The 112,608-nt window shown below is 64.4% G+C and carries 99 protein-coding genes, 1 tRNA gene and 2 pseudogenes (1 of these 102 running past the window's edge); 25 read left to right on the top strand and 77 right to left on the bottom strand.

Annotation, left to right across the window (positions count from 1 at the left end; genetic code table 11):
• Positions 1–248 precede the first annotated feature (248 nt).
• The 4 genes from V3B30_RS15790 to thiS all read right to left on the bottom strand — a co-directional run bounded on the left by V3B30_RS15790 (position 249) and on the right by thiS (position 3,971).
• Positions 249–2,096 (bottom strand): SLC13 family permease, encoded by a 1,848-nt coding sequence (locus V3B30_RS15790; RefSeq protein ID WP_100473739.1) that lies wholly within the window; start codon positions 2,094–2,096, stop codon positions 249–251.
• Between the two features lie 27 nt (positions 2,097–2,123).
• Complete coding sequence (gene trmB, locus V3B30_RS15795) at positions 2,124–2,858, bottom strand: tRNA (guanosine(46)-N7)-methyltransferase TrmB (RefSeq protein ID WP_010481468.1); 735 nt, start codon at positions 2,856–2,858, stop codon at positions 2,124–2,126.
• Positions 2,858–3,652, bottom strand: coding sequence for a thiazole synthase (locus tag V3B30_RS15800; protein ID WP_005418798.1), 795 nt, complete (start codon positions 3,650–3,652; stop codon positions 2,858–2,860). Before V3B30_RS15800 ends, trmB begins: the two co-directional genes overlap by 1 nt.
• Before the next feature lie 118 nt (positions 3,653–3,770).
• A complete protein-coding gene (thiS, locus tag V3B30_RS15805) occupies positions 3,771–3,971 on the bottom strand; it encodes a sulfur carrier protein ThiS (RefSeq protein WP_087923463.1) in 201 nt (66 codons plus the stop codon).
• Positions 3,972–4,178: 207 nt separating this feature from the next.
• Here thiS and V3B30_RS15810 point away from each other — a divergent pair, with 207 nt between their 5' ends.
• From V3B30_RS15810 to V3B30_RS15820, 3 genes are all read left to right on the top strand, one after another.
• Positions 4,179–6,032 (top strand): autotransporter domain-containing protein, encoded by a 1,854-nt coding sequence (locus V3B30_RS15810; RefSeq protein WP_262083496.1) that lies wholly within the window; start codon positions 4,179–4,181, stop codon positions 6,030–6,032.
• 115 nt (positions 6,033–6,147) lie between these two features.
• Positions 6,148–6,221 (top strand) — tRNA-Gly (locus tag V3B30_RS15815).
• Positions 6,222–6,459: 238 nt separating this feature from the next.
• Positions 6,460–8,385 carry an integrase arm-type DNA-binding domain-containing protein gene (locus V3B30_RS15820; protein ID WP_329809750.1) on the top strand — a complete coding sequence of 642 codons (1,926 nt, stop codon included), beginning with the start codon at positions 6,460–6,462 and terminating at the stop codon, positions 8,383–8,385.
• 27 nt (positions 8,386–8,412) lie between these two features.
• Here the strand turns inward: V3B30_RS15820 and V3B30_RS15825 are convergent, their stop codons facing one another.
• Entirely contained in the window at positions 8,413–9,036 is a 624-nt protein-coding gene (locus tag V3B30_RS15825; RefSeq protein WP_329809691.1) for a LysR family substrate-binding domain-containing protein, read from the bottom strand.
• A gap of 104 nt (positions 9,037–9,140) precedes the next feature.
• On the opposite strand from V3B30_RS15825, the gene V3B30_RS15830 reads away from it, so the two are divergent.
• On the top strand, positions 9,141–9,440 hold the full coding sequence (locus tag V3B30_RS15830; RefSeq protein WP_025513322.1) for a helix-turn-helix transcriptional regulator: 300 nt from the start codon (positions 9,141–9,143) through the stop codon (positions 9,438–9,440).
• Between the two features lie 23 nt (positions 9,441–9,463).
• On the opposite strand, the gene mobH is transcribed toward V3B30_RS15830, so the two are convergent.
• Positions 9,464–11,308, bottom strand: coding sequence for a MobH family relaxase (gene mobH / locus V3B30_RS15835; RefSeq protein ID WP_329809692.1), 1,845 nt, complete (start codon positions 11,306–11,308; stop codon positions 9,464–9,466).
• A gap of 331 nt (positions 11,309–11,639) precedes the next feature.
• Here mobH and V3B30_RS15840 point away from each other — a divergent pair, with 331 nt between their 5' ends.
• The 3 genes from V3B30_RS15840 to V3B30_RS15850 are packed head-to-tail and all read left to right on the top strand — an operon-like array spanning position 11,640 to position 12,699.
• Complete coding sequence (locus V3B30_RS15840) at positions 11,640–11,858, top strand: AbrB/MazE/SpoVT family DNA-binding domain-containing protein (protein WP_009618101.1); 219 nt, start codon at positions 11,640–11,642, stop codon at positions 11,856–11,858.
• An 11-nt stretch (positions 11,859–11,869) separates the two neighbouring features.
• Positions 11,870–12,271, top strand: coding sequence for a putative toxin-antitoxin system toxin component, PIN family (locus tag V3B30_RS15845; RefSeq protein WP_329809694.1), 402 nt, complete (start codon positions 11,870–11,872; stop codon positions 12,269–12,271).
• A gap of 56 nt (positions 12,272–12,327) precedes the next feature.
• Entirely contained in the window at positions 12,328–12,699 is a 372-nt protein-coding gene (locus V3B30_RS15850; protein ID WP_329809695.1) for a DUF3742 family protein, read from the top strand.
• A 13-nt stretch (positions 12,700–12,712) separates the two neighbouring features.
• On the opposite strand, the gene V3B30_RS15855 is transcribed toward V3B30_RS15850, so the two are convergent.
• Genes V3B30_RS15855 through V3B30_RS15875 form a run of 5 tightly spaced genes read right to left on the bottom strand, consistent with a single transcriptional unit; the run spans position 12,713 to position 17,389 of the window.
• Positions 12,713–14,236, bottom strand: a complete 1,524-nt coding sequence (locus V3B30_RS15855; RefSeq protein WP_329809696.1) for a conjugal transfer protein TraG N-terminal domain-containing protein — start codon at positions 14,234–14,236, stop codon at positions 12,713–12,715.
• A gap of 12 nt (positions 14,237–14,248) precedes the next feature.
• A complete protein-coding gene (locus tag V3B30_RS15860) occupies positions 14,249–14,599 on the bottom strand; it encodes a hypothetical protein (protein ID WP_329809697.1) in 351 nt (116 codons plus the stop codon).
• Positions 14,596–15,993, bottom strand: coding sequence for an integrating conjugative element protein (locus V3B30_RS15865; RefSeq protein ID WP_287804839.1), 1,398 nt, complete (start codon positions 15,991–15,993; stop codon positions 14,596–14,598). Before V3B30_RS15865 ends, V3B30_RS15860 begins: the two co-directional genes overlap by 4 nt.
• An 11-nt stretch (positions 15,994–16,004) precedes the next feature.
• Complete coding sequence (locus V3B30_RS15870) at positions 16,005–16,955, bottom strand: TIGR03756 family integrating conjugative element protein (protein WP_034036970.1); 951 nt, start codon at positions 16,953–16,955, stop codon at positions 16,005–16,007.
• Positions 16,952–17,389, bottom strand: coding sequence for a TIGR03757 family integrating conjugative element protein (locus V3B30_RS15875; protein ID WP_034036969.1), 438 nt, complete (start codon positions 17,387–17,389; stop codon positions 16,952–16,954). The genes V3B30_RS15870 and V3B30_RS15875 overlap by 4 nt, the downstream gene beginning before the upstream one ends.
• A 177-nt stretch (positions 17,390–17,566) precedes the next feature.
• Between V3B30_RS15875 and V3B30_RS15880 the strand changes: the two are divergent.
• A pseudogene (locus V3B30_RS15880) lies at positions 17,567–17,883 on the top strand (DUF2958 domain-containing protein); the annotation flags it as partial.
• Between the two features lies 1 nt (position 17,884).
• Here the strand turns inward: V3B30_RS15880 and map are convergent.
• The 10 genes from map to soxR all read right to left on the bottom strand — a co-directional run bounded on the left by map (position 17,885) and on the right by soxR (position 28,333).
• Entirely contained in the window at positions 17,885–18,652 is a 768-nt protein-coding gene (gene map / locus V3B30_RS15885; RefSeq protein ID WP_034036967.1) for a type I methionyl aminopeptidase, read from the bottom strand.
• Positions 18,649–18,861, bottom strand: a complete 213-nt coding sequence (locus tag V3B30_RS15890; RefSeq protein WP_034036966.1) for a ParD-like family protein — start codon at positions 18,859–18,861, stop codon at positions 18,649–18,651. Before V3B30_RS15890 ends, map begins: the two co-directional genes overlap by 4 nt.
• A gap of 449 nt (positions 18,862–19,310) precedes the next feature.
• The gene (locus V3B30_RS15895; protein WP_034036965.1) at positions 19,311–19,844 is read right to left on the bottom strand and encodes an AAA family ATPase; all 534 of its coding nucleotides are present in this window, start codon (positions 19,842–19,844) and stop codon (positions 19,311–19,313) included.
• A 5-nt stretch (positions 19,845–19,849) separates the two neighbouring features.
• Complete coding sequence (locus V3B30_RS15900) at positions 19,850–21,226, bottom strand: CoA transferase (protein ID WP_034036964.1); 1,377 nt, start codon at positions 21,224–21,226, stop codon at positions 19,850–19,852.
• A gap of 98 nt (positions 21,227–21,324) precedes the next feature.
• Positions 21,325–22,575 carry a RhtX/FptX family siderophore transporter gene (locus V3B30_RS15905; RefSeq protein WP_034036963.1) on the bottom strand — a complete coding sequence of 417 codons (1,251 nt, stop codon included), beginning with the start codon at positions 22,573–22,575 and terminating at the stop codon, positions 21,325–21,327.
• A gap of 1 nt (position 22,576) precedes the next feature.
• A complete protein-coding gene (locus V3B30_RS15910; protein ID WP_052191031.1) occupies positions 22,577–22,981 on the bottom strand; it encodes a cupin domain-containing protein in 405 nt (134 codons plus the stop codon).
• The gene (locus tag V3B30_RS15915; RefSeq protein WP_161793681.1) at positions 22,978–24,588 is read right to left on the bottom strand and encodes a PepSY-associated TM helix domain-containing protein; all 1,611 of its coding nucleotides are present in this window, start codon (positions 24,586–24,588) and stop codon (positions 22,978–22,980) included. Before V3B30_RS15915 ends, V3B30_RS15910 begins: the two co-directional genes overlap by 4 nt.
• A 64-nt stretch (positions 24,589–24,652) precedes the next feature.
• Entirely contained in the window at positions 24,653–26,764 is a 2,112-nt protein-coding gene (locus V3B30_RS15920; protein ID WP_329809700.1) for a TonB-dependent siderophore receptor, read from the bottom strand.
• Positions 26,765–26,869: 105 nt separating this feature from the next.
• Positions 26,870–27,757 carry an AraC family transcriptional regulator gene (locus V3B30_RS15925; protein WP_052191029.1) on the bottom strand — a complete coding sequence of 296 codons (888 nt, stop codon included), beginning with the start codon at positions 27,755–27,757 and terminating at the stop codon, positions 26,870–26,872.
• Positions 27,758–27,871: 114 nt separating this feature from the next.
• Positions 27,872–28,333, bottom strand: coding sequence for a redox-sensitive transcriptional activator SoxR (gene soxR / locus V3B30_RS15930; RefSeq protein ID WP_034036961.1), 462 nt, complete (start codon positions 28,331–28,333; stop codon positions 27,872–27,874).
• Between the two features lie 138 nt (positions 28,334–28,471).
• On the opposite strand from soxR, the gene V3B30_RS15935 reads away from it, so the two are divergent.
• Genes V3B30_RS15935 through V3B30_RS15955 form a run of 5 tightly spaced genes read left to right on the top strand, consistent with a single transcriptional unit; the run spans position 28,472 to position 35,469 of the window.
• Positions 28,472–28,891 (top strand): DoxX family protein, encoded by a 420-nt coding sequence (locus V3B30_RS15935; protein ID WP_034036959.1) that lies wholly within the window; start codon positions 28,472–28,474, stop codon positions 28,889–28,891.
• Positions 28,888–29,994 (top strand): efflux RND transporter periplasmic adaptor subunit, encoded by a 1,107-nt coding sequence (locus tag V3B30_RS15940; protein WP_034036958.1) that lies wholly within the window; start codon positions 28,888–28,890, stop codon positions 29,992–29,994. Before V3B30_RS15935 ends, V3B30_RS15940 begins: the two co-directional genes overlap by 4 nt.
• On the top strand, positions 29,991–33,086 hold the full coding sequence (locus tag V3B30_RS15945) for a MexW/MexI family multidrug efflux RND transporter permease subunit (protein WP_034036957.1): 3,096 nt from the start codon (positions 29,991–29,993) through the stop codon (positions 33,084–33,086). The genes V3B30_RS15940 and V3B30_RS15945 overlap by 4 nt, the downstream gene beginning before the upstream one ends.
• Positions 33,083–34,564, top strand: coding sequence for a TolC family protein (locus tag V3B30_RS15950; RefSeq protein ID WP_052191028.1), 1,482 nt, complete (start codon positions 33,083–33,085; stop codon positions 34,562–34,564). Before V3B30_RS15945 ends, V3B30_RS15950 begins: the two co-directional genes overlap by 4 nt.
• 2 nt (positions 34,565–34,566) lie before the next feature.
• On the top strand, positions 34,567–35,469 hold the full coding sequence (locus V3B30_RS15955) for a LysR family transcriptional regulator (protein ID WP_034036956.1): 903 nt from the start codon (positions 34,567–34,569) through the stop codon (positions 35,467–35,469).
• Between the two features lie 9 nt (positions 35,470–35,478).
• Here the strand turns inward: V3B30_RS15955 and V3B30_RS15960 are convergent, their stop codons facing one another.
• The 4 genes from V3B30_RS15960 to V3B30_RS15975 all read right to left on the bottom strand — a co-directional run bounded on the left by V3B30_RS15960 (position 35,479) and on the right by V3B30_RS15975 (position 38,120).
• Positions 35,479–36,171, bottom strand: a complete 693-nt coding sequence (locus V3B30_RS15960; protein WP_034036955.1) for an alpha/beta hydrolase family protein — start codon at positions 36,169–36,171, stop codon at positions 35,479–35,481.
• Complete coding sequence (locus V3B30_RS15965; RefSeq protein WP_231403409.1) at positions 36,168–36,749, bottom strand: LysE family translocator; 582 nt, start codon at positions 36,747–36,749, stop codon at positions 36,168–36,170. Before V3B30_RS15965 ends, V3B30_RS15960 begins: the two co-directional genes overlap by 4 nt.
• An 88-nt stretch (positions 36,750–36,837) precedes the next feature.
• Positions 36,838–37,458: a glutathione S-transferase gene (locus tag V3B30_RS15970; RefSeq protein ID WP_034036952.1), complete on the bottom strand. Its 621-nt coding sequence runs from the start codon at positions 37,456–37,458 to the stop codon at positions 36,838–36,840.
• A 65-nt stretch (positions 37,459–37,523) separates the two neighbouring features.
• Positions 37,524–38,120, bottom strand: coding sequence for an ATP-dependent Clp protease proteolytic subunit (locus V3B30_RS15975; protein ID WP_034036950.1), 597 nt, complete (start codon positions 38,118–38,120; stop codon positions 37,524–37,526).
• A gap of 143 nt (positions 38,121–38,263) precedes the next feature.
• Between V3B30_RS15975 and V3B30_RS15980 the strand changes: the two genes are divergently transcribed.
• Positions 38,264–39,595 (top strand): PLP-dependent aminotransferase family protein, encoded by a 1,332-nt coding sequence (locus V3B30_RS15980; RefSeq protein WP_196995595.1) that lies wholly within the window; start codon positions 38,264–38,266, stop codon positions 39,593–39,595.
• Between the two features lie 66 nt (positions 39,596–39,661).
• Here the strand turns inward: V3B30_RS15980 and V3B30_RS15985 are convergent, their stop codons facing one another.
• From V3B30_RS15985 to V3B30_RS16070, 18 genes are all read right to left on the bottom strand, one after another.
• Positions 39,662–39,820, bottom strand: coding sequence for an ATP-dependent Clp protease proteolytic subunit (locus tag V3B30_RS15985; protein WP_206778336.1), 159 nt, complete (start codon positions 39,818–39,820; stop codon positions 39,662–39,664).
• Between the two features lie 90 nt (positions 39,821–39,910).
• Entirely contained in the window at positions 39,911–40,606 is a 696-nt protein-coding gene (locus tag V3B30_RS15990) for a thioredoxin domain-containing protein (protein ID WP_196996066.1), read from the bottom strand.
• A gap of 93 nt (positions 40,607–40,699) precedes the next feature.
• On the bottom strand, positions 40,700–43,579 hold the full coding sequence (locus V3B30_RS15995; RefSeq protein ID WP_196995596.1) for a conjugative transfer ATPase: 2,880 nt from the start codon (positions 43,577–43,579) through the stop codon (positions 40,700–40,702).
• Entirely contained in the window at positions 43,579–44,010 is a 432-nt protein-coding gene (locus tag V3B30_RS16000; protein WP_329809705.1) for a TIGR03751 family conjugal transfer lipoprotein, read from the bottom strand. The genes V3B30_RS15995 and V3B30_RS16000 overlap by 1 nt, the downstream gene beginning before the upstream one ends.
• Entirely contained in the window at positions 43,991–45,409 is a 1,419-nt protein-coding gene (locus V3B30_RS16005) for a TIGR03752 family integrating conjugative element protein (protein ID WP_329809706.1), read from the bottom strand. Before V3B30_RS16005 ends, V3B30_RS16000 begins: the two co-directional genes overlap by 20 nt.
• Entirely contained in the window at positions 45,399–46,286 is an 888-nt protein-coding gene (locus V3B30_RS16010) for a TIGR03749 family integrating conjugative element protein (RefSeq protein WP_329809707.1), read from the bottom strand. Before V3B30_RS16010 ends, V3B30_RS16005 begins: the two co-directional genes overlap by 11 nt.
• Positions 46,283–46,963 (bottom strand): PFL_4703 family integrating conjugative element protein, encoded by a 681-nt coding sequence (locus tag V3B30_RS16015; protein WP_134235657.1) that lies wholly within the window; start codon positions 46,961–46,963, stop codon positions 46,283–46,285. The genes V3B30_RS16010 and V3B30_RS16015 overlap by 4 nt, the downstream gene beginning before the upstream one ends.
• The gene (locus V3B30_RS16020) at positions 46,960–47,370 is read right to left on the bottom strand and encodes a TIGR03750 family conjugal transfer protein (RefSeq protein WP_329809709.1); all 411 of its coding nucleotides are present in this window, start codon (positions 47,368–47,370) and stop codon (positions 46,960–46,962) included. Before V3B30_RS16020 ends, V3B30_RS16015 begins: the two co-directional genes overlap by 4 nt.
• A 6-nt stretch (positions 47,371–47,376) precedes the next feature.
• The gene (locus V3B30_RS16025) at positions 47,377–47,736 is read right to left on the bottom strand and encodes a TIGR03745 family integrating conjugative element membrane protein (protein WP_134235659.1); all 360 of its coding nucleotides are present in this window, start codon (positions 47,734–47,736) and stop codon (positions 47,377–47,379) included.
• Positions 47,737–47,759: 23 nt separating this feature from the next.
• Positions 47,760–47,993, bottom strand: a complete 234-nt coding sequence (locus tag V3B30_RS16030) for a TIGR03758 family integrating conjugative element protein (protein ID WP_009463356.1) — start codon at positions 47,991–47,993, stop codon at positions 47,760–47,762.
• Positions 47,990–48,361: an RAQPRD family integrative conjugative element protein gene (locus V3B30_RS16035; protein ID WP_134235660.1), complete on the bottom strand. Its 372-nt coding sequence runs from the start codon at positions 48,359–48,361 to the stop codon at positions 47,990–47,992. The genes V3B30_RS16030 and V3B30_RS16035 overlap by 4 nt, the downstream gene beginning before the upstream one ends.
• A gap of 266 nt (positions 48,362–48,627) precedes the next feature.
• Positions 48,628–54,087, bottom strand: coding sequence for a hypothetical protein (locus V3B30_RS16040; RefSeq protein WP_329809710.1), 5,460 nt, complete (start codon positions 54,085–54,087; stop codon positions 48,628–48,630).
• The gene (locus V3B30_RS16045) at positions 54,084–55,655 is read right to left on the bottom strand and encodes a hypothetical protein (protein ID WP_223819788.1); all 1,572 of its coding nucleotides are present in this window, start codon (positions 55,653–55,655) and stop codon (positions 54,084–54,086) included. The genes V3B30_RS16040 and V3B30_RS16045 overlap by 4 nt, the downstream gene beginning before the upstream one ends.
• 55 nt (positions 55,656–55,710) lie before the next feature.
• Positions 55,711–59,853 carry a protein kinase gene (locus tag V3B30_RS16050; protein WP_134235663.1) on the bottom strand — a complete coding sequence of 1,381 codons (4,143 nt, stop codon included), beginning with the start codon at positions 59,851–59,853 and terminating at the stop codon, positions 55,711–55,713.
• A complete protein-coding gene (locus V3B30_RS16055; protein ID WP_134235664.1) occupies positions 59,853–61,256 on the bottom strand; it encodes a restriction endonuclease subunit S in 1,404 nt (467 codons plus the stop codon). Before V3B30_RS16055 ends, V3B30_RS16050 begins: the two co-directional genes overlap by 1 nt.
• Positions 61,253–63,271 (bottom strand): N-6 DNA methylase, encoded by a 2,019-nt coding sequence (locus V3B30_RS16060; RefSeq protein ID WP_329809711.1) that lies wholly within the window; start codon positions 63,269–63,271, stop codon positions 61,253–61,255. The genes V3B30_RS16055 and V3B30_RS16060 overlap by 4 nt, the downstream gene beginning before the upstream one ends.
• Complete coding sequence (locus V3B30_RS16065; protein ID WP_329809712.1) at positions 63,268–65,271, bottom strand: N-6 DNA methylase; 2,004 nt, start codon at positions 65,269–65,271, stop codon at positions 63,268–63,270. The genes V3B30_RS16060 and V3B30_RS16065 overlap by 4 nt, the downstream gene beginning before the upstream one ends.
• 28 nt (positions 65,272–65,299) lie before the next feature.
• Positions 65,300–65,551, bottom strand: coding sequence for a helix-turn-helix domain-containing protein (locus V3B30_RS16070; protein ID WP_223819789.1), 252 nt, complete (start codon positions 65,549–65,551; stop codon positions 65,300–65,302).
• A 111-nt stretch (positions 65,552–65,662) separates the two neighbouring features.
• Between V3B30_RS16070 and V3B30_RS16075 the strand changes: the two genes are divergently transcribed.
• The 4 genes from V3B30_RS16075 to V3B30_RS16090 all read left to right on the top strand — a co-directional run bounded on the left by V3B30_RS16075 (position 65,663) and on the right by V3B30_RS16090 (position 69,245).
• Positions 65,663–66,013, top strand: a complete 351-nt coding sequence (locus V3B30_RS16075; RefSeq protein ID WP_024889609.1) for a helix-turn-helix transcriptional regulator — start codon at positions 65,663–65,665, stop codon at positions 66,011–66,013.
• A gap of 93 nt (positions 66,014–66,106) precedes the next feature.
• Positions 66,107–67,435, top strand: coding sequence for an AAA family ATPase (locus V3B30_RS16080; RefSeq protein ID WP_329809714.1), 1,329 nt, complete (start codon positions 66,107–66,109; stop codon positions 67,433–67,435).
• 120 nt (positions 67,436–67,555) lie between these two features.
• On the top strand, positions 67,556–67,840 hold the full coding sequence (locus V3B30_RS16085) for a hypothetical protein (RefSeq protein WP_329809715.1): 285 nt from the start codon (positions 67,556–67,558) through the stop codon (positions 67,838–67,840).
• The gene (locus V3B30_RS16090) at positions 67,827–69,245 is read left to right on the top strand and encodes a UvrD-helicase domain-containing protein (protein ID WP_329809716.1); all 1,419 of its coding nucleotides are present in this window, start codon (positions 67,827–67,829) and stop codon (positions 69,243–69,245) included. Before V3B30_RS16085 ends, V3B30_RS16090 begins: the two co-directional genes overlap by 14 nt.
• On the opposite strand, the gene V3B30_RS16095 is transcribed toward V3B30_RS16090, so the two are convergent.
• The 8 genes from V3B30_RS16095 to V3B30_RS16130 form a co-directional block, all read right to left on the bottom strand.
• Positions 69,242–69,991, bottom strand: a complete 750-nt coding sequence (locus V3B30_RS16095) for a TIGR03747 family integrating conjugative element membrane protein (protein WP_329809718.1) — start codon at positions 69,989–69,991, stop codon at positions 69,242–69,244. The two genes, V3B30_RS16090 and V3B30_RS16095, sit on opposite strands and share 4 nt — an antisense overlap.
• Positions 69,988–72,144 (bottom strand): type IV conjugative transfer system coupling protein TraD, encoded by a 2,157-nt coding sequence (traD, locus tag V3B30_RS16100; protein ID WP_329809719.1) that lies wholly within the window; start codon positions 72,142–72,144, stop codon positions 69,988–69,990. Before traD ends, V3B30_RS16095 begins: the two co-directional genes overlap by 4 nt.
• Before the next feature lie 10 nt (positions 72,145–72,154).
• Positions 72,155–72,706: an integrating conjugative element protein gene (locus tag V3B30_RS16105; RefSeq protein WP_329809721.1), complete on the bottom strand. Its 552-nt coding sequence runs from the start codon at positions 72,704–72,706 to the stop codon at positions 72,155–72,157.
• Positions 72,703–73,281 carry a lytic transglycosylase domain-containing protein gene (locus V3B30_RS16110; RefSeq protein WP_329809722.1) on the bottom strand — a complete coding sequence of 193 codons (579 nt, stop codon included), beginning with the start codon at positions 73,279–73,281 and terminating at the stop codon, positions 72,703–72,705. The genes V3B30_RS16105 and V3B30_RS16110 overlap by 4 nt, the downstream gene beginning before the upstream one ends.
• Positions 73,266–73,997, bottom strand: a complete 732-nt coding sequence (locus V3B30_RS16115) for a TIGR03759 family integrating conjugative element protein (protein ID WP_329809751.1) — start codon at positions 73,995–73,997, stop codon at positions 73,266–73,268. Before V3B30_RS16115 ends, V3B30_RS16110 begins: the two co-directional genes overlap by 16 nt.
• Positions 73,998–74,026: 29 nt before the next feature.
• Positions 74,027–74,674, bottom strand: a complete 648-nt coding sequence (locus V3B30_RS16120; RefSeq protein ID WP_329809723.1) for a hypothetical protein — start codon at positions 74,672–74,674, stop codon at positions 74,027–74,029.
• Entirely contained in the window at positions 74,671–75,255 is a 585-nt protein-coding gene (locus tag V3B30_RS16125) for a PilL N-terminal domain-containing protein (protein WP_329809725.1), read from the bottom strand. Before V3B30_RS16125 ends, V3B30_RS16120 begins: the two co-directional genes overlap by 4 nt.
• 179 nt (positions 75,256–75,434) lie before the next feature.
• Positions 75,435–76,031 (bottom strand): XRE family transcriptional regulator, encoded by a 597-nt coding sequence (locus V3B30_RS16130; RefSeq protein ID WP_060833076.1) that lies wholly within the window; start codon positions 76,029–76,031, stop codon positions 75,435–75,437.
• 105 nt (positions 76,032–76,136) lie between these two features.
• Here V3B30_RS16130 and panE point away from each other — a divergent pair, with 105 nt between their 5' ends.
• Entirely contained in the window at positions 76,137–77,069 is a 933-nt protein-coding gene (gene panE, locus V3B30_RS16135) for a 2-dehydropantoate 2-reductase (protein ID WP_329809726.1), read from the top strand.
• Positions 77,070–77,162: 93 nt separating this feature from the next.
• On the opposite strand, the gene V3B30_RS16140 is transcribed toward panE, so the two are convergent.
• From V3B30_RS16140 to V3B30_RS16170, 7 genes and pseudogenes are all read right to left on the bottom strand, one after another.
• Entirely contained in the window at positions 77,163–79,433 is a 2,271-nt protein-coding gene (locus V3B30_RS16140) for a helicase-related protein (RefSeq protein ID WP_329809727.1), read from the bottom strand.
• Between the two features lie 111 nt (positions 79,434–79,544).
• Positions 79,545–79,851: pseudogene (locus V3B30_RS16145) on the bottom strand (hypothetical protein).
• 102 nt (positions 79,852–79,953) lie between these two features.
• Positions 79,954–81,063 (bottom strand): DUF6094 domain-containing protein, encoded by a 1,110-nt coding sequence (locus tag V3B30_RS16150; protein WP_329809728.1) that lies wholly within the window; start codon positions 81,061–81,063, stop codon positions 79,954–79,956.
• A 65-nt stretch (positions 81,064–81,128) separates the two neighbouring features.
• Positions 81,129–81,779, bottom strand: coding sequence for a hypothetical protein (locus V3B30_RS16155; protein WP_027350511.1), 651 nt, complete (start codon positions 81,777–81,779; stop codon positions 81,129–81,131).
• 84 nt (positions 81,780–81,863) lie between these two features.
• A complete protein-coding gene (locus V3B30_RS16160) occupies positions 81,864–82,229 on the bottom strand; it encodes a hypothetical protein (RefSeq protein WP_027350510.1) in 366 nt (121 codons plus the stop codon).
• An 87-nt stretch (positions 82,230–82,316) separates the two neighbouring features.
• Positions 82,317–82,928, bottom strand: a complete 612-nt coding sequence (locus tag V3B30_RS16165) for a DUF3275 family protein (protein ID WP_027350509.1) — start codon at positions 82,926–82,928, stop codon at positions 82,317–82,319.
• 55 nt (positions 82,929–82,983) lie between these two features.
• Complete coding sequence (locus V3B30_RS16170; RefSeq protein ID WP_329809729.1) at positions 82,984–83,535, bottom strand: STY4534 family ICE replication protein; 552 nt, start codon at positions 83,533–83,535, stop codon at positions 82,984–82,986.
• Positions 83,536–84,101: 566 nt separating this feature from the next.
• On the opposite strand from V3B30_RS16170, the gene V3B30_RS16175 reads away from it, so the two are divergent.
• Entirely contained in the window at positions 84,102–87,467 is a 3,366-nt protein-coding gene (locus V3B30_RS16175) for a hypothetical protein (RefSeq protein WP_329809730.1), read from the top strand.
• A gap of 148 nt (positions 87,468–87,615) precedes the next feature.
• On the opposite strand, the gene V3B30_RS16180 is transcribed toward V3B30_RS16175, so the two are convergent.
• A complete protein-coding gene (locus V3B30_RS16180) occupies positions 87,616–88,008 on the bottom strand; it encodes a hypothetical protein (protein ID WP_329809731.1) in 393 nt (130 codons plus the stop codon).
• A 25-nt stretch (positions 88,009–88,033) separates the two neighbouring features.
• Complete coding sequence (locus V3B30_RS16185; protein ID WP_329809732.1) at positions 88,034–88,285, bottom strand: hypothetical protein; 252 nt, start codon at positions 88,283–88,285, stop codon at positions 88,034–88,036.
• On the opposite strand from V3B30_RS16185, the gene V3B30_RS16190 reads away from it, so the two are divergent.
• Entirely contained in the window at positions 88,284–88,589 is a 306-nt protein-coding gene (locus V3B30_RS16190; protein ID WP_329809733.1) for a hypothetical protein, read from the top strand. The two genes, V3B30_RS16185 and V3B30_RS16190, sit on opposite strands and share 2 nt — an antisense overlap.
• 84 nt (positions 88,590–88,673) lie before the next feature.
• Entirely contained in the window at positions 88,674–90,560 is a 1,887-nt protein-coding gene (locus V3B30_RS16195; protein WP_031285075.1) for a DUF262 domain-containing protein, read from the top strand.
• A gap of 494 nt (positions 90,561–91,054) precedes the next feature.
• Here the strand turns inward: V3B30_RS16195 and V3B30_RS16200 are convergent, their stop codons facing one another.
• The 12 genes from V3B30_RS16200 to V3B30_RS16255 form a co-directional block, all read right to left on the bottom strand.
• Positions 91,055–93,085 (bottom strand): DNA topoisomerase III, encoded by a 2,031-nt coding sequence (locus V3B30_RS16200; protein ID WP_329809734.1) that lies wholly within the window; start codon positions 93,083–93,085, stop codon positions 91,055–91,057.
• Between the two features lie 294 nt (positions 93,086–93,379).
• Complete coding sequence (locus V3B30_RS16205) at positions 93,380–93,763, bottom strand: single-stranded DNA-binding protein (protein WP_329809735.1); 384 nt, start codon at positions 93,761–93,763, stop codon at positions 93,380–93,382.
• The gene (locus tag V3B30_RS16210) at positions 93,760–94,308 is read right to left on the bottom strand and encodes a DUF3158 family protein (RefSeq protein WP_034365971.1); all 549 of its coding nucleotides are present in this window, start codon (positions 94,306–94,308) and stop codon (positions 93,760–93,762) included. Before V3B30_RS16210 ends, V3B30_RS16205 begins: the two co-directional genes overlap by 4 nt.
• Positions 94,305–95,093, bottom strand: coding sequence for a PFL_4669 family integrating conjugative element protein (locus tag V3B30_RS16215; RefSeq protein ID WP_329809737.1), 789 nt, complete (start codon positions 95,091–95,093; stop codon positions 94,305–94,307). The genes V3B30_RS16210 and V3B30_RS16215 overlap by 4 nt, the downstream gene beginning before the upstream one ends.
• A 187-nt stretch (positions 95,094–95,280) precedes the next feature.
• On the bottom strand, positions 95,281–96,033 hold the full coding sequence (locus V3B30_RS16220) for an OST-HTH/LOTUS domain-containing protein (RefSeq protein WP_329809738.1): 753 nt from the start codon (positions 96,031–96,033) through the stop codon (positions 95,281–95,283).
• A gap of 237 nt (positions 96,034–96,270) precedes the next feature.
• Entirely contained in the window at positions 96,271–97,464 is a 1,194-nt protein-coding gene (locus tag V3B30_RS16225; protein ID WP_329809739.1) for an STY4528 family pathogenicity island replication protein, read from the bottom strand.
• Positions 97,465–97,466: 2 nt separating this feature from the next.
• A complete protein-coding gene (locus V3B30_RS16230; RefSeq protein WP_329809740.1) occupies positions 97,467–98,027 on the bottom strand; it encodes a DUF2857 domain-containing protein in 561 nt (186 codons plus the stop codon).
• Between the two features lie 17 nt (positions 98,028–98,044).
• A complete protein-coding gene (locus V3B30_RS16235; RefSeq protein WP_329809741.1) occupies positions 98,045–99,703 on the bottom strand; it encodes a ParB family protein in 1,659 nt (552 codons plus the stop codon).
• On the bottom strand, positions 99,696–99,944 hold the full coding sequence (locus tag V3B30_RS16240) for a type II toxin-antitoxin system HicA family toxin (protein WP_329809742.1): 249 nt from the start codon (positions 99,942–99,944) through the stop codon (positions 99,696–99,698). Before V3B30_RS16240 ends, V3B30_RS16235 begins: the two co-directional genes overlap by 8 nt.
• Positions 99,928–100,794 (bottom strand): ParA family protein, encoded by an 867-nt coding sequence (locus V3B30_RS16245; RefSeq protein ID WP_329809743.1) that lies wholly within the window; start codon positions 100,792–100,794, stop codon positions 99,928–99,930. The genes V3B30_RS16240 and V3B30_RS16245 overlap by 17 nt, the downstream gene beginning before the upstream one ends.
• Before the next feature lie 41 nt (positions 100,795–100,835).
• Positions 100,836–101,054: an AlpA family transcriptional regulator gene (locus V3B30_RS16250; protein WP_329809744.1), complete on the bottom strand. Its 219-nt coding sequence runs from the start codon at positions 101,052–101,054 to the stop codon at positions 100,836–100,838.
• A 109-nt stretch (positions 101,055–101,163) separates the two neighbouring features.
• Positions 101,164–101,925, bottom strand: a complete 762-nt coding sequence (locus tag V3B30_RS16255; RefSeq protein WP_329809753.1) for an ATP-binding protein — start codon at positions 101,923–101,925, stop codon at positions 101,164–101,166.
• Between the two features lie 749 nt (positions 101,926–102,674).
• On the opposite strand from V3B30_RS16255, the gene V3B30_RS16260 reads away from it, so the two are divergent.
• On the top strand, positions 102,675–103,052 hold the full coding sequence (locus tag V3B30_RS16260; protein WP_329809745.1) for a helix-turn-helix domain-containing protein: 378 nt from the start codon (positions 102,675–102,677) through the stop codon (positions 103,050–103,052).
• Positions 103,052–104,296 (top strand): type II toxin-antitoxin system HipA family toxin, encoded by a 1,245-nt coding sequence (locus tag V3B30_RS16265; protein ID WP_329809746.1) that lies wholly within the window; start codon positions 103,052–103,054, stop codon positions 104,294–104,296. Before V3B30_RS16260 ends, V3B30_RS16265 begins: the two co-directional genes overlap by 1 nt.
• A gap of 21 nt (positions 104,297–104,317) precedes the next feature.
• Here V3B30_RS16265 and V3B30_RS16270 read toward each other — a convergent pair whose 3' ends face one another.
• The 5 genes from V3B30_RS16270 to V3B30_RS16290 form a co-directional block, all read right to left on the bottom strand.
• The gene (locus V3B30_RS16270; RefSeq protein WP_164133138.1) at positions 104,318–105,523 is read right to left on the bottom strand and encodes a DUF3322 domain-containing protein; all 1,206 of its coding nucleotides are present in this window, start codon (positions 105,521–105,523) and stop codon (positions 104,318–104,320) included.
• Positions 105,520–108,897 carry an ATP-binding protein gene (locus tag V3B30_RS16275; RefSeq protein WP_329809754.1) on the bottom strand — a complete coding sequence of 1,126 codons (3,378 nt, stop codon included), beginning with the start codon at positions 108,895–108,897 and terminating at the stop codon, positions 105,520–105,522. Before V3B30_RS16275 ends, V3B30_RS16270 begins: the two co-directional genes overlap by 4 nt.
• Positions 108,894–109,559 (bottom strand): DUF4194 domain-containing protein, encoded by a 666-nt coding sequence (locus V3B30_RS16280; protein ID WP_329809747.1) that lies wholly within the window; start codon positions 109,557–109,559, stop codon positions 108,894–108,896. The genes V3B30_RS16275 and V3B30_RS16280 overlap by 4 nt, the downstream gene beginning before the upstream one ends.
• 40 nt (positions 109,560–109,599) lie before the next feature.
• On the bottom strand, positions 109,600–111,075 hold the full coding sequence (locus tag V3B30_RS16285; protein ID WP_103739039.1) for a DUF3375 domain-containing protein: 1,476 nt from the start codon (positions 111,073–111,075) through the stop codon (positions 109,600–109,602).
• A 96-nt stretch (positions 111,076–111,171) separates the two neighbouring features.
• Positions 111,172–111,783: a type IV toxin-antitoxin system AbiEi family antitoxin domain-containing protein gene (locus V3B30_RS16290; protein ID WP_034038001.1), complete on the bottom strand. Its 612-nt coding sequence runs from the start codon at positions 111,781–111,783 to the stop codon at positions 111,172–111,174.
• 483 nt (positions 111,784–112,266) lie between these two features.
• Between V3B30_RS16290 and V3B30_RS16295 the strand changes: the two genes are divergently transcribed.
• A protein-coding gene (locus V3B30_RS16295; protein ID WP_262083497.1) for a DUF805 domain-containing protein crosses the window boundary here: on the top strand, positions 112,267–112,608 show its 5' portion. The gene runs 39 nt beyond the window's last position; the window shows 342 of its 381 coding nt (coding positions 1–342); its start codon is at positions 112,267–112,269; its stop codon lies beyond the right edge, outside the window.

Consider the following 112,608-nt stretch of genomic DNA (forward strand, 5'->3'; position numbering starts at 1 on the left):
ATCAATGGGTATCCAGAGATTCATCCACCGACAGATCGACGGAAATTGTCGAAGGCGGGGTGGGGGGGGGGGGGGGGGGGGGGGGGGGGGGGGGGGGGGCCGCCCCACCCCCCCCCGGGGGGGGGGGGGGGGCCCCCCCCCCCCCCCCCCCCCCCCCCCCCCGCCCCGCCATCCCCCAGGAAACGAGCTTTTGACGTTGACGTTGCTTCTGCAGGTGCAGGGCGCAGCCCTGCCAACAAACCCCAACCTCAGAACATCAGGTTGATCATCAACACCACCACGCAGGTGTAGATCAGCGACAACGGTCCGCCGACCCGCCACATCTCACGCGGGGTGTAGTTGGCCGGGCCGGTGATCATCGAGATCACCGGGTTGGAGGCCGTCATCAGGTTGTTGGATGCCGACAGCGCCACGATCAGCGCGAACGCGGTCGGGTTGCCACCCGCCGCCAACGCCAGGTTCACCGCGATCGGCACCATCACGATGGTCGCGCCCACATGGCTGATCACCAGCGAGAACGCCGTGGTCAGCAGTGCCAGCGCCACTTCCAGCACCCACACCGGAATGCCGGTGGGCAGCTTGTCGATGGTGTGGCCGGCCACCCACGCCGCCGCGCCACTGGAGTCCATCGCCCAGCCGAGCGGAATCAGCCCGGCCATCATGAACACTGTCTTCCAGTTGATCGAAGCATAGGCCTCGTCCATGCGCAGCACGCCGGTCAGCAGCATGCCGGCCACGCCGGTCATCAGGGTCAGCGCCACCGGCAGCTTGCTGGTCAGGGCGATCAGGATGGTCAACGCGAAGATCGCCATCGCGATCTTGAACTTGTGCGGGCGCTGCTCGCCGGTCGGGTAGTCGGTCACCACCACGAAGTCGCGGCTGCGGGCGGCCTGCGCCAGGTCGGTCCAGATGCTGTGGAACACCAGCATGTCGCCGGCGCGCAGCTGCACGTCGCGCACGTCCTCGCGGATCACCTGCTTGTCGCGGTTGATCGCCAGCAGGCTGATGCCGCGCTCCTTGCGCAGGCGCAGGTCGGCCGCGCTCTTGCCGATCACATTCGAAGTCGGTGGCACCACCGCTTCGGAAATACCGGCGCGGCTGGGATTGAACAGGTCGCCCAGGTGCTTCAGGCGCGAAGACATGCGCAGGAACTGGTTCTGCGCGAAATCGCTGATCTGTTGGCGAGGGCCCATCGCGCCGAGCACGCTGCCGACCCAGATGCGCATCTCCGCCGGCGGCGCCAGGCGGGTGTCGTTGCCGGTTTTCAGGGCAAGCAGCAGCGGCGCATCGTGCAGGTTCTCGGCCTCTCCCAGGGTCATGCCGACCAGCGGGCTTTCAGCGCTGACCACCAGCTCGAACACATCACCTTCGATGCCATAGGTCTTGGCAAAGTAGCTCTCGGTGCGCGCCGGGGTGACCCCGTCGTTGACCAGGTTCTCTTCCTCGATCAGCTTGCGGTCGCCGTAGTAGCGGAAGTACAGCAGCGAGGCGACCAGCAGTGCCACACCGATCGGCAGCGGCGCGAACATGCGCAGCGGCTCGATGGTGGCCAGGCCCGAGGGCAGGTTGTTGTTGGCCGAGGCCAGCAGATCGTTCAGCAGGATCAGCGGCGAATTGCCGACCATGGTCAGCGCGCCGCCCATCACGATCGCCGCCGAGATCGGCAGCAGCAGCCGCTGCAGGGTCAGCCCGGTGCGCGCTGCCAGTCGCGAGGCGACCGGCAGGTACAACGCCATCACCGAGGGGTTCTGCATGAAGGACGAATTCAGGCCGGCGATGGCCGTGGTCATCATCAATAGCCGCTGCTCGATGCCGTGTCCGCGCCGCAGCAGCCAGGCGGCCAGCCGGTTCAGCGCCCCGGTGCGGTCCAGGCCCGCACCGAGGATGGTGGTGGCGATGATGCTCATCACCGCGTTACCGGAGAAACCGCCGAAGATTTCCTCCGGCGCGATCAGGCCGGTGACACCGAGCACCACCAGCACCACCAGCGCGACCACGTCGGCGCGGATGCGCTCGAACAGGAACATCGCCATCGTGAAGCCGACCAGCCCGAGCACGAGCTTCATGTCGTTGGTCAGCGTCAGCGCGGTATCCATGTGGGGCGCGGTGTCCTCAGGCGATCGTCAGGTGCGGTCGTACAGCAGGTCCCAGACACCATGGCCGAGCTTCTGGCCGCGGGTCTCGAAGTGGGTCTGCGGGCGCCAGTCCGGGCGCGGCACGCTGCCACGCGGGCCGGCGCGGTTGACCAGGCCGGCGGTGGCATCGAGCACGTCCCACATCTGCTCGGCGTAGTCTTCCCAGTCGGTCGCGCAGTGCAGGCGGCCACCCGGGCGCAGCTTGCGCACCAGCAGTTCGGCGAATGCCGGCTGCAGCAGGCGGCGCTTGTTGTGTCGCTTCTTGTGCCACGGGTCCGGGAAGTAGATGCGCACTTCATCCAGCGCGCCATCGGCGATCTCGTTCTGCAGCACTTCCACCGCATCGTGGTGGTACAGGCGCACGTGGTCGGCGTTGTCGTCGGCCAGTGCGTTCAGCAGCCGGCCCACGCCGGGCGCATGCACTTCGATGCCGATGTAGTCGCGCGATGGGTCGTGCTGGGCGGCGAAGCGCAGCGCGGCACCGTTGCCGAAGCCGATCTCCAGGACTTTGTGCGCGGGGCGGCCGAAGGTGGCGTCCAGGTCACGCGGCTGGCCGTTGTAGTCGATGCCGAAGCGTGGCCAGCGTTCGTCGAACGCGCGCTGCTGGGCAGGGGTGAAACGGCCCTGGCGCAACACGAAGCTGCGCACCTCGCGGCGGCCCTCGCTCACGGTGAAGGGCTTGGGCGGGGCCTTGGAACCGGCGCTGTCGAAAGGATTGGTCATCAGCCGATCAGCCCATCCACCGGGGAGGAGGCGCTGGCGTAGCGCTTGCGGGGGATGCGACCGGCCAGGAAGGCCTCGCGGCCGGCCTCGACCGCCTTGCGCATCGCGCTGGCCATCAGCACCGGGCTGCGGGCACCGGCGATGGCGGTGTTCATCAACACGCCGTCGCAGCCCAGCTCCATCGCGATCGCCGCGTCCGACGCGGTGCCCACGCCAGCGTCGACGATGATCGGCACCTTGGCGTCTTCGATGATCTGCAGCAGGTTGTACTTGTTCTGGATGCCCAGGCCCGAGCCGATCGGCGCGGCCAGCGGCATCACCGCAGCGCAGCCGATCTCTTCCAGGCGCTTGGCCAGGATCGGGTCGTCGGAGGTGTAGACCATCACCTCGAAGCCATCCTTGACCAGCTGCTCGGCCGCCTTGAGGGTCTGCATCACGTCCGGGTACAGGGTTTTCTGGTCGCCCAGCACTTCCAGCTTGGTCAGGTTGTGGCCGTCCAGCAGTTCACGGGCAAGGCGGCAGGTGCGCACCGCGTCCTCGGCGGTGTAGCAGCCGGCGGTGTTGGGCAGGATGGTGAAGCGCTCCGGCGGCAGCACGTCCAGCAGGTTTGGCTCGCCCGGGTTCTGCCCGATGTTGGTGCGGCGGATGGCCACGGTGACGATCTGAGCGCCAGCGGCCTCGGTGGCCAGGCGGGTTTCTTCCAGGTCCTTGAACTTGCCGGTGCCGGTCAGCAGCCGCGAGCCATAGGTCTTGCCGGCGATCACCAGCGAATCGGGGGAGACATGAACGTTCATGGCGCGATTATCGCTTATCCGCCTGAAGATGGGGTCACGTAGAGGGCGGGGTCGAGTGTGGGGTCAGATCCCTTTGCCACCGGCAAAGGGATCTGACCCCTGAACACCCGCGCAGGCCTCAACCCCCGCCCAGCGCGTGCACGATCTCCACCACGTCGCCTTCGGCCAGGACGTGCTCGCCATGGCGGCTGCGGCTGACGATCTCGCCGTTGACCTCTACCGCCACCCGGCGCTGCAGCAGCTGCTCGGCCAGCAGCAGGTCATGGAGGGTCGCCGAAGCGGGCAGGGTGCGGGATTCGCCATTGAGCTGGATGTTCATCCGTGCATTGTCGCTGATAGCCCGCCGGGATCGGAACGTTTGCAATTTGAACCGGACGCCAGCTCTGGCACAGCGTGTTTTCACGTGGTGGGGCGACAATCCATGCGGCGGCGCAGCGTGAGCAAAATGCGGCGCAGTGAAACCATTCACCGTGCGCCGGCGTACGTCCGCCGGGTCCTCAACGATTTCCCCACAGGAGTTTCTTACATGCTGCTCAGCAAACGCCCGATCCGCACCCTGATGGCGGCCGCGATCGCGCTGGCCGCGCTTCCGGCCATGGCAGGCGAATCCCCGTATTCCAGGGCCGTGTTCTTCGGCGACAGCCTGACCGATGCCGGCTATTTCCGCCCACTGCTTGATCCGGGCGTGCAGCCGGTCACCGGCCAGTTCACCACCAACCCGGGCTGGGTATGGTCGCAGCAGGTGGCCAACTACTACGGCGTCAACGGCACGCCCAACGGCAATGGCCAGAACGGTGACAACTACGCCGTCGGCGGCGCCCGTGTATCGGCCGACGAAGCGGGTGGCCTCGGGGCCATTCCGTCGCTGAAGTCGCAGGCGAACCGTTACCTTGCCGCAAATGGTGGCAAGGCTGACGCCAATGCCCTGTACACCGTCTGGGGCGGTGCCAATGATCTGTTCGCGGCCACGCGCGCAGCGGCCGGCGGTGCATCGCAGGCCCAGGTGCAGGGCATCATCGGCGCCGCGGTCACCGACCAGATCGCGCTGGTGGGCGCGTTGAAGCAGGCCGGTGCCCAGTACGTGCTGGTGCCCAATCTGCCGGACGTGGGCATCACTCCGCAGTTCCGTGGCCCCAACGCCGCCGCCGCCACCGCACTTTCGGCCGGTTACAACAAGGCCCTGTACGGTGGCCTGAAGCAGGCGGGCATCGAGTTCATTCCGCTCGACACCTTCAGCATCCTGCGCGAGGTGACTGCCAATCCGGCCATGTACGGCTTTACCAACGTCACCGGCACCGCCTGCAAGATTGACCCGGCCAATTCGACGCAGAGCATCATCGGCTGCAACCCGACCAGCTACGTCAGCCCCGATGCGGCCAACACCTACCTGTTCGCCGATGGCGTGCATCCGACCACCGCCGGCCATCAGCTGCTGGGCCAGTACGCCATCTCGGTGCTGGAAGGCCCGCGCCTGCAGCAGGTGCTGAGCCACTCGGCACAGACCATCGGCCGCTCGCGTGCCGACCAGGTCAGCATGCACCTGGGCGGTCGCCCGGCTGACGGCCTGTCCTGGTGGGGGGGCGTGCGGGGTGACCTGCAGCGCTACGACCACGCCGATCTGTACGACGGCCTGGCCCCGGCCGGCCTGTTCGGCATCGACTGGGCGCGCGACGGCATGGTGTTCGGCGGGTTCGCCGGCTTCGGCCGCCTCAATGCCGACTTCGGCAACAGCCGTGGCGACTTCACCCAGAAGGACACCACCGCCGGTCTGTTCGCCGGCTGGTATGGCGACCGCATCTGGGTGAACGGCCAGGTCAGCTACACCTGGCTCTCCTATGACGTGAACCGCAAGGTCCAGCTGGGCCCGGCCACCCGCGAGCACGGCGGTTCGCCGGACGGCAGCAACCTGACCGCCGCCCTGAACGCCGGTTACGAGTTCGGCACCGAAGGCGGCTTCCGCCACGGCCCGATCGCCTCGGTGATCTGGCAGAAGGTGAAGATCGACGGCTACACCGAAAGCGCCGCGGCCGGCACCCTGGCCACCGCACTGGGCTACGACCGCCAGAACGTCGATTCGACCGTCGGCCGCATCGGCTGGCAGGCCCGCTTCGATGGCGGCACCGTCAAGCCGTACGCGCAGGTGACCTACGATCACGAGTTCGAGGACACCAAGCAGGCCAGCGCCTGGCTGCAGACCCTGCCGGAACTGGGCAACTACCGCGTGCCGGGCCTGAACTTCGACAAGAACTACGCCACCGTCGTGCTGGGTGCGCGTACCGAACTGTTCGGGCTGCAGAGCAACTTCGGCCTGAGCGCTTCGACCGGCCAGAAGCGCGCGCAGGACGCCACCCTGTTCGCCAACTTCAGCGGCACGTTCTAAGCGGCAACCGCCGGGGTCGGATCCCTTTCCGCAAGGAAAGGGCTCTGACCCCTCGCGGATGCGATGGCCACCATTGCGCAACACCGGCCGCTCCGCATAGACTTTCACCTGTAATGCGGGCGTAGCTCAATGGTAGAGCTGTAGCTTCCCAAGCTACTGACGTGGGTTCGATTCCCATCGCCCGCTCCACTTCAACTTTCCATGGTGTTCCAAGGAAGTCCATGGAGTGCTGCAAGTCATTGTCACGGTTCGGTTTTTCCAGAAAAGCCGTTCCAGTGATGTCCAGCGAAATCCACTGACGGCCGGCCCAAACTGGTACAAAAAGTGGCCCAAACAATGCGCGAACTTCCCCCGCCGCATTGTTGCTGGAGGAGCCGGGACCCGATGGGAAACATGGCACTCAACTCGCTTTCATGGAGTTGGGATCATGCTTTCAGACCTCATGGCCCGGCAGGCCAAGTCCACCGGCAAGCCATACGCACTGGCCGACTTCGACGGCCTCTATCTCTACGTTTCCGCCATCGGCACCAAGGCTTGGCACTTCCGCTATTCGTGGTTTGGAAAGCGTGAGCGCATCACCCTAGGCAACTATCCGGCGCTTTCCCTGAAGGACGCCCGTGCGCTTCGCGATGAAGCCCGGTCGCTGCTCGCCAAGGGCATCAATCCCCACAGCGAACGCAAGCGCAAGCGGCACGCGATCGTCCTGGCCGGCGAGCACACCTTCATGGCCGTCTACGAGCAATGGCTGGCCCATCGCCGGCTCTCGCTGGAGGAAGGACGGCAGACCAGCCTGGAACAGATCGGCCGCGTCTTCAAGAAAGATGTGTTCCCCTCGCTGCGGCACCTGACCATCTACGAGATCACCCGCGCACACCTGCTGGACATCATCGGCAAGGTGGAAAAGCGCGGCTCGCTGTCGGTGGCCGAGAAGCTGAGGACCTGGTTCACCCAGTTGTTCACCTACGCCACGGTGGCGATTCCCAACATGGGCGATAACCCGTCCAGAGACCTGGAAGTGGTCGCACTGCCGTTGCCGCCAGTCGAACACAACCCGTTCCTGCGCATGCACGAGCTGCCGGTCATGCTGCAGACACTGCGCAAGTACCGCGGGCGCCTGAACACGCAGTTGGGCATCCGGCTGCTGATGCTCACTGGTGTGCGCACCGGCGAGCTTCGCTTCGCCACGCCCGATCAGTTCGACCTCGACCGGGGCCTGTGGGTCATCCCGGTGGCCAGGCTCAAGCAGCGCAAGCTGCTGACCAAGAAGAAGCGCAAGCGTCTCATCGACATCCCGCCCTACATCGTGCCGCTGTCGGTGCAGGCGCAGGAGATCGTTCGCCACCTGTTGGACCAATGCAAGCCTGCCCAGGTCCATCTCATCCCAGGCGACTGGTGCCTGAAGAACCCGATCAGCGAGAACACGCTCAACGCCGCGCTCAAGCGCATGGGCTACGAGGACCAGCTCACGGGGCATGGCATCCGGGCGACGATCTCGACGGCGCTGAACGAACTCGGCTACCCGAAGAAATGGGTGGACGCCCAGCTATCGCATGCCGATCCAGACAAGATCAGCGCGACCTACAACCATGCCGAATACGTCGAGCAACGCCGCGTCATGATGCAGGACTGGGCCGATCGCCTGGATCTGTTCGAGCAGAACCAGGTCGAGGTTGCCAGCCGGCATCTGACCATCACGCTTCAGGGCCTGCCGACCATTGCCGGCCAGGCGACCGTGCAGCCGCCGGTGGTCGACCTCACCGCGCCGCAGCTGATCGTGACCGCGCCGACGCCCGAGCAACCCGAAGCGCCGGCATCGGTGCAGCGGCTGTCGGCCGTGCGCATGCCCGAGTACGCGCGGCCGCGCCTGTCGGAGGTGCAGCGCGAACGCCTGCAAGTGCTGGAGACCTTCGAGGCGCCGCACAACCTCTCGGTGGCGGACTACGCCAAGCTCGCGGGCAAGTCGCGCCGCTGGATCACCTACGAGATCCAGGCCAGCAACCTGCTGTCGATCCACATGGGGCATCGCGGGCAGCGCGTGCCGGACTGGCAGCTCGATCCGCTCAAGCGCAGGCTGGTCCAGTCCGTCCTGAAGCAGCTGCCACGGGGCATCGACACCTGGGACATCTACCACGCACTCCTGCGCTCGTACGAGGCTCTCGGGACACGGCCGGCCGTCGAAGCCGTCAACCCAACGAACCTGCATCTTGCCGCGCGGCTGGTGGCCGCACAGTGCATGCAGGCGAGCGAGCCAGTCGTGACGACCGAGTTCCCTGAGCAGGTCCGGCAAAGCGTGCAGCGGCTGGTGCGCGAAGCCGTCGCTGCCGATGCCGCCGAAGTGACGCCGGGAGACTGATCGAGCCAGGGTCGCGCCGAAGTTCGGTCAGGCGCTTGCCTGGAGCGCTTGGAAGAACGGCTCCACGCGGGTGCTGTCCGTATTTCGACGGCTCAGGAAGTACGTGGTGAGCATCAGCGCGCCCTCTTGCAAGGGACGCTGGACAACGCCAAGGGCACGATGGCCCTCGATGCGGGCGGCGGGTGCCAGGCAGACACCGTAGCCGGCGGCCACCAAGGTCATCATCAACCCGAACGATGTGGCCGTCGTGACGGTCGAGGGGACGACGCCGGCCACCGTCAGCAGTGAGTCGATTTGCCCACAGTAGCCGACACAGTCGCGCCCATCCAGGGCGATCCAAGGGTAGTCGGCCGCCTGCTCCAGGGACACTGACGCGAAGGCCAGCAAGGGGTGATGGGCCGACACGGCCAGTGCCAACGCATCGCGCCAGACGGGACGGACATCGATGCCCCCAGGGGCTGCGGGCGATTGGCAGAGGCCTGCCTCGAAAGCCCCCGCGAGCAGTCCTCGATGCTGATCCTCCAAGCGCTCTTCGTGAAGACGAATCGGGTTGTCCGGATAGCGCCGACGATGTTCCGCCATCGGTACCGACAACCTGGGATAGGCCAGGCAGTCCGACAGGGCAATGTTCAAAGGATCGGAAGCGATCATCGCGTCACCCGCACAACGCCGACACTGGAAAAAAACGCGTGCTGTCGGTCAATGAGATAAGTTTAACGTGGTTTAAATTCGCTTGACACGTGACGCTTCTGTTGATGCAGAAGCGATCGGTGCAACGCGGGAGACCTGCGGGAACAAGAACCTATGAAAGCGAGCCAGCGCGCGCTTTCGGCGTTGCCGTGCGCGAGGCCCGGTCCGCGCAGGGGCTGGCGCAGGAGGTGCTCGCGGAACAAGCGGGCATCGCCCGGTCGCACATGGGCAAGATCGAGCGCGGCGAGCACATGCCCACGCTGGTGTTGATCCTGCGGATCGCGAAGGGCCTGGGTTGCTCGGCCGCGTCACTGATGGCCGCAACCGAATCGCAACTGGCCGAGGAGCAGGACACCACCGAATAGCCCGGCAACGCAGGCTTGGCCGGTCAGTCATCCGGTCGCAAGCATGCGGCATGCGTTGTGCCCGGGGGCGCTGAATTCCGCGCCAAGGACAGGTAGGGGTTGTCCGGCGGGACTTCCGCGAACAATGTCGAAGGCGCCATCAACAGATAGCCGTGCAACCGCCGCGACTTGCGCGGTCCGGTAACTTCGCAGGTCCAGATGTTCAGGCCGCTGTCCTGTTTACGGTGCAGCCCCAGCTTCTCGAAGCGCTTCTGCACCCATTGCCAGTCGTGCAGATCGTCTTGCCGGGCCAGCACCTGGATCTCCGGATGTTCCTGCACGTAGCGCTGGAAAACGCCGGGGCTGACCAGGTACGCCGTGCCATCGACGGTATGCACCAATGCCTTCGCATCGTTGATGATGAGCTTGCGCGATTCGATGCCGTGCTTGAGCCAGGCGATGAAGTTTTCCCCGGACGGCGTGGCCCTCGCGGGAGCCGGCATGGCGGCAGGACTGGTCGGCGCCAAATGAGCCTCTGGCACAGGTGCGGCGGCGGATGGTGATGGTGGTTCCGCGCTGGCGGACGATGCACTGGTGGTGGCTGCGTCGGACGCATCGAGCACCGACAGCAGATCGGAGACCGGGTCCGCGATCCCGGCCGGGCAATCCGCCACTCCAGGGGGCGGTGAGGTGGCCGGGATGCCGGCGGAGGCCGGCGCTGCCTCATCGCCAGGGAGGGCCTCTTCCGTCGTGACCGTGCCGGCGAACGGTGCGGGACGCTCGCCCGACTCCCAGATCAAGGCCGGCGACAGGCGCAGGAAGGTAAAGCTGTGCGACCAGCCGGTGCCGCTCGTGACGGTAGCCCGCCAGATCGCCTTCCCATCCGGGGCGGGCTGCACGATGCCATGGTCCTGGAGCACCGTGAAGACGGCGGTGTTGTTCGACGGAATGCCTTCGATGCCCTGCGACAGGAGGTGTGCGCGCAGCTTGTCGCTGACTGTCTTGCTGACGAGCCAGAGTGCCTCCGGGGTCAGCCACCCATCCGACGGGCCGCCAGGCTGGTTCAGCTTGAATTCCTCGCGCAGCAGGTAGCGCAGACCATCCAGCAGCTTGCGCTGCAACGCATGCTTCGGCGCCGCCATCGCCCTGGCCGGATCACCGCCGAGCGCCAGGGCCACCGATGCCTGGTCAGCCTTGACGACCAGCTCTCCCAGCGTGCCGGCATGCTCGTACTGACCCGCCAGCACGTACAGCAGCGCCGACCACAGGTCCTGGTAGTCGCTCAGCCAGTCGAGGATGCCGGCATCGAGCACACGGGTGTAGAGCAGTCCCGTGGCGGCGCCATGCAGCCGGTACTCGCGATCCGTCCGGTAACGAAAGCGGTACGGCTGCCGCAGCGGCCCGTGCCAGGGGTGCCAGACCAGGCCATCGGCCTGCTCGACGTGCAGGTCGACCGCGATCTTGCCAATGTCGTGCAGCAGCGCGGCGTAGGCGGTCCCGGCGGTCCAGGCCTCGGCTTGCGCGGCCTGGGCCTCCGGCGAGGCGCCGGCCGGAAGCAAGTGGGACTGCCTCAGTTTGAGTGCGTAGGCCACGATCTCCAGGCCGTGGTCCAGCATGCCGCCCGGCCAGGCATGGTGATGCGCCTCCGAGGCCGGGAACTGCTGGACCAGTTCGGCGTAGCGCTCCAGCGGCGCCAGGTACAGCGAGCGGAACTGCCGACGCGACAGCGAGGTGCGCTGCCAGATATGTTCCAGCAGCCGCCGCCGGTGCGGCTCCGCCAGCAGCGATGTGGCCGACTGCGGTGGCGTCAGCCCTTTGGCAGGCTCGACAGGTGGTGGCGCGGCGGCAGCGGCCAGCGGCACCCGTTTGCGCTGGAACAGCGAAAGCATGGCGACATCCTGGTGATGGGCTGGCCGGAGGAGCCTTTTGGCCTTTTCGGGTAGGGCCTTTCCCCTTGAGGCCATTCCCTTGCTCCATCCCCAGCCCTTTGGCCTTCGACAAGCCCTTTGATATAGGGGCAGTTGGCTTCGTGTGCCGCAATCAATGCGGAGCCGGTGCGCTCCAGGATCGGGCGGAACAGGCACTGTGTTTTCACCGGATCAGGCCGTTTCAACCGGCGCTGAAAGCGCAGCAGGCCCTGAAACCCCTGCGCCCGAAGGCATGCTTGTCGAGAATGAAGTAAGGAAGTAAGATTTCCTTTGAAACTTACGGAGGCCTCCCATGCTTGCCAAGCTCACTTCGAAAAATCAGATCACGCTGCCCAAGGCGGCCGTATCCGGCGTGGATGCGGCGGAGTACTTCGACGTGACTGTCGAGGGCGGCCGGATCATCCTGACGCCCGTGCGGGTCCAGAAGGCCCAGGCCGTGCGCGAGAAGCTGGAGCAACTCGGGATCACCGAGCAGGACGTCGAGGATGCCGTGGCCTGGGCGCGGCGCTGATGCGCAGGGTCGTGCTCGATACCAACATCGTGCTGTCGGCGTTGATCTTCAATGCAGGACGCCTTGCCTGGATACGCCATGCCTGGCAGCAACAGCAGTTGCAGCCGCTGGTCTGCCGGGAGACGGCCAGTGAACTCCTGCGCGTCCTGGCCTATCCCAAGTTCAAGCTGTCGACCTCGGAACAGCAGGAGTTGCTGGCGGACTTTCTGCCCTACGCCGATGTGGTGGAACTGCCGGCGCCATGGCCAGACCTGCCGGTCTGCCGCGACGAGAAGGACCAGGTGTTCCTGGTGCTCGCGCATGTCGGCAAGGCGGATGCGTTGATCACGGGCGATGCGGACATTCTCGCCATGCGAGAGGACTTTCCTGGCCTGATCATGACCGCCGAAGCATTCGCGGCGCGGCAGGCATGAAGGAGAACGGCACGGCCTTGCCCAACGACCGTGGAACGACCATGAGGTAGCCAACCATGAAGCACACCGCACGCATGACCACCGCAGCGCGACTCGGCCGCTGGCTGGGCGGTGTATGGGGCGGTTGCCTGCGCGCGGAGCGTCGGGTGCATCAGTGGCTGATGGCGCAGGGACTACCGGCAGGCGGTGCAAGGGTGCTGATCTGGGTGGTCAAGCTGGCGACCCTCGGGGTGTTGCTGTACGTCGTGGTCTGGGCGGCGCTGTTGCTGGTCGCTCTCGCTGTGGCAGCCAGGATGGCGGAGCAAGCGCCGCAAGGTGACGATGATTTCCTCGGACGCAAGGCCGAAGAGCTGGATCATCGCGAAAGCCTGTTCTACCACCCTGCGTCGTACAACGATGATCCTGACCCGCGGTTTGAAGACGACTGACTCGCGATGGCCCCTACCTTTTCTTGGCTGCACTGATCAGCATGCCCGAGCCTTTACTGCCTGCCTGTCCCGCATCGCGAGTGCCCGTACCCAGTCCTTGCAGAACATTACCAGCCCTGACCCCTGCCCAAACCAATGCCGTCATCCAGAACCCCGGCAAGATCAAGAACATCGTGGCCATCACGAAGTTCAGCAGCATGTCTCCGAAGGTGTTGTTGAGGCCCACCAGCGGATCGAAGTTCGTGTGCGGCCGGTTCCAGCCCCACCCCCAGCCGTAGAGCGCATCGAGGATCGTCGAGTCGATCCAGCGGGCGAGCTGAAACCAGAATTCGGTGAAGAACAGCGCGAACTGCACCACGCTCACCGTGACCACGGTCTTGAGGTCATAGGTGCCGATCAGCAGCACCAGCGGGATGCAGATGACCAGCGCCATCTTGAGCAGGGACAGCACCATCGGCAGCGCCTGCCGCACCACGTCCATCGCCGGGAAATAGCCCAGTGATCCGACGGTCAGCCCCACGTCGCTGGCAGCGCGGGTGACGATGTTGGGCAGCGTCATGTCGATCTGGCCACCGTAGTCCGTGTAGACCGCCCCCCGGTTGAGCTTCTGTTGCCGAGGGCTCGCGACGGCGCGGATCACCGAGTCGTTGACCTCGGCCTGGCTCAGGAAGCCCGCCCAGCCGGCCAGTCGCGTCAGCAGGTTGGGATCGACCTGGGCCAGCAGTCGTGCCCGCAGGCCCTGGCCGCCGTCGGACCACCACTGCCGGCAGGTCGGGTAGCCGCCCCCGCCGGGCACCTGGGCCAGGCCGGCGTCGCGCGTGGCGTCGAACGGCCAGGCATCGCGCGGTGTCCTGGAGCGGTAGCTGTCGTAGAAGCCGGCCGTGTCGACGAAGTAGCTGGAGCCGATCCAGGTGACGTCGTGCATCTGCTCCTCGCTCAGGCTGGGCCGGGTCATGAACAGCTTGGCGCGGGCGGGGCCATAGCAGTCGCGGGTGAAATCGCTGACCTCCTGGGCCAGCACCGGGTCGTCGATGCGGGTCGCGTCGATGTCCATGCGGATCTGCCGCAGGTCGGTGCCGCAGGGAATGGCCGCGACCGAGGCGCCGGTGATCGCGCGCGAGATCGCGTGCATGGCGAACCACCACACCGGCACCTTGGCCGACTGGTTGTTGATCGTGCTGAACGATTGCGACCAGCCCGTATCGGTCGGCTCCGGGACATTCACTTGGCATTGGGTCGAACGCGAACGGTCGTACTTGATGGTGTTGAAATCGACGTCGATGAAGGGGATGCCCGCGAACATGATCACCAAGATGGCGACGAAGACGCGGTTCTCGATGCGGGCCGAGGACAGCACCCCCTTGTTGCCCTCGTCCGCGCCTTCCGCGCGGGCCTTCAGCCATTCCTGGATGACGATCGCCAGGAATGGGACGGCGAACATGCCGCTGGCGACCAGCACCGACCAGATGCCGTTGTGGACCACCCAGGACACCAGCGTCAGGTAGTACTCCAGGTAGTCGGTGGTGAACAGCGTCATGGCGACCCCGCGCTACCGTGCCTGCACCAGCAGGCTGGCTTCGAGAGCAATCACGGCGACGATGGCCGCAACCTCCGCGCGCAGCAGCCGCAGCCCGGCAGCGCGCTCCGGTTCCCGAGCGCGCAGGCGACGGCGCATCCAGAGCCAACCCCAGGCGGTGACGGCGTAGAGCAACAAGCGCCAGGCCAGGAAGGCCCCGGATTGCGCCGCCATCCAGCGCTGCCAGCCCTCGATGCTGCCCGCGATGCGGATGCCGACCACATTGACGGCGGTCGCGGCGATCAGCAGCGACACCGTCCATGCCAGCACCAGGATGGCACGCCGGCTGGACAGCCAGCGCAGGCACCGCACCACGGTATTCATGGATGGCTTCCGCCGGACGGCGGCCGCTGCAGTTCATCGACCCGATTGCGTACCGGGTCGCCTTCGTAGATGCCACGCGCACCGGCGGCGCGGGTGCTGTGGCGCTGGATGATCGCCATCGGCGAGTTGCCGGCCAGTTCCCGGCGCAGTTCCAGTTCGGTCTTCAGGTTGTGAATCTCGCGATCGAGGATGTCGCTTTCGTGGGTGACGGCCTTCTGGGCCAGTTCGTTGGCGGCCACGTTGGGCTCCTTGCGCCCGGTCAGCAGCGTGCGTTGCAGCAGCAGCGCCTTCTCCAGCACGCTGGCCAGCGCGACCTCCGAGGCCAGGCGCCGAGCCAGGATGTCCTGGTCCGTCTCGTCGCGAAGGGCCTCGATCACCCCACGGGTGATGGGCAGCGACGCGCTGCTCGCAGCCTGCAGGTTCTGCGCCGTGGTTGGACGGCTGCCGGCGACCAGTTCCTGCAGGGCCTGCAGCTTGTCCTCGTATTCCTCCTGGATCAGCGGGGTCAGGCCAACGCCCGGCGTGGTGACGGTCTTGGTGCATGCATCGCAGGTGCGCTGTTCCTGCTCGCCCAGCACGCGAACGGCCCAGGCCGCGGCGGCATCGGGCGAACTCCAGGTCTGGCATGCCAGGTTGCCGCCGCAACTGGCTTGGGGAATCGAACTGGCATCGCCGACGCCACGGCCGTTGAGCAGGTTGTAGCCGGCGCGGGTCACGTCGCCGACCACGCGCACCGGACGTTGGCCCGCGCCGCCGGCGTTGTCTCCGCCGACCCAAGGAACGCCATTGTTGCCACGGTTCGCCTCGGCGTCGTCGATCGCCGAGACCGCATCTGTGCTCGCGACGGCCTGCTTCAGCGCCATGCCTTCGGCGAGCTGGTCCCAGCCGAGCTGCCCACCCGCCATGTCGGCCATGCGGTTGGCGATGGCACGGCAGGTCAGCTTGCTGCGATCGAAATCCAACCTGGCTTGCAGCACCCCATTGGTCAACAGGTTGTACAGCCCTGGATCGGCGCGCTGGATGATCAAGGCGGGCAGCGACGCCACGGCAGCGGTGGCGTTCTGGATCACCGAGGACATGATGGCCTGGAAGCCGTTGGTGATGCCGTTCAACTGGTTCTGCAGCGTGGTGGTGATGCTCATGTCGCCACAGATCAGGTTGCTGTTCCAGCCGACGCCAACGCCGATGGAGTGCATGTTGGCCGCACCGCTCATGGACACCGCGCGGCCGCCCCCAATGCTGTAGAGCACGTCGTCGCCGATCACGCTGCCCTGATGCTGGACGCCGTACTCGTTGACGCTGGTCTGCGCCCCGGCGCTGGAGTAGCTCAGCGCTGCGACAACGGCCAATGCGACGCAAAGAAATCGACGGGCATTCGGCGATGGAGTCGTCATGGCATCGGGCCTCACAGGAAATCGACGCTGCCGAGGAACACCTGGCCGCGGCGCTGGCAGCAGCTATAAGGGCGCCACAATGCCCAGGCGTAGTCGCCTTGCCGGGCCTGCACCTTGGCATTGCCGTGGGGGAATACCGCGCAACTGCTGGACAGCGTTGGGGTCAGCTCCTGCCACTTGCCCGTGGCGGCATCGGTTTCCATCAGGGCGCCGGCCGGCCAGTAGCCATCGCGCGAACTGGCGAGCAGCGGTTGGTAGACGTGGATCTGGTTGCGGCGCGTCACGATGTCACCCGCGCGCTGGGCGACCACAGCTGCGGCCTTGTGGTCATCCACCTGGTGCATGAAGCCGCCACGCGGATAGACGTTGCCCCAGAGATTCATTGCCGTGCGCGTGCCGATCTCGCGCCGACCGGGAATCAGTGCTTCCGGATACAGCGCCTCGGGGATGTTGTAGCGCCATGCCAGCGTGTCGAGCGTGCTCAGCAGATAGGGCATGAAGGCTGTGCCGGCGCCCTCGCAGGTGTAGCCGGACGCGCTGGCGAACTGGCTGAACACATGGCCACCGGGATGGCCGATGACGTCGGCGTTCTTGAACTTCGCCAGGTTGTTCTCGTGATCCTCGTTGGTGGTGCCGTCGCCGCCGGCCTTCGCGGTCGGGTTCGGCAGGCTCATCGCCCGCACCTCGATCCAAGGGTTCTCGCCGGTGTTCGAGTAGCTCGACACCACGGCATCCGGGATGTAGTGGCGCACCTTGACCGAGGTGCGCACGGTGCATCCCGTCCAGGTGCAATAGAGCCAGTAGCAGATGCCGGTGACGCGGTACTCCAGGCAATCCGGCGACAGGGTGGAGGCCACGATGGTGGCGGTGTTCAGTGCAAAGGACGATGCGGAACACCCCAGCAGCAGCGCTGCGGTGGCCAACCGCTGGCGCCGGGATGGCGCGAACGGACGCCTCGTCATGGCTGCGTCCTCCGGTATTGGTCGATGCGTGCTACCGCACGGGCCACGTCCGTCTCGCCATAGAGCACGTATCGGCGATCCACCACGATGGCCGGAACCTTGAGGACGCCAAGGCTCCAGGCGTCGGCAATGCCCTGGTAGGCGGTGCCGATCCTTCGCTGCAGGTCTGTACCGCCCAGCTTCAGGCGTTGCTGGACGATGGCGCTGGCGCGCTCAGGATCGGTGGGCAGGTTGTCGGCCAGCTCCGCTTCGAGCACCGCGGCCGCGTCCAGGATGAGGTGTCGGTCAGCCTGGCCATGGACCGGATGATGCGAGTCGGTAACGACCCATACTTCCGCCGCGGCGGCGCGGGTGGCCAATGCCAGGATGGCAATGCCCGAAGCAAACCATGCTGAGCGAGCGCGAGCGGCATGAGGAACAGCGCAAGAGTCCATGAGACAACACCGGAGGGAAGCCGATCCGGTGACAGTCGAACCGAAACCCGGCCTCGACGCGACAAACAAACCGGAGACCGCCTCGCCCCGTTTTCACCATCCCTGTCCGCCCCGACTCGCTGATCGGACCTGCGCGCTTGCCAGAAGCTGACTGTGTGCAGTGGATGGGTATGGGCCGATCCGGCCCCGTGGCCCAAGCTGTTCACATCGGGCGCCGATGTGGCTTGATTGCTGACCGAGATTGATATCGGCGATGACAACGACCACGCATTTGGCTTTTGCGACTTGGGCCTGGGGCGCCGGAAGTCGGCTGCGTCAGTCTCGGCGAACTGGCGACGGTGCTCGGCGGGCTGGGGCTGCTGATCGAACGCGACCTGTCGTTCCGTGCCGAGAAGCGATTGCGTACCTATGCGCACGATGTGCGGCTGGCCAGGCGGATCGTTGACTCACTCGGCCCTTGGATCACCGCAAGGTGCTCCTGTCCACTACATTGAATCAGTGCAACGCCTTTTCGCCCGGGCGCAGCGTCAAGACACGCACACCGCTCGCAGTGACGGCAACGGTATGCTCGAACTGAGCCGACAGTTGCCCGTCGCGCGTGACGACCGTCCAGCCGTCGTCCTCAGTTCGAACGGCACGCCGTCCTTGGTTCACCATCGGCTCGATGGTGAACACCATCCCTTCCCGTAGCGCCAGACCCGTTCGCGGTTTACCCCAGTGCAGCACTTGCGGCTCCTCGTGCATTTCACGGCCGATGCCGTGGCCGCAGTATTCCCTGACGATCGAATAGCCATTCCTGCGGGCATGCCGCTCGATGGCGTGGCCCACGTCGCCGAGCGTAGCGCCCGGGCGGACGGCCTGGATGCCTTTCCACATCGCTTCATAAGCCACTTGCACGAGTCGCCGCGCCGGCTGTGACACCTCGCCGACCAGATAGGTCTTGCTGGAATCGGCGATGTAGCCGCTCTTTTCCAGCGTGATGTCGAAATTGACGATGTCCCCGTCCTGCAGGATGTCCTCGGCGGAAGGAACGCCGTGGCAGACCACATGGTTGCGGGAGGCGTTGAGCGCGTAGGCGTACCCGTATTGCCCTTTGCTGGCCGGGCGTGCGTTGAGTTCATGGACGATGAGGTCATCGACCAGATCGTTGACCTGCATCGTGGACATGCCGATCAGGTTCAATCGGTCAAGATGGCCGAACACCTGAGCCAACAGCCGGCCCGACTCGGCCATCAGCGCGATTTCTTCTGGGCGCTTGGTCATGCCGACCCCATCTTGATGGGGTGCGCCACAACGCCCGCGGCCTGCAGTTCACGAGCAACGATATCGTTGAAACTCTGTGTCGGGTTCATTTCGCAGAGCATGCCGATCCTGATCCAGAAGGCCGCCTGCGCATTGATCGACCGGCACGACACCGCGCTTGCCTTGCGCAATTGGTCATGCAGATCGTCGTCGATGTTCACGATACCCATGTGTTTTGGACTATATGAAACATATATGAATCATATAGTCCGCCTGGCTATGGCGCAAGTGAGCCGATGATGTGACCAAAGACTGGAGCATTGATGTCTGGGCGTTTCCGGCCAAGAAACATGGCTGGTCGCGCTATCGTGCTATGCATCAACCCCCTGCCGGGTTTCGCCCCTGTCGGGCTTCCATCGTTCCCTCGCTTCGCTCGGCTAACGCCTTCGGCCCGGCTTCCTAGATCCGGGGCTGGGTGCTTCGGTTGCCGTGTAGCCAGCGCTGAGGGAAGGCCGTTGCCATGTCCAGCCGTCTCCTCTGACTTCAACACCTTGTCCGCGACTGTTGCCCGTGTCCGTGTCATCGTATGCTCATCCCACAACCGTGCCCGTGAGTGTGCATGCTGGGGGGCCGCGTTCGGATCGACAGCCAAGGCGGCCGCCACAAGTTGGTCTCGCCTTCAGCAGCGATGAATCGCTTGGAGAACGAAGTCGGCCCGCTCGGCCACACTGGCGCGCGGAAGCAACCTGACTTCGTAGCCGAGTGCCCGGTAGGTTGCATCCAGGTGGGCGTACTCCGCCTCCGCCTCGGGAAAGCCGTGCCGCCGCGCCTCGTCGGCGCCATAGATGTCCGGCCAGGGCGGTGCGAGGAACACGAGCCGCCCATAAGGGTGGGATTCGCCCAGGCTTTGCGCCAACGGTACGCCGCAGAGTCGTTGAAGCGCTGCAGCGGCGTCGATCAGCCCTCGGTCGAAGAAAACCGGACCAGCGTCCCGTGCCGCGCCTTCGAGATCCATGGCGGCGACGCTCAGCGCCTCGCGCAGAAAGGCCGCCATGTCGGTCCATGGCAGGGCGTTGCCGCCCTGTCGAATCTGCTCGGCGATGATCCTCCGCCCGGGTTCGGCGACGGTCGCATGACCACGCCGCTGCAGTTCCCCGAGCAAGGTTGACTTGCCACCGCCGGAGCACCCCGAAATGACCACCTGAGATGACATCGACGTCACCAGTACGGCGCATCGTTGCCCGGCGGCACCGACGGTCGCGCATAGCCGGCCGGTGTTCGCGCCAGTTGCGCGCTGGGGCGCACGGCGCGCAACTGGCCGAAGCTGGAGGTTTCGTCGGCGAGCCAGGGGCTGAGGTCTGGCCTGCCGGCCCGCAGGCCATCCTCGATGCGCCCCAGCCCGCGCAGCCAGTGCCCGGTCTGCGCCAGCGACACCTGCACGTGCCAGCTTCCCCCTTCGCGTTGTTGTCGCCACAGCGCGGCGGCGGCGCCGAAAGCCATCAGGAAACCGCTGGCCTGGTCGAGGATCTGCATCGGCAGCGCGCGCGGTTTACCATCGCCCGCCGCTTCGCCTTCGGCGTGGTTGAAACCCATCGCCGTCTGCACCAGCGAATCGAAACCGCGCCGGTCGGCCCAGGGCCCTTGCGGGCCGTAGGCGGTCAGCGACATGGCGACGATGCCGGGCCGGCGTGCAGCCAGGGCCTCGGGCGAGAAGCCGAGCGCGGCCAGGCCGCCGGGCCGGTAGCCCTGCGAGAACACGTGGGCGTCTTCCACGAGCCGCCACAGCGCCTCGCGACCGGCCTCGGTGCGCAGGTCGATGTGCGCCGAGCGCTTGCCGCGGCTGGTCTCGGCGATGGCGGCGATGTTGGGCAGGCTCGGTGAATTGACCAGCATCACGTCCGCGCCGAACGAGGCCATCGCCCGCCCACCGACGGGGCCGGCCAGGATGCGCGTGAGGTCGAGCACGCGCAGGCCGGCGAGCGGCAGGTCGTCCGCCGCCAGGGCAGGCAGCGAGCGCGGCGGCGCGTCACCGATCCGGGTGATTGTCATCAGCGGTTGCGCGGCCAGGGCTTGGCCGTGGGGCGTGGTATCCCACTCGGCGAAGCTGCGCAGCGCCGTGGCCACCAGCGCGTGGTCGGCCGCGGCCTGCTCGAAGTCCAGCGCCTTCCAACCCAGCAGGGCCTGCTCGGCGTCGGCGCGTGTGGTGGTTGCCGGATCCAGATCCAGCAGGCGCAATGCGCCGTCGCGGTGGTGCCGGAAATTGGTATGGACGCGCACATAGCCATCGGCGCAGCGGTACAGGCCGGCGAACGGGTCCCACAGCTCGGGCTCATGGCCGTCGAGCGTGAACCAGCCGGTGCATTCGGCGGCGGCGTGGGCCATGTCCACGGCGACCCGCTGGCGCGGAGCATCCCGGGCATGGCCCAGTTCGCAGGCGGCGAGCGCGGCCGCGGCAATGCTGGCCTGCGCGGCGGTGCCGACGGCGAAGGACGAGGGAAACACCGGGTCTTGTCCGGTCAAGTCGATCCAATCCAGGGCTTGCGATGGCAGTCCGGACAGCGGCCATAGCGCGCTCAGCGCGTCACACGAGTTCATCGAAGGGGCTCCTTACAGGTGGTTCGCCTGCCCAATCGACATTCCACCATGCCAACAGTGATTCGCCGCCAGCCTGTTCTGCGATCGAATAAGCAGGCTCACGATCCCGGGGCGTGGGATCGCCTCGCACGACGCGAGCGCATCATCCAAGCGGTCGCAAGCATGGTCAGCACCGCCAGCCCGAGGCCCAGCAGGAACCCTTCTTTGTAGCCCACCCTCGCGGCCAAAGCGATCAGGAACGAGGACGCCATCGTTTCGCCGAGGTCGCGCGCGCTTTGCACCATCGTCATGTCGGTGCCGGCCTGGGTGCGTCGCCGGCAGAAATTCATCGCGGCGGTCATGATCGCCACCGAGGCACAACCCGATCCGATGCTGGCCAGCACCGTGGCCATGACGACAGCGGTCATGGGCATGGCCGGCGTCTGCGTTGCGAGCCAGGCCCAGGTCACGGCCGACAGGCCAGCGCTGGCAATCCCGAACTGGAACGCGGGCCAGGCCCCGAACCGATGCACGAGCCATGCGCCGCCACCGCACCCTACCAGGATCGTGAACGCGCCTCCCAGCATGCCGACCTGGCCAACGCGGGCCAGCGGCCATTGCGCATCGACCAGCAACAGCTTGCCCAGGCCGTGACATGCCACCACGGTGATGGCGGACAGACATGCCGCGACGACCAGCGCCCATGCATTGCGGCCCGATCGCAGGAAGTGCCATTGACTGGCCTTGCTGGTTCTTGCCGCCACTTCGAGCGCCTGTGGTTCGCGCCATGACAACGTGAGCACCAGGCTCGCGGCGATGGGCAGGACCAGTCCAACGATGGCCCAAGTCAGTCCGAGCATCCCGTAGAGCATGAGAAAGACCGGACCGCCGTAGAAGAAACCCACCATGGTGCTGGCCACTTGAATTGCATTGGCCATGGGCAGGGATTCGGTCGCAAACTGCTCCGCGACGAGGGCATCCGTGGCCACATCCTGGGTGGCGCTGGACAGCGAGGCGGTCACCGCCAAGCCCAGGATCCAGGGCAGCGTCTGCGCCGACAGGCCCAGCAGGGCGACCGCAAGCAACGCCGCCAGTACCAGACCTTGCATGGGCAGAATCCAACTGCGGCGGCGACCGGTGCGTGGGCTCCAATGATTGTCCACCCATGGCGCCCAGAGCCATTTCAGCACCCAGGGCAATCCCACGAGTGGCAGCCAGGCCAAGGCCTGCAGGTCCGTGCCGGCATGCCGCAGGGAGGCGGGCATGGCTTCCATCGCCAGGCCGAAAGGAATGCCCTGGGATACATACAGGCAGGCGATCAGAGGCCAGAGCCTGGCGGGCGTGCGCGAGAACGATGGTGATCCGCTCATTTCAGCGTTCCGAATCTCGTTGCCGATGCTCGCTGTCGGTCGCCGGTGTCACGAACAGCAATTGCCCTGGCTGCACCACTTCCAATCGGTGCCAGCATCCTTGGGGAACGACGAGGGAATGCCCGGCATCGACGTGCAGGCGCGTTTCCTCAAGGGGCGTATCCAGCACGACGTCGATACAGCCTTGAAGCACCGTGAGCATCTCATCGCCGCGGGGGTGACGTTCCCAGTGACTGCCATGCACCGAGATGGAATCACTGAAGGCGCGGATGCCGATGATCCAGTCGGACTTCACGCGGCCACGTTCGCTGAAGGGGACCAACTGCAAGGCGGAACCGGGTTGGAGCACTGCCAGTGTGCGAGTCAGGGAAAAAGGTTTCAGCATCTGGGTGGGATCGATTTTCATGGTGGTGTTTCCAGTTTGCGGGCGGTGCCCCAGAACGCGATGGCGCTCGACAGAAGCAGGACATTGATCGACAGGGCTGGCCACGGCGCTTGCCAGGCGCTACGCCATTGGGTTGCAAGGCTGGCTGCGGCCGCCACAGCGAGAAGCGCCGCAGCAAGCTGCAGCAATGTGGTGGGCAGTCGTGCGCGCCATTTCCCCGGCAGCAGGCAGCAAATCAGCGCACCCGCCCAGGTCAGCCCGAAGCCCATGGCCTGCCAGCGCTGGCGCGACGGCCATGAGTCAGGCGTCAACGCCGTGATGGCAAACATGGTGCTGCAGGCCAGCAGCAGGCCGAGGGTCATGCCGCTCAGCCATGGCCGCAGGTACTGAGCGGAGCTATCGCTGGCGTGTCGCCTGAGCCAAAGCCAGGTGCCACTGCCCGCCAGCACTGCGCCGGCCAGGCCCGCCAGGGCATGCAGCCAGCGGCTGGCCGCATCGGCATAGCGGGCAAAGTGCAGGGGCTGGATGGCGATGAAGCCTTGCGTGAACGGGCCCTGGTTGGCCGCGCTGTCGTGCCGCAGCAGGCCCAGGTCCGTGAGTGCATAGTGATAGCGTTCGAAGATGGCCGTGCTCAATTGCCAGCGCTGCGTGCCGCGCAGCGTGGCGTAGGCATGCGCGTCGCCCCAGTGGTGGACACTGATGCCCTGGACACGAAAGTCGGGATTCATCTGACGATGGCGCAGCATCAATTCGTCCATGCTGGCCATGGGCGCACGATGCCCGCTGGCCGGGCGCGCATAGGGTTGCATCAATGCCTGCATCACCTGGCCCGGCTTGTCGGGGAAGGCAAGCGGTGCCAACTGGACCGTGGCCAGCGCCCCGAGTCCCGAGAAGACGCCGGTGACCGCGATCAGCAACAGCAGCGGCGCCAGCCACAGGCCGAACAGCCGGTGCGCATCGTAGGCCGCGGTACGCAACACGGCTCCCAGGCGCAAACGCCACAGCGTGCCTTCCTGCCGGGGATGCAACACCACGCCGCCGACGACCAGGGCGCCCAGCGCAAACCCAAACAGGCTCACGAAGACGCGACCGGGGAAGCCCGCGAAAAAGGTGTTGTGCAGGCGGGTGACGATGCCGGTCAGGTCGCCATGCACGGCAGGCACGGGTGGCACAGACAGGGTTGGCGCCGGGCCTGCCCATCGTTGTTGCGACCGCATGGGTTGAACGTGCCATGGCCCAGGGCCGGCCTCGGGCCTGTCGAACTGAAGTGAGTCTGCCTCGGGAAAGGCTGCCAGCGCCTGCGCGAGCAGGTCATCCAGCCCGATGGGGGCCTGGGCAAGCTGCCGTTCGGTGGGCATTTCCCAACTGCGCAGTTCCGGCTTCAGCACCGACAGCGCACCGCTCAGGCAGATGACGAAGAGGACGCCGCCGAGCATCGCGCCCATCCAGTGGTGGCTGATGGACACCGCCCTGCGCAGTGGCAAGCTGGCCGGACGGCCAGCCACCAGGCCGACCGCGAGCAGCGCGCACTGCGTGAGCACGGCGCAGAACAGCCCTGCATAGAGGCGATTCAGTGGATCGGAGCCGGGCCCAAGGCATGTCATCCCGACGGCTACGCCGATACTCACCAGCGGTGCCACGACCAGTAAGAGCAGTCCTCGCGCCCGGCCATTGAAACCGGAGGGCCGCATGTCAGTACTGCGCTCGCAGTGTCAGCATGACGCTTCTCGGTTCCCCGTAGCGGTTGTTCCACTGCGGGCCGGAGAGGCTTTGGTAATAGCGGCGGTCGAACAGGTTGTTGAGATGCAGGGCCGCACTCAGGTTGCGGTTGATACGGTAGCCCAAGCGCGCGCTGACCAGCGCATAGCCGCCCTGGCGCAGCGTCAGGCCACCCGACTGCACGGTATAGGCGCTTTGTGCCTGCACGCCCATGCCGGCGCTGAGGCGGCCGCCGTCCCAGGGAAACGCATAGTTGGCCCACAGGCGTGCGATGTGCCTGGGCGTGAAGCTGGCGAAGGCCTGTCCTTGCGACTGGGCATCCTTCAGATACTTCGTGGTGTTGTAGGTGTAGCCGAACGAGAGGTCGAGACCAGGCAGCGGCCGGCCGCTGATCTCGGCTTCCACGCCCTGGCTTTCCACCTCACCGCCACTGATGTAGAAGCAGGCCGTGCCGGCGCACGGGTACGCCGGGTCAACCTGGGCGCGATTGCGCTGGCGGATGTTGAAGAACGCCAGGCTGGTGTTGAGCTTGCCATCCAGCAACTCGCCCTTGATGCCCGCTTCCAGGTTGGTGCCCTTGACGGGATCCAGCGTCTTCCCGTCCCAGGTCGTCTGGGTCTGCGGCTGGAAGATCTGCGCGTAGCTTGCGTAGAGGGACCACTGGGGAGCGATGTCGAGGACCACGCCGCCGTAGGGCGTGAGTTCGTTGCCCAGTTTGGTGGACGTGCCTGCGCCTTCCTGTTTCCAGCGGCTCAGCCTGACCCCGGTGATCAACGTGAGAGGATCGGCCAGCGAGAATCGGCCCACCGCATAGAGCCCGGACTGCGTCGTGCGGGTCGGGCCACGGGACGCGTAGGGTCCGATGCCGGGTTCGGGCACGCTGCCGGGGTCCCAGTCCCAGACGTTCACGGGCTGGTTCACCGGCGTCAGGAAGCTTGCCGAGAATTGCTCCAGGCTCGCGCGCTGGTAGTTCCATCCCAGCGTGGCCTCGTGGCGTCGCCCCAGGAGCTGGAAGGGGCCATTCAGGTAGCCGTCGATGCTCTTCTGGTCGTTCTCGAACTTGTAGGCCCCACCAGTCAGGCGCGGCCCCGCGCCCGTGGCGGGGTCGACAGCCCCGTTGGCGCCGGCGTACTTCAGCGTGGAATCACCGTTCTGGTAGTTGACGGACAGCTTGGCGGTCCACGCATTGCCGAAGGCATGCTCGATGCCGCCGAACACGCGGGTGGTATCCCAGTCGAAGCGATCCCAGTCCACGTCCAGATAGGTGGAGCGAGGCAGGCCGATGTCGGAGCCGTCCTTGTAGAACGGCACGCCGGCCATGTTGGTGGTGGAGCGGATGCGTTGCCGCTGCAGGCCGACGGTCAGCACCGTGTCCGGCCCCAGGTCGAGATCGGCCGTGCCATAGACCGAACTGGTCTTCTGGCCGGCGACGTCGTAGAAGAAATCGCGATCCTCGTGGTTGGCAACGATGCGGGCCCTCAGGCTGCCGCTCTCGTTGAGCGGGCCGCCCACGTCGACCAGGCCGCGATAGCGATTCCAACTGCCGGCCGACAGCTCGCTATTCGCCAGGAACTCGCGCGGAGCGCGCTTGGGAACGAGGTTGACCGTCGCGGCCGGGTTGCCCGATCCCTGCATCAGGCCGTTCGCGCCACGCAGGATCTCGACGCGTTCGTAGATACCGGCATCCTGGGGCGGGCTGGCCATCTGCCCCATCTGGATGGGGACTCCGTCCTGCTGGAACGAGTCGATCTTGAAGCCGCGAGCGTAGTAGCCGGTGGTCAGCAACTGGTACGGTTGCACCGTGATGCCGGGGGCGTGCTGCAGGACCTCATCCAGGCTTTGCAGGTTCTGCTGGTCCATTCGTTCGCGCGTGATGATGGTCACGGACTGGGGCGTTTCCCTCAGCGTCTGCGAACCCTTCAGCAGCGAGGGCGTGGTTTCCCGGTCGGCTGTCACCGTGACGGTGTCCAGCTGGCTGATTTCGGTGGTCGATTGTGCGAAGGCACCTGGTGGGAGCAACAGCAAGGCCGACAGGCTGGAACAACTGCTCGCGCGCAGCCATCCACGCGTTCTGGAGATAGGCATGGTAAGGACTCAAAAGCAACTGGGAATCAATTGCATTGAGTCTAGGCATCGCGCAGCGCTGCCAATGGCGCTGGCCGGTATTCTTCTGGCGTTCGCCGATATCGTTCAGCGGCAGAGTGTGTGCGGCGCGATGCCGAAGCGCCTTTGGAAGGCCTTGGAGAAATGCGAGTCGGTATAGCCGCACATGCCGGCGGTGGCGGAGACGCTGCATTCCCCGGTCGCCAGCATTCGATAGGCTTGCTGGAGACGCTGCTCCCGCACGAACTCGTAGATGCTCATGCCGAACAACTGGCGAAAGCCACGCGTCAGGAGCGTGACGCTCAGCCCGACCTGGCTTGCCAGCCAGTCGAGTCCCGGTGGATGGCTGATATCGTGCATCAGTATTTCGTGGGCGCGATGGAGGCGATCGCGATGGCGTACCGGCAGGGTGATTGCTGTCGACGAGGGCGGTTGTACGTCCAGCGTTGCCAGCACGTTGGCCGTCAATTCCAGCGCCTTTCCAGACAGGTACAAGTCGCGCAACGCGCCCTGCAAGGGACATAGCAGCAATTGCTTTGCCAGTGCCTGCAGTGCCGGGCCAGCCTTCGCATCGTGGATGAACGGCGTCGAGCCGGCCATGTCCAGGAGGCGATCCATGGGCCTGCCTTGCGTGTCGAACCACTGCATCAGGCTCGACTGGGGCATGCGTACGGCCACATAGCGCAGGGGCGTATGGGCATGGAAGCTATGGGTGACCGTGAACGGCTGGTCGCTCAAGCTCAGGTGGAGGGCCGGCCCGCTCACCTGGGTGGGCTGCGACGGTGGCATGCGGTAGCGGACAGCGCCGTCCCCGAGCATGAGCACGAGTTTCAACCCCGGCTCGTTGTCTTCGGTGATGACCTGGTCCGGCTTCACGCGCATCGCGCCGCCGCCGATGGTCATCGGCGCCGTCGAAGCCTGTAACTGCCATTGCCCGGACATCATCACCCTGCCGTATATGTTAATGACAATCATTATTGCCCATTCGCATCGACATGCCGGTCAAGCCACCCTGCTGGCAATGCATCAGGTCCTTGCCGGACCTCACGAAGGCCCTTCGCATCGGCCGGCCGTGAAAGGCCGTGGTCGTCACGGCCGTTCGAGGATGCGGGGACCGGGCCCTTCCGCCCCCAGTGCGTCCTGAGGATTGCGCAACGGGCATTCGTCCAGCGACAGGCATCCACAGCCAATGCAACTGTCCAACTCGTCGCGCAGCCGGGTCAGTTTGGTGATGCGTTCATCCAGATTGGCGCGCCAGCGTGTGGACAGTTCCCGCCACTGGGCCGCGGTGAGCTTGCTTCCCGGTGGATAGCGGCCAAGTGCCTCCTTGATTTCCTCAAGGGGAATGCCCGTGCGCTGGGCCACCTTGATCACGGCGATGTAGCGCAACACGACCGAGGCGAACCGGCGCTGGTTGCCGGCGTTGCGTGTGCTGGCGATCAGTCCCTTCGACTCGTAGAAGTGGATGGTGGAAACCGGCACGCCCGCGCGATGCGCCACCTCGCCCACGGTGAGCAGGCGCGAGAAATCGATCGGCTTCTTCGGTTGCATGGCTTGACCTCAACTTTACTTGAGGTTTTATAGTCCGCCGCATCGATCCTGGCAAGTCCCTTCGGGGCGGCCAGTCTTTCTCCAACCCACCGGTCGCGCGGCTGAGCCGTGCGGCCGTTTCTTCGAGAGCGGACACGCATGCGAAACATCGTTGACAAGACATTGGACAGCCGCTGGCTGTGGATTGGCGCCCGCGTCCTGCTGGCGGTAGTGTTCCTGTCTTCCGGGCTGGCCAAGCTGCTCGACTTCCAGGGCGGGCTGGCCGAAATGCGCGCCGCGGGGCTGGAGCCGGACTGGCTGTTCAACATCGCCACCATCGCGGTGCTGCTGGGCGGTTCGGTATTGCTGTTGCTCGATCGTGCGCTGTGGCTGGGCGCCGGCGCATTGGCGATGTTCCTGATGCTGACCATTCTCGTGGTGCACCGCTTCTGGGCGCTGCCGGAACCGCAGGCCCAGGCGGCCATGTTCTGGGCCCTGGAGCACATCAGCCTCATCGGTGGCCTGGTCGCAGCGGCGATCGCCAGCCGCCTGCGTCGGCAGTTGGAGGGCAAGGCATGAACGCCCGCTTTGCTTTTCTTGGCTTGGTACTGGCGTGCTCGATCGGGCTGGTTGCCTGCACCTCGGGCGCGGACGAAGGCGGTGGCTGGCCGGCCACCAAGGTGGCGCTGGCGCCGGTCGAGCGTGCGCAGGCGCCGCGCGCGTTCCATGGGGTCGGAGAGCTTGAAGCGGCGCGGCAGGTGGAACTGGCGTCGGAAACCGCCGGTCGGGTCACGCGCATCGCGTTCACCTCCGGGCAGCGGGTGAAGCAAGGCGACCTGCTGGTGCAGCTCAACGATGCGCCCGAGCAGGCCGAGCGCTTTCGGTTGCGCGCGCAGCTGCGCAATGCCGAGACCGTGCTGGCGCGCACCCGCCTGCTGCTGGCCGACAAGGTGGCCACGCAGGAGCAACTCGACCACGCGCAGGCCGCGCGCGACATGGCGCAGGGCGAACTGCGCGGGATCGAGGCGGTCATCGCGCAGAAGGCGATCACCGCGCCGTTCGCGGGCACGATCGGCATTCGCCGCGTGCACGAGGGGCAAACCCTCGCTGCGGGCGATGGCATCGCCAGCCTGGTCGATGCCGGCACCCTGCACGTCAACTTCGCGCTGGAGGAACAGGCGGTTCCGCACGTGCGGCCTGGCCAACCGGTCGAGATCCGGGTCGATGCCTGGCCGGAGCGCCGTTTCGAGGCGCAGGTATCGGGCGTCGATCCGCTGATCGGCGCGTCGCGCACGCTACGCGTGCAGGCGAGCCTGCCGAACGCCGACGGCGTGCTGCAAGCCGGCATGTTCGCCAACGTGCGCCTGCTGCGTGAGCAGCCCGCGCCGGTGCTGGCGGTGCCCGAGACCGCGGTGACCTACACCGCCTACGGCCAGACGGTATTCGTCGCCGAAGCCGCCGAGCCGCAGGGAATGACCGTGCGCCGCGTCGCGGTGAAGACGGGCGAACGCTGGGATGGCCGGGTCGAGATCGTCTCCGGCCTGAAGGAAGGCGACCGGGTGGTGGTGTCCGGCCAGCTCAAGCTCAGCGACGGCATGGTGGTCGAGCCCGTTGCACGCGACGCGCTGCATGGGAACGCCGCCTCGCCCCAGGCGAAGACGGCCCGGGAGCAGGCGACATGAGGTTCACCGACGTCTTCGTGCGCCGCCCGGTGCTGGCGCTGGTGGTCAGCAGCCTGCTTGTCTTGCTGGGGCTGTTCGCCCTGGGCAAACTGCCGATCCGGCAGTACCCGACGCTGGAAACCGCCACCATCACCGTCAGCACCGAGTACCCGGGCGCCTCGGCCGAGCTGATGCAAGGCTTCGTGACCCAGCCGATCGCGCAGGCGGTGTCCTCGGTCGAGGGCATCGACTACCTGTCCTCCTCGTCGGCGCAAGGCCGCAGCCTGGTCACGTTGCGCATGGAGCTCAACCGTGACTCAAACCAGGCGCTGACCGAGACTATGGCCAAGGTCAACCAGGTGCGTTACCGCCTGCCCGAGCGCGCCTATGACCCGGTGATCGAACTGTCGGCCGGGGATTCGACGGCGGTGGCCTATGTGGGCTTCTCCACCGGCAGCCTGTCCACGCCGGAGCTGACTGACTACCTGTCGCGGGTGGTCGAACCCCTGTTCTCCGGCATCGACGGCGTGGCCAAGGTGCAGGTGGACGGCGGGCAGAAGCTGGCGATGCGCCTGTGGCTGGACGCCGAGCGCCTGGCCGGGCGCGGCCTGACCGCCACGGACGTGGCCGACGCGATCCGCCGCAACAACTACCAGGCCGCGCCGGGCCAGGTGCGCGGGCAGTACGTGATCGCCAATGTGCGGGTCAATTCCGACCTGACCAGCGTGGAGGAGTTCCGGGATCTGGTCATCCGCCAGGATGGCAACGGCCTGGTGCGCCTGCGCGACGTGGGCACGGTGGAACTGGGCGCCGCCTCGACGCAGACCAGCGGCCAGATGGACGGCGAGCCGGCGGTCTACCTGTCGCTGTTCCCCACGCCCAAGGGCAATCCGCTGGTCATCGTGGACGGCATCCGCCAGTTGCTGCCGGACATCGAGAAGACCTTGCCGCCGGGCGTTAAGGTCGCCATGGTCTACGAGCGCGCGCGCTTCATCGATGCCTCGATCCAGGAAGTGGTCAAGACGCTGCTGGAAGCGGTGCTGATCGTGGTGCTGGTGATCTGGCTGTGCCTGGGCTCGCTGCGCAGCGTGGTGATCCCGGTCGTCGCCATCCCGCTGTCCATGCTGGGCGCGGCGGCGCTGATGCTGGCGTTCGGCTTCAGCATCAACCTGCTGACCCTGCTGGCGATGGTGCTGGCCATTGGGCTCGTGGTGGACGACGCCATCGTGGTGGTCGAGAACGTGCATCGCCACATCGAGGAAGGTAAGTCGCCGGTGGCGGCGGCGCTGGTCGGCGCGCGCGAGATCGCGGGCCCGGTGGTGGCTATGACGCTGACCCTGGCCGCCGTTTACGCCCCCATCGGCCTGATGGGCGGGCTGACCGGCGCGCTGTTCCGCGAATTCGCGCTGACCCTGGCCGGCGCCGTGATCGTTTCCGGCGTGGTGGCGCTGACGCTGTCGCCGGTGATGAGTTCGCTGCTGCTGAAGTCCAGCCATCAAGGCAACGGACCGGGGCGCATGGCCCGCATGGCCGAACGGGTCTTCGGCGGCCTCGCGGACCGCTACGGACGGGTGCTGGGTCGGTCGCTGCGGCATCGCTGGCTCAGCGGCGGCTTCGCCCTGCTGGTGGTCCTGAGCCTGCCATTCCTGTACCAGATGCCGCAGCGCGAGCTGGCACCGCCGGAAGACCAGGCGGCGGTCCTGGCGGCGGTGAAGTCACCGCAGCACGCGAGCCTGGACTATGCGGAACGCTTCGCCGATGAATTGCACCGCGTCATGTCCGCGGTGCCCGAGACGATCGGCACGTGGATCATCAACGGCACGGACGGCCCGGCCAACAGCTTCGGCGGCCTGATGCTGTCCGACTGGGGCGAGCGCGCACGCAAGGAGCCGCAGATCGTGGCCGAACTGCAGGGCGCCGTCGGCGAGATCGTCGGCAGCGACATCTTCGTGTTCCAGGTCGCGCCCCTGCCGGGCGGCAGCGGCGGCCTGCCGGTGCAACTGGTGCTGCGCAGCGCGCAGGACTACCCGGTGCTGTACGAGGCCATGGAGGGGATCAAGCAGCGTGCCCGCGACAGCGGCCTGTTCGTGGTGGTGGACAGTGACCTGGAGTACGACAGCCCCGTCGTGCAGGTGACGATCGACCGCGCCAAGGCGGCAAGCCTGGGCATGGCGTTGCAGGACATCGGCGACTCGCTGGGCGTGCTGGTCGGCGAGAACTACGTCAATCGCTTCGCGCTGTTCGGACGCTCCTACGACGTGATCCCGCAGAGCGTGGGCGAGCAGCGCCTCACCTCGCAGGCACTGGCGCGGCAGTACGTTCGCACTGCGGGCGGCGAACTGGTGCCACTGTCCACCGTGGTGCGCCTGGACATGGGCGTGGAGCCCAACCGGCTGAACCAGTTCGACCAGCAGAACGCGGCCACCCTGCAGGCCATTCCCGCGCCGGGCGTCTCCCTGGGCCAGGCCGTGGCCTTTCTCGAACAGGCCGTGGCCGAGTTGCCACCCGGCTTCAGCCACGACTGGCAGTCCGAATCGCGCCAGTACGTGCAGGAGGGCAACGCGCTGGTGTTCGCCTTCCTGGCCGCATTGGTCGTGATCTACCTGGTGCTGGCCGCGCAGTACGAGAGCCTGGTCGATCCGCTGATCATCCTGATCACAGTGCCCTTGTCCATCTGCGGCGCGCTGCTGCCGCTGGCGCTGGGCTGGGCCACGCTGAACATCTACACCCAGATCGGGCTGGTGACGCTGATCGGGCTGATCAGCAAGCACGGCATTCTCATGGTCGAGTTCGCCAACGAACTGCAGGTCCACGAACGGCTGGACCGCCACGCCGCCATCATCCGCGCCGCGCAGATCCGCCTGCGGCCGGTGCTGATGACCACCGGGGCGATGGCTTTCGGCGTGGTGCCGCTGCTGTTCGCCAGCGGGGCCGGCGCCAACAGTCGTTTCGGCCTGGGGGCGGTGATCGTCTGCGGCATGCTGGTGGGCACGCTGTTCACCCTGTTCGTGCTGCCCACCATCTACACCTGGCTTGCGCGCGACCATCGCGTGCAGGGTGCGCGCAGCCGGCAACTGGCCGAGATCGAAAGGGCCGAGGGAGCGTCGACATGAACACAGTCACCACGATCTTCCGCGCATGCTCGGCCACGGCGTTGGCGACGGCGCTGGCCGGCTGCGCGGTCGGGCCCCAGTATGTCCGGCCGCAGGCGCCCGCCATCGTGCTGGCCAGTCCGCAGGCCGCGGAATTCGCCGCGCCTGGCACCGAATCGATGCCTGCCGCGTGGTGGCGCATCTTCGAGGACGACGACCTTGGTCGCTGGATCGAGATGGCGCTGGCGCACAACCACGACATCCGCCAGGCCCGCGCCAGCCTGCTGGCCGCGCGCGCCGTCTTCGACGAGCGCCGGCTCGACCGGCTGCCGGGCGTGACCAGCGGCGCTGGATACACCCGTGGCATCCAGCAGCAACCCAGTCGGGGCGGTGCGCGCACGCTGTCGGAATCCTGGCAGGCCGGCTTCGACGTGCAGTGGGAGATTGACCTGTTCGGCCGGCTGGACCGGCTGCAGGAGGCTGCGATGGCGCGGGCCGAGGCCAGCGAGGCGGAACTGGAGATGACGCGCCAAAGCATCGCGGCGGAGGTCGCCCGCACCTGGTTCGAGGCGCAGGGCGACCGGCGGCAACTGGAGGTGGCGCGGCGGGAGGTCGACAACTGGCGGGAAACCGTGCGGCTCGCACAGGCCCGCCTGCGCGCTGGCGCCGGCCTGCCCGAGGACGTGGAGAACGCCCAGGCCAACCTGTTGCGCAGCGAGGCGGCGATTGCGCCGCTGACGGCCGCGTTGCAGCAGGCCCGCCATCGGCTCGATGTGCTGGCCGGGCGCCAGCCGGGCCAGGGCGGCCTGCCCGATCCGGGGCACGCGCAAGCCGCGCCGCTGGCGGCGCAGCTGCCGCTGGGCGATGTCAACCGGCTGATCCTGGCGCGGCCCGACGTGGCGCAGGCGGAGCGGCTGCTGGCCGCCAGCGTCGAGGACGTGGGCGCGGCCACCGCCGACCTGTATCCGCGCATCGACTTGGGGGGCTTCCTCGGCTTCTTCGCCCTGCGCGACGGCGACTTCGGCAGCGCCGCCTCGCGCGCCTTCCAGGTCGCGCCCACGGTGACCTGGCCCGCCCTGCGCCTTGGGAATGCCCGCGCCCGCCTGCGCGGGGCAGAGGCCCTGGCGGACGGCGCGCTGGCGCGCTACGAACAGGTGCTGCTGACCGCCCAGGAGGAAGTCGAGAACGCGGTGACCCACCTGGCCGAACAGCAACGCCAATTGGCCGCGCTGCTGCAGGCGGGGCAGCATGCCCAGGCCGCGTTCGACATCGCCGACAGGCGCTACCGCGCCGGGGCCGGCAGCTACCAGGCGGTGCTGGAGAACCAGCGCACCCTGTTCCAGTTGCGCCGGCAGGTGGCACAGCAGGAAGCCATCTCCCAGGCGCGGATCGTGGCCCTGTACAAGGCATTGGGATGGCCTGTCCCGAGTCCCGGGGACGTGGCGAGCCTGTCTGCCGGCCCGGGCCGGCAGGACCCGGGGCGGGATTCCGGAGCGTAGCGATGCTGATGCGCCATATCCGGTATTTCATCGCCGTGGCGGAGGAACTCAGCTTTACCCGTGCTGCGGAGCGGCTTCACATCGAACAGTCGCCGCTGTCGCGATCCATCCGCCAACTGGAGGATGACCTGGGCGTCCGGCTGTTTGAGCGCAACAGCCATGGCACCCGGCTCACCTGGGCTGGACAAGTCTTCCTCGAGGAGGCGCGGCGCGTGCTGGCGGCGGCCGAGCAGGCCCGTGCCGGCGCAAGGGCTGCCGCGACCGGATACCGCGGGCTCCTGCGAATCGCGCTGTCCGACGGTATCTCGCCATCGCACTTGAGCAACCTGCTGGCCCGCTGCCGCGAGGAGTCGCCCGAGGTCGAGATCAGCCTGTTCGAAGTGACGCTCGCCCAGCAGCTGAAAGGCCTGAGAGAGGGCGACTACGACGCGGGGTTCGCGAAGGCGGAGCATCCGGGGGAAGGATTGCTGGCCACGCCGGCGTGGAGTGAGCCTCTGGTCGTCGCGGTGCCGGCGAGGCATCCCGCCTTGATCCATCCCGAGCTTTCCCTGATGGAACTGCAGGCCCATCCACTGGTGCTGTGCGACCCGGACGCGTGCGCAGGATGCAGCCGGCAGCTCGACAGGCTCCTGCGTGCCGCGGAATGCGAGGTCAGGATTGCCGAAAGGGTGGCATCCCATGACCTGCTGATGGCGCTGGTGGCGGCGGGCTACGGCCTTGGGATCACCACCCGCACGCATCTGTCCCTATGGCGGCACCCGGATGTCGTCTCGCGTCCGCTGGCCGGTGAAGTGCCCCCGTTGGTGACCTATCTGCTGCGCCGGGATGCCGAGGATTCGGAGCAACTGCGCAGCTTCGTCGAAAGGTTGCAACGACCCAGGAGGCAGGTGCCCGACAAGGAGTAAACCGCCTGTTTAAATTTCCAGAAGTAGATCGGCCAAAGCCTGCGGATGGCTGATCATTGCATCATGCGGCGCATCCAGTTCCAGATAGTTCCAGCCGTCGTTCCTGGCCCGTGCGACAGAGCGTGCGAGAAGCTCGCCGGGCGCCTGGCTACAGCGGACGTAGGTCCTGCGGCAGCCGGACAACGGGCTTTCCAGGCGGACGGATTCGAAGTAGCTGTGTGCGGGCTGGCTCCTCAGGCGCATGTCGACCCATGCCTGGTCGGCCGGGGAGATGCCAAACTGCGCAGCGGGCAAGGGAGGGATCCGCCAATCCGGATCGGAGTCCATGGCACTGGCGTAGCGGTCAATGAGATGAGGCGCGTGATCGAGCAACTTCTCTCCGTCGACTGGAAGGAACGCGTCGAGGAGCACCAGATGGTCGATCCTTTCTCCCAGGCGTGATGCGGCGGCGCAAACCGGGAATCCGGCATAGCTGTGGCCGACCAGCGTGATCGATTCGAGGTTCTCGGCATGGACGAGGATGTCGTCGACGTGGTGGCTCAGTCCGAAGCGCCCAGGGGCGCCATCCAGGCCGCTCAGCGTCGGTGTCACCACACGTCGTCCCGCAGCAGCCATCAGTGAGGTCACGCGATCCCAACACCAGCCGCCGTGCCAGGCGCCATGCACGAGGAGAAGGTCGCTCGCATGGAGGGATCGTGTCATTGCGTGGCCTGATTGGACAGCAGGGGATACAGCGACAGCACGAGCAGGATGGCCATTGCGATGTTGAAGATGCGCAAATGGCGCTTGTCCGTGAGCCAACGACGCAGCGTCGTGCCGAAGGCGGCCCAGACGGCAACGCTGGGCGCATTGACGAGGGCATAGAGTGCAGCGATGACGATCACCGCCAGCACGCCGCCCTCTGCGGGTGCGTAGGTGGCGATGGCTCCGATGGCCATGATCCACGCCTTGGGATTGACCCACTGGAAGGCGGCGGCCTTCCAGAAGCCGAATGGCCGACCAGGGGCGGCCGTCTCCTGCAACGGCTGTGAGGTCGCGATCTGCCAGGCAAGCCAGAGCAGGTAGATCGCACCGACCACGCGCAACGTGGTGTACAGGGATGGGTACGCGAGGAACAGGCGCCCGAGTCCCGCACCCACGCCGAACACCATCGCCGCGAAGCCGATGCTGATGCCGAGGATGTGCGGCACGCTGCGAACGAACCCATGGTTGAGTCCCGAGGCGAGCAGCATGGTGTTGTTGGGGCCGGGCGTGATGGAAGTCACGAACGCATAGGTCATGAAGGCAAGGAGCAGGTCGGGTCGCATCGGCGTAGGGGCATCGCGGTCATGGAAGAGGAAGCTGGGTGAGGTCGAATGCTGCGCCGGGTCACGGTGCGCCGGTGCAATGCGCGACGAATCCGCTGCGCTGTTCGATGCGGCGGTAGTAGGCGTCCACTGCATCCAGGCGGGGATGCTCGAAGGGCGTCTGGTACCAGCGATGGACCGACAGTCCAACGGCGATGTCCGCCAGGCTGAAGTCCTCGCCCGCGACGTAGGCGCCCGTGTCGACCAACTGGCCGTCCAGTACGCGCATGAACCGATGCCAGTCTTCCAGGGATCGCTGGACCTGCCGGGCGTCCGCGTGCTCCGGCGAGCGTCGAACCAATGCCATGAAGGCATGGCTCCACGCGCGGTTGAGGTCCGACGCCTGCCAGTCCAGCCACTGGTCGACGCGGGCGCGCGCCATGGCACCGTGTGGATACAGCGCGCCGTCGCCATGGCGATTGGCGAGGTAGCGCAGGATAGTGTTCGATTCCCACAGCACGAAGTCCCCGTCGACCAGCACGGGCACCATCGCGTTCGGGTTGAGCGCCTTGAAAGTGTCCGTGTTTACATCGGTGTAGCCGCTGCCCCAGTCTTCCCGCTCGAACGGCAAGCCGAGTTCGGCACAAGCCCAAAGGACCTTGCGGACGTTGATAGAGGATCGCTTTCCAAGGATCTTGAGCATTGCTGTCTCGGTAGGTCGTTCGAAGTCACGCGGCAGTGAGCGACTTCAGCTGCGCTGATGGAGCATCAGGTGAGAGGCAATTCCTGACGATGCGTGATGATGCGAGAGACAAGCCCATAAGAAATCGCCTCTTCGGCCGGCATCCAAAGATCGCGCTCGATATCCTTCTGCACCCGCTCTAGCGGTTGGCCTGTTTCACGCGAGATGACTTGGGCGATGCGTTCCCGGGCCTTGATGATCTCCTTGGCCTGGATGGCAATGTCGCTTGCCGGTCCGCCCGCGCCTCCGCTTGGCTGATGGATAAGGAACCGCGTCTGCGGCAGGCAGAAGCGCCGCTCGCGTGGCGCTCCCAAGTAAAGATGGTTGGCTGCACTGCCAACCCACCCGGTGCCCACCATGTTGACGGGCGCGGAGATGAAGCGAACCACATCGTGGATTGCATCGCCGGATTCAAGATGCCCCCCCGGCGAGGAAACGATCATGGTGATGGGAGCGCTGGATTCGGCGTCCAATGCCAGGAGCTTGCGGACGGTTTCGCGAGCCAACTCATCTGTCACGGTTCCGAACACCAACACCATCCGTGCCCGAAAGGCTTTTTCTTCCATGAAGATGCTGCTGACAGGCTGAGCAGTCTGTCGTTTTTCGTCGTTGCTTTCGGGCATGGTTCGATACGCCTGGGGAATGTAGCGAGGCCGGCACAACGCATGACGTAGCAAAGAAGGCCGGTCTTTCGGAAAGATGTTGCTCAGACTATAAGTGCCAATTATCATTACAATCAAAAAATTGTCATGGATACATTTGCGGGATGCCGACTGCACGCTACAAACGCTTGGTTGACAGATTTGCCACCGAGATTCGGTCTGGTCAGTTGCCGCCGGGTACTCGCTTGCCGACGCATCGACAACTGGCGGCAAAAGAGAAGATCGCGCTGGTCACCGCCAGTCGTGTCTACGCCGAGTTGGAGGAAATGGGGCTGGCCATAGGCGAAGCAGGGCGCGGCACCTTCGTGCGCGAGATTGCACTGCCGGCGGGGCTGGGCATGGATCAGCAGGCGATCGCTGCGGACATGGTTGATCTGAACTTCAACTACCCCGCCTTGCCAGAGCAGACCGAGCTGCTACGGGCCGCCTTGCGGCAACTGGCTAGCGCCGGCGATCTGGACGCGTTCTTGCGTTGTCATCCGCATGGGGGCCGGACACATGAGCGAGCGGTTTTTGCCGCGTATCTGGCACGGTCCGGCCTGCAAGTGAAACCAGAACACGTATTGGTGGTCAATGGCGCTCAACATGGCCTGGCCGTCGCGGTTATGGCGCTGTTGCAACCCGGCGACGTGGTCGCCGTCGATGCGCTGACCTACCCAGGGTTCAAGGCCTTGGCCGATCAGTGCAGGCTGGATCTGGCCACGCTTCCAGTTTCCGGCCTGGAGCCCGATCTGGATGCGCTGGAGCGCTTGTGCCGCGAAAGGCCCGTGCGCGCCGTCTATGCCATGCCGACCATCCACAACCCGCTGGGATGGGTCCAATCTGCCGATAGTCGCCAGCGGCTGGTCAAGCTTGCCCGAAAGCATGACTTGATCCTGATCGAGGATGCTCCCTACGCCTTTCTTGAACCGAATCCACCCGAGCCGCTTGCGGCGCTGGCACCAGAGCGATGCGTTCACGTCACTACGCTCTCCAAGAGCGTGGCAGCCGGACTGCGCGTGGGTTTGGTCACCGCGCCGGCAGACTGGATTGCCCGGCTCGAACGCGCAATCCGGGCGACGATCTGGAATACGCCCGCGGCGATGACCGCGCTGGCTTGCGCGTGGCTGACAGATGGAACGGTGGACAGATTGATAACCGAAAAGCGCCGCGATGCGGCAGCCCGGCAAGCGGTGGCAGCACAGGTGCTCGCCGGATTGAACCCGGTCAGCCACCCGGTTTCCTACTTCGTATGGCTGCCACTGGGCGAAGAAGTGCGTGCCGAGTCCGTGGCCATGTCGCTTCTGGAGCGAAACATATCGGTGTCTACCGCCACGCCCTTTTCCGTGGGTTCGAATACCCCCCATGCCTTGCGTATCGCGTTGGGATCGGTCGACCTCGCCACGTTGAAGCAGGCGTTGGGTACGGTACGGGACACCATCGAGTGTGCGTGTTGATCCGAATTTCAATACCGTCCAGCAATACCTTCTTTGTGGAATGCGATAACAGCAACGGATACTGATCTATTCAGGCGCAGTGTATTGATGGGTGGCTGCATTGCCGACCCAACCTGTGCCCACCATGCTGACGGGCGAGGAAACGAAGCGCACGACATCGTGGATCGCATCGCCAGATTCAAGATGGTCTCCCGCGGGGGACACGATCATGGCGATCGGCCACATCCCCGCGAAGCGACCTTCTCGGGTGGACCCATGGCAAGGACCGGACAGGCCGCGAGCTCGGGTGCGGGTGACGACATCACCGGATGGTCGTCATTGCGGAGTGCGGGTGTCTTCGCTGAGTGCCGCGTCGGCGGCATGGGTGGGCCCTGGAGCGCGCGACGCATCGCTGGCAACCAGATCAAGTGCAGACAGCAGCGCATCGCCCTCGACCAACCCATGCAGCAGCAGTGATCTTCCCGTGAGGCTGTCTTCCAGCCGCACGGTGGGCGTGGCGGTGATGCCGCTGCGCAGGGCCTCGTCGGCCTGCGCGCGAACGATGGCTGCGGGGCGCTCGCTGTCCAGGCATGCCTGGATGGCGGTGGTTATGCCTGGCCAGGTCAGGTCTGCCGGCAGCCCCTGGCCATCGCCCCGGGTGTTTTGGTAGAGCCATGCGATGGCACCGAAGAACGCCTCGTGGCCTTGCGCCTCACCTGCGCACTCGGCCATGCGGGCCAGCCGACTCGCCTCGGGATCGTGCATCGCCAGCGGCAGGTGATGCCACCGCAGGCTGGTCTCGGGATGGGCATCGATCCAGGCCATCAGGGTCGGGGAGTAGGCCTTGCAGAACGGACACTCCAGGTCGGCGTACAGCGTCAGCGTGAAGCGCGCATCGGCTGGGCCGCGGCGCCAGGGTGGGCCGGCCGGATGCGCCTGCGCGACCTCGGGCCCCGTGCGCGGTGCCGGCGCACCGGGCGTGCGGTACAGGAGCCATCCCAGCAGGCCCGCAGCCAGGATGCCAGCCACCATCCAGTGCAGCCGTGGCAGGCGCCCGGCGCGCTTGCGAATGGCCTGGGCCCGGCCCGGCAAGGTGGTTCGCTTCGAGGACATGACGCGCTCCGGTCATTTCGGCAAGAACAGCGGCGGCGATGCGATGCCACGCGCCTGGTCGATCTTCTCGGCCACCTTGAAGGCGGCATCCAGTTCGCCGATGCCGTACTGGCGCATGAGCTGGTAGCGCTCGGCCTTCTCTTCCGGTTCGGTCTGCGCAAGGGCCAGATAGAGGCTGGGCGGCACGGCGCGGAACAGCACTTCCATCGACTTGGACAGGATGACGCCCTCGCTGAACTTGCCCGCCTCCTTGCGCGCGGACAGCATCAGCGCCTTCTGCGCGGGTGAAAGTTCGCGGAACCGGGCGATCTTCTCCACCTCGTCGGGCGGCATCGACAGGCAGATCCACCACTCGATCATGTTGAGCATGGGCTCGGCGGCCTTGGGCAGGTCGTCGATGTTCTGCGTCGCCAGCCAGTACCACGCACCGAGCTTGCGCCACATCTTGGTGATCTTGACCACGTAGGGCGCGAGCAGCGGGTTCTTGGTGATGATGTGGCCTTCGTCGGTGACGTTGATGATCGGCCGGCCCAGGAACTGGTCGCGCTCGGCGATGTTGTTCACCGTGTTGATCAGCGAGATATAGGCGATGGAGAGCTGCGCGTTGTAGCCCTCGCGCGCGAAGGTGGCCAGATCCACGATGGTGATGTCCGCCTCGGGCCAGGGCGTGCCCGGACGGTCGAACATCTCGCCGTCCGCGCCCTGGCAGAGCATGTCCATCGCATCGGCCATCTCCAGCAGCCGCGCGCGCCGGGCATCCGGCAGGTTGGCGTCGCGGGCGCGTTCGCGCAGCGCGTCGCGCACGTCGCGGGTGAGCACCGTGCGCGCCTGTGCCACGCAGCGCTGGGCGGCGTCCAGGATGCACTGGCGAATCAGGCTGCGGTCGGCGCGCGTCATGCGCGCTTCCTCCTTGTCCTCGCCGCCGGTGATCATCAGCCGGGCGGTGATTTCGAGTTCGCCGAGCACGTCGCGCTGGTCATCCCCGTCGTCGGCCTGATGGGTGTCGCCGTCCTCGTCCAGAGCGTCGGCATCCAGCGTCTGCACCTGGCCCGGCGTATCGACCAGGCGCCAGGCATCGGCGAATGGCGCCAGGCTCACGCCCGAGCCGGGTGCCAGCTTCACGCGATGCACGCTCAGGCCCAGCCGCGCGGCGAAGTCACCGAACAGGCCGAAGCTGTTGCCGGCCTCGACGATGAACAGCCTGGGCCGGTAGATCGCCGTGACCTGGTTGAGGATGTTGTTCAGCGTGGCGCTCTTGCCGGAGCCGGTCGGGCCGAAGAGGAACAGGTGGGCGTTCATCTGCCGGTCGAGCCGGTTCAGTGGATCGAAGGTGATCGTGCCGCCGCCCCGGTTGAAGAAGGTGATGCCCGGATGGCCGGTGCCCTGGCTGCGCCCCCACACCGGCGCCAGATTGGCCGCGTGCTGCGCGAACATCAGTTGCGTGTACCACTGCCGCTTGTCCGCCGCCGGGTCGAACAGGCAGGGCAGCCAGCGCAGGTAGGTGTTGAGCGGGGCCACCTCGTCCTCTTCGCGCACCGGCTGCAAGCCCGCATTGAGCATGACATTGACCAGTTGCAGGCCGCGGGCGTCGAGCTGCGCCATGTCGCGGCCGCGCAGGTAGAACGCCAGCGTGCCCCGGTACAGCTTGTGCGCGCTGCCGATGAGGCCGCGGGCCTGCTGCACGTCCTGGCGCGCCTGCTCGCTGGCGAGCGTTTCGCCGACCGCCTTGCGGGCCAGGTGGTTGAGGTGCGCCTCCAGCACATCCTGCGGCGTGGCGACCAGGGTCAGGCACATCACCGTGTCCTCGGGCATCTGGTCGAACAGCGCGTTCATCGCATCGCCGCCCTTGTGCGTTTCGCCGGTCACGTGTCCGGTGGCGGGCGGCGAGCGCAGGCGGTCCATGACGATGACCCGGTGCGGCATGCTGTCGAAGAACCACAGGCCGTTGGCGACATCCGAGCGCGGCTGGCCGAAGAACAGGCGTTGCGCGAAGTCGCCGCTGGCCAGTTCGATCTCACCCTCTTCCCGTTCCTCGGGGTAGCGGGCGAGCGCGTAGAAGCGTTCCCGGTCTTCGGTCGTGCTGCCCAGCGCGCCGGGATTCGGGTTGAACCAGCGCAGCAGCCAGTCGTGAATGTCCGCCGCGCCAAGGCGCCGGGCCTTGACGCCGGCATTCGCCAGGCCACCGACCAGGCGGTCGCAGATCGTCGCCAGGGCCTGCTCGGGCGATTGCCCTCGCCGGGCCGATGCGGCGTCCGGGGTGCGCCGATAGACCACCATGCGCACGCGCCGGGTCTGGCCGCGCCACGGCAGGCGTGTGACCGTGGTGTCCTCGAACAGGCCGCCCGGCTTGGCGATCGCGCGCAGATGGTGACCGAAGAAGCGCAGATAGAACTCGCTGAACGCGCTGCCCTGCGCGCGTGGATGCAGGTATGCCCCCAGCGTGCGCAGGTAATGGTCCCAATCGGCTTCGTCCTGCGCGTAGAGCTGCACCACCCACGGGTTCTCGTCCAACTCGTCGAAGGAGTCCTGCAGCGCATTCTCCAGGGCATCGCGGGCCTGCCACAGCCAGGCGGCCTCGCGCCCTTCGGTACCGATCGGCTGCAACTCGAAGAATGCCGCCACCGATTGGCCATCTTCGAGCAGCATGCACTGCGTGCCCGGCAGGTACTCGACCCAGGGCAGCAGGTCGGCGAAGGACGGCGCCACGTCGTAGAGCGCCGCGTGGTCGGACTGCGTCGCGGGTCGCCGATGATGCCGCCCAGGGGCGGCGCCAGGTGCCTCGATGCCGTGCGCGGCAAGGCGGGCGACATGCTGCGCCCAGGCGTTCGGCTCGATGTCGGCCTGGACTGGCCCGGGGGGCGGGCGACGCAGCCATGGCAGTCGCCAGCCCATCAGTAGTCCTCCAGCCGCTCGCCGGGCATTGCGTACTGCACGCGCTGGTAGAGCGGGAAGACGGTGCTGTAGCCGGGCACCGGTACCGGGTCGGAGCCGGCCAGATGCGGAAAGACGTACATCACCAGATCGGGGTTCGGCAGTCGATGGAACTGTCGCTGGATCTCGTTCTCTGCAGTGCGGGTGTAGGCCGCGTTCCGGGCGGGCGCCGCGAGGGTGTCAGCGTCGGTCAGCGGGCGGCGCAGGTCCTGGCGTGCGTCGAGCAGCAGGCGGCCGGCCTGGCCGCCGCTGTAGCCGCCAGTCTCGTGCTGCCAGATGTCCAGCATGGTGTGCTCGCCCCGGGGCAGCAGCTTTTCCGAGCTGGTGGCACAACCCGCGAGAACGGCGGCGGCGAGCAGGACAAGGGGGCGGTCAATCCAGGTCCGACGCATGCACTTCTCCCATGAGGTGATTCACCCGGCGCCCCTTGGCGTCGTGGTCGATGGCGATCGGCTGCTCCAGGTGCACGGCCACCCTGGCGCCGGGCTGCACGTAGACCGCCGCGAAGGCCTGGCCGTAGAGCTTGTTGACCCAGTCGGCCATGTCGCGCACGCCACCGGCCAGGATGCGGCCCATGGCCTCGTTGCCCGAAATGCCGACCGTGCCCAGCGAACCGTTGTTGTTGGCGACCACGGCCACGCTGCCGTTGTCGGACTTGATGAGCGAGGCGGCGCCCGCGCCGGCCGCGGTGATCAACGCCTGCGATCCCAGGTACTGCTGGGCATTGCTGCGGCGCTCGCCCGAGACGCACGGGATGCCGTAGGGATCGCTGATCCAGCCCAGGCCATCCAGCAGGCTGGTGCTGTTCTGGCTTCGACTGCGCTTGCCGTCGTCCTCCGGCACCGTGCGGATGGTGCCGTCGCTGAACACGAAGGTAATGGAACGGACCTGCCCACGCACGCACGAGAGCGTCCAGTCGCCCGAGGCCGTGCCGCTGACCACCGCACCGGCCACGTCGGGAATCTCGATGCCGTTGGCCGCCAGGTTGTCGGCCCCGATCAGCACCTTGAAGGGAAACGGGTCGTTGACGGTGCCGTCGATGGGAATGCGACCGATCAGTGCGGTCATGGCGACCGAGCCCATCAGCGTGGCATTGGTGGGCACCGTATAGACCGCCTGGGTGGTGCCGCCAACGGCCTGCGCCGTCCTGTCGCTGACGGCCTCCGCCGCGGCCGACAGCTCCGGCGAGGCCGGACCGAAGCTGGAGGGAAAGGCGGGCAAGCGCAGGCTGCTCGAACCGCCCTTCGGATCGGGCCGGGCGTCATCCGGTTCGATCCAGCGCATGCCGCCATCCTTGAGCGGCCCGCCGTCATGCCCGTCCAGTCCAAGGCCGATCGGCAGGTCGGCGACATCGCCCTTGCCGGACAGCCCGTCCAGGCGGCGCTGCAATTCCTGCATCAGCCCTTGCGTCTGCTGCCGGTCGCTGGCGGCCTGGGTGCGCTCCTGTTCCAGGCGGCGGCGTTCGCTGTCGAGGGCGTTCTGGATGCGCTGGTCGATCGCGTCCTCGCGGGTACGCAGGCGCTCGTTCTCGGCCTTGTGCTGGCGGTTGTCGCTCAGCGCGGTCTGCAGTTCGGTGCGGAGCTGCTTGACCTGCGCGACCAGGGTGGCGACGGTATCGCGCGGGGTGTCGCCCGCGATGCCGAGCGCCTTCATTTCCTCGGGAGTGAGCTGTCCGGGGACATCCGGCTTGCCAGGTGCGGCGTCGCTGCCCGGAAACAGCCTGGCACCGACGAACACCAGCAACAATGCCATTGGAATCAGCAGCCACTTCAACAGGGGATTACTCCTCATCGGACGTCCTCCCCGCAGCGGCGGCCGGCGGCAGGTTCGTGCCGGCATCGATGGGGCTGAGCACCGGCATCAGCGACTCGGCCAGGCCACGGCCGCGCGTGACCAGATAGACCACCGTGGTGTCGGTCGAAGCGCCCGCCGGCCCCAGGTCGGGATGCTGGAAGGTCGCGGCCACGAAGTCGCCTTGCAGCACCCTTGGATCGAGATCGATACGGTGAGGTGAGGTGTTGGTCAGGCGCACGGCGGTGACCCACTGGTCTTCGAGTCGCCAGGCCGCTAGCGCCCGCGCCTTGAGCGGCAGCGTTGGCAGAAGTGTGTCCAGCGCGAGCGGGCGCCGCAGCGGCACGCGCCCGATGCCGGCCACGGGCTCGACGGTGCGCAGCGGTGCGTAAAGGTTCTGCGCCGCGTGGCGCGTCAGGACAACGGCTATCGGCGTCTGCCGACGCCTGGCGGGTTGCGCTGTCTGGGTTGGATCGGCGACAGTGTCACCGCTGGCCTCCGCGGCGGCGTCCTGCAGGACGATGCGTACCGGCTCCAGCGGCTGCTCGCCTTCCCGGGCGTCTGTCGCTGCGATGTCGACCAGCACGATGGCGCCGGATTCCACGTCCTGCAGTTGCAGCCGCGTCGGCGCGATGGCCTCGCTGGCGCGCAGGTAGATGGCGCCGCTCGCGCTCTGCACGCGCAGCCGCTCGCCCAGACTCGGGGGCAGGCCGACACGCACGTTGCGGTCGATGAAGACCACGCGCTCCTGGCCGACGACCAGCGGGACGGCCAGCGGCAGCCGCTGCCAGCGCAGGATCTCGATGGCATGGCTGTCCGGCACCAGGCCGAAGCCAAGGGCCAGGCTCGCCAAGATGGAGAAGACGTGGTGTTTCATGGGTTGCCTCCCTGCGAAAGGCCGCCGCCGGACGAAGGCACCGCCGGCGACGGTGCCTCGATGCGCTGCGGCGCGCCGTCATAGCAGTCCAGCGCAAGGCCGAAGGGGTTGTGCTGGGGATCGACGTCCAGCCGCACCACTTTCAGCGGATAGCGCACCAGGGCCCGCTTGACCTGCTCGGCGCCGTAGTACTCGTCCGCGCTGACATCGAGCGTGACGATCCAGTCGCGGCTGGAAACCGTCTTTACCCGCATCGTGGGGTTGTCGCCAAAGCCGCGCCCCGGAATCTCGTAGATGCCACGCACCCGCTGGCGCAGTTCGCCACTGCTGCGCCGGTGCTCGTAGTCCTGGCGCAGGAAGGCCTGGCAGGCCGGTGTGAAATAGGCCGACAGCGCGTGGAGGTTGCGCGGGTAATCCTGTTCACCATCCGTCGGCCAACGTTGTACCTGCTGCCAGACGTAGAAGGCGAACGCATAGACATTTTCGGGCGGCACATCCCACCAGGCGCGGGTGCTGCCCGAGCGCAGATCGGGGGGCACGTGGATCGTCAGTTGCCTCGGCGCACTCCACCAGCCGAAACCGAGCAGCAGCGCCACCACGAACAACGCACCTGCGCCCAGGCGCAGCGTGCGCACATGGGCCTGCAGGTGATGGACTTCGTTCCTGAAACGGCTCATGAGGCGGCTGCTCCGCGTGAGCGCCGGGTGTTCCAGTACCCCGAACGCGTGATGAGACGGTGCCCACCGAGCCAGGACGCTGCCAGCGGATGGCGCAGCGCCAGGCGCCACTGCAGTTGCCGGTACAGCCAGGTTTCCGGGCGGCCGCGCTTCTGCCGTCGCAGGAAGCCGCCACCACCGAACACGCCAGCCGCCACGCCGGCCACGATCAGGGTCGGCACCATGGCGACGCTGTGCGTGGCCCAGGCCAGCGGCACGCCGGCGATGAACCCCGCTACCGCGGACAGGCCGGCGCAGATCCAGAGTTCGTCGGCGGTCAGGCCCCTCACTACCACGGGCTGGCGGTTCAGCCTGCGTGGCAGGAAGGTGACCAGCCCGTCGCGCGCGATATCGTTCATGGCAGCCATCGACGCTCAGAGCACGCCGGTGGCCTTGGTCAGCAGCCAGATGCCGACCACCAGCAAGATCGCACCCACGGCCACGGTGAGGCCGAACTGGCCCCAGGTGGCGCGGCCGGTATGGATTTCCGAGTAGCGCGTATAGGCGTGGTAGCACACACCGACGAACATCGAGGCGACCACCAGCAGCGCGACCAGTAGCACGATGTCGTAGCCGTAGTTCTGCAGCGTCTGCATGATGCCGCTGCCCTGGCCGCGCGACGGGTCCTCGATGGTCGGCAGGCCCTGCGCCCGGGCCGCCAGCGGCAAGCCCATCAGCGCCAACGGCGCGAGGATGGTGGTGGCAGCGCGATGGGGAATCGGATGGATCTTCATGGTGGTAGGGCCTTTCGTGGTGGTCAGGACAGGAGGAAATAGGTCAGCACCAGGTACATCGCAACGAAGCGCACGACGACACCCAGGAACTGGCGCTGGGACAGGCGCTGCTCGGCCCACCCGGTGTAGGCGGTACGCATGGCCCAAACGCCCCACAGGAGCAGGACGGCGAACACGAGGCCGAGCACCACCGTGGCCACGGCGGCGGGGGCGAAGCCGCCATTGGCCTGGAAGGCACTGACCTGGGCGGCGTTCATCGGGGTGCATCCTCGTCGGAGGGCGGGCTGGACTGGCGGTAGTCACCGGACAGCTCGACCGGGTCGCGCGGCTGGGCGCGCGGCGGCGTCAGGTAGTCCTGGATGCCCGCCCGGACGCGCTGAAGATCCTCGCGCAGGCGGGCATGGTCGAAGTGGTAGCGGGCGCGCTGCTGCGGAGCGGTATGGGCGGCGTGCTCGGCGAGGCGGTCGATCAGATCGAGCTGGCGCGCGAGGGTCGCCAACTGCGCATGCTCTGGGGAGGCATCGCCCGCTGACGCGGGCGTGGCATTGGTCAGCGCGACGGCTAGGACTAGGGCCAATGCCGGCGCGCGGCGGCAGTCGGTCGTTGGTTTGCCTGTGGTCGTCATCACGCCATTCCGCAGTCGTCTGGATGGCGGAATGCTGCGGTGGTCGGCTGGAACCTGCCGCAAACAATCGGAATCGGCAGGGTGCCGGATTTACGTTCGTGGTTGGCGTGGCGCGGTTGGGGTGCGGGAGCAGGAGAGCCGCACCCCGTCCGTAAATGGGTTCCAGGAGGGGGCTGAAGTGCCTAACTCACTCCCACAGGAAGGGAGTTCTCATTTGGTGGAGGTCGCCTTCGTTTTGTTCAGATTGGTGAGGCCTACTCGCATTGCTATTGCTGGTTAGCAACTGCCGTCTTTGTGCTGCCGCCATGCTGGGTGATGCGTGGACGGCATTTGATTCTCACTGCGCCGCGGGTGAACGAGTCATCTGAGGCCTTGCTTGACCAAACATAGGCTTCGCCTGCACCGAGGTGACTCATTTTCTCGGAAGTCAACTCTCCGAGGGCGGCATTGGCCTTCTGGATATGCTTAAGCCAGGCTGGTGAGTTGAACTTGTGCATGATGATCTGTGAGGACAGCTCAATTAGAGAAACGGGAACCGATGGCGGGTCTTGGGACGCGACCATGATGCTGGTGCCTTTATGTCGCATTTCCCGAACCACTTCAACCAATCCGGAAACTAGATCATCGTTCTCTATGTACTTGTGGGCTTCGTCAAATACCACGAGCTTGTTAAAGGCGCCTCCTTGGTAAGTGGCTTCCGAGAAAATCTGCAACATCACCACGAACAGACCGAGCGCTTCATCCTTTTCAATGTACTCGTCACGCAGATCCACAATGATCAAGCGGCCCGGACGGATCAGGTCTTGAAGCCGTTGGTTATCGTTGATGTATTCACTGGCGAACAGCAGGCGCGTCTGGGCCAGCTCCTTCAGGTGATCGGACAGGCCAGAGTTATCAATGCCTGCTCGTAGGGCGTCCAAGGTCAGGTTGTCGCGCAGCCCCCTCATTATGAGATTGATCTGGCGCATGTACATGCTCTGGCTGCCAATCGCACCCATCAGGAATTTCCAGTGGGCGGCCTTAAGCTCGGAGGCAGAGAAAGCAATCGGCTTAACCTCGATATCCGGGTATTCGGCCCGGCGATCATCCACCTTGTTCGCAGGGGTAAGAATCAGCACATCTTTCAGCGCTTCTGGGTTGGCCTTGTAACGTTCGCGAAGGACGCGAATCTCCTCATCCACCGAGTTCGAATTGATCATCGAGGTAAACTCCGGCGCATAATCCTGCGTCGGGCTGTAATGGAAGATGACCGTGGCAAGCGGGCTTGGCAGCACGTTGATATGCTGGAACGGCATGGAGGCCATCTCGATCACCGTTCCAAGTGTGTAGCTCTTGCCGCCGCCTTGAACCCCAAAGAGACTGATCGTGTGGGTGTGGTTGAGATCTAGCGCGACCTTTCTACCGGAGACCTCTCCGAGTAATCCGTACTGAGGCGAGTCGCCATTGACGCCGAGCATGATGTCATAGCAGGCCTCTGCTTGAGGCACAGGCTCGGACGCCGGGTGCCCTCCATGCTCTGGTTCAGCATGCGCTTCCGGTACGGCAGCCACGGCAGGTTGTTCGTCATCCTTTTCGACTTCCGAAGCGATAGAAGACGGAGGGGTTGGCTCGACAGGGCTCGCCTGTTCTTCTGCCTCTTGGTGAGCAGGCGCAGGTGCTCCCTCTGCGGCCGGGGGTGTTGGCGCGGTGATTGGTACCTCCGGATCATCGTCCCAGAGCTCATCCACCGTCCAGGACGTTGACCGCGCTCTCTTGGGTGCGATAAAGGCCGCTGTCTCAAGTTTTGGCACGTTCGGTATGAACTGCTCGCTAAGAAGGTGCGTGGTCGGTTCTTCCTCAATCTCGACGGAAACAGGCTTGCGGCAGTTCTCCAGTAAGGCGCGAATGAGATCCTTACCGATGCGGTGGAATTCAATGCCAACCTCGTTGTCGGGGGCCTCGGTTCCGGTCTTGTCGAAGTCGAAGATCAGGGCGCAGCGTCTGAACTGAAGCGAGTAGCCTTGCTCGATGGATTCAAGTAGCCCTCGTGCTTCCTGCGCAGCAGTCGCATCAAAGATCCCGTAACGTAGTGAGCGCTCTAGATAGAAACGAAGGATCTGAGCCAACTCCCGGCTCTTGAGCAACCTATCCGGCCGGTCGGGCTTCTTCAAGGCCGGGTCAAAGTGGCGCTGGAGGATGCGCTCGCTCTGATTGATCTGGGCGGAAATCCGTTCCTTCAGTTGGTTGAAGGCCGCAAAGTCGCCCACTTGCGAATAGCATTTCACCTCGACCAGGTTGCAAGTGATCGTTCTGGTGTTCAAATCCAAGTCGAACAATCCCAAGTCGGTGCGTTGCAGACTGATTGCATCATTGACATCGTCTGACTCACCGCTTGAGCGGTAAAGGTCCGTGTGCGCATCCAACGGCACAATGACCTGATTGCTCAATGCGCCCTGATATTCGAGGTAGAGCCGAGCCAAAGCCAGACCAAGTGCCTCCGCCTGTTGTGTGCGAGCAGAAATCAGCTTGAGCGCTAGTTGACCGGACAGCGACCGCAGATTTGCCAGGATCTGGACCGACTGCTCGCCGTCGGCGGACAAGCCATGCTCAAGCAGCACCGGCTTGAGCATCGCCTCCAGTTCATCGTTCGAGCGCGACGAGATGATCAGGTTGTGTGTCGCCTGGGAGCTGGCTCCCGGCACATAGTCAATCAGATAGTCCGGTCTGTTCTTCCGGCCGCCATGGTCGAAGAACTCAATCCCCATATTTCGGTCGATGGTGAACACCCAATCGCTGATCTGGTGAACCTCGTAGATCAGTTCTCGTTGGGCCACATCGAGGCCAAGGGTCACCACAGGCACAGCTTTGAAGCTGGCACCAGAAGCAGCAACCGCTGAGGTAGCAAAGCAGAGGTGTCGGCTCAGGGACGACAGTAAATCGAAGCACGCCGCATGGTTGTCCGCGCCGAGGGAGCGCCCGACAATCGGCCGCTTGTTCCAAAAGGTTCCCGAATCGTCATCAACGAATTCAGTGTCAAAGTCCTGTATCAGCCCATGCAGTGGGGTCACGCCCATCGGCTTCTCTGCAATGGAAAGCTCCTCGGCGGGAAACACATCCAGAAGAACACTGATGTGGGCCGGGAACTCCTTGGAATTTGCATGGAATTCATTCAGGGGGTGCTTGGCCAAGTTCAGTTTGGAAAACAGATGGCTGCCCGTTGAGGTCGCAAATGCGTCGGCGGCCTCGTTTACCGTGGCTCCGGGACGGACCATCGACTCAAGAGCCTCGCCCAAAACAGGTGAGTCGGGATCGGTGGTAAAGAGCCGCACGTCATAGCGCAAATCGGCATGCTCGCGCTTCTGCTGGAGCGATAGCAGAGCCTCCGCAATCACCGATCCGGCCCCAGGGTTGAAGATGTTCAGTGATAACTCTCGAACATAGGGATGCTGAGAGAGATAGCGCTCGATCTTGTCCGCAATGACTTGTCCGGAAATATCTGATCCCGCCGCAGAGGGCTCGGCCAAGCCGAGCGCTGAACAGATTTCCGCCATCAGACCACGGGAATTTTCCTCGGTCGTCGGGGCGTAGAGCGCCCAGAAAGCATTCAGGTTGTCCACCGGAGTGAAGATGCGGCCATCCTCGACGGGAATACCGACCGGATAGGCAGAGGGCACAAGGCCATCCAACAGCGCGGAACGGACGTGAGGAATGTGATCCTTTCCGCCTGACTTGATCTTCTCAATCCAATCCTTACCCAGGGCGACCCAACTGCTCAGCCACAAGGCACGAAGCGGATGGGTTGGGGAGACCAAAACAGCCTCCCGGTGCCTTCCACCGAAGTCGGTCAAGATGACATGAATGGAATCGACGGCCAGCACATTTTTGAGCGCTTGCAAGTGTTGCTGACGCTCGGCACCAGAAGTCGTCTCGGCCTGACGGATGAGGTTCCTGACCAAGTCAAGGTAGCTTTCAGCATACGCGAGGCATTCCCTTTCCGAGTCGCGGAACGAAAGCCCCTGCATGATCAGCTCGGCAGTGTCTTTGCGCACTGCTGCAAAAAACTCTTCGCGGGCAGCCAAGAAGGAAGCCATCGCGGCGGAAGATGGCAGCGTGAGTCCAACCTCGGAAGGCGGCTCGGCGGTATCCAGATTGATCTGCATTCGCCAGCCTGACGGGTGCTTAGGCTCCGCCAAGACGCGCTGCTCGATGGTTTTGAGCATACGCGAAAGCGGAATCTGAACCGCGCCCTCACGACCGAATTTTGCGTGTAGGGTTTCCTGGCGAGAGGTCTTCTTGGAACGACCGCCCTCGGCCCAGGCGACACCACTGATGGCGATATCATCGGGATCGCGTTCATCGCCCAGGGCAGTCAGTTGCAGCCGGAAACGCGCATGCTCCAGGCTCTGCTCAATGGGTATGGCGCGTTGCGGTGGTTCTTCCTCGATGTTGCCACCGGGCAGGACGTAGAAAGGTTCGCTCTCGTAGGAACGTCTTGCGCCCTCGGAGGCGGAATCCGCTTCCAGCGGAATCGGATCGCCATCGGCCGTCCAAGGCATTACACGGATGAAATGCCATCCTTCCTCGAATTCGATCTTATTGAGCTTGGCCAAGTTGGTCGTGCATTGCAGACGGTTCGGCGTCCAGGCCTTGACTTTCTTAGATTTTCCAACCGGGCCGTCATTCTGCGAAATGATCTGAACCGTAAAATGATCAAGCCCGCTTACCTTGCCGGGGTGAGGGCTAACCTCGAACACCACGTTCATTTTGCGGCGGTCGTTCGGCACCAGAACCTGTTGCCCGATGAGGCCGGAGAGTTGGTCGTCGGTCTCATCCTCCTGAACGACTGGCAAGTCGGTCTCCAGTACTGTCAGCAGGACCTTGTCCAGCGAAAGCTCTTCCTGGAACGTCCATTTATCGAATGAAATGCTCCACCAGCTCTTGTCGGTCGCGATGGGCGGCGTCCAGGATTCGGGCTCCTGGACTTCGTATTTTTCAAAATAGGTGAATAGTCGCGACTCCAATGCCTTGTCGCTGAGTCCCAGATCGGCGATACGACCACGAACCGACTTGTGCGAGGCCATCAGACTGCGGACGCTGCCGAGGTTACGGCGAATCTTGCCATTGACCATGCCGGGATCGGCAAAGAGCTTGAAGTCTGGAATCAACGTCAATTCATACAGGCTGGCCCCGAGGGTTTCGCCATCAATCCCGTTTTCGAGCGCAGTGAGCAGGTACCGCACGCGGGAAACATGGTCGGCAAACAGCCACTCCTCGTCGGTGAGGATGCCCAGAAGATCGCGAGCATGGCCAACCAGCGTTGTCGGGAGCCGATCAAGCAGCGAGTCGATAAGGTCCTCGTAGATACCGGCGAAGGTCAGCTCCTCGAAGGTCGCCACACCGAAAGAGTCCTCGGCGCTGGTGCGAAGCGAAGTCGGTATGAAGACCAGCAACGGCTGACGCAGCTCGCCGTTCGCGTCCGGGTTGCGCAACTCCACCAGTTTGGTGGAAGTGACTCGGAAGGGCTGGCCCTCCTGATCATGGCTGCCGAGGATAAAGATATTTCCGTCGGGTCGGGTCCGACGTAGTTCCTTGCAGACCGACTCCATTACCTCGTCATCGAGATCGGTGACCCGCATGCAGTGGCCTGGGCCACGGTCACCCAGGATCGCTTCGATACGGGGGCACAGCAGACAAGCGACCGCCGCATTCAACTTGTCCTGGGAAAGCTTGGTGAACGCATTACTCATGCGTGCCTCCCGTTTTTATCTGTTCCGTCATTTCTCTCAATCGCATAGCGGGGCGATACCTTCTGGGTCACGTAGGCATCCGACAGGTCCTCGTAGAACCCGATTTCACGCAGGCGACGCTTGAAGGCTTCGAGGTTGAGGCGCAGGGCGCGTCTGTCGAGGATGCTGCTGTTGGCCTGTGCTCCTTCCGGCAGCCGGTCGATGTGAAGGCCGTAGCGGCTTCTCAAAAAGGCCAGCAACTCTTCGATGCGAACCTCGCGGGTCACGAAACGCCCGTCATCCTGAGTGAGCACAGCCACCTGAAGGAGCACCTCAAGAAGCTTGCTTCCCAGCACAAACCGCCGAGGACTTCCCTTGGTTCGGGATTGGGCCAACAGGCCGTTCTCCTTGTTCTTCAGCAGCAGTGAGTCCAGGCACTCAGTGATGTACTGGCGGTGATACTTGCCGCGATATGCCATCAGGATTTCTATGAAGGATTCGAACTCGCCAAGGCCCATGGCGGTGACGTCCCGGATCTCCGGATCGATGTCCTCGTTTCCAGAGGCCGACTCCTCGATCAGGCTGGCCAGGCGGAACTTGAAGTAGGCTTGCCGCTCGGCGTCGTGCTCGGGCTTCAGTAGAGAAACCAGATCGCCGACGGTAAACACGCCGGCCCCTGGAGCGGTCAGCTTGCCCGTCTTCTTGCTCAGGTATTCCGCCATCTCATCGAGCTTCTTGACGACGAAATTGGCCTGCACAAAGGCAGGAATCTGGCGATAGAGCCGGTCAGTGGACTTGCGAGCCAGCTCGACCATATGCGGATTATTGACGTCCCCCATATCCACGACCAGCGCCACGGGATCAGGTGAACTCGCCAGCGCATTGTCCGAGCGCTGCTTCACCAGCTTGGGCAGTATCTGCAACAGCTTGAGGTGGTAGAGCGCCAGATGGAATGCCATCAGGGTTTTAAGGTAATCCACCAGCACCGAGCGAGGAATATGGGGCTCATAGGCCAATAGCCGCAGAATGTCGTCGGCCATGGTGTCGGCCTGATCGATTAGAAGTGGTGGAAAGCGCTCGGGCTCCTTGGAGTCCTGTGTGTCCTGAGTAACTTGAGAATCGAAGCGAAGTAGCGCTTGGGTTTCTACATCGACGACCGTGCCGGATTCATGCCTACCGGTTACATGGTCAATCCCAGGGAAAAAGAAGCGTTTTAGCGTGTCTCGGGCGGCCTGGCCCTTGCCTTTGCGGGCATAGTAGAGCATCCAATAAATCTGCTCGGCTGCCCCATAGTCACGGCAGTGCTTCGAATTTCGAAATTTGTAGGTCTCTCCATGAAGCGGGCGCGGAGAGGCGACAGCTTGATTCGACTTGCCCCGATTTACCACATCAAGAAGTTCGGTCTCTACCCACTTGTGGACAATGGAGGGATGTTCGTCAAATCCCTCAAAATACTGCTTAACCTCTTCGGATAGCATCATTTCATCTGCAAATTCTTCTGGCTGCAAAATATTTGCGCGCGGCGGCTTGCGACTGCCATAGCCATTGAATTTGAGGCGAGGAAATAGCATGGTCAGCACACGATCCATTTCCGTGTGCTGCCAATGCAAATAACTGACCTTAGGTGTTCTGAATTCCTTGTCTCTACCCTTGATTGACATGATATTCAGCCCCCTTTTCAGAAACACCCAATGCCAATACGCCATCCTCTTTTCTGTTTATCTGGTAGAACCGGAGCCCATTTTCCGTCAGCAGAACTTCTTGATAGAGTGCAGCAGATAACAGGTTTTTGAATACCGCCAGACTTAACAGGAAACCTTCCTGCTCCTCGATGCTGGGACGGTAGCCGTTGTTGAGCCGCATCAGCATTTCATAGATGTCAAGGTTGATGCGCAGGCTGGCCTTGTGCCCGTCGCCGGAGTCGTAAAGCAGCACCAGCGCCTGAGACAGGTATTCAAGGAAAGGGTGAGCCGCTGTTTCCTGCGCGGTGCGGAGCGTGAAATGGTCGCCGTCAAAGAGACGGTAACTGCGGATGGTGCCCTTATCCACTTGGCGAACACGCAGCGCCAACTGGTTGCCCAAACGCGCCGGATCGCTCAGACCTTCGCCCCGGTTGATGGCTCGAAGAATGGCCGTAACCTCATCTGTGCTTTTTGCTCCCGGCTGCTCAATGGCATCCAGGAAGGGATCGATGCTTCCATATGGCAGCATCTCCTTCCAGCCGGTGTCGCGTCGCTCAAAGAAATGGCGACGGCGCATATGCGATAAATAATTGCGGTGCTTGGCGATCAGTCGAGCACGGTTCTTCGACGAGTAATCGCGAGGCAGATTGCGGAACAGCGTCGCCACAAGTTCATCGTCGTACCCAGCCCGCTCCGCGAACGAGAAGCGGCTCATGGCCTTGGTCTTGGGATTGAGGAAGCCAAGCTCGCGGTCCAGATCGGGATTGCTGACTTCGGCGACGTCAATTTCGCGCAGCAAGGCAATCAGCCGGTCATTGGAGCCTTCCGCCCCACCAAGCCACGAGTTGAAATAGAAACCGTCAAGGATGCGATTCTGGGTTTCTTCACCGCCGTTCTGATAGAGGTGGTGAATGCCGTCGCAATCCTGGGTGCCTACCAGCATGAAGGCCAGCGCCGAACGAAGGTCGCGCATGGTGATGTGCAGTCGGCCGCGCAGGTGCGTAATGGTGTAGAGCATCTTCAGGCGCTCGATCACCTTGGGACCGGCAACCGGGTCCTGGAAGGTCCGGGCGTTGTGATAGGCGTAGCATTTGCCCTTGAGATCGCACTTGTCGCATGCCTGCCAGTATTCCTGCTGGGTCATGCGGGCGATCAGCCGCTCCAGAATCGAAGGTTGACCTTCCTCGGGTTCGGCGACCACCGAGCGCAGGTTGAGGTTGATAACCGCGATACCGCCTTCCGGAGCAGCTCCGGCCAAGCCCTGCTGGATCTGCTTGGCAAGCAACGGGAACTCTTCTTCATGCTCAAGGAAGAAGTCGACCAGCCGTCCCTCGTTGATGGCGATTAGGCGGGTCTGATTCTCGGGCCAGTCGGAGGCATCCTTGCCCGCGAAGGGAGCGAAGAACTTCTGAAGCACGGCATCGTTGCGCTCGTCGCCTTCATCCTGGCTCCCGTCGTAGTTGCTTTGGTAGGTATGCCCCTTGAGCTGGAACACAGCCCCGTTCGCGCCGCGCTGTATCTGTGCGCCCTTGCTCTCGGCAAAGGCCTCGAACTGCTGAATGAAGGCCGTCTTGCCGTCGCCGGCGTTACCGCTGATGATGACCAAACGGAACTCGCCCTTGAGCAGCGCGGGCTTGAGCTTTTCGTCCAGATAGGTCGGAACGTAGGTGGCCTTGCCAACTTCGTCGAGGCCACGGGTGCCTGCGTTGGACACCTGGCTCTGGCTATAGAGCGTCAGCAGGTGGGTGACAAAGGGGTTGGTGTTCGGCTTGGTCGGCTCGAAACCCAGCTTGGACACCACCTTGGGTCCGGCACCAATCTCGCCGGTCGTCAGCACCGAGCGCAGGCGCTTGACTTCGGCCAGGGCAATCAAGAACTCCTCCGCCGACGCAAAACGATCCTTGCGCTCCGGCGCGATCATTTTCGCCAGCACATTGACCAGCGACGAGCTGAGGTCGGCGCAGCCTTTGAACTGCTTGGGGTCCCTGGGCTGAGTCTTGATCGGCGGCGTGGGATCGTCGAATGGATACTTGCCGGTCAGGCACTCATAGAAGGAGATGCCCAAGGCATAGAGGTCACGATCCATTCGATCCGAAGCATCCGGCTCGGAGGAGTAGTCGTAATCCGGCGGCAGGTAACGGCGCGTGCCACCACCTCCTTGAACCTCATCGTTCTCGGAGACCGCGACGTTGAAATCGATGATCCGGACGCCTTTGTCCGTCCAAAGCAGATTGGAGGGCTTGACGTCCTGATGGTAAACGCCGTGCTTGTGGAGATGGGCCAGCCCCTCGGCGGCCTCGCGCGCGATGCGCACGGCATCATCCAGCGACAACGCCTCGGCATCGATCAGATCGGAAACATCCAAACCTTCCACATACTCAAAGACAATGTAAGGCGTCTGCTTAGCATCGGCCATGCGATCCGCCCAGATCACCTTCACCACATGCGGATGTTCGGGGAGATTGGCCAGGGTCTTGTACTCGCGGCGCAGCCGTTCGTACACACTGCGGCGGTCCTTGGTCACCAGTTTGATGACGCGGACCACATCGCCCAGGGAATCGAACACCTTGTAGGCGACGCCGAAGCCGCCGCTGCCCAACTTCTTCTGAATGCGGAAGCGATCCGCCAGGATGAAATCCTGCGGCAAGTTCATCAGGTTATCTGGGAGCTGTGGCACAACCACGGCCGGGCCTGAGTCGTTCTTGGCCTCTGGCAGAATCAGATCATCCAGGGCCTTGCGAGCGATGGCTGCGCTCGTGTGCCGTTCCTCCGGGTCAAACTCGCAGAACTTCTGCAACCACTCGTCGATCCCCTTGGGCAGGTCCGGCTTGTGCTCCGAGGGCTTGATGGGGAATTTGCCGTCGGCCTCCATCATCTGGTCGACGCTTTCAAAGGGCAGCTCGCCGGTCAGCAGTTCAAAAAAGATCAGCCCGGCGGCATAGAGGTCGGAGGCAATGCTGGCCTGGGTCGGTTCCTTGAAGCACTCTGGAGCCTGGTAGGTAGCATCCAGATCATCCACCACCTGATCGGCGATGGTAGAGGTGCGGTTCTTGCCCACCCTGGCGAAATCGAAATCGGTTACCCGGGCCTGGCCGCCCTTGGTCAGCAGAATGGCGTCCGGGGTCAGGTTGCGGTGGATCACCTCATGCCGGTGCGCATGGTCCAGGGCCGACAGCACGTCGCGCATCACTTGGAGCTTCTGATCGAAGGTCAGCGCCATCGAGACCTTGTTGATGTGCAGGCGCAGGGCCTGGCCAGGCAGATCCTCAGTGACCAGCACCACCTTGTCTTCATCGTCGGAGACGAACAGATCCTTCACCGCCAGCACATTGGCGTGGGTCGGCATGTGCGCCACGGCGCGATAGGCGTTGCTGATCTTCTTGAACTCTTCCTTGCGGGCAGCCTCGTCCTGGTACGGGTCGGCCTGGTAGACCCGCAGGCGGGCCATGCCGCCGCTCTTGCCCAACAGGTTGTGCTTGGCGCGGTACTCGGTATAGCGGTCGGTGCCGCCCAGCTTCTCTTCCACCTGCCAGTCGCGGAACACCAGCGCCGCGCTCTTGGGCTTGGCGTTGCCGGTGATCGCCTTGGCGATCTGGGAATGGAAGCGGGTGATGTTATCCAGCCGGTTGTCGGGAATGCGGCTCGCGTCGCGGAAGTATTTCAGACAGTGCTTGAAGTCGGTCACGTCCGGGCTGTCGATGCCCGCCTGGTCGAACACGGCGGCGTCATCCGCGGTGAGCAACACGGCGGCATGGACATGAGCCTTGCGCAGCTCGATCTGTCCGGGATTGCTATCGCGGATGAAGCTGGCCATCACCTTCGCGTGGTGACGAAGCTTCGCGAGGGGCGAGTGAAACGGTTGCCGGCCCTGCGGATACCACTTGGAGCCATACACATCGATGTTGCCCCGCGTCCCTTTGACATCCACCAGATACACCGCATGAGGCGCGAGGATGGCGATGTCGATTTCGAACACCTCCTGCCCTTGGCGCATCTCGAAGTTGTGGAAAATCAGCCAGCCATCAGGCAAATGATCCCGAAGGAAACCGATGGCCTGACGTTCAGATTCGTTCGCGGGTTGCCCGATGGGTATGACCTTCGCCATTAGCGACCTCCCTCCTCAATGGCGTGCTCGACGAGGGCTATACCTTGCAACTCTAGAGCAAGAGCTTTGGCTACTTTCTCGTGTGCTTCAATCACCGGCAAGGCTAGCTTTTTCCGAGTGGGCTCATCTGGCCAAGGCAATTCAAACCCTTCCATATGCGGGTCCCAAACACGGGGTATGCTGTTTCCCGCAGCTTGTCTCTTGACTAGCGCTTGCCCATGCGGTGTTCGCAAAAACAAGTAGATGTAAGCGCCGTCGTCTATAGAGTTGGGCACTATCCTGTATAGGTCATCTGCACAGAAAACATCCTCCAACCAGCCGCAAACAAAAATTGGCCGCCCGAACAATCCATACACTTGCCCGGCTGCTTGAAAAATAACCCATCCTTTCTTGACTATGAACTCATCAAAGTTTGGTGTCTTTGCGCTGACATATCTTGGTTCATTAGCTTGATACAAATAGGCATCATTACCACTCACGAACTGGGGGCCGTACTTCGGCCCTTCAACCCATATTCGTTTGAAAATAGGAGGCTTGAAAAGCCGATCCACCACGTTCTTAAGCTTCTCAGCACGATGTCTACCATTTCTCACTGCGACCTCCGCTTGAAGGGCAGCAGGAGAATGGAATGGCGCGTCCAATCTGCGACGCAGATCGTTTGAGGAGACGATAGACCACCCAAATTCCGTTACACCTTTAGAGTCAAGCTCCATTAAGCCAAGTTCTTTAATGGCCTCACTGCTTGCCCATTCAATTTGATTGCAAGCCTCCGCTCTTAAGTCCGCCGCTCGCTGAATTAGCTCATGAGCCTCGTCCTCAATATGGCCAAGTCGCGGTACGGGCAAGTCAGAAATATGGTGTGGTTCTATGTGCTGAATTATGGCGCCATAGGTACCAGAAACCACTAGGGGCACACCAAATCGACTGGACAGATAGGCATATAGGTACCCAGGCTTAATCTTTTCTCTATCAGGAACGACTCGCATAAAATGCTGCGACCCAGCCATTCCCTTCATGTCACTTCTCGCATATGCCATGCGCCCGATAGTCCCTGAGCAGGTAATGAGCGTCCAGCCTTCATCGATTAACAAAGCCGGATTGGAAGTAACTTGCTTGTTTGAAAGCAGCTCAAGCGTCGATAGATCTGCGCATAGAATGTCTGTGCTCCCGAGAAAAGGAACACCATGTTTTCTGCTCTCCACGTAGGTTCGTGGAAATCGAGGTCCATTGAAAATTCCATTGTTATAACCTGAGGTAAGGCTGTTAAGTTGCTGGGTGTGGAATTTCTTGAGAAGCTCTTTGGCCTCAATAGCTCCGGACAAGTAGGGGCCACAGTCCAAACGACGACCGTTATGCTCCAACCAGGTGCTCGGCACAGTTTTTACTTGAAATTTTCTGGTCATAATTTCACCTCGCCGGTTGCGCGAAATTCCTTGTATTTCGCTGCCACCAGCGGCAGCTCGTCATGAACGCGGCGGTTGCGGCGTGTAGTCCGACGGATTTCCACTTCACCGCCTTCTCGAACCCGTTCGATCACTTCCTCATCGAAAACCAGTTCCTCTCCATCGGGGGCTCGCTGAAACAGGAGATTGCCCCGGGCATCGACACCAGCCCGGTCCACCACGGCCATGAAGACCTTGTATTCGGGGTGTTCGGTATTGATGAGTTCTTCCTGACTGCGGCGGCGCAGTACCAGGAGACTGGGCAAGGCGGGCGTCAGGCCATATTCCTTCACCGTGACCTTGAACGGCTCCACCGGCAGGTCAACCGAGGCCAAGACCTCGCAGTGGCGCAGAACCCACCAGCGCACGTACTCATCGCTGGGATTGCCCAGCAAGCCGTCGGGCAGCAGGATGCTCACGCGGCCGGTGCCGGGCTTCACCCATTGCAGGGCGCGTTCGATAAACAGCACCTCGGGCGGCACACCGCCGATGTTTAGATTGCCGGTGTTGCGGAATCCACCTTCTTCGTCGCGCTCCCAGTTGTTGCCCAGGTCGTAGCGCTCCAGGATGGAGGTGTCGCTGACCGTGTCTTGTGTCGAGAACCAGGGGTTGAGCAGAACCATATCCATGCTGCCCAGCGGCATGGCCGGGCGAGCGGCTTCAATGCCATCCAGATCGCCGTCCGGGAAGGTGCGAGCATCGATGCGGAACACACGACCGGGATTGCCGGTGGTGAACAGCAGGTTCATACGGCTGGCCACGGCCAGGAAGGGATCAATGTCGCAGCCGAGGGCATTGCTGGCCGCCCAGGCGGCGGTTTCGTTTTGCGCCTGGCGGATCTGTTCGTTGGTGGCCTCTTCAGGCGTCGTGCCGACGGCCGCCAGTTTTTTCTTGAAGATGTGCGCAGCGGTCATGGCCAGGAAGGTGCCGGTGCCGCTGGAGCAGTCCATGATGCGTTCGCCGGGTTGCGGGTCGAGCATCTCCACCGCCATTTCGGCCACGTTGAGCGGCGTAGGGTAGCGGCCCTCGCGGCCGTCCATCACGCTGCGGGCAACCGCACGGAAGGCCTCGGTACGGTAACGGGGCTGGGTTTCGCTCAGAGAGTAACGGGCCAGCTCCATGACCACGCGGGCGGTCTCGTGGGGTTCCAGCGTCAGATCCCAGCCACGGGTCAGCAGGTTCGGTTGCCAGGCCTTGGCGGCGGCAATGGATTCGGTGATGCGCTGGGCAATGGCCTGTTGGCCGGCCTCGGTGAAAGGCTCGTCCCCCCTGATCCAGAACCTGCGGTCACCGGTGGGCAGGGTCTCGTCGTGGATCTTGGCTAGCATCAGCACGGCCAACTGCTTGAAGGAATCCTTGTGATCGAGACCAAGGTTGCGGTTCAGATATTGGCGGCAGCGCATCAGGGCGTCTTCCAGATCTCCCGCTTCGGCGCTGACCTGAATGACACCACCGGTGCGATCGAGATCGGAGGTACGTTCGCCCGGAACCGGCCAGACACCCAGCGGTTTGGGCCGGACTTCAAATCGGGTGCGCTCGACCTGGAACAGGAACTCTTCTTGACCGTTGGTCCACATGCCCAGCGTCGCGCCCGGGATCAGTTCCAGCAGCTCCTTGAGCTCGCGCAGGTCGGCGTCGGCCTCGGCAATGGAGCGGAGCTTGTCTCGCTTTTTCTGATTTTTGCAGACGATGATCCGCTGCAGGTTGTCGTTATTGTGCTCGGCATCGGGGCGGAAAATCGCGATGTCGATGCGCTTGCGCCCCTGGCCGGGGATCTGCGGGTTGTAGTTGACCTCCAGATCGTTTCGGTCAAAGCCATAGCTCTCGATGAGCTGGCGCAGAACTTTCTGCACCAGCAGCTTCTTGGCCGAGGCGCTTTCCTTGTTGCCGGTCAGGATGTCGATGAAAAAGTTATCCGGGCCGCTCCCTTCGGCAGCATCCTGCGGGGTCTCGATGATGTCGTCTTGATCGCTCACCCGTTCTGCTCCTTGAGAAATTCGCGGTACTTCTCAGCGATGACCGGCAGATCGTTGTCCTCGATCTTTTCACTGCGGGTCAGGGTCCGTTCCACGAAGCGCCCGCCGATACGGATGCGCTCGATATGCTGCTTGGGCTCGACAATCTCTTCGCCGTCCGGGGTGCGCTTGTAGAGTTTGTTACCACGGCGGTCGAAGCCAACCTTGTCGGCAACGGCCATGAAGACTGGGTATTCCTCGGCACTACCCAGGGCCTCGCGATGCTTCTCCTGGTCGTCCTTGCGGCGCAGGAACAGCAAGCTAGTGAGGATGTTGACGTTGGCTTCGGCAATGAAGGCTTCTACCGGCAGGTCGACGGAAGCAAGCACCTGCGTTTCGCGCATGATCCACCAGCGGATGTATTCCGCGGCCGGATTGCCGAGAACGCCGTCGGGAAGAACGATGCCCATGCGGCCGGTCCCCGGCTTGAGCCACTTGATGCAGCGCTCGATAAAGAGAATTTCGGGGGCAACACTGCCCTTGAGAACGCCGGTGTTGCGGAATCCACCTTCGCCGTCCGGCTCCCAGCCATGAGCCAGCTCGTACTGCTCCAGAATGTGCTTGTCCGTAATCGGGATGTCGGAGCCGAAGGGAGGGTTGGTGGCGATGATATCCACCGACGCCAGCGGGATCTCCTTCTTGACGCTGGGCAGGTCGGCTAGATGCCCCAGCGGAAACTCCAATGAGTTGATGTTGTAGATATGTCCACGGCCATCGCCCGCCAGCACCATGTTCATCTGAGCGGCGCGGATCAGGAACGGGTCGAAGTCGGTGCCGAAGACATTGGCGGCGGCATACTCTTTCAGCCGTTCGTGGATGTTCAGGAACTCGGTGGTGTTCTCGTTTCCGGCCTGGATGTTTTGCTCTTCGCGGAACTTCTTCAACATGTGCCCGAGGGTCGCGACCAAGAAGCCGCCCGTGCCACAGGCCGGGTCCAGCAGAGTCTCGGTCTCTTTGGGGTCGAGCATCTCAATGACCAGCTTCACGACGCCTCTAGGAGTGAAATACTGGCCCCGGTCGCCACGCAGGTTAACGCCAACTAGCTCCTGGTAGGCCACGCCCTTGGCATCGACGTCAGTTCGGGTAAAGTCGTACTTGGCCAGTTCCGAAACGATAAAGGCCAGCGCCCGGTCGGAGAGAGTGATCTCCTCGTTGCCTCGGAAAATATTCTTGTACTGCTTCTTGACCTCGGTGAAGAGCTCCTCGATCCGGACGCGGATGGCTTTGCGCCCTTGTGGCTCGAACTGCTCCCTGGGTCCAGCCCAGAAACGGCGCTGCCAGGCCTGCCGCTGCTTGGCACGCAGGTTCTCGTCGTGCATCTTGCAGAATATTAGGTACAGGAATTGCCAGAAGGCGGCGTCCTTGGGCATGCCCTCGTTGCCATGAATGAAGTTGTGGCAACGCCGGAAGGTGATCTTCAGCATCTCGTTGTCGGCGACACGGGTATGGGCATCGGAGATGACTTCCTTAGTGCCGACCGACTCTTCGGCCATCGGCCAGTCGCCGATGGGGTTGCACTTGGTTTCGAAGCGCTTTTGCTCTTTCTCGACAAAGAAGAACTCCAGGCCGTTGGTCCACAAGCCGTACTGAACGGCATCGACCTCGCGCATGATGGTTTCGATCTCGTCGAGGTCTTTGGCGGCCTGCTCGAAGTCGCGGATGCGCATGGCATTTTTGCCGACGTTCGGTTCCTGGCGGCAAATCACGGCGCGGCTGAAATTCTCAATCGTGTGGTCCTTGCCGTGGTGGAAGATGGCCACATCCACCTTCTTGCGCCCGCCAATGGAGAAATCCAGCTCCATGTCTTCCGGAGAGAATCCGTATTCATGGATCAGGGCACGAACTACCCGCTGCCGAACGAGCTCTTTCTTCGTTTCCTTGATCTGTCTGCCGGAAACGTAGTCGAGCGTGTATCCAGCTGGGATGGTGTTCTCGGCCTGCTTGTTCTTCTTTCTGCTCATATAAAAACTCCGCTCACCGAGGCTGGGGTCATTTCTGGTCTTCCTCGCCGAAATCATGGGTTGTGTGTTTCTGCTGCTCTATCCATGTATCGATGTCCTTTCGGGCGAATCGCCACTGACCTCGCACCTTGAACGCAGGTAGTTCTCCAGCCTGGGCCATGGAGTAGACCGTCTTCTCGCCGACCTTTAAGAGCGTGGCGACCTCTTTAACCGTGAACACTTCTTCCCCAAGCATCTGTTCGCTCCTGAAAAGTGACGACGTGGGCAGGTTGGCCGGCATGGTCCTGGCCCAAGATCGGCAGGAAAGAGCAAACTTTACCAAACAATGGAGTAGCCTACTAAGCGTGTTAAATGTTGCACAACACTAAACACCTGAGGTAGGATGCGCGGTATGAGTAGCTTTGGAGAGACGATTCGCGACCTTCGGGTGGCACAGAGCCTTGGCTTACGCGAAGCGGCAGGCTTAGTCGGCATTTCGCCGGCCTACTTGAGCCGTATCGAGCGTGGTAAGGAGTCTCCGCCTAGGCCTGAGGTCATCAAAGCTCTAGCGAAGGTGCTGGCGGCAGATCCCGACGTGTTGTTCCGCCTATCGCCTTCGACTGACCCTGAAGTCGTCGACTACTTGCACACGCAGCCTGAAGCGATGGCTTTAGTGCGATACCTCAAGGAGGCGTCATTGCCCGCAGAGGACGTCGCAAAGTTGTTGGAGCTTGCCGAGTCGCTGTCTCGCCCTACCAAGTAGAGAACTGGGCAGGAGGCCTGCAGCAGGCGGCCCGAGTGGATAGTGAGGTGTTGCGATTTCAGTGGGAGCGGCTTCAATGCGCGGGGGATACGCATGGCACGAATCAGAAAAATCCAGATCGCCAACTTCCGCGGCATCCAGCTGCTGACCTGGTGCCCGACGCCTGGCATCAACTGCCTGATCGGTCCGGGCGACAGCGGCAAGTCCACGGTGCTGGACGCGATCGACCTATGTCTGGGGGCCAGACGCAATGTCCAGTTCTCGGATGCGGACTTCTTCGGCCTGGACATCACAACCCCAATCAGCATCACGCTGACGCTCGGCGACCTCGATGACAGCATGAGGACGCTGGAGGGCTTTGGTGCATTCCTGCGCGGATACCACGCCAACACTGGCGTCGTCGAAGACGAGCCCTCTGCCGGCGCGGAGGTTGTGCTCTGCCTGAACCTGACGGTCGCCAGTGACCTGGAGCCCTCGTGGACCCTCGTCTCCGACCGCGCCGCACAGCAAGGCATCGTCAAGACGCTCGCATGGAAGGATCGCGTCGCCCTGGCGCCCACTCGCATCGGCGCGCTGGCGGACTTCAACCTGGGATGGCAGCGCGGCTCGGTACTGAACCGCATCTCGGAAGAGCGAGCCGACGCATCGGCCGCCCTCGTCAAGGCCGCCAGAGATGCGCGGAGTGGCTTCGGAGACCAGGCCGAACAACAGTTGGGAGAAGCGCTGGGGATCGTAACCACCACTGCTCAGGAGCTGGGCGTCAACATCGGCGCCAAGGCCAAGGCGCTGCTGGATTCGCATTCGGTGTCGTTCGGTGGCGGCACCATCTCCCTGCACAACGAAAGCGGCATCCCGCTTCGCAGCCTGGGCGTCGGGTCCACGCGTCTGCTTGTCGCTGGCCTACAGCGCAAGGCGGCCGGTCAGGCGTCAATCGTGCTCTCGGACGAACTGGAGTACGGGCTGGAGCCGCACCGCATCGCGAGGTTCTTGGGCTCCCTCGGAGCCAAGGAGGCCGCTGCTCCGCTGCAGGTGTTCCTCACCACCCACTCACCCGTGGCGCTGAGAGAACTGTCGGGCGACCAGCTCTTCGTATTGCGCCGTGGCCCCCTCGGCCATGAGGCTCGCCTGGTCGGCGCCGACAATGACATCCAGAGCACGATCCGCCTCTATCCCGAGGCTTTCCTGGCTGGCTCCGTGGTCGTGTGCGAGGGAGCCAGCGAGATAGGCCTGCTGCGCGGGCTGGACTTATACAGGCTTGACCAGAGGAATGCGTCACTGGCTGCATTGGGCGTGGCGCTCGTCGACTGCGGTGGCGGGGAGCCGGATCGACCGTATGCGCGCGCCTCCGCATTCCAGTCTCTGGGCTACCGGGTGATGGTGCTGCGCGACGACGACAAGAAGCCCACACCTGCGGTCGAGTAGGCTTTTGTCGAGAACGGTGGCACCGTCGTCGCCTACCGCGCGGGCCGTGCGCTGGAGGACGAGCTGTTCGGAAGTCTCACGCCGGTTGCCTGCCAGAGGCTGATCGGCTACGCCAACGAATTGCATGGCGACCTGATCGTCGAACACCTGCGCACTGTCTCGAACAACACGCTCACCTTCCAGCAGATCTGGGACGAGATCCAGAACACCGGCCTCCTGTCGGCCGAACGCAGGGCCATTCTTGGTCAGGCGGCGCGCATCCGAAAAGCTGGCTGGTTCAAGCAAATCTCGTGGATGGAGGACGTGGCGAGGACCATCGTTGCACCGGACCTGCATCTTTGCGATCAGGGATTCCGCGCTCTGATGGACCAGGTATTCGGGTGGGCCACTGATGGACCACGTTGAAATCGACCTTCGTGCAATCCAACGCGGAACCGTCACCGCACCGGCCGGCTGCGGCAAGACACAGCTGATTGCCCACGCGCTTGCCGGTCATCGGGGCAACAAGCCCATTCTCGTGCTGACACACACGAATGCCGGGGTCGCGGCCTTGCGTGGCCGGCTGGACCGCGCCGGTGTGCCAGCCAGCGCCTATCGATTGAGCACGATCGATGGCTGGGCTATCCGGCTCATCTCGACCTTTCCGGGCCGCAGCGCCCACGATCCAGAGATTCTGCGGCTGGCTGCACCTGCGCGGGACTACCCGGCTATCCGCGACGCCGCCTGGAAGCTCCTGCAGGCCGGGCACGTCAGTGAGGTGCTGAAAGCCTCGTATGCGCATCTGATCGTGGATGAGTACCAGGATTGTTCGGTGCCTCAGCACTACATCGTCTATTTCCTCTCGTTGATCCTGCCGACCTGCGTGCTGGGCGACCCCATGCAGGCGATCTTCGGGTTCCGGGGCAATACGCTGGCCGACTGGAACCAGCACGTGTGCGCGCATTTTCCTGTCGTCGGGGAACTGGCAACGCCCTGGCGATGGCGCAACGCCAGCGCGGAAGCGCTGGGACAATGGTTGTTGGAGGCCCGCCGGTTGTTGGCGGCAGGGCAGTCGGTGGATCTGCGTAGTGGGCCACCGGAGCATGTGACCTGGATGCAGGCCGTACCACCCAACGACCATGCCCAGCGCCTAGCCGCTGCGAGGACGGCATCGCCAACCGCTGACGGGCGCGTGCTCATCATCGCCGATAGCCGCAACCGAGCAGCACAGCAGAACTTTGCGAGCCAGACGCCGGGCGCTTCGACGGTCGAGGCCGTCGATCTGCAAGACCTCATCGCCTTCGCTAGCAACTTTGATGCGGGGGCACCGAATGCTCTCGCGCAGTTACTGGCGCTGGCGCAGAGCGTTATGACCAATGTGGGCGTGGCGGAGTTGACGCGGCGCCTGGAGTCGTTGGCAAAGGGAACTGCAAGGAATCCTCCGAACGAGGCAGAAAGCCGCGCACTGGCGTTCGGGCGCGCGCCCTCTCTCGCTGCGGCCGCCGCGCTGTTGTCGGAACTGCGGGCACTGCCGAACGTACGTGTGCATCGGCCGGCCATCCTCTACGGGATGCTTAAGGCGCTCCGGGAAGCCTCGTCGGGGGCCGTCCCTCTGGCAGAAGCGGCCCGGCGCGTGCGGGAAGAGAACCGCCTGTTGGGGCGCCCGCTACCAAAACGCGCCGTCGGCAGCACGCTGTTGCTCAAGGGGCTGGAAGCCGAAGTCGCGGTGCTGCTAAATATCGAGGGTATGAGCGCACAGAACCTTTACGTCGCCATGACCCGTGGGTCGATGAAGGTCGTAGTGTGTAGTCCTGGTCCAACAATCGGCTAAATGTACTTCTTGAAGCTCGCCGCCACGATGTTCACCGCCAGTCCCAGCAGAAACGCTGCAGGCAGCAGAATCATCGAAGGGTGCAATGACACCGGTAACGCCAGGTAGGTCACCCACGGCAACACCGCCAGCGGCATCAAGGCCGCCTTCGCCCGGTGGTAGACGAAGCCCGATTCCCGCCCCGCGCCGAACTTGCGGATGTCGCGGCGAACCAGGCCATCGACCAGGCCGACGAAGGCCGCGAGCAGGAACAGCGGCAGCGTGAGCACCAAGACCAGCAGGCGGACGATGAATGTCAGGACGGTGAAGCCGGCGGCAATCAGATAGCGCTCGGTCCAGACATAGACCTGGGCGAGGTAATAGCGGAAGTCCCGGTGCACGCCTCGGCTAGGTGCGCTAGCCTGCGCCGAGGCGTCGCGCATCCAGTCCAACAAGCCCGTCTTCACGAAAACCCACTCGTAGGTGCTCTCCACCAGCCAGCGCGCGGTGCGTCCCGGCTCCTGCACAACGGCGCTCCGGGTGAAATGGGTGGAGAGCTGGTTCAGTTCGTAGTCGAGCATGCCCTGCGCGTGGCGCCAGCCCTGGTCGGGCCAGAACAGGTGCATGCCGACGCATTCGATGACGATGGACAGCAGCAGCGAGGCGACCAACACGCCGAACAGGCGCCATGGCAGCGTGACCACGCTGGCGACCAGGCCGCGCTGGCGTGCCTGCTGTCGCTCGGCGGTCGCGGCGGGCTCTTTCACGATGGCGCCTCTTCATCCGGCGTGCCTTCTTGCACTTCCTCGGCCAGATCCGCTGGCAACGCGTCGTCGTGCGACCGGGGCAGCCCGTTGCCCTCCCACCATTCCCCCGCCTCGGCGTAGTGCTGGCGCATGTAGCCGGCCAGTTGTTGCAGGTCCCGGGGCATGGCTTCGTCCGGATCGGGCGCAGGCAACGGCATGCGGACCTTCCACAGGTTACCGCCTTCGATGAGGGCGAAACACTGCCCCTTGGGCAGGCCGACCACGTGCGCAGGCTCGATGAGTGGCACGCTCGACGTGCTGATGCGGTCCTGCGCGTTGCTGGTGAAGTCGGTCGGACCGTGGATGTCGGAACTGTCGGTGGCGCCGCTGACCAGCGTGGTGGTGTAGACCTCCACCTTCGGCAGTTGTCGTGTCAGCAGTTCGGCGGTGGCGGTCTCGCGCACCCGCAGCATGAACAGGTTGTTGAAGTTGCCGATGACCTGGCCGGCCTTGGCGCGATTGCCGATGCGCGCCTCGATGTCCGAGAGCGTCTGCGTATAGGCCGTGACCTGCATGCCTGCACCGCCACCCTTGTTGATGAGCGGGATGAACTCATCTCCCATCAGTTCGTTGAATTCGTCCGCATGAACGTTGATGGCGACCTTGGGATCGGCTGACGCCCCCGGCAGGCCATCGTCGATGCCGTGCTTGTAGATGTGCCCCGCCACCGACACCAGGTCACTGAACATGCTGTTGCCGACGGCCGCCGCCACTTCGGCGTCGGACAGCGCATCCAGTCCCACATAGACCACGGCCCGCTTCCTGATGATCTGCATCCAGTCGAAGATCGGGCGCGGGTCGGACAGGTCGGAATAGTTCGGCGCGAGCAGTTGCGCGATCTTGCCGGTGGTGAGCTTCTCCAGCAGCGGCAACAGCGAAGCGACGATCTTGTCGAAGTAGGTGCGGTCGTAGCGCACCGCGGAGCGCAGGCCGTCGAGCACCGCGTCATAGGTTCGCGTCTGCGACAGGTACTGCTCCAGTGCCACCACCCGCTTCTCTCGCCCGACCATGTGGCGCGGGATGGTCTTGTCGTTGAGGCGTCCTTCGAGCTGGACGATCACCTCCCAGGCCTTAGGCTCGGTTCGGGCAAAGAAGTGCTGGGCGTACTCGATGAAGAGCGCGTCGATGTTGACGACGTGCCGCTGGATCAGCAGGTAGTCTGGCCGTTGCCCCAGTTCCACCAGGGCGCGCGCGATGATGTTGACGAAGCGCCAGGCGAACTCGCGAAACGCGGCGCTGTTGCCCTCGCCGGAAAGCTGCCCCGCAATGCGGGTGGCGACTTCCGAGATGCGCCCGAACCGGCCCACGGCGTTGTAGCGTGCCGAGATGTCGGGCCAGCCCAGGTGGAAGACGTACATCTCACCCTCGCGTCCGGCGCGCCTGGCTTCGACATACATGCGCTTGAGCAGGTCGGCATCGCCCTTGGGATCGAAGACGATCACCACCTCATGCTCGCCATGGATCTTGCGACGGATGTCCTGGGTGATGAACAGTTCGGCCAGGCGCGTCTTGCCCACTCGCGTGGTACCGAGCACCAGGGTGTGGCCCACGCGCTCGCCCAGCGGCAGGGTGACGTCGGTCTCGTGCGGCTCGATGCCATGCAGGCGCGGCATGCCACCCACTGGCGGCAAAGGCCGGACCGGGTTGAGCGGGTTGTCCCAGGCCAATGCCCGCGCCAGCCTAGGCAGCGGCGGCGGCGCGAACTCCAGCCGCTCCTCCAGGCGGCGCGCCAGGCGGTAGAACGTCGTCGGTTCGGCGTAGCGCCGGAACTCGGGCTTGTAGGTCTGCGTCAGCCGATGGGTGTGTCGTTGCTCCCAGCGGAAGCCACGCCCAACGAACAGGCGGTACTGGCTCACCGGCACGTCACGGCTCGTCATCACGTAGCGTGGCAGACGACGGATGTGGCGGCGGTAGCGCAGGATGGCCCAGGCGTCGCGCAGGCGGACCGCGCCGAAGGCCAGGAAGGCCAGCCCGCTGCCGAGGCCGAGTACCGGATTCAGCGCGAGCGACCACGGTGCCACCACGCACACCACCGCGGCGCCTGCGCATACGGCAACGGTGTATAGCTCCACCGCTGGCCGCAGCAGGACTTCGACGGCGTGCGGCTGGGCCATCGGGCCTTCCTCACTGTTCGATGCCGGTGGCGGTCACCAGCACCGGGTAGTGGCGCAGCCCCAGGCGCCCGGCCAGTTCGTCCCCGGACGCCGGCGCCAGCATCAGCCCGGGCGCCAGGGCACGCAGTGCCGCATGTGCCTGCGGTGACTCGACCTGGACCACCAACCCCACGGCCCCGAGCTCGCGCAGCGCCGGGGCACGCTGGCGCAGCCAGGCATGGGAGCGCTGGTCATCACCAACCAGGAACATCGGCGTGAGCCCCGGCGCCTGGATCGCCCGGGGAGCCACATCGCCAGGGGCCAAATGGGCCGAACGCACTGGCAGCATGGCCGCCTCGCCAGAAGGCCCTTCGGGCAGGCGTGGCATCTCGATCCTGGGTGATGGCCTGCTTCCGGTGCGCGGTTGCAGGTCCAGGGCTTGGTAGTAAGGCAGCGCGGAGGCACCGCCGTGATCCTCGACGACGATCAAGGGCGGCGATTGTGCGAAAGCGGCTGGCACGGACACGAGCGGCAGCAAGCCGATCAGCCACCGCGTAGCCGGACGGAAGATTCGAGGCTTCATGGCAGGGTTCTCCGGGTATCCGCGCCCCGCGCTGGCTCGCCCAGTACGCGGGCCAAGTGGCGGCCAACACTCTGTCGGTAGCGCGCAGCGGGTGCGCCACCAGCGGGACGGTGGTAGCGGCCGATCGTGATCAGCCAGTCCTGGCCCGGCGCGTGCTGCTCGCGCAGGATCTGCGCGGCCAGCGCCAGGTTCTGATAGGGATCGAGCAGTTCGCAGGGGTGGTCGTAGCGGTGGCGCTGGTAGCCCAGGTTGATCTGGCCCAGGCCGGCGTCGATGCGGGTGCGCGGCACGTCGCGCAATGCCTGGTGCAGGCCGGTGCAGGCCTCGGTGCGGGTGGCGAATCGACGCGATGCCCCGGCCACGTTGAGCGTCCAGGGCCAGGGCACGAGGCGGCCGTGGTACCGGGCGCCACTCTCCTGCAAGGCCACGGCGTAGAGCACCGCTGCCGGGATGCCCGCGCGCTGTGCCGCGAACTGGTAGGCCGGCGGCGGGACCTCCTCGGCCTTCGCCTGGCCGAGCGCCCAGCAGGCCAGCAGCAGGAGCGCGAGACGCGCGAGGCCTACTGTCGCTGCCATTGGCCGCCGACCTGGCGTACGACGGCGGGCAGTTCGCCCTGCAGGCCGAGGGACAGCCAGCGGCCACCGTCGTGGTTGAGGGTGATGTGCCGGGCGCGCACCTTCGCCGGGTCGATACGGGCCCGGCGTGCCCATTCACGGATGCGCGCGTCGTCGGCGCGACTGCCGACGACATAGACATCGAACTCGACGCCCGACGTCTGCAGCCGCTGCACGGCCTGGTCGCAGGCGGTACAGCCGTCCTTCACGAAGATGGCGGTTCGGTCGGTGCCTGATGCGATGGCGGTGCTCGCGCCGGTCGGCTTGGCCCCGGGTAGGTTGACCCTCGCCATGCCCGGCGCGATCCGTTGCCAGGCGGCGTCGTAGGCACGCTGGTAGGCCAGCGTCTTCTCGACCCGCTGGGCTTCGGCCCGAACCTGCAATTCCGCGTAGCGGCGGCGCTCCTCGTCGGAACGTGCTTCGATGCCGAGGGCGGTGAGCGGGTCGAGGCTGGGCGAGTAGACGCCCAGCGGCCCCTGCATCAACTCGCGATAGCGCGTCCATTCATCCGTGCGCAGCCCCCAGTCCTTCGCCCGCTGTTTGTCGCTGCGAGCGATGGCCGCAGGCACTTCACGGCTCGGCGCCGTCCTGGCCGCGGTGGTTGCGCCGGTGGGCTGCGCGAGCGCCGCCTGCATGGCGGAGGCGGCCAGCAATGCAACCAGCAACGGCGGGGTCAAGTGGCGCGGGACCATCGGTGTGGGCCTCCTTATCGGGGCGGGATGGGCAGCCTGCGGATCTCGTCTCCCTGCCGGAAGACGGCGCCATCGCGCTCGATCCCGTCCAGTCGCCAGCCACCCTCCGACTCTCCGGCGCGCAGCAGGCGGACATCGGCCAGCCCGGTGCCATCGGCAGGCATCACCGACACGAAGTGTTCTCCCGCACGCAGTTCCACTCCGATCAGGCGGAATGAAGGCTCAACAGGCTTGGGTTGGGTCGCCACAGGTTGGGATGGCCGTGGTGCGGGCAGCTTGGGCTGGCGCGAGACCGGGCGGGCTTCCAGTCGCGTGACGCGGGTTTCCAATGCGTGCAGCGCATCGGTCGCGGCGTGATGGGCCTGCGCCAGCTCGATCGCCGCCAGCCGTTGGTCCAACGCCGCGGTGTCCTGCTCGTAGCGCGCCTGCGGCAAGGCGGCGGGCTGAGTGTGGCGTTGTTCGATCCGATGCGAGAGGCCGTCCAGTCGGGATTCGAGCAGGGACACCTGCGCGGTGGGCGCGAAGGCCTGGGTCTGTTCCGCCAGCCCGGACAAGGCCATGTGATCCACCAGCACCACCGCGCTGACGAGCAACAACCAGGTTGCGGCCGCGACCCGCAGCAGCGTCGTGCGCTGTCCCGTCGCCGAGTCCCGGATGGTCATGGCGAAACCTCCCGGATCAGCGGAGGGGGCTCCGCCGAACGGTTGATTTCCGGTGGCTTGGGCTCGTGCGGCGTATGAGCCTCCCTGAGGCTGCGGATGAAGCACACCTTCCGCTCACCGTCGTCGACCTGCAGATCCCAGACGGGGCCGGCCAGTGTCAAGAGCGCATCGCGCAGCAGGACCGGGCCGAGCCGGTAGTGAGCCGCCGGCAGCGGCAAGGCCAACAGATCGGCGGACTGCTCATCGCACAGCCGGTAGCCGGAACGCAGAACGAGGTGCCGGAGGGCATCCCCGACGGTGGCGCCCAGCGTGCCGGGGATCTCCACATCCACCACCTGCAGCAACAGGTCGTGCTGGGCCGCTGTGGGCGCGAGTTCGACCAAGGTGTAGCGGCCATACCGCGTCACCGGCACGAACTCCATCACGGCTTCGGGCGCGATGTCGGTGACTTTGGATACGGGCGTCGGTGGCACGGCGTTCGTCATCGCGCAGCCGCTGGCCATGGCGGCCAGGAGCAAGCCGGGCAAACGGATCAGATGGCTGCGTCCGGCAATACGGAAGGGCTGGCGGGATGGGCGCATGGATCGGTGTCCTGAAACAACGAGCCATCACCATCGCCGCGCCGGCCCTTTGTCACAGCAAACAAAGCGAATCCGTCGGCTCCCGATTTGCCGAAAGCAATGCCGGTAACCACGCGGTCGCCAGGATGCATGTCGGGATCATGCCGCGGCGAACGGTCGTGCCGGGGCGATCTCGCCGCCTAACGCCGCGTCCGATCGTTGATCACGATATAGAAGACAGCCGGCTCGCCGCCTTCATTGCGGAACTCATGCACGCAATCCGAAGGAAAGAACAACGTATCTCCGGCAGCGACGTCGAAGCGCCTGCCGTCGATGACCACGGCAAGCGCCCCCTCATGCACGACGAGAAACTCCTCCACGCCTGCATGGTGCGGGGGAAACTCGACGAACTTGCCCGGTGGCAACACGTTGAAGGCCAGATCGACCGCGCCGTCCTCGAACAGCGGCGAAAGAGAACGGCGTTCAAAGCCGGAAGCGGGGTCGTGATAGACCGCCTGGCGCTCCCTGCCATGCAGCCTGGGCTGGCGCGCATGGAATCCCCCCAGGAGTTGAGACAGACTGACCTGCAGTGCGGCGGCAAGCTTGCCCAGCACCGTGGCAGTGGGAACCGACGCGCCACGTTCGATCTTGGAGATCATCGCGCGGCTCACGCCCGACAACGCCCCGAGCCGATCGAGGGTGAGCTGCGCCTCCAGGCGCAGACGCCGAAGATTGCTCGGGAGCGCTTCGGCGCGCTCGCCTTTCGGCGTGGTCTGAGGAGCGGAGGAATTCGGCATGGGCCGCAATCAAGTCAGGATGGATGCGTGGGGTATCAATGGCGCTGAAATCGATCGCGCCACGAATTTCTACTATAGTAGAAATTCTTAAATTCAAACAGGAGCATGGCCATGCGTCTTCTGGTGCTGGGTGCAGGTGGGATCGGGGGCTATTTCGGCGGGCGTCTCGCCGCGGCCGGCGTGGACGTGCGTTTCCTGGTCCGGCCGAGACGCGCCGCACAACTCGCCGAGACCGGGCTCGTCATCAAGAGCCCTTTGGGTGACCTGACCCTTCCCGTGAAAACAGTCGTCGAGGCACCGCCGTCCGTGGATGCCGTGCTGCTGGCCTGCAAGGCCTACGATCTTGAGGGCGCGATGACTGCCATCGCGCCCGCCATCGGCCCCTCGACATGCATCGTTCCGCTGCTCAATGGGGTGCGGCATCTGGATCACCTGGATGCGCGCTTCGGCGCCGAGCGCGTTCTGGGCGGCCTGTGCCACATCGGTGTGGCGCTCGGCCCGGCCGGTGAAATCCAGCATCTCAACACGCTGCAGCGCCTCGCCCTCGGCGCACGCACCCACAGCCAGCAGGACGCGGCGCAGGCGTTGCATGGATTGATGGAGCGCGGCGGTTTCGCACCGGTGTTGAGCCAGGACATCCTGCAGGAGATGTGGGAGAAGTTCGTATTCCTCACGACCTATGCCGGCATGACCACGCTGATGCGCGCGCCAGTTGGCGCAATCGTGCAGGCACAAGATGGCGAAGCGCTGGTGCGCCAGATGCTCGGCGAATGCGTGGCGACCGCCGCCGCCTCAGGGTACATCCCATCGCAGGACGCCTATGCCCGCATGTTCACGACATTGTCCGAGCGCGAGTCCACCGGCACCGCATCGATGCTGCGCGATCTGCAACGTGGTGGCCCTACCGAGCATGAACACATCATTGGGGACATGCTGCGACGCGCGCATGAAGCTCGACTGGATGCGCCGCTGCTGAGGGTGAGCCTTGCACACATGCAGGCCTACGAGGCGACCCGCATGGCCCATGGCGGTGGATGAGGCCCTGTCTTCCACTTCCCGGATCGATGTCACCGTCAGGAGGGCCAAAAAAGAACGGCCCCCGGAGGAGCCGTTGAAGTGCAGCAGTGAGGTTCAGCACACCAACTGTCGTGCCAGCGCGACTTCCACCGAGTCTCCGTCCTGATTCAGGACATCAAGCCCGGACTCCGGCACGTCGCCCGACGTGCTTTGCGACACCATGATCTTCCGGGCCATCAACCCCAGGCAGGTCATCTGCGAGGAGTTGGCGTAGCCCAGGTAGATCACGCGCACCGGCTGCTTCTGGCCGATGCGCCATGAGCGCCGGGCGGCCTGCTGCAGCGAATACACGTTGTAGCCGGACTGGAGGAATACGATGGTCGGGAACTCCAGCAGGTCCAGGCCGGTTTTCACCAGCTCGGGATTGGTGATGAGCACGTCGATGCCACGGTCCAACTGCTCGGCGATCCAGTCCTCGCGGCGGGAAGCATCCACGCTCGCGCGCAGTACCGCCACCTTGAAGCCTTCCTGCTCCAGCAGCACCCTCAAGCGCGACGTGGTGTCGCGCGTGCCGGTGTAGACCGAATAGACCAGGGTCTTGCGACCCTCTGCCTTCTCCCGCTTGCAGATCTCGATCAGCTCGCGTTCCTTAGGCATCACCTCCAGCTCGTTGAACTGAGCCGGCACGAACGCCAAGGTGCTGCGCGTGCGCGGATGCACCACCGTCTCCGACCGGAAGCAGCAGTCCGGCCAGGCCAGCAGCACGTTGAGGACCACACCGAGCAGCGTGGTGTCGCGCTTCGCCAGGGCCTGCTTCAGCTCCTGGGTCAGGCGACCCGCCAGATCGCGGTAGGCCGCGGCCTGCGCCGTGTCCATCGCGACTTCGCGGAACTCCTCGTCGTAGGGCGGCAGCACGTTGCCACCGATGTCCTTCAACTTGAGGAAGACCGTGAACGGCAGGACGCAACGCAGCACGCCCTTGGGACCGAAACCCGGCGCCTTGACCGTGCGCACCGATACCTTGGTGCCTTTGGCCGTCTTGTGCGCCGTGCCGGTGCTCTCGGAGTAGATGTCCTTCAAGACACCGTGATCGCGCATGAACGCCATCGCGGCCGAGGTCATGCTGCCGCTCTTCGTCGGCCGGTAGCCGTCTTCGATCATCCGCCGCGGCAGGGCTCGGAACAGCAGGTGGAACAGGTCGTCGCCGTAGCCGCCCATCAGCGTGCCGGTGAGCAATAGCGTCTTGCGCGCCTTGGCCGCCAACACCCCCATGGCCTGGCCCTGAGCGGAGCCGCCGTTCTTGTACTCGTGCGCCTCGTCGGCGATGAGCAGGTCGAACGTGCCTTGGGGAAGCTGCCTCTTGATGAACTCGGACGGCTGGTAGCCGCCCTCGCCGAAGCCGAACTCCATGTTGGCCATCGCGCGTTCCATCCGGTGGGCTTGCCGGTCCGAGAAGACCAGTTCGCCGCGGTCGTCCATCAGGTTGATGAACTCGTGGATGTTGTCCCCGAGCATCGACGCGAGGAAGGCGTCGCCGAACTGCTGCATCAGCTTCTGCGCGGTGACTTCCCCGATGGTTGGGATGCGCTTCAAGGCTTTGAGGACAGCGGAGAACTGGTCGCTCGCGGACAGGCCTCTAGGGCGGATCAACGACCACAGCGGTGCACGGCAGTGGCTGCACTTGCGGCGGGACTCTTCGGCTTCCAACTCGGCCGGGTTGATCGGCTCGCCGTCGAGGTCGGTGATGACATGCCCGCAATCCGGGCAGGCCCCCACGTCGCCGTGAGGCGTGCGCCGCCGAACGAAGACAGGTTTCCAGTGGAACCCCATCCGCATCCGCACGCGGCCCAGGACGAAGAACTCCTGGCCCTGCGCCGGCACGCCCAACTGCTCGCGCAGTTTCAGCAGCTTGACCAGCGTGTCCGGGCCGTTGAGTACCCAGACCTTTGCACCGGCCACCGTCTCCTGGATCTCGCGCCGCCACTTGTAGACCAGATGGGGTGGCGAGAGCACCAGGGTGCGGCGGTAGCCTTCTGCGTTGAGCACGGCGGCGGTGGCAATACCCACCGTCGTCTTGCCGCAGCCCATCTCGCCATTGACGATCGCGGCGCGTTCGCCGCGATCGACCAACAACTCGGTGACGGCATGGACCACATCGGCTTGCGCCGGGAACAGCTTGCGTTTGAGCGCGGCGAGGATCAGTTGCCGATGCGCCCGCACCTGGCCGGTGTAGACCGGAGGATTGGCGCGGTTGAGCGAGTCGAGCAACTCGTCGCCGAACTCGGACACGAAGTCCTGCAGGCTGAGCGTGAGGGGTGAAGCGGCCGCTTCGAGCAGGTCGCCCTGCACAGCGGTTTCGGGAACGGTTTCGAGATCGAGGGACATGGTGATGCTCCATAGAAGATGGGGCATGCACCTCCCCCACGGGGCGGTGACATGCCCCTGGGTGGGAAGAAAGACGCGGCAAAGAAAACTGTAGGTGCCGCTGGATGCAGATCAGTATTCGCTGGGCAACAGCAGCGTGGTGATGCTGCGATCACCATTCGGTGATGATCCAGAGCCTCAGGTCGCGCGTGACCTGGTAGGACGAGAACAGGCGATCCTCGCCGGACTTCAGCGCGGCATCGTTCTGCCGTCGATCGCTGTCGTCCAGGTCGCCCCAATCGCCATGAAGATGGCGGCGCAGGTACGGCGTGGGGTTGAGCCGACCCTGTCGGACCAGTTCATCGACGCCGGCTGTCATGACCACCTGCCCGGGCGAAAAGCGTGCTTGTGACGTGAGGTTGAGGACTGCGAGTGCCATGGTGGTTTCTCCTTCTGGAAGAAGGGGCCACGGCACCCCCATCGGGGCAACGTGACCCCGGTGGGTGGATGAAAGCGACGGCGAACCGTCAGGGAACAGCGATCAGCGGATGGTCAGCACTTCGCCCCACGTGGGCGAGCCCAGCGTCAAGTCCCATGCACGAATGACCGGCACGAACTTGTCGGTGAGGATGCGCGTCTCGGCCACGGAGCCGTCGTCGCGTTCGGTGTATTCCGTCTGGAGGGTCTTCTCCTTGTGGGTATCACCTTTGACGACGAGCACGCGCCCGGTCCTGGACTTCACTACGCCGGAAATCGCGCCTGCGGCCAGGGCCAGGGCGAGATGCCAGTGCGACAAGGCTCGCGCGGGCGGACGCAGCGATTGCTGCGCGGCGCCCAAGTGCGTATCGAGCGCCGGCCAGAGTCCTTGCAGCCGGCCGACTTCATCGGCGAACTGCTCGGGCTCCATCGTCACGCGATAGAAGTGCTCCGGCTCGGCCGGGCTGGCAGGGACGGTGTACGGCAAGAACGGCCATTCGAGCGGCAGTTCCTCGGCTTCGGCGTCACCTTGTCCGATCTGCAGCAGCAGACCGCGCACGGCCTTGGCCGACTCCGACGCCTGGTCGCGCTGGCGAACCCGGCGACCGAAGATCACCACCTGCTTGAACTGCGTTTCCACCGCACGGTAGATGCGCAGGTCGGCGAAGTGGCGCGTCAGCCATCCGACCAGCTCGGGGTCGAGCACGTAGGACGGCACGATGAAGACCAGCACGCCGCCGTACTGCAGCAGCGGCAGCGCGCGCTGATAGAACAGCTTTTCCAGCCTCGCACGGCCCTGGCCCTGATAGCCGATGTTGCCGTTCACGTCCTTGCTCAGGTCGCCATACGGCGGGTTCAGCCACAGCAGCCCGAAGGACTGGCGCGAGATCAGCGTATCCATCAGGTCACCGTGGATGCAGCGATCGACCAGTTGCCGTGCGTGGCGGGCACGCTCGGCGTCGTACTCGACGGCGAAGGCCTGGACCTGCTCGCGCCCGAGGGCGTGGGCGGCTTCGGCGATCGCCACGCCTTCGCCGGCGCAGGGATCAAGGATGGACATGACGCCGGGAGACGGCGCCAGCGCGGACAAGGCCCGCTCCAGCGTCGGCTCGTCGGTGGGGAAGTAGCCGTTACGAATGAAATTGCGCGCCAGGCGCGGAAACATGAGTGCCATGGATTTCTCCTGGTGATGGATGAGGGAAGGCGGGCACGCGCGGCGCGCATGCCCGTGGGGATGGCTCACGCCACACGCCGAAGCGGTGCGTTCGCGGCCAGTTCGTACTGCGTGGCGCCGAGGGTGCCGTTGCGGATCAGCTCGCCCAGCGCCTTCGTCAGCGCCGGGACATCGAGGGCCAGCCGATGGCCTTCCAGCGGCCCGAGAGCCAAGGGAAGACCGGTCAGCATCCGCCGTGTCTGCAACAGCGCCAGCACGGTGTCGCGCCAGTGGTCGAGCAGTGGCAGCGGGCAGGTCTCCTGCACCAGCGTCCACAGCCGGTCGAGCCGGTGAGCGGAATCCCTGGGCAGAAGCGCCAGCGCGCTGGCGTTGGCCTTGTCTGGCTTCACGCAGCGACGATCGAACAGCCACACATTCGTCAGCGAACCGAACAGCGTTCGCCGATAGGCACGGGTGATGCGCTTTTCCAGGTTCTCGACGTTGCCGACGAAGACCGGGATGGATGCGCCCTGCTCGGTGATGACGTGGAACTGGTCCAGCCCCTGTTCATCCCGGCCAAGGGTCAGGCGGGCGAGAAACTCCTGAACAGCGGTGTCGCGCGCCCAGATCGAGAGAAAGACGAGATTGCCCTGCTCGTCACCGACGCAAGCGTCGGCCATGAGGTCGGGGCATTCGTCGATGCGGTACAGCGGTTTCGCGGAAGAAGGTGCAGGCATGGTGATGTCCTCTTGAAAATGAAGGAGCAACCACAGCCCGCGGGGCCGTGCTCGCCCCGGTTGGGTGAAGGAAGATGCGTGCCGCTAGACAGCGCACCCCGCGTGGAAGCGGTGAACCCGCTCGCGCCACTCGGGGCTTTGCACCGGCGCCATGTCGAGATAGCGCAGCGGGCACGAGTAGTAGTACGGATGCACGGACTCATCGAGGGACTTGTAGCCCCAATCGCCGCCCGAGCTTTCCAGCAGATGGCAGCCGATGTAGCAGACGGACTCACCGGCCGCGAGGCCCATGACGCCCGCCTGCCTGGCGGTGACGCGAACCACGGTCCACAGAACGTCGCCGTCCAGCGTGTGGTCGATGACTTCGCAGCAAGCGCGTTCGGACGCCTGCGGAGCGATCAGCTCGCGGATCAACTGATCGCGCGTCTGACGAACGAAGGTCCAGCCCATGAAGGTCTCCTTGAAGAAATGGCCGGAGCCCTCCCCGTCGGGAGAACCCCGGCGGGTGGCGGAATGCCGCGCAAGGCGGCGAATGGATCAGGCAGCCTTTAGGTGCCAGTCCTGGGACAACGGAGCGAACTCGTAGCCCAGCTTGTCGAGACGGTCGCGCTGCTGACGCAGCACACGACGATCCACGGTCGCATCGAGCTTCACGGTCTCGCCCAGGGGCCACAAGGCACCGAACAGCGCCGCGTCGTCTGCCTCGGCCGAGGCCGCAGCGGACACGGGAGCCGGTTCGCTGCCGAACGGCGTGGTATCGACCAGGGGATCGCGCGGACTGCGCGGCTTCGCCTTCGGCTTGGCCGGGGGCGTTGCCGGCACGGGCGCCTGCGCTTCCTCGTCGATCGGATCGACTTCCTGCGGACTCAGCCGGCGGGCTTCGTCGCGGCTCAGGGCGTCGATGTTGGACAGCGTCATCCCGCCCAGATGGGCGCGGATCTCGATGACCATGCGGCCGTTGGCGTTGTACGTGGAGGGGCGAATCTCGACGATGACGAAATCACCGTCGTACTTGCCCTCGTGGTACTGATCGAGTTCGGCGTTCTTCACGACGAACTCGCCGATCGAGGTTGCCAGGCGGCCGACGTTGAAGTCGCCGTTCCTGCCGTGGATGGTCTTGATGGCCAGTTGGCCGGGGATGGTGATCATGAAGGTCTCCTGCTGACGAAGAGAAGACAAGGCCCCGGGAATGGGGCCTTGCGGATCAGAACGACTCGGCGACGGCCAATGCGGGGGCATCGGCAGCGTCGTCGGCAGCGTCGGCGTCGGGCTCGGAAGGCTCCGGTGCCGAGGCTTGCTGCGCGGCGGGCGCGTCGGACGTCACAGGGACTTCCGGCTCCCGCTCGTCGGTCTCGGTCGGCTTGGGTTCGGCTTTGTAGACGAGCTTGCCGTCGACCTTGATCCAACTGACGAACAGCAACCGGGCCTTGAGGCTCACCCCCTGTTCGCCGGCACGCTTGCCCTTGGAGTAGGTGAAGGTGTCGGTCCACAGGTCGCCCAGGCGGAAGCCGAGCATCACCTTCTTCTCGGCGTCGACCGCCTGAATGCAGCGGCGCACCAGGTGCTGCGCTTCCGAACCCGATACGCGCGTGTCGAAACGCACATACGAGACGTCATCGCTGGGACCGTTCAGGGCCGCGATGTCGCAGGCCAGGAACGCATCGCCTTTCTTGGGCTTTACTTCGCGGATGCGATTGAGGTACCCGAGGCCGGTGATGTGCAGATCGAAGTAGGACTTTTCGGTGGAAGTGGTCATGGTGAATCTCCTGAGAACAATGAGGCGGAGACACACCCGACCCAAGACGGGGAAGGTGTGGAACCCCCGCGTGGGTTGATGAAACAGCTTGGTGGCATCGCCATCGAGAACCGATGGCCGTTCGCGCATGGATGCCGGTGCGAACTGGTGTGATCAACGCGGTCGGAACCGCGTCGCAGCCTTGAAGATCGTGGCTGCCTGGGCATGTCGCTGACGGACGTCAGCGGAACATGGCCGGAAGCGTGGCGCCGGCACGGCGCAAGCGTTAGCGAAAATTGGTACCCCTAACTGCCCGTATTCTCAAAGAAGGACCCTGTAAAGGCTTGCACGGTCGAGGAATCGTCCTTAAGTGCGCTACCGAGAATCACATTGGCTCAGGCTTGGTGGCCGTGGTCAAATTCATGCAGTCGTACTTTGCCCCTTCCCGACCGACAGGTAAGAGCCCAAAGAGCCCGTGAGCAATGAATCGAATTCCAAGCCTGCGCTACTCATCCTTCCATGCACGAGCTGTGCTACGCGCAAGACTCGCTGCATTGCCTTCGATGCGCCGTCCTCATATGGGCTTGATGTCCGACGAACAGGAGGCGCCTGGCGACGTAGATCTGCTCAAGCTTTTGCTGGATACGACTTCGAGCCGAAACGATGATGAAGCGACGGCACGGCAGGAGTACATGCGCGTTCGCTTGGAGGTGGGAGCCGAGCTGCCGGACTTCGATGAAGCGCTGGCGAGGGGATGGTTTCGGCTCATTCAGGGACGGGTAGTTCCTGCTGCTGCGTTGAGCGACTATTACCTTCGGCACGATGTGCCGTATGCAGAGGCGCTACGGTCTTTCGTCTACTGGCTGAGCGACGTGAAATATCAAATCGCGCAGCCAGGCGCCCATGCCAGTGCAAGTACCTTTGAGGACTACTTCGTCGCTGGAGCCCAATCGGGGCACAAGCCGCCCGTCCAGACGCCGACCTGGATTGCGGCGCGACTTTGGGATGACCCGCCACCAGTCGATATCGCAACGTGGGCCATGCGCTGGGAATTGCTCGATTGGGTCCCCCTGATTCCTTCTGCCGTTTGGTCTGAGCAGGATGCACAGCGGTTCAGGGAGGCTTCACTTCAAATCCTACGCAATGCCAATCTCCCCACATGGGACCATGTGTCCGTTGCCGAAAGCCTGCGGGCCTCCGGGGACATGCGAGAGCTGGCACCTATCGAAGTGAAGCCTGATCTGCTGGGGCGCGTCCTCGCTCGTACGCGCTCTCACTACGGAACCGACCTCTATGAGGCGCATGCGCTCTGTGCGCTCATGAGGGTACTGGTGCTTGAGCTGGCGCATGTCGAGGCTGGGCCGGTCCCTTCCAAGATGGCGCAGGAACTGGTCGCGCTGGCGACGTGCCATCCTGAGCTTTGCGACGTGCTGACCGACTGCTGCTTGCAAGCGCCGCAGGTCCTTGCCGACCTCATTTTCTGTCCATCTGCAGCGGGCCTCGTCTGCCACCTGGTCGCTACATGGCATGTGCAGTTCCAGATCGACCGGGACTATCGCAATGAGGCTGCCGACTCGGTGCAAGCGTCATTGTTGGCGGACTGTCTTGAGGTTCTCCGGTATCACCTTGTTCAGGGCGACGTAGCTCCGACTGAATCCGCGCGCTTGCTGATCGTGATGCAGGAGCACGATTGCGGGGGGAGTGATGGCGTGCCTTTGCTGCCCATCGGCCTCGACCACCTGCGTGGACTGCCCGTGGATATCAAGCGGCAAGTTCGCCAGTCACTTATAGAAATGGCAAGCGCCCAGGCCACCTCCCTGGAGTTTGCGGTCATGCTGAAGGCCGTTGCCGTGGTGGGTGAGTCGTTGCCTCCTGCAGAAGCGGAGACCGTGGCTTCTGCTTATCGAAAGGCATTCCATGCAAAGGAACGGGCCGATACACGATGGGTAGACGTTACGGGCGCGGCCGCGCTGGCCCGGCTAGCAATGGATCACGGCCACCTCCAACCCAGGATCTTCTATCCCCTCGACTTGCAGGCCGAACTGGCTCGTCGACCGGACGATGTCGTGGGTCTGGGTTTGTCCATGCGTGAGCAGATACGAATGCTGAGCCGTGCGGTGGTGGGCTACCCCGAAAGCGTACCTGGCGACCTCGTCGAAGCATTGGCTTTGGCGATCCAGGCTGGGGCGAGTAATCGCCCAGACAGGGGCCGGGTCGACGCCTTCACATTCCAGCTGGACAACCAGGTCCGAGGCCGGCAAGGGCCGCGCCTGGAGTCAGATTTGATCGAGGCCGTGAATCGGCCGGAGGTTCCTGCTCAACAAGAGCGCCTCGTAAAGGCACTCCTGCTGGTCGAGGATCCTCTGATACTGGCCATGTTGTTGCCCCGTGTGCCGGCGGTGTACCGAGAGCGCATTGTTGCCCGGTTGCGGGTACTGACACCCGACGAAGCTAGCCGTGCAGCATTCGTCACACAAGCGTCGGAGCGCGGGCAAGCGCTTCTGGATGCAGGGCTTCCTGAGCTTGCCAGTGCATATCTGCGAGAGGCCCAAGAAGCGCAACGTGGAAGAAATCTTCCCGCGTTGGCCGTGCAGACCCTGAATCAGCAATTGCAGATCCACTACCTGAGCGGCACGTTTGATGCGGTTGCATCAGCCAAGATTCCAGACGGTCTGCGGCCGGAACACCAGGCCGAGGCGCAGAGAGCACTGGATTTCTTCCGCGCGCTGGTGTGCCTCAAGAACGAGCCACCCGAAGCCTTGAAAGCTGCAGGGATTTTTCACAGCCTGTATCGGAAGCACCCGTTGCCTGCATACGCGATCAACCTGCTCGCCGCACGTGTGGTCAAGCTCCTCGGGGAGAACCTATTTCGTGTCGTGGTCGGGGAGGATGCTGAGATGGCCCGCCTCGCAATCGATGAGGCTGACCGGGCCATTCCTTCTATCAAGGGACTCAGCGACATGTCCCGCGCCATCCATGTGCCAAATTGCGCAGCCATGCTGCTAGCCGTTGGGCGCCCCAGGGAGGCCATGAATCGCCTCAAGGAACTTGCGTCTGCGGAGCGCACCGCCGAGAGCACGGCATTCGAGGCGGTGGCCAGCGCGAGGCTTGGCGAGCCGGATCGTGCCCGTGCGTTGATTCGGTCGGGCAGGGAGCGCTACGGCGACGCATCGCTGCTCGTCGGGGCCGAGAGCCACATCGATCATTCGGCCGGCTTTGGCGCGCCTCCCCTCTTGCTTTTCAAACAGGAGGCGGCGGTCCAGTTGCGCGCAGCCATGCGTTCATTCATGGAGCTCCCCGCTTCGGAGCAGGCAGAAGTTCTGATGGGTCCACCCTTGGCATTGGAGAAGCTGCTGACGGCAGCCTTTCAGGACGCGCTCGCCGCTTTTCAGCGAACGCTGTCATTCCTCAAGCTCGACAGGCATACGGAATTCGATGAAGACGACTTCAATGGCATCGTCGCCGAGTTGGTCGAAGCGCGACTCGAAGGAAGTTTGGGTTGGCAGGCGCACGAGCAGTCACCGGGCGGTTACACAGAGAAGGGCAATGCCGGAAGGCGTGACTTCGTGGTCCGTCGCCGAGGCGTAGACATTACCGTTTTCGAGGCGCTGAAAGCATCGCAGCCAAACGACAAGCGGATTTCTGCACATCTCCACAAGCTCTTTGGTTACTCTTGGGCCGACATCCTCTTCCATGTCACCTACAGCAATCGCAAGGACATCTCAGAGATGCGCACTGCAGTCGAAGAGGTGGCACGGCAGCCACCTCCGGGCACAATGTATCAATGCCAATCGGCGATACCCGCCGACGGGGCAAGGCCCGGCGCTGTCAGGGGAAGCTATCGTAGGAATGGAGAAGATGTCACAGTCATTTTCTTTGTGATCGACATGCGGCAGGAAGGCCAGCGCGCGGCGGTGGGGGCGCCAGCATTGATCGAGAACGCCGATCAGTGATGACGAGAGCCGGCGCCGGTGAAGGTCAGTGGCTGGGAAGATTCCGGTCATGGCCGCTCCAGCGAAAAGAAGGAGGGACACGGCCCCGCGTGGGGACGCATGTCCCTCGTGGGGTGGGATGAAAGGACGATGGTGTGCCGTGCGTGGCTCACCAGCCGCTGTAGTGCAGCGTCAGGTCGGCGATGACCTTGCGCCGTTCCAGGTCGAGACCGCCGAGGTCGGACAGCCCCTCGAAGCCGCAACGCTTGAGCATCGCGCCGCCCTCGCGGGCGTTGTAGAAGCTCACCATCGCGGACAGGAACATCCGCTCACCGCTGCTCAGCACGCCGAGGGCGTCATTGAGCATCAGCAGCTTCGGCCGCAGATCCCACTTGGTAGTGGCACGCTGCAGGCCCTCGCGGGTGCCGTCGCCGAACCATTCGGCTCCGGCGATGTTGACGCCGCGTTTCCACGCCTCGGAGAAGGCTTGGGGCGCGGCGGCGAAGTGCTGGTGTTCCAGCTCAATCTGATCAAGTACCTCTTGAGGCAGGGCACGGTTCATGACATGGGCTCCTGGTGGCTGGACATCACGGGTTGAGACGCTGCTGCCAGCGGCCAGTTTGCAGGGCGTGCTCGGCGGCGTTGTGCGAGCGGAAGTAGCTGACCGACTCGCGCGAGACGGGACCGTCCGCATCGGCGGTGCCGATGTAGTGGCCGGCTGCGCTGCACAGCACCTGCAGGGGCAGGCGCTTGCCGACATAGGCCAGGGCTTGGTAGCCGATGAATTCGGCGCGGGCCTGTTCAGCACTCAAAGGTGCCGGTGCGAACGCAAGGGACATGGGTTTCTCCTGGTGGTTGAAGACCGGGAGCACCACGTCCTGTCGGGAGCGGATGCGTCCCGAAGGGTTGAACATCGAAAACACCGGCGTCGTGGCGACGCGCGTCCGCGGTGGTCGGTGCGAGGCGGACTGGATCGGTCAACGCGGCGAGGCGCGTTGCAGCCTTGAAAACCGGGGCTGCCAGGGCATGGTGCTGAAAAAAACAGCGACGCATGAACACAGCATCAAGGATCAGTCTGGTGACGTCGCGCTGAAATCCGTACTGTGCTTCGCCCAGGTTCTTCAGTACGAAGAAACGGGCTAAGCTAGATGGTTGTGCTTGCAGTACTTTCGACGGTGGAGAGAGGTGCGCGAGCGTGTTATCGGATAGGTAGGAGGGATTGCCCCTGTGGATTCACGCACATTCACCATTCAGCAGATCTACCAGGATCGACGCCAGTATCGAGTGCCTTTTTACCAACGGCCCTACGTGTGGAATCGGGATGACCAATGGGGACGACTCTGGGAAGATATTCGAGACAAAGCAGAAGCGCGCTTGTTAGGCGACAAGGCCGTACCTCATTTCATGGGTGCCGTCGTGCTGGAGCCGCAGAAAAAAACCGGATTGTTAGGCGTGGAACGTCACCACATCATCGACGGTCAGCAACGACTGACGACGATGCAGTATGTGCTGACTGCACTAACCCTCGCTCTACGAGAGTGGGGGCAACCGACGTTCCAGCCGATCATAGAAGCGTGCTTGCGCAACGGAAACCCGGAGACGATGGAGGACCGCGAGGTCGAAGCCTTCAAGTTGTGGCCGACTTTTCGAGATCGGGAGCCATATGTTCGGGCGATGACTGCCACTTCGCTGGAGGAACTTCGTGAGCGTTTTCCAGCGAGCTTCACGCAGACCGGAAACCTTCGAAAAATCGGTGTTGATCATCCGCCCGCCTTAGAGGCAATCGTTTTCTTTCGCGGAGCGATGGTTGAATGGGCAAATGAGCATAAAGATCAAGCGATCGAAGCAATCGCGATGGCACTGGCAACAGCCACTCTGACCGATCTTTCGATCGTGTGCATCTCCCTCGGCGAAGAGGACGACGCCCAGGTCATTTTCGAGACCCTCAACGGGCATGGCGCCGAGTTGCATGCCACCGATCTGATTCGCAATTTCATCTTCATGCGTGCCGGTACCAACGCAGATGATCTCTACGCCAATCTGTGGTGCCAATTTGAGTCTCCGCTATGGTCTGAGTCGCAGTCGAGGGGACGTCTAAGCCGCCCGAGATTGGAGTGGTTCGTTCAGACCGCCGTTCAGGCGGAAACCGGTGACGAGATAGATATTGGCCGCCTATATGCTGGATATCGGCGCTTCGTTGACAACTCAGCGACATTGCGTGATGCGGATGCGCAGCTAGGCATGCTCAACAGGCACGCCGAACATTACCGTGCCTTGGTCACAGGTACCGGCGATTTGCCCATCGGTGTATTTGGTCGCCGCATCGGCGTGTGGGATGCATCACCTGTGCATGCTCTAGCCCTTAGAGTGGCCGCGTCCTCTCTGTCCGTGGACGAGCAGTGCGAGATATTCGATTGCGTCGAGTCCTACTTGGTGCGCCGGGCTATATGTGGGCTCACTCGCAAGAACTACAACAAGGTCTTCGCTCAGCAATTAAAGAAACTCCAATCAGGCGAACTAAGTGCAACTGCATTCCGTGCCACATTGGCGGAGGGGACGGGAGAAATATCCCGCTGGCCACGCGATGAAGAATTCCGTCGCCATTGGCTGAATGGTGATGCCTACCCGGGAAGGCTCGATGCGGGAAAGTTGCGAGCAATCTTCCACCGTCTGGAAACGGCCATGCGCTCTGAAAAGAGCGAGGAGCGTGTCCCGTTGGCTTTGGATACGCTGGATATTGACCACATCTTGCCCCAGACATGGCATACGTACTGGCAGCTTCCAGACGATACACATGCGACGGCCAACGATGTATCCCAGGCTCGTATCCTTCAATATGCCCCGGATAACCTTGATGAGCGATCGAAATTGATTCTTGCGCGAGAGTCCGCGGTACCGCGCTTGGGAAATCTTACGCTCGTCCACTATGGCGTGAATCGTGCGCTTCAGAACCATGCGTATGCGCAAAAACGCCAAGCTTTGTTCAACCACTCAAACCTGCAGCTCAATCGCGAGTTGATGCAACGAGATCAATGGGATGAGGATGCAATTCTCAAGCGGGGTGAAATGCTGTTTGAAGTTGCTCGAACTTTGTGGGCCGGCCCCGATTCATAAACCAAGCAAAAGACAATAAGGAAGGCTGGGGACAGCTGGTCTCCAGCCGAAGACAAACGCGCCACCCGTGGCTTGCTTGAGCACCTTAGGCCGTCGTCAAAGCCATTCGCTGCTTCAGCAATCTCACCCGACCCGTTTCGTGGCTGGGGCCGGCATCCTCTGGCATGTATCCACACACAAAGGGAGCCCGTTGTTCCGCCGGCGGGCACCGGCACCGAATACCGTCGACCGCAAGCGGTCTCCTGGCATCTCGAAGCCTTGCGAGCCAAGGCGTCAGGAGACCGTTCGCGGATGGACGGAAACACCTTGATCAACGGAACCGTGATGAGCGCGATTCGATAGAGAAATGACCTTCTCGCCCTGCCAGCCGTGATCGGCCTGTGCAGGACGCGCACACCGTTGCAGAAGGGAACGCGCGCTGGGGAGTCCCGCGGGGCGCGGGAGGTTTGCCCCGCCGTCGGCAAGAGCCGGCGTGGCAGAGGGAGACGTGGGCGTCAGTTCGCCTTGGGGCGCCGACGCGGTGTGCTGGAGGTGCGGCTAGATGCGCCGCGCTTTCCTGCCGGGGCATCTTCGACCGGCTGCGTACCCTTGCAGTCCGGGTAGCGGCTGCACGACCAGAACGCGCCGCTCTTGCCGCCGCGCTGGCGCATCGGTGCGCCGCACTGCGCGCAGTCCGGCGGAGGCGACAGCTTGATGGCGAGCGTGGCGCCGCGGTACTGCTGCACGAGCTGGGCGACCCAGCTCGATTGCTTGGCGATGAAGGTGTCCAGCGTCATCTGGCCGGCCTCGATCATGTCCAGTGCCTGCTCCCACACCGCCGTCGTGCCCGGGTCGGCAATGGCTGCCGGCACCGCGTCGATCAACGTGAAGGCCGCATCCGATGCACGGATGGCACGGCCTTTCTTTAAGAGATAGCCGCGGGCCAGCAACCCGCTGATGATGTTGGCGCGCGTCGCCTCGGTGCCGATGCCCGTGGTGTCCTTCAACTTCTGCTTCAGCCGCGGGTCGGTCACGAGCTTGGCGACGCCCTTCATGGCCTTGACCAGCTCGCCCTGCGTGTAGGGCTTGGGCGGCAGCGTCTTCAACGCCTTCAGTTCGACTTTGGCGACTTGGCATGAAGTTCCAGCCTGTAGCGCCGGCAACACCTGCCCGCGCTGCGCGTCCTCTCCGTCACCGTCCTCGGGCTCCGACGCCGCCTGTACCTGGCGCCATCCAGCCACCGCGATCTGCTTGCCGACCGCGACCAGCGGCTGGCCGCCGCACGTGAGCTGCGCCACCGTCCGGTCGAACTCGTGATGCGGCAGGAACTGCGCGAGGTAGTGGGCGCGGATCAGCCGGTAGACGGCCAACTCCTTGTCGGTCATCGCCGAGAGATTGGCCGGCTCCAGCGTGGGGATGATGCCGTGATGCGCCGTGACCTTGCCGTCGTTCCACGCTCGCGAACGCTGCTGGCGGTCCAGGCGGTAGATCAACGGCCGCAGGCTGGGATCGGTCTTGACCAGGCTGTCGAGCACGGCCGGCACCTCGGCCAGCATGCTCTCGGGCAGGTAGCCCGAATCCGAGCGCGGATACGTCGTCGCCTTGTGCGTCTCGTACAGCGCCTGGGCAATGTCCAGCGTCTCCTGCACGTCGAGGCCCAACTGCTTGGAACACACCTCCTGCAGCGTGCCCAGGTCGAACGGCAGCGGCGGTGCCTCGCGCACGCGCTCGGTGTCCACTGACACGACCTGCGCATCGCGTGCGGCGCGAATGCAATCCGCAGCCTGCTGCGCCACCGGCTGCTGAAGGCAGCGACCCGCTGCATCGGTGCTGCCTTCGTGCGGTATCCAGCTCGCGGTGACGGACCGGCCGGCATGGGATAGCAGCACGTCCACGGCCCAATACGGCACAGAGACGAAGCGCGCGATCTCGCGATCACGATCCACCACCAACTTCAGCGTCGGCGTCTGCACGCGCCCCACCGACAGCACGCCGGTGTAGCCGGCCTGCCGACCTAGAAGCGTAAACAGCCGGCTCAGGTTCATGCCGATCAGCCAGTCGGCACGCGAGCGGGCCAGGGCCGAGTAGTACAGCGGCAGCGTTTCGGCGGACGGCTTGAGCGCACCCAGCGCCTTGCGGATCGACGCATCGTTGAGCGCCGACAGCCACAGGCGCTGAATCGGCCCGTGGTAGCCGCACAGGTCGATGATCTCGCGGGCGATCATCTCGCCCTCGCGGTCGGCGTCGGTCGCAATCACCAGCTCGCCCGCCTTGGCGACGAGCTGCTGCACGAGCTTGAATTGCACTGCGGTCGCCGCCTTGGGCTCGACACGCCAACGCTTAGGAAGAATGGGCAGTTGCTCGATGGCCCAGCGCTTGTATTGCTCACCGTAGCCTTCGGGTGGAACCGCCTCCACCAGATGACCGATGCACCAGGTCACGACGACACCCGCGCCGCTGTAGCAGCCGTTGCCGCGTTGAACGGCACCCAGCACACGGGCGATGTCCTTGCCCTGGGATGGCTTCTCGCACAGGAACACGCGCATGAAGCCTCCTTGGAAATGTGCGGTTCATCGGATGGGCGCCAGCTTGGCGGGGTCAGGAGATGCCGGCAGCAAGGAAGCCGATTGATGCAGACATCGCTTTGTGATCGGCAGGCGGCCCGTTGCCGCAGCGGTGTGCATAGACCGCAGGAGCTGGCACAGCAAGATCGTCGTTTCGGGAGGGCGGCTGGAACTCCGTGGACGACCTTGGAGCTATCCCCTGGGGATAGCTCGCTGGTGCATCGCGGGCGTATGACGGTTGCTACAGCCGCCCTCGGGGGAACGGCGATGGGCGAATTACTGTCCGCCGGTCGGCTTGGTGCTGAGCGCCACCGACTCGATGCGGTACGGCAGGATGCCCACGCGCCGCGCCTCGACCTTGAACGTCACGCGCTCGTTCTCGTCGGCGTCCTCCCATTCGTCGCGCACGGTGCGGCCCTCGACCAGCACCCGCATACCTTTCTGGTACAGCGTCTTCCAGTGCTCGGCGTCGCGGTGCCACAGCTCCACGGGCGCCCAGAAGCCGCCGCGATCTTCGTACTCGCCGTCCTTCTTCTGGATCGGGTTGTCGAAGTAGACGTTCAGGCGAAGCAGCCGGCGCGGCTCGTCGTTGCCGTTCGGAAATTCGCGGTAGTCCGGCGCAGAACCGATGTTGCCCTCGCCGACGAAGTGCGTGCTCATGGAGACTCCTTGGTGGTGGGTGGAACGGACGCGGTATGCCCGTGGACGCGCCGCAGGTAAGCCGCTTCGGCCTGCGCGGCCTTGTTGGCGCATTCCAGGGCTTGGCGGGCGATACTGTGGGTCAGGCTGATCTGCATGTTCAGCACGATGCGCTGCAGTTCGATCGCGTACAGCTCGTCGATCAGCGAGGCCGGCGTCGCGGGGTTGGCCAGCAGGGCCTCCCACAACGCCACGCCCATGGAGGAACGGTCGAGGTTGCGCCAGCGCAGGAAGGTCGTCCCTGCACCAGTGGCCTGCTGGGCCAGTTGCACGTCGAGCAGGCTGAAGGGGTAGGCGCGCGCCTGGGGCAGCACGCGCCGCTGCGCCAGGCCAATCACGTCGTCGCGCAGCGCTGCGCACTGGTTGGCCCAGGTCTCCAGACTCCCCTTACCCTTAAAAGGCTGTAAAAGGCCTTTTAGGTAGCCTGCGTGTTCCAGCCGCTGGAAGTCCGCCTGTTCCAGCGCCACGAAGCGCGTGGAGTGGCTGATAGGGGGCGATGCTGTCATGCGCCAGCACCCTCATCGCCCGCAGCACCATCGGCTGCGCCACCCGTGGGAGCGTGCGCATCGGGCACGATGGCAGGCGCAGCAGGCGGCGTGCCGGGCTTGGTCGTCCGCCGCGCGATGGGTGGCGCGAAACGCGAGCGGCGCGTGCCTTCCAGCACGTCCTGCGGCAACTCGCCGAACTTCTCCAGCGCCGCTCGCGCCGCCGCGTTCTTCGCCGCGAAGTCGTCGCGCGTCGTGCCCGAGTAGCGGTACTGCTGGGCCAGCGAGAACAGGCTGCGCAGCGCGTGCGCACCATCATTGAGCCAGCGCTCCAAGGCGCTGCGGTCGATCAGCGCCGTGTGGTGCGCCAGGATGAGTTTGCGTGCCAGCTCGTCGTAGCCGGCCAGCAGATACACCGCCATGAAGCCGAGCTGGGCGTTCACGAACAGCGGCAGCTTCACCGGCTGCACGTTCATGTTCTCGCCCAGGGACAGCGCCGCTGGCACGTCGGCCAAGGCCTGATCCACCTGTTCGCGCAGGGTCTGCAGACGGGTCTTGGTGTCGGCGAGCTTGTCCTCGATCCGCAGCATCCACCAGTCTGAGTAGGGGTCGTCCTGCTCGGCGCCGCGCTTCATTTTGTTCATGGCGCCGATGAAGCCGTTGAGACCGATGATGCCTGGGCGCCCCTCGGTCGGCGCGCGGCCATGCCAGATGCGCGATGCGTGGTGCGTGTGCAGCGTCAGCGACATCGCGCTGCGCAGCGATCCGAGATTCAGTTGCAGGGGTTCTGTGCGTTCGTTGGCCATGGAAGCGACTCGCGGTGAAGGGGTGAGTCGCCAGCATCGGCATCGGCCGGAAGGCCGTCAGTCAACAAACCGCAGCCCATGCGCGCCCGGTTTGTCCGCACGGAAGGCTGTGTGTGCCGGCTATCCCCTGGGGATAGCTCGGCGGAGTCGTTCGCGGCTCGCGCGGAGGTGAGACCGCGTCGCGGGGTTATGCCTCGCGAGGTCTGTACCAGGCGGCCCGTTGACCCTCCACCTCACGGTAGCGAAGCTCGAACAGGCGGCACTCGTGCACCACCTGACGCCAACTGCTGCAGCCGTACTTGGCTGGAAGCTGCTCTGGATGCCGGCCCGCGATCCAGCGGCCAGCAGCGGCGATGGGTGTCCAGCCCTCGACGGCCAACTGCGCGGCGGCCTCGCGCAGCGCGCGGACGATGCCGGCGGCCGGCCAGTCCACCGTGCCGTCCGGCGCGATGCCATTGACCACCAGGTCGTGGAACACATCCGACTGGACGAACTCCGCTGCCAGGCGCCGCGCCTGATCCATGTGCTCGGCCCAGCCGCGCAACTGCTCGAAGTGCTGATCGATGCGCGTGTAGGCGGAACCGAGTTCGTCCTGTGCGGTGCGGCACCCGTCCACGGTCCATAGATCGTGCTGGTCGATGAAGTGGTGCACCAGGGTGTTGCGCAGCGATACCAGGTCTTTGAGGTCGGCCTGGGTCTTGGCGTAGTCCTGCGCAGACAGGCTCAGTTGCACGCGCGTGCGAAAGGAAATCACATCGCCGGGAAGATCGTCGTCGCGTTCCTCGCCGCCATTTCCATCGGTGACGATATACGAACCAAACAGTTGTCCGACCAACGTGCCCAGGGTCTTGGTCGCGGCATCTTCAATCCGCGCTGCGTGAATGGCCTCCAGCGAATGCGCCGGGCCTGAAATCTCGTGGTGGGCCACGATGGCTTTCATGAGGCGCTCGTATTGTTGAAGGCGCAACAGGCATCTGCCCAGCAAGCGCTGAACGTCTCGCTGTAGTGGTTGCAGTGCGTTTGTGGCGGGGGAAGTCGTCATGTCCATCGTCGGCCGGGCTCGTGCGTGGCTGTCCTCGTCTGATTCACAGGCGACTGTTTCGCCTGTCATTCGGCGGGCGACAATCGAGCGCTGCGGAAAGATGTCTGTTCCAGCTATCCCCTGGGGATAGTCAACTCAGCGATCACGCAAGGCTTCTCGGAGCTGCGCCAGGTAGGCACGTGCCACCTCGGGGTCAGCCGCACGGGATGCCGGCGGTGACGATGGCGCAGGTGGCGGGGGCGCTGGCGGTGCCGATGCACTTTCTCCGGCCCAGGCCTTGAACTCCCCGCGCAGTGCCTTCTGGATGATGCCAAACAGGTAGCCGGCCGGGTTGCGTACCGCGCTGTTGTGGCAGCGTGCCACCCATTCGTCGAGAACAGCCTGCCTCTGCGCCTCGTCCACCTGCTGCAGCGCCACCAGCGCGCCGGCCTGCTGCTCGTCCTTCAAGCGCAGGAAACGCTCGGGCAGCCGCAGGTTCTGCAGGGCCCTCGCGCGCGGTACTGTACGTACTTCATTTATACGAGCATTACGTACTGTACGGTCCTCCTTTGGAATCCGAAGAGAGCCGTCCGGCGCGGGTTTCGGCCCTGCTTCGGATTCCGAAGACGGGCGTGCGCCATTCCGAAGCAGGGCTTCCTGGCCTTCTTCGGATTCGTGGTCCGCACCCTCCTGTGGATAACCTGGCGTCGTCCAGCCATGCCGCGCCATGCGCTGCGCGAGCACCTGCAAGCGGGTCGGCAGCGTGCGCCCGCTGAGCAGCGGGTCTTCAGCGATCTCCCGCAGCGTGTTCATGCCCACGACCTGCACCGCCTTCGCCGCGTGCGTGAGCGCTTGGCTCACCAGGCCCAGATAGTCGGGGTCGAGCTGCATCGCCTCGAAGGGCGACAGCGGTTCGTCGTGCAGCACGTAGAGGTTCCCCTGGATGCGGCCGGTCTTGGGATCGCGCCGCCGCCGCACCAGGCTGAGCCCGCGCGTCAGCCGCAGCAGCGTCAAGGCGCGCGCCACGGTCTCGTGCGAGGCTTGCGCCGCACAGGGCATGGACGCCAGATAGGGGCGGAGTTGGTCGTAGGTGGGAAAGGCGGTCACGCCGTCGTCGTTGAGCTGCAGGCGGAACACCTGCCAGGCATTGCGCTCCAGCGGCGTCAGGCGCCGGTCGAGGAACAGCGCGCGCGGCACGCTCTCGTGCCGGTTGCCGCTGTAGAGAAAACCGTCCTGGCTCGCCGCCGTGCCCTGCGCCGCTTCCTTCGGCTCAAGGTGCCGCAGCGCCTCGTCGAACAACGCCGACAGCGCAACCGGGCCATCGCGCCGTGATGCGCTGCCCGTGGTCATGGCTACACCAGCCCCTGGTCGATCCAGTTCCGTATCGCCGACCAGATCACCGACATGGGCAGAGTCATGGCCTCGGCCAGATCCATGGTCAGCTCCAGCATCGCCATGTCGTCGGTCAGGGCGATATGGTGCTCGGAGACGCCGGCCTTCCAGCGCTCCCACAAGGCCACGTCCTGCGCCTCGTCGAGCACCGGATGCCGGCCCTTGCGCTTGGGCAGCCCGAGGATGTCGCGGCGCAGCGCCACTTCCTGATGCGTGAGGCCGTAGAACTTGCTGACCATCTCCGTGCTCGCCCCCAGGCGCAGCATGCGGTCCACCGTGGCGATCTCCCGCTCCACGTCGTGCACCTGGCTCAGCAGCCGCTTCAACACTTCCCGGTTCACCGACACCGAACACCACGACACCGTGGCATTCACCAGCATGCTCACGAGTTCGGGGTGCTTCAGCGCATCCAGCTCCTCCTCGCCGAAGCCCATGGCCTTGCAGCGGCGCAACTGGCCGTTGCGCAGGTCATGCAGGGCCTGGGCGATCACGGCCTGGTTGAGCGGGTGCGGTGCCGACATACGGGAGCCTCCTGCGCTCAGGAATCCTGGCTCGCTACGCCGGCTTCCAGATCCAGCAACCGGCGCGCCAGGCGCAGCAGACGGAACAGCTTCACCAGCGCAGCATCGCTCAGGCGTGTGGCCGAGCCGCCGTGGCCATGCAGCAGCGCCGCCAGCTCGTCGGCCAGCCGCGCGCGGTCCAATCCGTTCGCGGCGAGCGGCGCCGCACTCAGTACATGCAGCAGGTTCAGCACCGCCCGCGCGAACGCAGGCAGCGCCTTTGCCTGGCCCACGGCCGGCGCCACGCAGACAAAGCCGATGCCGCCGACGCTGGCCTCGATGTGGTCGCCGACCGCCGCTTCCTCGCCGATCTCGCGCGCGAACTGCGCGATGTGCACGCGCAGGCGATCCGGCACGTCCAGCCCCGGCTCGACGTACCAGACGTCCGAGATGGGATAGAGCCCGCCGACCTGCACGGGGATCGCACGCAGCGCATCGGCCTCGAAGTCGGGCAGCTTGTCGCCGAGCTGGTCCGCAACCATCCGCTGGATGGACTGCAGGCGCTCGGTGGTCGGTGCCGGTGTCACGATGTGCCCTTGCAGGCGCTCTTCGCGTACCCCGTGCTGGTCCTCCGGCGCTTCGGGCGATGCAGGCGGTGTCGCTGCTGGCGCCGGAGGCGCGACCGGCGTGGTGTCGCGCGGCACAGACGAGGCGGGTGGCTGCTGAGGCGCAGAGACCGGCGGAGGAGGACCAGCAGGCGCGACAGGCGCTGCCGGTGGCGTCGGCGCCGCCGGTTCGCTGGTCAGCGCACGCTGGCGGGTTTCGCTGTCGTTGATCTCCAGCGCCAGCGTGTCGTAGTCCGCCTCCAGCAGCTCGGCCATCTGGCCGACCAGCTCGTCCTGCACCCGCTGCGGCGAGAAGTCGTCCGGCTGTGTGTCGAACTGCGTCAGCACGTCCTGAAACAAGGTGGCGAAGTCCACGGTCACGGTGCGGCCCAGCGCACGCCGCTCCCAGGTGCGCTCGCACGCCTTGCGCAACACCGCGAGCCGGTCCACCTGATGCCGGCCCAATCCGCCGTACAACAGCGTCGGGATCGCCGGCAGCAGGTAGCGCACCGCATCGTTCATACGGCTGATGTGCGACTGCGGCACCGGATAGCCGTCGGCAGTCAGCCGCCGCGCAAGTTCGCTTTGCGACAGCGCCTGGCCGCTTTCCTGCTCGTAGAACTCGCGCGCCTTCTCGATGCCCAACGCCCGCTCGATGAAGGTCAGCCCGCCGCGCAGCTCGTTCTCGGCCAGATGCCCGGTCAGCGCCACGATTTCGCCGCGCGCCGGCCACGGCCGAAACAAGCACGGTACGCGATAGAAGCGTTCCTCCTTGGTCTCGCTCCACAGTTCGCGCAGGATGGCGAGCCGCGTATTGCCACCGTTCCTGATGATGTAGTGCGCCTCGCCCGGCCGGCGCGTGATCGCCGGCGGCGCGTCCAGCCCGCGTTCGCGGATCGACGCCTTGATTTCCTCGTAGGCCGGGTTGCGCGTCACGCGCGGGTCATGTTCATAGGGGCGCAGCTCGTCCAGCGTCACCACCATCGGTGTGTCGGCGATGGGGTCGGTCAACGCCCCGGCCGAAGGACCGCTGCGTTCGAAGCCCTTGGCCAGCAGCTTGGCGGCCATGTCCTGCGGCGTCGGCTCAGCCATCGCTGCTCTCCCGAGACACCGTCAGTACCTGTCGATCGGCGCGGCGAAGCTGCGCGCGTGCGTTGCGGCTGGCGCGGTGATCGCTCGCAGTCGAGCTGGTATAGATCGCGGCGCAGCCGGGCTTGGTGAACATCAGGTGCCCGCCGCGCGTGCGCTTCACGTGCCAGCCTTCGCCCAGCGCGAACTCGATCAGCGCGCGCAGCCGCTCATGGCCGCGGGCCAGTTCATGCGCGTTTGCCATGACTGGCTCCTCCTGCGTGGCCTCTGCCGGTAACGCACGCGAAGCGTTCCCGCCATGCCGGGAACAGCTCGCCAGCCAGCGCACGCATCGTTTCCAACGCCGCAGGCGCAGTACGGCCCACCGGCTGCCGGTATTCGACGCGATGCACTGGCAGTCCCCGTGTGGCAGCACGTGGGTAGGCTTCGATGGCCGGGACGTCGGTGTTCAGGACCTGTATGCCTGCGTGCGCCTGGAACACTTGTCGCAGGGCCTGCTGGATAAGTCGGGCGTTCGACGAAACCGGATGCACACGGTTGATGAGCAAGCGCAGCGGCGGCGGCTCGATGCCGAGGTGCCGATACGGAGCTATGTCCTCGATCAGTTGCAGCGTGCCGCGCCTCAGCTCACGCGCCGCCAGGATTTCCGGCGTCACCGGTGACAGCGCCAGACTGGAGGCCAGTACCGCCATCTCCAGCAGCACACTCCGCGCTCCCTGGGTATCGATCAGAAGCAGGTCGTAGTGCGACGCCAGTGCGGGGAGCAGGTGACGCAGGCGCAGCCGACCATCGGGCGCGTGCAGCAGCAGTGTGTTCAGTTCGCCGCGATGGTCGTTCGACACCACCAGGTCGAGACCCGCCACAGCGGTCTGCGAAGCCAATTGCTCGATACGCTGCTCATTGAAGGCCAGCATCTCGTAGATGCCGGCAGGCGCATGCGTGCCGAGCGTGAAGTAGCTCGACAAAGTGGGCTGTACGTCCAGGTCCAGCAGCAGCACGCGCAGTCCCGCATCGGCGATGAAGCCGCCCAGGTTCGCTGCGGTGGTCGTCTTGCCGACGCCACCCTTGGTCGAAATGATGGATACCACCTGCATGGTGCGACTCCTCGTGGAAGGGATTCCGGGGGGGCGCGGGCTCACGCCCGCTCCCTGAGTCGATCGGTGATCCACTGATCGATCTCCACCGAATCCCATCCGATGGCGCGTACCCCGAGGCGCAGGGGCTTGGGAAACTTGCCCTCCTTGATCAGGTTGTAGATGTGGGCGCGTTTGAAGCCGGTCTTGGCCTCGACTTCCGCGCGGCGCAGGATGCGGTGTTCGTTCGGCGCCGCGGTGGCGATGGACTGGGCAGTCACGAGGGACACTCCTTGGCGCTGTGTAGCGGCGGTGATGGAAGTGCCCGTATTCAATAGCGCGGTTCCCGCGCAGTCACCGCAAGTGCAGACGCGCCGTCTGCACTTGCAGTCAGCGGTCCTGGGTGGCGAGATGACGCTTGGCAGCCGAAAACTTCGCCCATAGCGTTCGCTCGCTGATCCCGGATTTGTCGCCGTAATGGGCAACCAGCGCACTGATGACCGACTCCAGCGTCTCGAAAGACGAATAGGGAACGCCATTGGGTGACTTGCCCAATAGCAGGGTCAGAAGACCGCCAACGATGTTCAGGTAGGTGGATTCACTGCGGGCGCCCGGCATCCCGGATCGCTTCTCGCGCTCCGTGCGCGCCTGGTGCTCCTGGCTGAGCGTCTGGAACTGCTCATAGAGCGCGTCCCAGGCTTGCACCTTGTCGGCAAGCTGGAGCTTCAACGCCTCGCGATCCATGACCAGTGCCTGCACGGCATCGACACTGACGGCCGGATGCAGGTGACGCTCGAAGGCATCGAACAGGAAGGCCGGTCGCTGGTCGGGATAGAAACGGATCATCCATGCCTTCAGATCGACGTGGCGGATCGTGAGGCCAGGGTCATCGAGCAAGGCGGGATCGTTGCTCGTGAGGCCATCCTTGCCGTAGGGAAGGTCGAGATGCACCAGTGCGTCGTAGATCCGTTCCGCGTTCAGGCGAAGCTGTGGCCAGCGCGCCAGTTCGGGGTGCTCGGGCAAGCGGTTCATCCCCTTGGCGACATCGAGGATGCGGCGCTCGAAACGCGACAGCCCCGCCCACTGAATGGCCGCCTCGATCGGACGATAGAAGACCTTGGCTTGGGCGTCGGATGAAGGTGGCTTTCGCATGGCTGCTCCCTGGTAACCGGATTCAGGACATCTGTTTCCTCTCGTTGATTGGAATCGCCGCCGGGACGCGCCTTCACGGCGCGAGACGGTGGCGGCTTGGCTTGTGGCAAAGGCCGGGATGACGGATGTGCACCAGAGCAGCCGCCTGTCGATATGGCGCTTGTCCACCAGCACCGAGCCTCTGCGTGGCGGTATGCTTCAAGCGGTTGACTGCCCATGGCAGGATGGCTCGATAACGAGGTTTTGCTACAGACGCCATCGCGGCGAAAGACGGATTCGGTCTTCTTGCGTTCGAGCCTGGGCGTTGCCGGCGAGCAAGACAGCGACGGTCTATCAGCAGACGCAGTGCGGGCGGAAACAGGTGTGGCGATGCCGCCTCGACGGGGTGCGGCGAGGTTTCGGGCAAGACGCGAGAGGTCTGCCTCCAGATCGACAAAGCATGACGCCCCGTTTCTCTCACTCGTACGAAGGAGCCGTTTTTGTGGCTCCTGCGAACAATCGAATGGTGACGAGGTGAGATCACCTGCCGGATTTCATCGGGAGTTGGTAGCCCGGTGATACCTCTCACGAACAGGACCGCTAGCAATGGCGCGGCGCAGTCACCAGAACTTGCAAGGGGCAGGCATTGCTGGGTTGACTGCCTTCCATTTTTGCATTCAAATATGAACGTTTAATTGGAAAATTAACTCATATTTGAGGCCATAGAGATGTCTTCTTCCGAGCAAAAGCGCTCTGGTGCGCAGGTGGCGATGCCGCAGCCCGTCTCGCGCGCGCTGCGCCGCCTGGGGCAGGACATCTCGGCGGCGCGGCGCATGCGCCGCCTGAGCCAGGAAGACCTGGCGCAGCGCATCGGCACGTCCCTGAGCACCGTCAGGCGCATGGAAGATGGCTATCCCGGCACCGCGCTGCATACCTTCCTGCGTGCGCTGCACGTGCTGGGTCGGCTCGATGACCTGGCCCAGGCGATGACCCTGGAGAACGACGCGCTCGGCATGGAACTGGTGCGGGAGCAGTTGCCGCAACGGGTGCGCACCTCGTCCGGCAAGAAGCGCCCGGCGGTTCGCTCGAAGACAGCGGCCGGCGAAGGCGACGCGCACGGGCACTCCGATGACCTGGAGGGCTTCTGATGGCAACGCCTCGACCCACACGACGTCCGGCCCTCGAAGTCCACCTGGGGGCGAGCGGCTTGGTCGTGGGGCGCCTGCATCTTGGCAGCGGCCGGCGCAGCGCGTTCAGCTACGACGAAGGCTGGCTGCGGGATGCCCGTTTCTTCACGCTGTCGCCCGATCTCCAGCCGGTGGCCGGCGTGCAGCATCCCCGGCAGGTGTTCTTCCTTGCGCTGGAGGACACCGCGCCCGACGCCTGGGGCGAGCGCGTGATCCGGCGCGCCCATGCCAGGCTGCGGCAGGAAGACCGCGATACGCCCGCATTGGACCCCGTGGACTTCGTGATGTGGGTGGATGACGAGGCGCGTGTCGGCGCGCTGCGTTTGTTCGATCCGCAGGCCGGCGTCTACCTGCGCGCCGGCGGATCCCACCGGCATGTGCCGCCACTGGTGGAACTGGACAAGGTGCTGCAGGCGACGCGCGCCCTGGAGGACGGCACGGAGAGCGCGCAGGACCTGCGCTACCTGCTCGGGCAAGGCACGTCGCTGGGCGGCGCCAGGCCCAAATCCACGGTGCGGGATAGAGACGGCCGGCTGGCGGTGGGCAAGTTTCCCAGTCAGGCGGACCGGCGCGACGTGATCCGCGGCGAAGTGCTGGCCATGCAACTGGCGGCCAGGGCCGGCATTCGCGCGGCGCCGGCCCGCGTGGAAATGATCGGCGGCACGGCGGTCGCCATCATCCGGCGTTTCGATCGCACCGACGATGGAGGCCGCATCCCTTACGTGTCGGCTGCGACGATGCTCCAGTCCGATGGCCGCGATGCGACGCATGCCTACACCGAACTGGTGGATGTGCTGCTCCAGTCGGGCGCCGATCCGATCGCCGACATCCATGAACTGTGGCGGCGGCTGGTCTTCAACTTCCTGATCTGCAACACCGACGACCACCTGCGCAACACCGGCTTTCTGTACGACGCGCGCCAGCGCGGCTGGCGCCTGTCGCCGGCCTTCGACCTGAACCCGATGCCGGGTGACCGTCGGGAGAGCAAGACGTGGTTGACCGAGGATACTGGCGTCATCGACAGCCGTGACATGCTGATGGCCGCCGCGTCGTATTTCAGGCTGGATGCCGCGCAAGCGCAGGCGATCTGGAACGAAGTGACCCAGGCCGTGGCGGGCTGGCGTGCAGTGGCCCGGGGATTGGGCATGCGCGGTACCGACCTGCTGGATTTCGAGCCGGCGTTCGTCGAATCGACCACGCCCTGACGACATCGGCAGGACATACCGCTACGGCCGAGAATCGTCCTGGACTGTTGTCGCCAACGCCGCGCATAGCCAGCGATAGCCGATGCGTTCCTGTTCCAGCCGCAGCTGTGGCCGGATTCGGTCATGACGCAAGTCGTCGTAGAGAGCTGCCTCCTCATCGACCAGTCGGGACAGGGGCAACATATGGCGTTTGTCGAGGTGCTCCTCACCCCATTGGAGTGCGTGGGCCATCAGGGTAGAGCGGTCCATGAGGAACGAAGCGGCTAGCGGGAAATACTTGCGCAGGCTGTCCAGAATGGCAAAGCCATGGGTATCGATGTCTCCCCAGTAGTGCAGAGAGGCGCTATGCAGCCAGTTGGCTCGGGCGAGCGCTCCCCAGCCATAGCCGGCACCGAACACGACGATGGCACTGGAGGCCGGTGGGAACGCCAGGAAGTTCACCTCGTTTTCGGTGATGAAGACACGCTGCGCAGGCAGGGCGAGCGTGGCGAAGCTATCCTCATCCAGGGTGATGTCGGTCAGTCCCGTGCAGCCAGGAAGCTGGGGCAGTTGCGGATCGAGCAAGCGCAGGCGGATGCGAACGGGCTTGCCGAGAAAGCCGTAGCGACGGGCAAACCCCGCCATCCCGGCTGCAGCGTGGTCGATGGCTTCCGTCGGCAAAGCCAGATCCAGCCACTGAGCCAGCGTACCGCGATGGGCTTCGATGAATTTGCTGTCCACGCCCGGCGCGTCAACCTGCCGAAGATAGACGCCTGGGCGCGGATGGGCTTGCACCCAGGCCACCACGGCCAGCAGGCGTGGCCAGTGTTCGGCCAGCGCCAAAGTCTGCAACGGCGATCTTTGCAGCCATGCCAGCAGTGTGGGTTGCGCTTCGGCAGTTTGCTGCCAGAGCGCCTGGAACCGGCGGGCATCGCCGGTCTTGCCGATCATCGCCAGTGCATCGTCCAACGTATCGATCCACAGCGTGTCCGGCAGGCGCTGCCGGCCCTGCACCCGGTGCATCCACTCGCGCCATTCGATGCGCACGCGCGGCATGGCGCTGATCTCCCGCACCCAGCCGCGCACGGCATCGAAACGGTTGCTGAGATCGGCGGCGGACGGCGACTTCAGCGACAGCCGCAATGGCCAATTCAGTGTGTCACCGCCGACCACGGTACGCAGCAGTTCGCCGCGCTGCCACAGCCGTTCGACCTGCGTGCGCAGATCGGTGGGCTGGCTCCAGGTCATGGGGCGGCTCCCGTGGCAGCAGCCTTCTGCGCACGATACTCTTCAATGCTCAGGTTGCGCAGCCGCGACTCGCGGCCTCCTTCGTTGTGCACGAAGCCGACGCTGGACACGTAGGGCTCGATGATGTGGATCTTCTGCAGCGGCGTAATGATCAGCAGTTGCAGGTTGAGCTGGCGGAACAGTTCCAGCCCATACTGGGCCGATTCATCCGAGCCGCGGCCGAAGGCTTCGTCGATCACGACAAAACGGAACGAGCGCGAGCGCACCGCCCCCCATTCCAGGCCGAACTGGTAGGCCAGGCTGGCGGCCAGCACGGTATAGGCCAGTTTCTCCTTCTGCCCGCCGGATTTGCCGCCGGAGTCGGAATAGTGTTCGTGTTCGGCATCGTCCTCGCGCCAGCGCTCGCTGGCGGAAAACAGGAAGCCGTTGCGCACGTCGGTCACCTTCTGCATCCAGCGCCGGTCGACCTCGGCCAGTCCCTCGCGCCCCCGGAAGCGGTCGATGATGGCCTTGACCTGCAGGAACTTGGTCTCGGAATACTGTTCGTCTTCCGAGCCGGTCAGCGCGCCTTCGGTGCAGGCACGTAGATCCTGCAGGAAGTCGCGGATCTCCGCATCGGGGCTGGGCTGCGCCAGTAGCCGGATGTAGCGCCCGGGGTTGTAGTCGATCACCTGCAAGGATTGGTTGATGACATCGACCCGCTCCTTGATCGTTTCACGCTCGCGCGCGAGCTGGGCGTTGAAATTGGCGATCTCGTTGATGGTATTGACGTTGAGCAGTTCCTTGAAACGCGCTTCGAAGCGCGGCAGGTCGTCGTGCTGCAAATCCTTCATCAAGCGCTCGAACTCGGGCAGCGCGGCCAGGCTGATGTCGATCTCGGCGGTCTCTGCCTTGAAGGCCTCCTTAAAACCGCGCATGGCGTTGATGATGCGTTCGGTCAGGCGTGAGAGACGCTTGTCTTCGGCATCGATGCGCGCCTGCAAGCCATTGCGCACGTCCTGTTCGCGGTTGTCGCAGGATTCCACCGTGAGCTGGTGGTCGCCCAGGACTTCGGCGCGCCAGCCCTCAAGAGATTGCAGCAACATGTCGTCGAGTGCGGCTTGCGTCTGGATTTCGAGAGCCTGCGCATGCTGTGCCTGGGCAGTTTCGTGCTTGCTGCGAATTTCTCCGCGTTTGCCTTGTGCCTCGCCAAGATCGCCTTCGATCTCCTTCAGGCGCTCAACGACCTGCGCCAGTTGGCTTTCCAGTTCCCGCAGGGTATCGGAGGCCGCCTTGAGGCGGTCGCGTTCCTCGGTCAGCCGGGCAATCTCGCGTGCCGGTGCCTGCCAGTCGATCTCGCTGTAGCGGGTGAAGACTTCGAGCTTGGCCAAGGCCTCCAGTTGCGCCTGGCATTGCCCGCGCAATCGCTGTGTGTTGGCAATGCGCAGACCGATGTCGCCCAGTCGCTGTTCCAGGCCTTCACGTTCGTCACGCAAGGTCCGCAGCTTGTCGGCGTTGCTCCAGCCCAGCACGTAGCGACTGCGGTCGTCGATGCGGCGGCGGTCGTCCTTTTCGTGGCGTCCGCTCGGGTCCTTGATCTGTCCGGCGCGGGTGATGGCTCGGGTCTCGCGGCGGAACTGCTCGGTGTTGTCGCAGCAGGCCAGGTCGAAGCGGTGGTGCAGTTCGCGTTCAAGCCAGTCGTAGTACGGCGTGTCGGGCTTGATGAGCAGCTTGCGCACCAGCGACTGGGGGTGCAGGCTGCCGGCCAGCGTGGACTTGCGCGCACGCACGTGGAAGTACACCAGGCGCGTGCCCAGGTGCTGGCGCTCCACCCAGTCGGCCACGTCCTTGTAGTGCCTATCCGGCACCAGCAGGGACAGGCCGAAGCCATGCAGCAGGCGTTCGGCCGCGCCCTCCCAGTCGCGTTCGTCCTCGCGCACCTGGATCAGTTCGCCGGCAAAGGGCAGGTCTTCCTCGGCGATGGACAGGGCGGCGCACAATGCGTCGCGGATGCGCACCTGGGCCGCGTCGATATTGCTCTTGCGACGCGCAAGGCTGTCGATCTCGTCGCTGAGCGCTTTGTGTTCTTCCTGACCCCGCCGCAGCGCATATCCGTCTTCATTGATCTGCGTATCGTGGTCCGCAATGCTTGTGCGCAGCGCTTCGGCGTGTTCTCCGATGGTGGATCTTTGTGTCATGAAAGCAGCTTCGTCTCCCGGCGCTGCTTCTCCAATGCGCGTCAATAGCGTGGTGTAGGCGTCCGCTTTCTCCTGCCGTTGCTGTTTCTCTGCCTCCTGCTGCTGAATGGCGACAGCGAGTTGTTGCAGTCGGTCGCCGCCGTTCTCGCGCAGTGCGCCTTCGAGCTTCCCCTGCTCGATTCGGGCGTTGTCTCGTTGCTCTCCCAGTTGCTTGATGCGGGCATCCCAGCGGGTCGCATCCTGGGTCAACAATTCCAGGCGCCTCTCCAGCAGTGCTGCCTTCAAGCCGGCGAAGTACGGGCGTAATGCATCGCGTCCTTCGCGCAGCGCCTGGATCTCGGCGGCGATTTGCCCGTGGCGAAGGCCATCCTCCACCAGCGGAGTCAACAACTCGATCTGCCGCTTGGCCTTGAGTACCGACTGGTGGGCGCGGTCGAGGTCATCGAAATGGCCGAGCAGTGCCTCGATGCGCCCCCCCACGTCGAACGGTTCGAGCATATGGCTGCGCACGAAATCGGTCAGATTGCCAACCGATTTCATGGAAACCGTCTGATGGAACAGCTCCAGCGCCTGCTCGTGCTCGATGCCGAAGCGGCGGCGGAACCAGGCGCCGTAGGGCGGGAAGCTGTCATTCAGTTCGCAGCCCATCGCGCGCAACTTCTTGCGCAGGCCGTTGATGTCGCTGCCGAATCCGGAAAAGTGCTCGGTGATGGACAGCTCCCGCTCTACCGTCACGAACAAGCGTGCGGGCTGGCCCTGTGGTTCGCGAAACCAGAATACCTGCGCCAGCGTGACCGACTGGCCATAGGCTTCGTTGCGGAACACACCCAGGATCACGCTGTAGCTGCTTGCATCGCGCAGCGCCACCGGGCGGGCGCTGCCGGTGGTTTCGTTGCGCTCGCTCTTGTAATGGCCCAGCACGTAGGACCGCAGTGATCGCTCACGCGTCTCGGCGCCTGCGGCCTTGTTGTAGGCGATGCGTTGCGCTGGCACCAGCAGCGTGGTGACGGCATCGACCAGGGTGGATTTGCCCGAACCGATGTCGCCAGTGAGCAGGCCGTTACGCCCATCGAGTTCATAGCGCCAGACGCGCCGGTCGAATGTGCCCCAGTTCAGAACTTCCAGCCGCTGCAGGCGAAAGCCGACGCGGCTGTCGTCGGCCACGAAATCGAGCTCCTGTGGCGAAAAATCGTTCATCGGCCAGCTTCCTTGTCGCGATCGGCACCTGACAATGCGGTGCGATAGCCCTCCAGGCGCGCATCGAAGTCGGCCAGCCACTGTGCATCGACGAACGCCTTGAGGATGCGCCGCACCTCGTAGCGAGGTGCCTGCTGAGCTGCGCCGGCAACGGGCTTGAGCTTGCGCAGATAGCCCAGTTCCACCACCTTGGTGATGGTCGAATCCACTTGGTCGACGAGGCGCGCCTCGTTGGTGCCGTCCGGCAGAAACACGCGCATCAGTTCGGCGATCTCCTCGCGCGACAGCACCAGCCGGGTATCGCCGCCGCCGGCGTCGGCTTCAGCCAGGCGCTTGCGCAGCAAGGCCAGCATCAGGCTGACCGGGTAGGACAGCGGCCGTCGCGCGATCAGGCGCGGCGGACGGGGTGTGGCGTCCACGTCCTCCGGCTCCGGCTGGCTTTTGAAGAAGGCGTACCCCTCGGCTTCGTCCAGTACCAGATCCAGCAACAACACCGCCGCCTGCTCCCGCACCCGCGCTTGCAGGCTCAACAGGCTGGCCCATAGGCGCTCGTCGTCCTGACAGTACAACACGCCTTTGAGCAAATGCACCATCAGTTGCGAGAGTTCCGCTACAACGGGCGGGCGCGACTCGGTGCCGCCTTCTGGATCATCCTGGTGCATATCGTTCATGGGTCTCCGCTCTATCCGTCGCAGCTTGCATTCAACGCGTAAAAATCACGCGGGGCATTCGCACCCGCCGTCGTACCGTTGAGCCAGGCGCGTCCTGCACGGCCCATTCGATGATCTCCTGCACATCGTCATCCACCGTGGCTCTGAGGCCATCCAGCCCGCGGCTGCCCGCGTGGGCCAGTTCCAGCCAGGTGACCAGTTCGGCCAATCCCTGTTGCAGCGGTTGCGTCTCCAGCAGCGCGCGCAAGCTGATCTGCGACTGCTGGCGCAATGCCTGCCGCAGGGCCTCACGCAGGCGGGTCTTGTCCACGACGTGCTGGTCGAACAGGCGTGTGGTGTCGATGTCGTCGTCCTCGCCGGATTCAAGTATCAGTTCCGCCAGGCGTGGCTTGGCATGGAGCGCAAACAGGGGGCGTTCCTGCGGCAAGGCGATGTCCGCGCCCATCTCGTCGAGGAGCATCACTTCGCCGGTCGGTGGCATGTCGCGCAATGCAAGCGCCTTGGTCTCAATGCTGCGCAACAGTTCGAGGATGCGACGGTTTTCCTGGAAGGCCCGGTCATCCAGGAAGCGGCGCAGTTGCTGCGACAACTGCGCCACCATGCGTTGGGTATGTTCGCCCGCTTCCAGCCAATCGTGGTGCACCCGGCGGGTGCGCGGCTCCGGCTTGAGCGCAGCCACGGCGGGCAGATCGAGGATCTGGTCGAGCCGTGTGGACAGTTCTTCCTGGCGACGGCTGGACATCAGGAAATCCCAGAATGCACGGAAGCTGCGCCCCTGGTCGGAATCCCCGATGGCGTCGCGCTCGCCCATGACTTCGTCGAGTAAAGCCCCCTTGCTGCCGTCCCACAACGCGATCTTCTCGCGGACGCTGCGGTCGAGTTGGCGGAAGTTGTGTTCTACCTGGCGGAAATCGCTCAGCAGTTCGCGCGCCAATTGCTGGAATTGCAGGAAGCGATCTTTGATGGCCGTGTCATCCATGAGCGGCACATCGCCGGACAGGACGCGGCCGATTTCGGCATCGATCTCGTTGCGCTTTCGATGCAGCTCCTCCAGGCGCCTGGCTGGATCGGCCTCGCTTCCAGTGCTGATCTGCTCCAGCAGCGCGAACATGGTCAGCAGGCGCGATTCCGTACCGACGAAAGGCCGTTCGGTCAGCGACACCAGCCAGGCGATGGCCTTTTCCGTGGCAGGGGTGAGATCGAACTGGGCCTCGTCGGTGCCGGGCTTGTAGAACTTGCGCAGCCAGCCCTTGTCCGGCGCGCACCAGTCATTCAGGTATTCGGTTGCGGTTTTCGGATACACCTCGACACCGAGCTGTTCGCGCAGCGCAAACAGCTCGTCTTCCAGCATTTCGGCCAGATCCGCTTCGCTCGTCAGCCGCACGTTCGGTGCAACGAACACCCGGTATAGGAAGCTTGCTACCAATGGCGCATGTGGCGAGGCCAGCAATCGCCATGCAGGATGCCGATCGCGGTATGTGGTGAGTGTGAGGTGGTCGAGTGCCATGATGGGCTGCCTTATCCGTGCCGTTCGTTGACAACGACGTCTCGATCCGAATGCACGGATCGGCTTGCCCGGAAAGCGCGAATCAAGGCGGCGTGGTCACTCATGCGAAACCGCCTCCAGGTAAGGACGCATTACATTTGCGACCCGGCAGACCTTGGCATGGCGCCATAGGTCATCGGCTGAAGCCTTGCGTGTCTTCCAGGCAGCCTTCAGCGCCTCAATGGCCACGTCCAGGCCGATCTGGTTGCGGTGCTTGAAGCAGTCCGCCACGGTTTTGGCGGCACTGTAGATCCGCAGTCTCGCGCCATCGCGTTCGTGCTCATCAATGCCCAAGGCATAGGCATCACCCGCCATCTGCACCATCTTGATCGGCGGGTGCTCGATACGTGGGGTGTGGCTGCCACGAGGCATGGCAATCCAAACCTGGCGTGGCAGTTGCGTGGTCAGTTCGTGGAACTGGAGTGCCGTCAGCAAGCAGAACACGGCTTTGGGAACCTTGACTGCAATCGAGGCGAGGTCCTCCTTCTCGGAGATGGGGTTGCCTGGCAAACGGTAGAGGCCGCGCCCGACACGCTCCAACTGCCCGGAAGTGGACAGACGTGTCAGCACCACCCGCGGCGCGCCGATGGTGTCCAAGTCGCGGGTGCGCAGGAAGCCCTGCTTGTGGAGCAGGGCAAGAGCCCGCTGGGCATGTGAGGATCTTTCCATTGCCCCAAAGATGTTCCTTGATTTCGTTGATCTTATACATCAAACGATAGAATGAAACACGTCTGCATGGAGCGCGCGTTGATGACTGACCGTGAATGTCAGCAGACAAATGCGGATAGGATCTGGTTGCCGACGCGGTACGTCCGGTACATAATCTGGCCTAATTCCGTAGCGTCAACGGAAGGAACTCGTTATCAATCAACGGGTTGAGTGCGGCGTGATGTTCCCTTCACCCGCTCCATGTCTCCCAACGGTTTGCGCCGTCTCAGGCGCTCCGCTCTCTCTGCGCCGCTTCGCAGTCCATCGCATGGCAGTGGCGTTGCAAGCGCTCTTCTTCGTACATGCATCCCGGTTGTAGTGGCCGATGGATGGCTTGCCGTATTCGCCGTTCTACCCCGCCGTCAGGTTCAGTCGTGGCTGGGTTTGAAAGTGCTAAAAGATCGTTAGCTGCTGGTTTCCATCACCACGTTGACTGGAGCGTCAATGATCGCTGCACTTGCGCCGCTCGGGCGGTGCCTTGATTTTTCAGGGCGCTCCGACCGCATCGAATTCTGGTCGTTTTCCCTGCTGGGCCTTCTGGTGGCGGGGCTCAGCTACAGCCTGATGAACATCGGCTACTGGCTGATCGGCACTAATCTGTTCGATTGGGAGCTGTCTCGGCAACTTGGGAAACTGGGACAGGTGTTGGCGATCATCGCACTCCTCTTCTTCCTTCCCCCGATGCCGGCATTGGCCGTGCGTAGACTGCACGACATCGACGAGTCCGGCTGGTACGTCGTGATTGCCTTCATTCCATTGAGTGTGTTCGTTCTGTTTCCCGTCATG

Origin of the sequence: Stenotrophomonas sp. SMYL41 (genome assembly GCF_036319965.1) — a bacterium.
In the GTDB taxonomy this organism is placed as follows: domain Bacteria; phylum Pseudomonadota; class Gammaproteobacteria; order Xanthomonadales; family Xanthomonadaceae; genus Stenotrophomonas; species Stenotrophomonas maltophilia_R.

Excerpts from the sequence above, each read along its gene's own strand:
- V3B30_RS16030 (WP_009463356.1), bottom strand. The coding sequence starts at position 47,993 with ATGAACGCCGCCCAGGTCAGTGCCTTCCAGGCCAATGGCGGCTTCGCC.
- trmB (WP_010481468.1), bottom strand. The coding sequence starts at position 2,858 with ATGACCAATCCTTTCGACAGCGCCGGTTCCAAGGCCCCGCCCAAGCCC.
- V3B30_RS15965 (WP_231403409.1), bottom strand. The coding sequence starts at position 36,749 with ATGACCTATGCGTTCGTGACTTCCATCACGCCCGGCCCCAACAACACC.
- V3B30_RS16040 (WP_329809710.1), bottom strand. The coding sequence starts at position 54,087 with ATGAGTAATGCGTTCACCAAGCTTTCCCAGGACAAGTTGAATGCGGCG.
- V3B30_RS16255 (WP_329809753.1), bottom strand. The coding sequence starts at position 101,925 with ATGCGAAAGCCACCTTCATCCGACGCCCAAGCCAAGGTCTTCTATCGT.
- V3B30_RS15910 (WP_052191031.1), bottom strand. The coding sequence starts at position 22,981 with ATGAAAATCGATCCCACCCAGATGCTGAAACCTTTTTCCCTGACTCGC.
- V3B30_RS16080 (WP_329809714.1), top strand. The coding sequence starts at position 66,107 with ATGGCACGAATCAGAAAAATCCAGATCGCCAACTTCCGCGGCATCCAG.
- V3B30_RS16120 (WP_329809723.1), bottom strand. The coding sequence starts at position 74,674 with ATGACCATCCGGGACTCGGCGACGGGACAGCGCACGACGCTGCTGCGG.
- V3B30_RS15900 (WP_034036964.1), bottom strand. The coding sequence starts at position 21,226 with ATGAACTCGTGTGACGCGCTGAGCGCGCTATGGCCGCTGTCCGGACTG.
- V3B30_RS15860 (WP_329809697.1), bottom strand. The coding sequence starts at position 14,599 with ATGAATACCGTGGTGCGGTGCCTGCGCTGGCTGTCCAGCCGGCGTGCC.
- V3B30_RS15920 (WP_329809700.1), bottom strand. The coding sequence starts at position 26,764 with ATGCCTATCTCCAGAACGCGTGGATGGCTGCGCGCGAGCAGTTGTTCC.
- V3B30_RS16165 (WP_027350509.1), bottom strand. The coding sequence starts at position 82,928 with ATGATCACCATCCCCGGCCAACTGGCCATCAAGACCATCCACGGCAGG.
- soxR (WP_034036961.1), bottom strand. The coding sequence starts at position 28,333 with ATGCAACCGAAGAAGCCGATCGATTTCTCGCGCCTGCTCACCGTGGGC.
- traD (WP_329809719.1), bottom strand. The coding sequence starts at position 72,144 with ATGGCCCAGCCGCACGCCGTCGAAGTCCTGCTGCGGCCAGCGGTGGAG.
- V3B30_RS16160 (WP_027350510.1), bottom strand. The coding sequence starts at position 82,229 with ATGGGCTGGACCTTCGTTCGTCAGACGCGCGATCAGTTGATCCGCGAG.
- V3B30_RS15970 (WP_034036952.1), bottom strand. The coding sequence starts at position 37,458 with ATGCTCAAGATCCTTGGAAAGCGATCCTCTATCAACGTCCGCAAGGTC.
- V3B30_RS16230 (WP_329809740.1), bottom strand. The coding sequence starts at position 98,027 with ATGTCGGCACCGCACCCGCTCAACCAGGCCGTGATCGCCCAGGCCCTG.
- V3B30_RS15830 (WP_025513322.1), top strand. The coding sequence starts at position 9,141 with ATGCAGAAGCGATCGGTGCAACGCGGGAGACCTGCGGGAACAAGAACC.
- V3B30_RS16210 (WP_034365971.1), bottom strand. The coding sequence starts at position 94,308 with ATGACAGCATCGCCCCCTATCAGCCACTCCACGCGCTTCGTGGCGCTG.
- map (WP_034036967.1), bottom strand. The coding sequence starts at position 18,652 with ATGACCAAGCGCCCAGAAGAAATCGCGCTGATGGCCGAGTCGGGCCGG.
- V3B30_RS16055 (WP_134235664.1), bottom strand. The coding sequence starts at position 61,256 with ATGACCAGAAAATTTCAAGTAAAAACTGTGCCGAGCACCTGGTTGGAG.
- V3B30_RS16125 (WP_329809725.1), bottom strand. The coding sequence starts at position 75,255 with ATGCGCCCATCCCGCCAGCCCTTCCGTATTGCCGGACGCAGCCATCTG.
- V3B30_RS16275 (WP_329809754.1), bottom strand. The coding sequence starts at position 108,897 with ATGAACGATTTTTCGCCACAGGAGCTCGATTTCGTGGCCGACGACAGC.
- V3B30_RS16025 (WP_134235659.1), bottom strand. The coding sequence starts at position 47,736 with ATGAAGATCCATCCGATTCCCCATCGCGCTGCCACCACCATCCTCGCG.
- V3B30_RS16285 (WP_103739039.1), bottom strand. The coding sequence starts at position 111,075 with ATGGCACTCGACCACCTCACACTCACCACATACCGCGATCGGCATCCT.
- V3B30_RS16015 (WP_134235657.1), bottom strand. The coding sequence starts at position 46,963 with ATGAGCCGTTTCAGGAACGAAGTCCATCACCTGCAGGCCCATGTGCGC.
- V3B30_RS15950 (WP_052191028.1), top strand. The coding sequence starts at position 33,083 with ATGAACACAGTCACCACGATCTTCCGCGCATGCTCGGCCACGGCGTTG.
- V3B30_RS16220 (WP_329809738.1), bottom strand. The coding sequence starts at position 96,033 with ATGAAAGCCATCGTGGCCCACCACGAGATTTCAGGCCCGGCGCATTCG.
- V3B30_RS16290 (WP_034038001.1), bottom strand. The coding sequence starts at position 111,783 with ATGGAAAGATCCTCACATGCCCAGCGGGCTCTTGCCCTGCTCCACAAG.
- V3B30_RS16175 (WP_329809730.1), top strand. The coding sequence starts at position 84,102 with ATGTCCGACGAACAGGAGGCGCCTGGCGACGTAGATCTGCTCAAGCTT.
- V3B30_RS16045 (WP_223819788.1), bottom strand. The coding sequence starts at position 55,655 with ATGGATCGTGTGCTGACCATGCTATTTCCTCGCCTCAAATTCAATGGC.
- V3B30_RS16270 (WP_164133138.1), bottom strand. The coding sequence starts at position 105,523 with ATGACCTGGAGCCAGCCCACCGATCTGCGCACGCAGGTCGAACGGCTG.
- V3B30_RS16245 (WP_329809743.1), bottom strand. The coding sequence starts at position 100,794 with ATGCAGGTGGTATCCATCATTTCGACCAAGGGTGGCGTCGGCAAGACG.
- V3B30_RS16180 (WP_329809731.1), bottom strand. The coding sequence starts at position 88,008 with ATGAACCGTGCCCTGCCTCAAGAGGTACTTGATCAGATTGAGCTGGAA.
- V3B30_RS16240 (WP_329809742.1), bottom strand. The coding sequence starts at position 99,944 with ATGGCAAACGCGCATGAACTGGCCCGCGGCCATGAGCGGCTGCGCGCG.
- V3B30_RS15945 (WP_034036957.1), top strand. The coding sequence starts at position 29,991 with ATGAGGTTCACCGACGTCTTCGTGCGCCGCCCGGTGCTGGCGCTGGTG.
- V3B30_RS16215 (WP_329809737.1), bottom strand. The coding sequence starts at position 95,093 with ATGGCCAACGAACGCACAGAACCCCTGCAACTGAATCTCGGATCGCTG.
- V3B30_RS15865 (WP_287804839.1), bottom strand. The coding sequence starts at position 15,993 with ATGACGACTCCATCGCCGAATGCCCGTCGATTTCTTTGCGTCGCATTG.
- V3B30_RS16225 (WP_329809739.1), bottom strand. The coding sequence starts at position 97,464 with ATGACCACGGGCAGCGCATCACGGCGCGATGGCCCGGTTGCGCTGTCG.
- V3B30_RS15940 (WP_034036958.1), top strand. The coding sequence starts at position 28,888 with ATGAACGCCCGCTTTGCTTTTCTTGGCTTGGTACTGGCGTGCTCGATC.
- V3B30_RS16130 (WP_060833076.1), bottom strand. The coding sequence starts at position 76,031 with ATGCCGAATTCCTCCGCTCCTCAGACCACGCCGAAAGGCGAGCGCGCC.
- V3B30_RS15840 (WP_009618101.1), top strand. The coding sequence starts at position 11,640 with ATGCTTGCCAAGCTCACTTCGAAAAATCAGATCACGCTGCCCAAGGCG.
- V3B30_RS16170 (WP_329809729.1), bottom strand. The coding sequence starts at position 83,535 with ATGACCACTTCCACCGAAAAGTCCTACTTCGATCTGCACATCACCGGC.
- V3B30_RS16200 (WP_329809734.1), bottom strand. The coding sequence starts at position 93,085 with ATGCGCGTGTTCCTGTGCGAGAAGCCATCCCAGGGCAAGGACATCGCC.
- V3B30_RS16050 (WP_134235663.1), bottom strand. The coding sequence starts at position 59,853 with ATGGCGAAGGTCATACCCATCGGGCAACCCGCGAACGAATCTGAACGT.
- V3B30_RS15960 (WP_034036955.1), bottom strand. The coding sequence starts at position 36,171 with ATGACACGATCCCTCCATGCGAGCGACCTTCTCCTCGTGCATGGCGCC.
- V3B30_RS15790 (WP_100473739.1), bottom strand. The coding sequence starts at position 2,096 with ATGGATACCGCGCTGACGCTGACCAACGACATGAAGCTCGTGCTCGGG.
- V3B30_RS15800 (WP_005418798.1), bottom strand. The coding sequence starts at position 3,652 with ATGAACGTTCATGTCTCCCCCGATTCGCTGGTGATCGCCGGCAAGACC.
- V3B30_RS16280 (WP_329809747.1), bottom strand. The coding sequence starts at position 109,559 with ATGCACCAGGATGATCCAGAAGGCGGCACCGAGTCGCGCCCGCCCGTT.
- V3B30_RS16035 (WP_134235660.1), bottom strand. The coding sequence starts at position 48,361 with ATGACGACCACAGGCAAACCAACGACCGACTGCCGCCGCGCGCCGGCA.
- V3B30_RS16205 (WP_329809735.1), bottom strand. The coding sequence starts at position 93,763 with ATGAGCACGCACTTCGTCGGCGAGGGCAACATCGGTTCTGCGCCGGAC.
- V3B30_RS16260 (WP_329809745.1), top strand. The coding sequence starts at position 102,675 with ATGCCGCAGCCCGTCTCGCGCGCGCTGCGCCGCCTGGGGCAGGACATC.
- V3B30_RS16110 (WP_329809722.1), bottom strand. The coding sequence starts at position 73,281 with ATGGCAGCGACAGTAGGCCTCGCGCGTCTCGCGCTCCTGCTGCTGGCC.
- V3B30_RS16140 (WP_329809727.1), bottom strand. The coding sequence starts at position 79,433 with ATGTCCCTCGATCTCGAAACCGTTCCCGAAACCGCTGTGCAGGGCGAC.
- V3B30_RS16190 (WP_329809733.1), top strand. The coding sequence starts at position 88,284 with ATGGGTTTCTCCTGGTGGTTGAAGACCGGGAGCACCACGTCCTGTCGG.
- panE (WP_329809726.1), top strand. The coding sequence starts at position 76,137 with ATGGCCATGCGTCTTCTGGTGCTGGGTGCAGGTGGGATCGGGGGCTAT.
- V3B30_RS15890 (WP_034036966.1), bottom strand. The coding sequence starts at position 18,861 with ATGGGTATCGTGAACATCGACGACGATCTGCATGACCAATTGCGCAAG.
- V3B30_RS15810 (WP_262083496.1), top strand. The coding sequence starts at position 4,179 with ATGCTGCTCAGCAAACGCCCGATCCGCACCCTGATGGCGGCCGCGATC.
- mobH (WP_329809692.1), bottom strand. The coding sequence starts at position 11,308 with ATGCTTTCGCTGTTCCAGCGCAAACGGGTGCCGCTGGCCGCTGCCGCC.
- V3B30_RS15820 (WP_329809750.1), top strand. The coding sequence starts at position 6,460 with ATGCTTTCAGACCTCATGGCCCGGCAGGCCAAGTCCACCGGCAAGCCA.
- V3B30_RS15850 (WP_329809695.1), top strand. The coding sequence starts at position 12,328 with ATGAAGCACACCGCACGCATGACCACCGCAGCGCGACTCGGCCGCTGG.
- V3B30_RS15875 (WP_034036969.1), bottom strand. The coding sequence starts at position 17,389 with ATGGACTCTTGCGCTGTTCCTCATGCCGCTCGCGCTCGCTCAGCATGG.
- V3B30_RS16265 (WP_329809746.1), top strand. The coding sequence starts at position 103,052 with ATGGCAACGCCTCGACCCACACGACGTCCGGCCCTCGAAGTCCACCTG.
- V3B30_RS16075 (WP_024889609.1), top strand. The coding sequence starts at position 65,663 with ATGAGTAGCTTTGGAGAGACGATTCGCGACCTTCGGGTGGCACAGAGC.
- V3B30_RS15990 (WP_196996066.1), bottom strand. The coding sequence starts at position 40,606 with ATGGTGGCTGGCATCCTGGCTGCGGGCCTGCTGGGATGGCTCCTGTAC.
- V3B30_RS16105 (WP_329809721.1), bottom strand. The coding sequence starts at position 72,706 with ATGAAGCCTCGAATCTTCCGTCCGGCTACGCGGTGGCTGATCGGCTTG.
- V3B30_RS15975 (WP_034036950.1), bottom strand. The coding sequence starts at position 38,120 with ATGCCCGAAAGCAACGACGAAAAACGACAGACTGCTCAGCCTGTCAGC.
- V3B30_RS15985 (WP_206778336.1), bottom strand. The coding sequence starts at position 39,820 with ATGTGGCCGATCGCCATGATCGTGTCCCCCGCGGGAGACCATCTTGAA.
- V3B30_RS15825 (WP_329809691.1), bottom strand. The coding sequence starts at position 9,036 with ATGATCGCTTCCGATCCTTTGAACATTGCCCTGTCGGACTGCCTGGCC.
- V3B30_RS15955 (WP_034036956.1), top strand. The coding sequence starts at position 34,567 with ATGCTGATGCGCCATATCCGGTATTTCATCGCCGTGGCGGAGGAACTC.
- V3B30_RS15895 (WP_034036965.1), bottom strand. The coding sequence starts at position 19,844 with ATGTCATCTCAGGTGGTCATTTCGGGGTGCTCCGGCGGTGGCAAGTCA.
- V3B30_RS16020 (WP_329809709.1), bottom strand. The coding sequence starts at position 47,370 with ATGGCTGCCATGAACGATATCGCGCGCGACGGGCTGGTCACCTTCCTG.
- V3B30_RS15925 (WP_052191029.1), bottom strand. The coding sequence starts at position 27,757 with ATGATTGTCATTAACATATACGGCAGGGTGATGATGTCCGGGCAATGG.
- V3B30_RS16000 (WP_329809705.1), bottom strand. The coding sequence starts at position 44,010 with ATGCGTCGGACCTGGATTGACCGCCCCCTTGTCCTGCTCGCCGCCGCC.
- V3B30_RS15905 (WP_034036963.1), bottom strand. The coding sequence starts at position 22,575 with ATGAGCGGATCACCATCGTTCTCGCGCACGCCCGCCAGGCTCTGGCCT.
- V3B30_RS15980 (WP_196995595.1), top strand. The coding sequence starts at position 38,264 with ATGCCGACTGCACGCTACAAACGCTTGGTTGACAGATTTGCCACCGAG.
- V3B30_RS16185 (WP_329809732.1), bottom strand. The coding sequence starts at position 88,285 with ATGTCCCTTGCGTTCGCACCGGCACCTTTGAGTGCTGAACAGGCCCGC.
- V3B30_RS16090 (WP_329809716.1), top strand. The coding sequence starts at position 67,827 with ATGGACCACGTTGAAATCGACCTTCGTGCAATCCAACGCGGAACCGTC.
- V3B30_RS16065 (WP_329809712.1), bottom strand. The coding sequence starts at position 65,271 with ATGAGCAGAAAGAAGAACAAGCAGGCCGAGAACACCATCCCAGCTGGA.
- V3B30_RS16070 (WP_223819789.1), bottom strand. The coding sequence starts at position 65,551 with ATGCCGGCCAACCTGCCCACGTCGTCACTTTTCAGGAGCGAACAGATG.
- V3B30_RS16010 (WP_329809707.1), bottom strand. The coding sequence starts at position 46,286 with ATGAAACACCACGTCTTCTCCATCTTGGCGAGCCTGGCCCTTGGCTTC.
- V3B30_RS16005 (WP_329809706.1), bottom strand. The coding sequence starts at position 45,409 with ATGAGGAGTAATCCCCTGTTGAAGTGGCTGCTGATTCCAATGGCATTG.
- V3B30_RS15935 (WP_034036959.1), top strand. The coding sequence starts at position 28,472 with ATGCGAAACATCGTTGACAAGACATTGGACAGCCGCTGGCTGTGGATT.
- V3B30_RS16155 (WP_027350511.1), bottom strand. The coding sequence starts at position 81,779 with ATGCCTGCACCTTCTTCCGCGAAACCGCTGTACCGCATCGACGAATGC.
- V3B30_RS15855 (WP_329809696.1), bottom strand. The coding sequence starts at position 14,236 with ATGACGCTGTTCACCACCGACTACCTGGAGTACTACCTGACGCTGGTG.
- thiS (WP_087923463.1), bottom strand. The coding sequence starts at position 3,971 with ATGAACATCCAGCTCAATGGCGAATCCCGCACCCTGCCCGCTTCGGCG.
- V3B30_RS16235 (WP_329809741.1), bottom strand. The coding sequence starts at position 99,703 with ATGGCTGAGCCGACGCCGCAGGACATGGCCGCCAAGCTGCTGGCCAAG.
- V3B30_RS15870 (WP_034036970.1), bottom strand. The coding sequence starts at position 16,955 with ATGACGAGGCGTCCGTTCGCGCCATCCCGGCGCCAGCGGTTGGCCACC.
- V3B30_RS16150 (WP_329809728.1), bottom strand. The coding sequence starts at position 81,063 with ATGGCACTCATGTTTCCGCGCCTGGCGCGCAATTTCATTCGTAACGGC.
- V3B30_RS15995 (WP_196995596.1), bottom strand. The coding sequence starts at position 43,579 with ATGGGCTGGCGACTGCCATGGCTGCGTCGCCCGCCCCCCGGGCCAGTC.